Origin of the sequence: Celerinatantimonas sediminis (genome assembly GCF_046054195.1) — a bacterium.
GTDB lineage: Bacteria > Pseudomonadota > Gammaproteobacteria > Enterobacterales > Celerinatantimonadaceae > Celerinatantimonas.
In genome coordinates, this window is sequence record NZ_JBEQCS010000005.1 from 1 (window position 1) to 115,343 (window position 115,343).

The window sequence follows — 115,343 nt, forward strand, 5'->3', positions numbered from 1 at the left end:
AGTCGATGATTAAATCTTTTTGCAAATCATCTTCTGCGAGTGCCCACACAGATTGCTTGATTAATTGTTAAAGAACGGTTGCTTCTCAGCTCATTTGCCGTTGAAGCGGATGCGCATCTTACGCATCAGGGGAAAGCCTGTCAACGATTATTTTCGTTTTTTGCTTTCCGTTTCGAGCCAGCCAAACCGGCTTGAAACCTTGAACTGCAACCTCGTGTGAGGTGTGCCGCGTCAGTGGTGGTGCATTATAGGGATACGGCATTTTTACGCAAGTGCTTTTTGCAATTTTTCGCTATTTTCTAACTGTTTGTAGAGATTTCATCCAACAGTGTACACAAAGTGAGTTATTTGGTGACAAATCATGCAAATCTGGCACCTCTTATTCATTTATTGGGAGGTAAAAATCACAATTGCTCACGGATATGACATCAATCAAGAGATATTAGGATCGGCCAAGCGACAACTACCCATTATGGTAAAGTATAGCCACTCTCAGCAATGAATGAGGATAGTAATGGTTTTAAGGATATATAAAAATAAATCACCAACATTGGGAAAGCAGGTTTATGTTGACGATAGCGCGGTACTGATTGGCGACGTCCAGCTTGGAGATGACAGCAGTATTTGGCCTCAAGTGACCGCTCGAGGCGATGTAAATCACATTCAAATCGGCCAGCGTTCTAATATTCAAGATGGTAGCGTATTACACGTCGCCCGCCACAGTGATAAGAACCCTGCTGGATACCCGCTGTATATTGGCGATGATGTTACCGTTGGGCACAATGCCACGTTACATGGCTGCTGCATTGGCAATCGAGTGTTAGTCGGAATGAGCGCAGTTGTGCTTGATGGCGCTATCATTGAAGACAATGTCATGGTTGGAGCTGGCAGCCTTGTGCCTCCAGGCAAACGTCTACAATCAGGCTATTTATATTTAGGTAGCCCCGTGACTCGAGCGCGAGAACTCTCTGATAACGAAATGAAATTTTTAAAACAATCTGCTGAAAACTATCGAATTTTAAAAAACGAATATCTTGACGAAGAACAAGTCAGATAACCTATCGGCTATCTGACTTGGAAGTTAAAAATCTATAAATTATGTAACAGTGTTAGCAAACGTTGCCCTTCTTGTGACGTTTGCTCGTGTTCAGGCGCATTGAGTCTAGGTATCTCGGTTCTTGGCAAATCAGCTAACGCTTGCATCAATGCTGGCGTATTTTGTACTCGGGCTTGCTCTTTGGCATTCAAAAAGCTGACCGCCTGTTCAATACTGTGGGCATCTGCAATTTTAATCGCCGCCGTTGCATCAATCTCCTCAACATCTCCCGCGACTCTTGGCTCATAGCTATCCATCAATTGCATATGAATATTAAACCAGTCTTTATCACTGGCAATATCGGCCAGTGATGGCGTCTGAGCCAGTTGCTGCTCATAACGTTTCAGTGATTGTTCCATCTCTTGCCAGATAGAAGGTAACTGCGCTTCTTCAGGTATTTTTAAAATGCCCCAACGTTTGAGCACTCGACCTATCTTATTCGAGCCAGTCCAAGATGAGAGAGGGACAGCCAATACCATGCCGATAATTGCAGGCGATAACCAAGCCAGTACATCTAATGAAATCACATACGATGATACTGCCAGCACAATGCCACCAATCACGTGCCAACGATGGCGATACCAAAGAGCTTTCCAAGGGATACGACCATCATCTCGGCGCTGTGGATTCCAGCCACTATCTTGACCCAAAACGATTGAGGTCACAGCCCCTGAGTGAATCAACATCATAATCGGCGCGATAAGAGCCGAAACAATCATCTCAACAATAAAGCTAACAAAGATTTTAAAGAAACCACCGGCCTCACGACGGCATTTTTTATCCCAAAGAAATGAGATAAGACCAAGCACTTTCGGACCAAATAGAATTCCCATTGTCACAACAAACAACCGCAATGCTCGCTCCGGGTCCATCAACGGCCAAGTAGGAAACAATGAATACCCTTGCGGGAAATACTCGGGACGCACAAACTGATATTGCAGCGCTAACAAAAGGCCGGCAATAATGAGCATTAACCACAGCGGTGACGACAGATAAGACATGATGCCAGTCATAATGTGCATACGACTTACCCAATGGATGCGTTTGCCACCAATCACCCGCGTATGCTGCAAGTTGCCCTGACACCAACGCCTATCACGTACCGCTAAATCCACAATGGACGGCGGTGACTCTTCATAGGATTCATTGAGATCGTGCGCAATCTCAACGCTCCAACCACTACGACGCAGTAGCGCAGCCTCAACAAAATCATGGCTTAAGATATAGCCACCAAATGGTGGTTTACCCGGCAATTTAGGTAACCCAGCTGCCTGCATAAACGCTTTGGTGCGAATAATCGCGTTATGCCCCCAGAAGTTACCCTCTTTTTGGGTCCACCAAGACAAGCCTGAACCGACAATCGGTCCATACACGCGTCCGGCAAATTGCTGCAGACGAGCGACAATGGTTGTACCATTAATCAATCGTGGAATCGTTTGAAGTAATCCTAAATCAGGGTTCTTCTGCATGCGACGCGCCATTTCGACCATCACTCGGCCACTCATCAAGCTATCAGCGTCCAGCACTAAAAGATGATCATACAAGCTGCCCCAACGTACACAAAAGTCTTCTACATTACCTGATTTACGGGCGATATTTTTGCGGCGCCGACGATAATAAATTTTAACTTTATCGCCCATATTCTGACGCATCAAGGTTACAGCTTGCTCTTCTTTGCGCGCCATATTCGCATCAGTCGTATCACTGATAATGCACCAGTCGAAATGATTTTCGCCACCAGCTTCAACCACTTGCCGAGCCATCGCTTCAAGACCTGCGAATAGTCGCGCAGGGTCTTCATTATAGGTCGGCATTAAAACAGCGGTACGAGTCGTGAGTGGCTCGTCAGACCACTCAACCTCTTTATTGGAGCGGGCCAGAACTGAGAAAAACCCAGCAATAGAGCCTGTAAAAGCGACCGTGATCCAGCAGAAAGTCAGAGCGAATAATACGAGAACCACATATTCCAGTGGGGTTAAGCCACCAATTCCCAACACGGCTCGCATTTCATTAATAGCCAACGCAGAGATCACTAATGCGCCACCGAGCACTAAAATCCGTCGCCAAGGCGATGAACGAACCGCACTCGGGTTAATCGGCTGACGCACCTGATCTGCGCTAAAATGATGCAGATCCTGTGCTGGCATATCGGCTCGATGCTCGTTAGGCATTCCTGGCTCACATGAGTTAGGCGTTACTTGCATCATTACCTCGATTAATTGGCAGTCCAACGATCAAGCCAAGTTTCGGCTCTGCGATTATCAGAAAATGTCAGCTCAGCGCGCAGCTCAGAAGCCTGCGCATCATCAGCATCAAGGACAAATTGCACTCGATATCCAGGGTTATGCGGATTTTTCACAATCGTGACATTTGAAACTTTGCCAGCTGATGCCGACACATTAACCGTTGGCATCGTTGCATTGGCCACTGACTTACCATCAACAACAGAGTAATCAATCACAAAGACCCGTTTGGTTGCATCGGAACTTCCCGGAGCTTGACCACTATAGGTACCACTGACCACATATGTGGTCTGACTTGGTGGATGAGGCGACTGGCCCCAATGCAAGCGGTAAGAAAAGTCATATTCACCACCGGCTTTGAGTGGCTCTTGCGGCTGCCAATACGCCACAATGTTGTCGTGAATTTCGCTATCAGATGGGATCTCAATTAAAGTGACGCTCCCTTTGCCCCAGTTACCAATGGGTTCAACCCACAGGCTCGGACGATCTTGGAAGTTAGCCTGAAGATCTTGATAATCGGAAAATTTGCGATCGCGCTGCATCAACCCAAAGCCAATCGGCGCTTCATCAACAAAGCTGCTCATCTGCAATGTTTTTGGATTATTCAATGGCCGCCACAGACGCTCACCCTTGCCATTGACCATTAACAAACCATCAGAGTTATGAACTTCAGGGCGATAATCATCGATATTCTGGCGATCATTCGTTGAGAACATATACATGCTGTTCATCGGCGCTAAACCGACTTTGCTAATGTCTTTACGTGGGAAAAGCGATGCTTCAACATCAACCGCGGTGTCATCATTGGGTCGAATAGTGAAACGATAAGCCCCAGTGACACTTGGGCTGTCAAGCAAGGCATTCACAACAATGCTGTTGCTGCTCGAACTTGGTTTTTCAACCCAGAACGCGCGAAATACCGGGATCTCCTCGCCTTTTGGATCTGCTGTATCAATGGCTAAACCACGCGCTGAAGCGCCCCAATTTTCACCTTTGCCAATCGCTTTAAAATAGCTAGCGCCCTGAAACTGCATCACTTTATTATATGTTTCAGGCTGGTTAAGACGGTAATATAAACTGATGCCAGAAAAGCCAATATCCTGCTCTGGTAATGACAGCGCTTGGCCGGCGGTGTTGGTGAAATATTTAGGTGAAAATGCAATATGCTGCGATTTATCACCATCAACAGTTGCGATTTCAACAGGCATCTTAAAATAAGAGCCGCGCATCAGCAGTTGCATTTTAAATGGTAAATTATCTTTTCCCCAGATAGCCTGAGTGGGTTGGAAAAGAATATTTTGATAATCCGCCAATGACATATCGACGAGTTTTTGCGGCAGCGGTTCCTGCGGCGCTTGGTATGGCGATTTGGCCAGTTTTTTAGCCAGCTGCAAAACCTGATTGCGGTCATATGAACCGTTATTGGTATATTGAACATAAGGCTGTGGAGGTTGGTCGCCACTGGCCGTATCATCAGCATATGCATAACTGGCAGTCACTGAAACCAGTGAAAAGGCAACGGCAATTTGCTGCGTTTTCTGCCAAAAGTTACTCATCTGGTGATTCTGAGTTCTCTTCATGAAATCTACCTTTACTGGTACGTTATTTAGACTCAAATTAGGCAATCGTCTTATTATTTTGTCATTACCCTGTTATTTCAAAATATCTGTTGTGGTTATTTATTCACCGTGTTCTTTCCAAAATAGCCGTTAAAGCCGTTTTTTGGGAGTTTTTAGCTTTCAAATAGACAACAAGATACGAATATGGCGACTAATATAATTGAGCTTAGTTAAAAAAAACATCCATAAATATAGATATCGACTCACGCTTAGAGTAGTTATTAACCCATTTTATTGGCTTAAGTGCGCATATTTCGGCGTAATTCATTGATCACAGAGCGAACACCGGGTCGTAAACCTCGCCAAATAGCAAAGCTTTCCGCCGCCTGAGCCACTAACATTCCCACGCCATCAAGAACTTGACGAGCCCCAAGATTTTTAGCCCATTGATTAAAAGGCGTCAATCCGGGCATATACATCATGTCATAACAACAAATTTTGTGATGAATAAGATGCTCTGGCAAAGCTAATGCACTACCGCCCAAACTTGCCGAGGTGGCATTAATAATTAGATCGAATGGTTCATCAAGCGCTTCAATCAACGAAAAGCTCACGTTACCCAAACTGCTAAATTGTTCGCCAAGCGCTTTTGCTTTGGCAGGTGTGCGGTTACAAATCACAACTTTATTCGGATTGGCTTCAAGCAGCGGCCCTAACACACCACGCGATGCGCCACCGGCCCCAACCAACAAAATTTTCTGATTTTCAAGCGAACCAAACTCTAATTTTAAATCCGCTAACAAACCTGCCCCATCGGTATTATCCCCAAGAATAATGCCATCATCGGTCACTTTAAGGGTATTAACGGCCTGAGCAAGTTTCGCCCGTTCGGTCAGTTGCTGGGCATAATTGTAGGCTTCTTGCTTAAACGGCACGGTGACATTACAACCACGTAGTCCATTAGCAAATAAGACATTAACCCCTTCAACAAAACGGTCTTCAGGAAGCTCTAGCGCCTCATAAGTCATCTGCTGAAAAGTTTGACGAGCAAAGAGTGTGTGAATAAAAGGAGATTTGGAATGGCTAACCGGATGACCGATCACTGCATAACGATCCACAATACGCCTCGGGCAGAAAATAAGTAAATGATTATTCCACCTTAGCGACTTTTCGGGGTAATTTCGAGGATCAATTATAATACAGTGGCTGATGCCACTGTATTTATCATATTAATCTTCCAGAGCTATATCGTCATCATCATTGCTTACATCATCATCAGAGCCGGCAATTACTTTCGGCGATCCGACAAGTGCGTGAAAACGACGACGCCCGGTACGCTGTTTAAATTTAAGCCAAGCTTTTTCTTCGAGCGACTCTGGGTTTTGTTCACCACGGCAGACAGCGACAAAATGCTGCTCAACCACATCATTTGGCTGGCGAAGTTGTTCATCCAGCTCTTTAAATGCATGGCCAAAGCTTTCTAGCACTTGTGCTTCTTTGATAGTAAAAACTCCAGAGCGTGAGAACCCTCTTGGAAAATGCTTGTCGTCATAAAAACGACGATTCGTTGCAAAAGATCCACTCATAACTGGCTTCATCTCTTCTAAAACGATGCATTGCATCACGACCAACTTTCAAAGTGAGTAAATAATCTAAACTGAGCCAACATGCAAGAAAAAAATGATGAATTTTTTGTCTTAATCAAACGATGGTTATAATTCAGCTAACCAATTGCGAGATTTGAGATATTCGCCAAGCCGAGACTCGTCAGAGTCAGCCTGTGGCTGATAGCCATATTGCCAACGCACCAACGGCGGCATCGACATCAAAATAGACTCCGTTCGACCACCGCTTTGCAGGCCAAATAAAGTGCCGCGATCGTACACTAAATTAAATTCCACATAACGGCCCCGCCGATACAGTTGAAATGCTCTTTGTTGCTCGTCATAGGGGTGATTCATTCGTTTGTGAACGATGGGCAGATAGCCATCGAGAAATCCGTGCCCAACCGCTTTTAGATAGGCAAAACAACTTGCAAAATCAGGGCTATTCAGGTCATCAAAAAATAATCCACCGACACCTCGGGCCTCTTGACGATGCGGCAGATAAAAATATTGGTCGCACCATTTTTTATGCTCTTGATAGCGATTTTCACCAAATGGCGCACACAAGTCATGAGCCACCTGATGCCAATGGCGAACATCTTCATCAACGGGATAAAACGGCGTTAAATCAAACCCGCCACCAAACCACCAAATAGGTTCTTGGCCCGGTTTATCGGCCACAAAAAAACGCACATTAGCATGGCTGGTTGGCACAAACGGATTGCGCGGATGCGCAACCACTGAAACGCCCATGGCTTCAAATTGGCATCCGGTTAGCTCAGGACGATTGGCTGTCGCTGAAGGTGGCAGCGTATCACCTTGCACATGAGAGAGATTAACGCCCACTTGTTCAAACACGCAATTGTTTAAAACCCGGCTCTGTCCGCCGCCTTTTAAACCACGTTCACCAGGTTCTTTGCGCCAGCTATCGATGGTAAAGGCTTTATCATCAAATGCCGAAAATGCCGCGCAGATATCATCTTGAAGCGTGTTTAAATAAGCAAACACTTGCTCTGGATTCACCGTGGCCATTTAAAACCTCTTTTTATCCTTCGCGAAAAACTCGGCCACTACGGCCATCAATAATTTTACTCGGTTTTTGTCGGCCACTGGTCTGACCTTGCAAAATTGTTTCAAGCCGCTCGCCCAGTTGCGCCACAACGTCTTCATAGCAAAGCGCCGCTGGCTGACCCGATAAATTAGCACTGGTTGAAATAATGGGTTTACCCAGCGCCTGACAAAGCGCAATAACCTGAGGGTGATCCGTCACTCGCACCGCGACGGTATCAAATTGACCACTGACCCAATCGCTGGTTTTCTCAGAAGTTGGCAACACCCAAGTCACAGCTCCTGGCCAACTGGCAAAAATCTGTTGGCGGCGCTGCTCACTCAACGTGTGCAAATCAACGTAAGGCGAAAGCTGTTCAAAACTGCCAGCAATCAGGATTAAACCCTTTTCTTTGGCTCGCTGTTTAATTGCCAGTAACTGTTGAATTGCCTGAGGATTATCCGGATCGCAACCTAAACCAAAAACACCCTCCGTCGGATAGGCAATAACCTCTCCACGTTGCAGCGCGCTCACCGCCTGATCAAGATTACTCAACGTTATTCCTCCACTTTTTGATGATAATTCACAATTAACGCAGCCCATGAAGAGGCTCTTTAAGCGATAAAATCACAAATAATTAACATTTCTAACTGCCGCTACCATACGCGATTTCTCTTTGCCACGACAGTATTTACACGCATAGAACATGCGTCTTTTCACACCGCGGGTTATTTTGCACTCGATAGCAAATGTGAACAAGCCTGCATAGGTGGACATTTGTGTATATAATGCCAGTCGTTTCGATATAAGCAGCAACTCACAGGAGTCGGAAATGAAAGTCGGAATTATTATGGGCTCTAAGTCCGACTGGCCAACTATGTCGCATGCCGCCGCCATGTTGGACCAGTTTAATATTGAATATGAAACTAAAGTGGTCTCGGCTCATCGCACCCCCCAATTGTTAGCCGACTACGCCCAAAGCGCCAGTGAACGTGGTATTAAAGTAATTATTGCCGGAGCTGGCGGAGCTGCACATTTACCAGGCATGTGTGCAGCTTTTACCTCGTTACCTGTTTTAGGTGTTCCGGTAAAATCGCGAGCGCTGAAAGGGGTGGATTCGCTGTTGTCGATTGTCCAGATGCCCAAAGGCGTTGCCGTTGGTACATTGGCTATCGGTGAGTCAGGCGCTGCGAATGCTGGGCTTTTAGCCGCACAGATTTTAGCAACTAGCGATACGGAACTCACCAAAAAAATTGATGCGTTCCGTCAACAGCAGACTCAGCAAGTTTTATCTCATCCGGATCCAAGCGAGGAATAATCATGAAGATTTTAGTGTTAGGGGCAGGCCAGCTGGCGCGGATGATGGCGCTTGATGGATTACCACTTAACCTTGAGCTCAGAGCATTTGATGTGGGCCCTGGCAAAGTTGTTCACCCGCTTTCAGGCGATAGTTATGAGCAGTCTCTGGCACAGGCAATTGACTGGGCCGATGTAATCACGAGCGAGTTTGAACACATCCCTTACGATGTTCTTGATACCTGCGAGCAAAGCGGCAAAATGTACCCTGATGCCAAAGCGATTAAAGCAGGCGGGGACCGGCGCAAAGAAAAACAACTGCTCGAGCAAGCCAACGTTGCCAATGCACCGCATGTGATTATCACCGATAAAGCAAGTTTTGAAAAAGCGCTCAGTGAACTTGCTACACCCATGGTCTTAAAAAGCGCGCTGGCAGGCTATGACGGCAAAGGTCAATGGCGCTTAAAAGCCAACGACGATGCCAATGCGCTCTACAATGAGCTGGAAGCATTTTTAAATGCCAATCCCAGCCAAGCGATTGTTGGCGAAAAAATGATCCCCTTTGATCGCGAAGTATCACTAATTGGTGCTCGCGCTCACGATGGCTCAGTCAAAGTCTATCCGTTGGCTGTCAACCACCACTATCAGGGTGTTCTTAACTTATCGATTGTTGATGGCAAACAAAGCGATGCTCTGCAGCAACAAGCGCAGCAGATGTTTGAAGCGATTGCAAACACTCTCAATTATGTCGGTGTGCTCGCCATTGAGTTTTTTGTTGTCGGTGAAAAACTGTTGGTCAACGAAATTGCTCCGCGCGTGCATAATTCAGGGCACTGGAGTCAGCAAGGCGCATTTGTCAGCCAGTTTGATAACCATCTGCGGGCAGTTGCTAATTTGCCGCTTGGTGATACCGAGCTTAGAACGCCAACTGCCATGATCAACATCTTAGGTCAGGACGAGGTAGCTCCAGCTATCTACTCAGCGCCCGGCACTCGGGTTCATTGGTATGGCAAAGACAAACGTCCAGGTCGCAAAATGGGCCACATTAATGTCAGCGCCGACGATGCAACGCAGTTAATCGCCCGCATCAAGGATATCGCTAAACTGTTACCTTCGGATCAATTCCCGGGTTTACATGAATATCTAGAGAATCATTAAGAGCTCTTGCCGGAGTCATCTTCAGGCTCCGGCTGTATTTTCCCGCATTTTTTGCTGGCGCAATATAACCGCTCATGGCCACCTTTTGAGCGTTTGACCAAAAGCTCAAAACCACAGAACTGACACATTCCTACAACCGGCTGATAATTTACGGCAAACTTACACTTAGGATAGCAATTACACGCGTAAAACGTTTTGCCATAGCGCGATTGACGTCGGACGATTTTCCCCTCATGGCAGCTAGGACAAGGAATATCTTCTTCGGCCTGTTGCGCATTCAGCGGCTCGATATGGTTACATTCAGGAAAACCACTGCAACCGACAAATAAGCCATAACGGCCACTGCGCAGCACCAGTTCTCGACCACATTCAGGACACACTGTCCCTGGCAGCGGCTTTTCGATTTTCGCGCTGTCATCATGCAAAGGACGGGAATAGCTACATTCAGGATAACGGCTACAACCTATAAAGGAGCCGTTTTTACGATGGTGATACACAAGTGGCGCGCCACACTCTGGACAAGGGTCATCAGGCCCTTCCAGCGCATGTTTGTGCGCAGAAAACAATTTGGGGTCTATCTTAGCCATAAATCTCTTAACAAAAACCTGTCAATGATGATGGGTGAGGCCCATCATAACAGATTACTGTTAATGCAAGATGCCATCACCCACTTCGAAAAGAAGCTCTTCCATTTGCTGGTAAGCTGATTCACTTCCGGGAACATTAAACAGCACCATCAGAATGATCCACTTAAGATCTTCAAGTTCAATCTCAGGGCTATCCAGTTCCATAACACGGTCAATGACCATCTCACGAGTTTCGGCTGTCAACACTTTAATCTGTTCTAAGAACATTAAAAAGCCGCGACATTCCACATCTAACTTCGCCATTTCTGGGGCAGTAAAGATACGAATTGCGGGTGTTGCAGACGGATTCAGATAAGGATGGGTATCACTTTCCTGAAGTGCAGCAAGCTGCTCCAGCCAATCCAAGGCTTTATAGATCTCCTCTTTTCGAAAACCTGCACGAGTAAGCTCATCGGTAAGCTCATCATGATCCATTAACAATTCAACATCGCTATGGATGTATGTTTCGAAAAGATACATGAGGATATCAAACATCACGGGTTCCTCCTCAATCGGACATAACCGCCGGGTACAACGCCAATAAAACCAGACATTTCCAGTTCAATCAGTTTTCCGACGACTTGTTCTACGGGCAGTAAGCTGCGTTCGACAATTTCATCAATCGATGTCGTCTCATAACCTACGTTATCCAACAATCCACCCGTTGGCAATTGTTGTTGGCAACTATTATCTGATGGTAACGCCTTTTTGTCCAAAATATCTGGCGCAATCGGAATTACCTCTTCTAAAATATCGGCTGCTGACGTGATGAGTTTAGCCCCATGCTGAATTAATCGATGTGGCCCCTCGGTTAAAGGGTTGTCTATATTTCCGGGAATAGCAAATATTTCGCGATTTTGTTCAAGGGCATAATGAGCGGTGATGAGCGAGCCGCTTTTGAGCGCCGCTTCAGAGACCATAACCCCAATGCTTAACGCGCTAATCACGCGATTGCGACGCGGGAAGTGTTGTGCATTCGCCGCGGTTCCGGGGAAAAATTCACTCACCAACGCCCCTTGGCAGCTAATTTGCTGGGCGAGCTGGCGATGCCGAGCCGGATAAATGCGATCGCATCCCGTGCCCATCACCGCAATGGTTTGCCCTTTTTCAAGCGCGCCTTGATGAGCTGCGCCATCGATTCCCAAAGCCAAGCCGCTGGTAATCACAATGCCACATTCAGCAAGCTGAGCCGCAATATGGCTCACTTGCCGCTTGGCAACGATTCCCGCCTGACGGCTACCTACAATGGCTATTTGCCTCTTTGCTAGAGCGCTCACCGAGCCCACCACAAACAACACCGGTGGCGGCGCGACAATTTGCTTTAAGCGCTCAGGGTAAGCGGCATCAGCCAGTGTCACAATATGATGGTTAGTTGAAGCTTGTCGCCAGAGGCGTGCTTTATCAAGCTGCGCGCATCCAGATAAATACGCTTGAATTTGCGAAGAATTGAAACCATATTCACTAAGAGTTGTGCGATTAAGCTTGTCTAGTTCATCGCCGCTTAGATGCAAGAGTAGCTTTGCCAGCTTTTTCGGACCGATGCCAGGCACGGCATAAAGGCGCAAAATAACATCAGAAATATTTGAATCACTCATATTTATCTTTAATTGATTATTTTATCAATTATTGTACACAACCCTGCACCAATGGCGAAACATCGCTGTGACCAATGAGACAGATTGGCAAAAGCAATGCGCCAATCACTGGGTAAAGCTGTTTTTTACCGACAGATATGACTAAAATAGCCGGATATATAAGCACGTAACATGAACAAAGAAGAAGGTGACCTGTTCCAATGGCAGTTCTGAATGTATTACGATTTCCCGATGAGCGGCTACGCACCATTGCCAAGCCGGTCGCTGAGGTAACCCCAAAAATTCAACAAATCGTTGATGACATGTTTGACACGATGTATGCCGAAGACGGTGTAGGTCTGGCTGCAACTCAGGTTGATATTCATCAGCGAATTATTGTGATGGATTGTTCCGAAACTCGGGACGAGCGTATCGTTTTGATTAATCCAGAGATCATTGAGCGCTCAGCGAGTTGTGCTATGAACGAAGAAGGCTGCCTGAGTGTTCCTGAATATCGCGCTGAAGTTGAGCGCTCAACTGAAGTTACAGTCAAAGCACTCGATCGCGACGGCAATTCATTTCAGCTGGACGCCACCGGCCTGCTTGCTATCTGTATTCAGCATGAAATGGATCATCTCAAAGGGAAGCTGTTCATCGATTATCTTTCGCCGCTGAAACGTCAACGAGTGAAACAGAAAATGGAAAAACTAGCTAAACGCGAAGCTCGCACACGAGCTTAAATGATATTTGCAGGAGTTTAGTTTGAAGCCATTACGTATTGTTTTTGCCGGAACCCCAGATTTTGCGGCACGTCACCTTAGTGCTTTAATTGACAGCCCTTTTGAGGTTGTCGCTGTATATACCCAACCGGATCGCCCAGCTGGACGCGGAAAAAAATTAACCGCCAGCGCCGTTAAGCAACTCGCCCAAGAGCATCAATTAACGGTATATCAACCACAGTCACTGCGCAGCGAAGATGCCCAGCAGCAGCTTCGCGAGTTAAATGCAGACCTAATGGTTGTCGTTGCTTATGGCGTTATTCTGCCCAAAGCAGTTCTTGAGACGCCTAAATATGGCTGTATTAATGTGCATGGCTCACTTTTGCCGCGCTGGCGCGGAGCCGCCCCGATTCAACGCGCAATTTGGGCAGGAGATGCGAAAACGGGTGTCACCATCATGCAGATGGATGAAGGCCTTGATACTGGTGACATGCTCCACCAAGCCAGTTTAGAGATTGAACCTTCAGATACTAGCGCATCCCTTTATGAAAAATTAGCGCAAATCGGCCCACAAGCACTGTTAGAAGCCCTTGATAAATTGGCCGCGGGAAGTCTTATCGCAGAGCCTCAGGATGAAGCTCAAACCTGCTATGCCAAAAAGTTATCTAAAGCTGAAGCACAAATTAATTGGCAAGATAGTGCCGCTCATATTGAACGTTGCACCCGGGCATTTAACCCTTGGCCAATGAGCTATTTTCATCACCACGATGTCGATATCAAAGTGCACAAAGCAAGCGTCGTTGCATTAGACGAAGCTGCAGCACCTGGTACGATTGTCAGTGCCGATAAACATGGCATTGTCGTTGCCACCCAAGAGCAAGCGCTCAAATTAGAAGTCCTGCAACTGCCGGGGAAAAAAGCACTCGGCGTCGTTGATCTATTAAATGCTCGCAAAGACTGGTTTACAGTTGGTAGCCAGTTGGAATTATTATCATGAAGCCACTTTGTGCGCGTTCTTTAGCAGCCACGATTAGCTACCAAGTTATCGAAAAAAACCAATCGCTCAGCGCTCAGCTTGATCAACAATTGGAGCGCTGCGCCGCCAAAGACAGACCACTGGTTCAAGAACTTTGTTATGGCGTGATCCGCTTATTACCACGGTTAGATTTTTGGACTCGGCAGTTGATGGATAAGCCACTCAAAGGCAAATATCGCTGCGGACATTTTCTGATTTTGGTCGGTCTTTATCAGCTCTTTTACACGCGCATTCCACCTCATGCGGCGGTCAGCGAAACCGTTCAGGCCAGTCGCGAACTCAAACTGAACAGTTTTAGCAAAGTTATTAATGGCGTATTACGCTCAGCGCTGCGCAAACGAGATGAGCTAATGGATGCCATCATCAATCAGCCAAGCTTGCAGTTTTGCCATCCTAAATGGCTAAGCGAAGCCATTGAAAATGCCTACCCAGATAGCTGGCAAGCCGTTTTATCTGCAAACAACGAACGTGCGCCGATGTGGCTGCGAGTCAATCAGCGCCACCAGAATACGACCGATTATTTAGCTCGTCTGAACCAAGAGCAACTGAACGCTTATCCCAGTCCATTAAGCGTCGATGCGTTGCGCCTTGAACATCCTGTAAGCGTGCATAAACTCCCTGGCTTTGAGCAAGGGGATGTGTCCGTACAAGATGGCGCTGCGCAAATGGCGGCCCGTCTACTCGACCCACAACCGGGCGAAAAGATTTTAGATGCGTGTGCAGCCCCCGGCGGTAAAACCGGCCATCTGTTAGAGCTTGCAGACAATCTTGACGTATTGGCGATTGATGTTGATGAACTTAGATTAAGCCGTGTACAAGAAAATCTCACTCGGCTTAAATTAAAAGCCCGTCTGCAAGTGGCTGATGCATCTCAGCCACAGAGTTTCTCCGATGGCCCTTACGATCGCATTTTATTAGATGCCCCCTGCTCTGCAACGGGCGTAATTCGACGTCATCCAGATATCAAATGGCTGCGTCGTAAAGATGATATTGATGCTCTAGCCACATTACAGCGCTCGATTCTTGATGCGCTTTGGCAAGAGCTGAAACCGGGCGGGACACTGTTATACGCAACCTGTTCCATTTTACCGGATGAGAACCGAGCACAAATTGCGAACTTTTTAGCTCAGCAAGAAGATGCACAGCTTATCGCAATTAATGAGATGGACACTAAAGAGCAACCGGGCTGGCAAATCCTGCCAGGCGAGCAACACATGGATGGATTCTATTATGCGCGGTTGCATAAACGGTGCTGAGCTTGCCAATCAAGCAGCAGCAGTTCAAACTATGCCTAGTTACAGGCTAATCACCTTGTTAAATCTATGAAAATTATTATTCTTGGGGCTGGCCAAGTCGGCGGCACCTTAGCTGAAAATTTAGTGGGCGAGAAGTCTGATATTACCGTGGTCGATACGGATAATGAACGGCTACGGGATCTACAGGACAAATTTGATCTGCGAGTCGTACAAGGTTACGGCTCAGATCCAGATGTATTGCGCGAAGCCGGTGCCCATGATGCCGATATGCTGGTTGCTGTCACCAACAGTGATGAAACCAACATGATTGCGTGTCAGATTGCCTATACGCTCTTTAATACCCCCAACAAAGTGGCTCGAATTCGCTCCCAGGCCATTTTAGCGGAGCAGGAAAAACTGTTCCGCCCTGAAGCCATTCCATTGGATCACCTCATTGCTCCGGAACAATTAGTCACTGACTATATCAGTCGCCTTATTGATTATCCTGGTGCGTTGCAAGTGATGAACTTTGCCAACGGTCAGGTCGGGTTAGTTGCTGTAAAAGCCTATTATGGTGGGCCATTGGTAGGCAATGCCTTATCAGTTTTACGCGATCATATCCCTAATACCGAAACGCGAGTTGCAGCTATTTTTCGCCGGGATCACGCCATTCGTCCGCAAGGGACTACGGTTATCGAAGCTGATGATGAGGTCTTTTTCGTTGCGCCAAGTATGCACATTCGTTCTGTCATGAGTGAGCTGCAGCGCCTTGAAGAACCCTATCGGCGAATTATGATTGTCGGCGGTGGTAACATTGGTGCGGCTTTAGCACAACGGCTTGAAAATCAGTACAGCGTCAAGCTGATTGAACAGACGCTCGAGCGGGCCGAATACCTCTCTGAAATGTTAAACAACACCATTGTGTTTTGTGGTGATGCATCCGATCAAGAGCTGTTAAGCGAAGAGCATATTGAGCAGGTGGATGTCTTTATCGCCGTCACCAATGACGATGAAGCGAACATTATGTCAGCGATGCTGGCGAAAAAACTCGGCGCGAAAAAAGCGATGGTGCTGATTCAGCGCTCCGCCTATGTTGATTTGGTCCAAGGCGGCGTCATTGATGTGGCAATATCGCCACAACAAGCCACCTTATCGGCTCTGTTAACCCATGTGCGCAAAGGCGATATCGTCAACGTTTATTCCCTTCGTCGAGGCGCGGCAGAGGCGATTGAAGCCATTGCCCATGGTGACGAACACACCTCAAAAGTGGTGGGCCGAACCGTTGGAGAACTTAGTTTGCCAACAGGCACAACCATTGGGGCAGTTGTTCGCGGCGAAGAGGTGATCATCGCCCATGACGACACCCGGATTGAACAAAATGACCATGTGGTGATGTTCTTAGTCGATAAGAAATACATTCCGGACGTTGAAAAGCTCTTCCAACCGAGCCCGTTCTTCCTGTGATCCTCCCGGTTAAGCTACGCCCTATCATCTTCGTCAATGGATTAGTGCTGTCTAAACTGGCCCTGTTTATGTACATCCCGGCTGCTGTTGCCTTTTTCACCAACACGCCGGGCGTTGTGAACTTCATTCAGGCAATTGTGATTACTCATCTGTTTTCATTTTTACTATTGCGCTTAGGAAAGATGACGCAATCGAGAATGAAAGCACGCGAGATGTTCCTTCTGACCAGTTCGGTGTGGGTGATTTGCTGCGCTTTTGGCGCGCTACCCATCATGTTTTTGGGCCACACCAGTTACACCGATGCCTATTTTGAAACCATGTCAGGGCTGACGACAACCGGTTCAACTATTTTATCTGGCTTAGATAAGTTGCCTCCGGCACTGCTTTTGTGGCGCTCATTATTACAATGGCTAGGCGGCATTGGATTTATTGTATTAGCCGTGGCGATTCTGCCGTTTCTAAATGTCGGCGGGATGCGGCTGTTCCAAACCGAATCTTCTGATTGGTCGGAAAAAAGTGCCCCACGCACGAAATATGTCGCGGGTAATATTCTCGCGGTGTACAGCATTTTAAGTATTTTATGCGCCATCGGCTATCGCTTGTCTGGAATGAGCTGGTTTGATGCCATCAACCACTCCATGACCACGTTATCCACGGGGGGATATTCCACCTCCGATCAATCGATGGCGCACTTTAGTAAAATCGCTCACTGGAACGGTATTCTATTTATGTTCTTGGGCGGCTTACCGTTTTTACTTTTTGTCCAAGCACTTCGACAAAAACGGCTCAGTCAGTTAACTCATGACGCCCAAGTACGCGGTTTCTTGCTCATTATCGTCATCATCGGCGCTATTATGAGTCTTTGGCTGTGGCAGCATTCCGCTTTGCATTTTACCGATGCGCTGCGTATCAGCCTGTTTAATATCTTATCTATTATTACCACAACCGGTTACGGCCTGACGGACTTTAGCCAGTGGGGACATTTCACCACCACACTATTCATCTTTTTGATGTTAGTTGGAGCCTGCTCTGGCTCAACGGCTGGAGGGCTGAAAATCTTCCGTCTGCAGATAGCTGGAACGCTCTTTCACAAGCAAATTCGCCAACTATTGTATCCACGAGGAATTTTCCCACAACGTTATAATGACCGCCCAGTCTCGGATGAAATTATCCGCTCGATGGTGGCATTCACTGTCGCTTATATTTTAACAATCATTGTTCTATCCGCTGCATTAAGCTTTTTAGGCAGTGGCCCAATCACAGCCATCAGCGGCGCGATTACAGCCGTCGCCAACGTTGGACCAGGTATTGGCTCAGTGATTGGCCCAAGCAGCAACTTTGCTTCGTTATCAGATATGGCTAAGTGGTTACTAAGTTTAGGAATGTTGATGGGGCGGCTCGAAATTCTAACGGTTGCAGTTTTGTTCTTCCCCGCTTACTGGCGAGATATTTAATTTATACTCCTTAACTAAAACTATTAATGTGTGATTCTAGACTATGCAAACAACACAAAAGATAAATGTTCTAAATGTCAAACGAAACCTAGACAAAATGTACTCAGGGGCAACTCGAGTTGTTTTTGATATTCTGAATACTCTTGAAGGAGATAAATTTAATAATAATCTATTTTCTTTAAATATTGACAAAAAATATGCTAATAAAAATCACTTAAATTTCAAAATATGTCGAAAAAAATTATTTGGCAATAGTTTCAGCAAACGTGTTCACTTTGATAACAAGGCATCTGATTTTATAAACAAGGGCAATTTTGATTTAGTTATTGGGCATGGGGATAACCTTTATCAAGATATATTATACTTACACAATTGTGTACATCTAGCCCATGAGCTTATTCATAATGAACCTCTACCTGAAGATAATCAGTTAAATCTATTTCATACTAAGTTATTAAATAGCAGAAATTTTAAGCGGATTATCGCTAATTCAAATTTAATGAAATCTGATCTAATAGCTAGGTTTAACATATCTGAAGATATAATAGATGTGATATATCCATCATTTAACCCAAATACATTCTATGTTCAAAATGCAACATCCATTAAAAATAATAAAAATATTTTAGGCATCAAAGAAAATGAGATAGTTATTGGTTTTGTAACTTCAGGAGACTTCCAAAAACGAGGGTTAGACAACTTCATCAAGATAATAGAAGATCTACCTGATTCCATTATCAAAAATGTTAAAATTTTAATTGTGGGAAAAGGAGATTTACCTGAAATAAAAAAATAAAGAAGTCAATGAAAAATTAGTAAAGCTTCCAATTACAAATAAGATTGAAGATATCTATAATATTATTGATATATTTTTATATCCAGCTCGAATAGAAGAATTTGGATTAGTAGTCAGTGAAGCTATGGCTTGTGGATGCGCTATCATAACAACTGAACATGTAGGTGCAAACGAACTATTTACCGGATTATCTAAAGAGTGTATTTGTAATAGTAACCAAATGATGCGAGAAAAGATTGAACAGTTAGTTACAGATGCACCTTTAAGAAAAGAAATATCCATTACAAATGCTTTAGATGTTCAAAAAACCTCTTTAGAAAACTTCTCAAGTCTTTTTTTAAAGACATTATCTAAAATTGATATTGAGTAATTTCAATGTCGATTTATGAACAAACTAATAGACTAGGTTTGTCATTACAGTATTATTCGATAACAATGTGATTTAGATACTCATAAAAAATAACCCGATGTTCAAACATCGGGTTATTTAATAGCAAGCCAGTAAACCTCAATACTCGGCGGCTGATTAATGAGAGCTATAAGCGATGACGGCGATCGCCGCAAAAACAATAATCGCCAAAATACCGCAAAGCATGCGCTGCCGATTGTTTTTAGCTCGTTTAATCGCAACCGTTCCCAAACCGATATAAACAATCAATAAAACAAGTTTGGCGGTCAACCAAGCTTCTACAAATGGATATTCTTCAATCAGAACGCATAACCAAATGCCACTGACTAACAAAATCGTATCGATAATATGCGGTAAAATCTTCACTGCTTTGTTTTGCAGTACCGCAGAAGAGCGCAGCGCCAGCTGCCAGCGCCAAACGAAACCAACGATACTCACAATCGCGCTGGCAATATGAATGTTAACTAAACTATGAAAAGTACTCATCATCAATATTTAAGATCTCATAAACTTCTTCTGGTTCTTTGATGATATCGGCTAGGGTATAGCGGTCAAGTTCGTTGTAAAACAAATGTATGGCTTTACTTAGAATAGATTTCATTCGGCACTGGTGACTCAAACAGCAATGTGGTGCGCTGCAGTTCATCAGTGAGTGATGCGGTTCAACATCACGAATGAGTGTTCCGATATAAATGTCTGTTGCCGGGCGAGCCAACTTAACGCCGCCATTTTTCCCTCGCTGAGTGTGCAAATAACCCAGCTGTCCCAAACGATGTACAACTTTTACCACATGGTTACGAGACAATTCATATTTATCAGCAATTTCAGTGATCGTCGTCAGCTGATCAGGTGATCGCGTCGACACTAAAATTAGTGAGCGAATACAGTAATCAGTAAAAAGTGTAAGTTGCATCGAGGCTCCCCCAGTTCATTTGGCTATCCTAGGCGTGAACATTCACAACCTTGTGCCACACTTTCCAGTACTCAATGAAAATACCAGAACCAATTTGACGAAGTCTGAATCTGCATCAATTTTAAATCGCTATTTTCAAGACATCTTTAGCGAACCGTGATTTGAGCAGCAGTAAAAGTGATAGTTTTGTTAATTGATTGAAAATGCTTTGTATCGCTTTCGCAAGACGCAGTAAAAGCAAAGGAACTCTTATCATCTGAAATCATTTTAAAACATCCCTAGTATTGATTTATCAGATTAAGGACCCATTTAAACAGTATTGAGATAACAACGAGTCGTTTATTTGGCAGCCGCAGCAGAGCCAGATACAATGGCCCAACTTTAGAGCTGATTCACGAAAGAAGTAACGCAAAGATCTTAACTATGAAAGAACAACCTTTATACCGCATCCAGTTTATTAGTAACGGCAAACAGTACGAACTGTATGCTAAACAGGTCGGCCAGGGCAATCTGTTCGGATTTGTCGAAATTCGTGATTTTGTATTCAATACCAACTCAAGCGTGGTCGTCGACCCGAGCGAAGAAAAGCTCAAATCAGAATTCGCCGATGTCGAATGCTCGTTTATTCCGATGCATAACGTCTTACGCATCGATCAGGTGAATAAACCAGGAACGGTGAAATTAACCGATGCCAGCGATAAAGTCAGACCATTCCCAGGCCCAATTTATACGCGCAAACCAGAGTAGGCCTGATGATTGACTGGCAAAAGCTCATCCTACTATTTGGTCATCAACAAAAGCTTTGCTTCTGGCTCGATGAAATTATTCAACACAGTGATGAAGAGCTGGCGTTACTTGACAGAGCACGTAGCCAAAGCGAGCTCAAGACACAGGTTAGCGCCATTTTTAGCGGCATTGCCAGCTTGGTAAGCTTTAAGCCACTTGAAATAGCTTGCCAAAAATTGGCAAATGCCGAAGTTATGGACGCTGTCATCGTCGATGAAATTACCAATCAATATCAGCAACTACTTGCACTAATCAAGCAATATCAGCATGATAACCAATAATTGCAACAACATGCTCCAGCCCTTTTAAGCTATCATTCGCTAAGGATTTTTTGGCGAAGGGAATATTGCCAATGTCATTATTTAGCGCACTGAACGCTAGTTTACATATCATTGCGATTATTTTGTTATCCGGTTCTTTGTGCTCGGAAAATTTTCTATTTCGCAAAGGCATGACGTCTGCCGATGTGCGTAAATTACTCATTGCCGATTTAGTCCATGCCGGAGCACTTTTATTAATTCTAATTTCGGGTGTAATTTTCTTGCATAGTTTAGATAAAGACACCTGCCAAGCACTTGTCCATAACCGCTTTTTTATTGCTAAAATTACCTTATTTATTGTGATATTAATCAGCTCGTTTTATCCATCGCTAACGTTTCATCGCTGGCGGCGCGCCGCACGAGCCAAGCGCCCTTCGCTGATTAGTTATTCACAGCGGCGTTGGGTCAGTTATTGCATTCATTTTGAGTTAACAGCCCTGATTATTATTCCAATATTACTGGAGTTAGCAAAAGCGGAGATATCCTAATGAAAGCCATCGAGCTACCTGCTCCATTTGCGCATTATGACTGGCTTGATGGTGTAAATCAGCGCAAAGTCTTTTACTGTTACACCCCGTTAACCCATGCTCGCCACGTTCTGCTCATCTGCGTTGGCCGACGTGAAACCGGATTAAAATACGCCCAGCTGGCGCAACATTTTGTCAATAGTGGTTGGGCAGTGGTGGCAATTGACCATCGCGGACAAGGCTTTTCTGAACGCTTATGTGATGACCCAGAATTAGGCCACGTTGAAGATTTCTCATTTTATATCGACGATGTTAAACGCCTATTTGAGCAATTAAATCTTGACCAATTTTCACACCGCGCACTACTGGGGCACTCTCTTGGCGGGGCTATCGGAACACTTTATCTAAACCAATTTCCGCAAGATTTTCATCGAGCTCTGTTACTAAGTCCTATGTTTGGCATTATCACCGAGCCGGTACCACTGTGGCAGGCGAAGATATGGGTCATGCGGCTATGTCGCAAAGACAAGCGCCTTGGCATCCCCTCTTATGCGCCAGGCCAACGAGGCTACGAAGCAACGCCTTTTAGTGAAAACCTGCTGACCCAAGACCATAGTCATTACCAACAGCAACTTGAGCAATTTGAGTATTATCCAGCACTAAAACTGGGCGGGCCAAGTAACTGCTGGATAGCTGAATGCTTCAAAGCGATGAGAGCCATTGCTCACTTAAAGGCTCTGCCGATACCCGTTAAAATTATCGCCGCAGAACTTGATCACATCGTTGATAATCGCTCACAGCTGAAATTTATCAAGCGTCAGAAAAACCTCGGAGCAAAAATTAGTTATCACCTACAAACAGGTGCGTTTCATGAGCTGCTTCAAGAGCAAGAACCCATTTGCCAAGAGGTCATAGAACAAATCGAGCAGTTCTTCGGCCTTCTACAAATCGCTGGGTAAAAAACAGGTGATCACAGCTAATATAGCTTGATCATTTTTGACGTTTTATGATGATTATGTCTGAGTCGTTTGTGACCCTTTTCTACTTAGCTTTATTCTTCACAGTACTCTTTTGTATCAATATTTGACCAAATTATCCTAATGCTTAAACATGTGTTCAATTAAATATGGCGTGTCCACTTCCCCATTAAAAAGACAGTTCTAAAGTAGAGTTTTCCAGTTGTTTTCGGTGAGCCGCCGGTGGCAGATAACCAAGACTTTCATGCGTCTCGTTCTTCGTTGTAATCCTGTTGTCACACCCATGCCATTTCTCTTATTTGCCAAACGATTCAAATAAATAGGCATCTAGAAATCCTGAATGAAATGAGCTATTAAATCGTTCGATAAAACCGTTTTGTTGAGGTTCACTCAAACAACCCTCCGTTCTTTGAACGGTACCATATAGACAGGACACAAAACCAAGCGACTTTCCATACCTGTAGTTATCCATGATTTTCTAATTTGGAAAATCCGCTGGCTCATTTCTGTCCAAAACTGAGCTAGATATTGCTCAATGTTTGCTATCAATTCACCAAATCTGGTAGTCGTAAAGAATCTCAAAAATGATCAAACTTTATGGTCCGACGACACTTTAGTGGTTAGTTTTGCACTAATCTGAGAGGGATTTAGGTAAGGCGAACGTTATGCCCTGTTTGCTTAACTCAAAGCGACTCAAGTTGCACCGTGTCCAAAATATGTTTAATTTGAACAAAATTAAACCGCCAAAGCTTAACAGTCCCTGATACCATAATGAAAAATATAACGAAGGATAGTGACCGATGTACCGACTGATAGCCTCTGATTTGGATGGCACGTTATTAAACCGCAACCACCAAATCTCTACGCATACTGCTGATATTCTCACGCGCATTCAACAGCACCAAGTGCATATTCTTATCGCAACAGGCCGCCACTATCGCGATGTCCATCGAATCGCCAAAGATTTTCCGTTTCCCATGTATTTAATCACCTCTAACGGTGCGCGTGTGCACACCTCAGAAGGTGAAAAAATCATGCAGCGAGATGTACCGCCAACCGCGGTGGATGACATTTTACGTCTGACCGAGGGATGCACTTTTTATCGTAACCTCTACCACGATGACAACTGGTTTGTCGAAGCGGATAACGAGCGGGTATTAAGTTATACCAACGTTTCAGGCTTTAGCTATACCCGCACCGATTTTGCCAAAGTGACCCGCACAGGCATAAGTAAAATGCTCTTTATTGGCGACCCTGATGAGCTCAATGTGCTTGAGCGCGTTCTGGTCGAGCGTTACGGCACAAATTTAAATATCACTTTCTCACTGCCAACTTGTTTAGAAGTCATGGGCCAAGATGTTAACAAAGGCACCGCTTTGCAAAATGTCTTAGAGCGGCTCAGTTTGACCTCGGATGATGTCATCGCCTTTGGCGATGGTTTAAATGACAAAGAGATGTTAGAGATGGCCAAAACGGGTGTCATCATGGCCAATGCTGACCGCCGTCTTAAATCGCAACTGCCGGATAATCCGCAAACAATTGATAACGACCACGATGGCGTCGCTGATTATCTCAGCCAAGCATTTGCCGAGCAGTTAGCTCAATAACAAGGTTTCAATACGCTCAATGATTGATGAAATTGCCGAGAATATTCGCCAGGTTCGCCAGCGCTCGCCGCTGGTTGTGAATCTCACCAATGATGTGGTCATGAACATTAGTGCCAATATGCTACTGGCTTGCGGGGCTTCACCAATCATGGCTCACAGCCGTCACGAGCTTGTCGAGCTTATCCAAGTTGCGCAGGCTGTTGTAATTAACATCGGCACACTGGATGAGCTACGCGTCAAGCGCATGCTCGTTGCAATTGAAGCGGCGAACCGATTTGACAAGCTCATTGTGCTCGATCCGGTAGGATGTGGCGCCAGTCGTTATCGCACCCAAACCGCACAGCAATTTGCTCAATTAGCGAAGCACTTGGTCATTCGTGCCAATGCTTCAGAAATCTTAGCGCTAGCTGGCTTACCTCGTCATGGACAAGGGGTCGATAGCCATGATGACAGCCGCGAAGCTCTCAAAGCCTGTGCAACATTGCGCCAGCAGTTGACCGACAAAGCGCTGCTGGAGATATCCATCTCAGGTGCGGATGACTGGATAGACTGTGGTTTTAATCGCTATAAGCTGAGCAATGGCGTGCCGTTGATGACGCAAATCACTGGCACCGGCTGTAGTTTGAGTGCACTTACTGGCGCCTTTCGCGCCGTTCATCCCGCCGGTTGTATTAGCGCTGCGGCAGTGATGAGTATCGCCGGAGAACTCGCGGCTAAATACTCCAAAGGGCCTGCGTCACTGCAGCAACACTTAATCGATGAGCTTTATCAGATGGATGAAGAAACGCTCAAAGCCAACCTAAATATTCAGCACTTTAAAGCTCCGGCATTATAGAAAACTTGCAGCACTAAATGCGCTGATTTTCTTTATTAAAGAGATGCCGCAGTGATTGAGCAAAATCGACGAACAGCGATTGCTCGGGCTGATACTGCTGATGTCCATTTAAACGCAGCACCACTTCATGATCGCTATTGGCAAGCGTTGTATAAACCAGCGTATCAGCGCCCAATGGCTCAATTAATTTGACCACCAGCTCAAGACCTGAATAGGGTTTTGCCAATTCAATATCTTCTGGGCGAATGCCTAATTGCAACATGCCAAACTGATTCCAATAGCGCTCAGCCAAAGCTAATTGCTGACCGCCGGGCAGTGTCATAATCCCTTTTTCAACTTTCCCAGGAATAATATTCATCGCAGGAGAGCCAATAAATGTCGCGACAAACACACTTTTCGGATTCTGATAGACTTCAATCGGCGTGCCGACCTGCTCAACATGGCCGGCATCGAGCACCACCAGCCGGTCGGCTAGCGTCATCGCTTCAACTTGGTCATGAGTGACATAAACCGAGGTGGTATTAAAGCGTCGTTGCAATCGCCGAATTTCCAAACGCATGTGCACACGCAGCTTCGCATCTAAGTTCGACAACGGCTCATCAAAGAGGAACACTTTAGGCTGGCGGACAATCGCTCGGCCCATTGCAACGCGCTGCCGCTGGCCGCCCGAGAGCTCACGCGGAGTGCGCTCCAAAAGTGGTTCAAGCTCCAATAATTGGGCTGCCTCAACAACTTTTTGCTTAATTTGAGCCTTCGGGACTTTTCGATTTTTCAGCCCATAAGCCATGTTATTAAACACGCTCATATGTGGGTAAAGCGCATAATTTTGAAACACCATGGCGATATCGCGCGCGCCAGGTTCAACCTCGTTAACCCGAGTCGCATCGATGCGCAAATCTCCGCTACTAATTGTTTCTAACCCGGCTAACATTCTTAGCAAGGTTGATTTTCCGCAGCCACTGGGGCCGACGAGCACCACCATCTCACCGTCAGCAATATCCAGATTAATCCCTTTAATAGCCTGATAACCGTTCGGATAGGTTTTGGTTAAATGATTTAAACTAACTGTTGCCATGAACTTATTTCTCCGACTCGACAAGGCCTTTCACAAAAAAGCGCTGCATTACAATAATGACAATCACTGGCGGCAGCATCGCCAAAACGGTCGTCGCCATCACCTGATTCCACATCACCTCGCCCTCTGGCACGGCAAGCAAATGCTTTATCGCAACCACAATCGTGGTGTATTGGGCATCGGTGGTGATCATTAATGGCCATAAATACTGATTCCAGCCATAGATAAAGGTGATAACAAACAGCGCGGCAATGTTGGTGCGCGAGAGCGGCAATAAAATATCCCAGAAGAATTTAAGCGGCCCCGCGCCATCGATTCGAGCCGCTTCAACCAGCTCATTCGGAATGGTTAAGAAAAACTGCCGAAATAAGAACGTTGCGGTCGCGCTGGCGATCATTGGGATAATCAGCCCTTGATAAGAGTTGAGCATATGAAGATCAGCAATCACCTGAAAGGTCGGCATAATGCGCACTTCAACAGGCAGCATCAATGTCATAAAGATGGCCCAAAAAGCGACCATTCGGCCAGGAAAACGAAAAAACACCACCGCATAAGCAGATAAAATCGAGATAGCGATTTTGCCAAAGGTAATTCCCAACGCCATGAGCGCTGAGTTATAGAGCATGTGAGCAACACTGACCCCGCCAGTAGCGGCGCTGCCATTAAACAGCATAGCAAAGACTTTAAGCCCCTCTTTACCAAACCACAGCGGAGTCACCCCAGACATAAACGTGTGGTTATCATGGGTTGCTATCACCAATGCTATCCAGACGGGAAATGCAACCACCACAACGCCAATAATTAGGCTCAAATGGCCGAAAAAGCTCGCTAGAGGTTTGCGCTCAACCATTAGTACGCCACCTTTTTCTCAACATATTTAAATTGCAAAACCGTTAAACCGGCGACCAACAGCATTAACACTACTGATTGTGCAGCTGATGAACCTAAATCAAGGCCCACATAACCATCAGAAAAAACTTTATAAACCAGCGTATTGGTAGCGCTACCCGGTCCACCTTGCGTCATCGCGTCAATCACACCAAACGTATCAAAGAAGGCATAAACCAGATTCATGACTAATAAAAAAAAGCTGGTTGGCGATAATAGTGGGAAGACAATATTCCAGAATCGGCGCACGGGACCTGCGCCATCAATTGCCGCAGCTTCAATCAACGAGCGCGGAATAGATTGCAAACCAGCTAAAAAGAATAAAAAGTTATAACTGACCTGTTTCCAGGTCGCGGCGATGACCACCATCCACATGGCATCGCTTTCATGTATATGAGGATTCCAGTCGATTCCAACTTCGTTGAGCAGATGACCAATAATGCCGACATGTGGTTTGAGCAAAAACAACCACATCACTCCAGCAACAACCGGGGCAATGGCATATGGCCAAATTAAAAGCGTTTGATACCAATACTTACCTTTCATGATTTTATCGGCCTGGCAGGCCAAATACAGCGCGATGGCAAGTGCTAACAAAGCCACTAAAAAGCTAAATTCAAGCGTGGTAAAAATCGACTGATAATAGTGCGTATCGTGAAATAAATTACTAAAATTTTTCCAGCCCACAAAGACAGTTGAGACGCCAAAAGCATCTTGCATCTGCGTTGATTGGTACATTGCCTGCACCGCCGGCCAGATAAAAAATATAGCGGTAACCAGCAACTGCGGAGTTAATAACAGCGCCGGTAAAAACCAACCTTTAAAATAAACTTTATTATTGACCATAATTAAACCGCAAAGCCCGCCATCACGACGGGCCTTCATTAATCACCTATCATTACCCATTCATCTGGTGAAATTGCGCCAGCAGTTTATTGCCACGTTTCACCGCGCTATCTAGCGCCTGTTTCGCGGTTTTCTTACCTGACCAGACATTTTCCAGCTCGCTGTTGATCACATCACGGATCTGCGGGAAATTACCCAAACGCAAGCCTTTGGAGTTCACAGTTGGCTTAACAGAGCTCATCTGTCGCACCGCAACATCCGTCCCCGGATGACTCTGATAAAAACCCTGTTCTTTGGTTAATTGATAAGCCGCTTTGGTAATGGGCAGATAACCGGTGAACTGATGCCAGTCAGCCTGAACTTTGGCACTTGATAGATAATGGAAGAATTCAGCGACCCCTTTATAAGTTGCGTCTGATTTACCACGCAAGACCCATAAAGAAGCACCACCGATGATGGTGTTTTGTGGCCGTTGAATCAGTGATTTGTTGTAAGGCAGTGGCGATACGCCAAATTTCCCGCCTTTAATGTTATCTTTTACGCCCGCATAGCTTGCGGATGAACCGGTATACATCGCACACTGGCCACTATAAAACAGCTGGGCTGAGTCGGACTGGCGACCACCGTAGGTAAAGGTGCCGTTTTTAGTCCATTTTGCCAGAGTCGATATATGTTGAATAAAAGGCTTGGTGTTAAACAGAAGTTTGACATTAGTTCCCGCAAAGCCGTCTTCTTCGCTGGCAAATGGTAAGTTATGCCGAGCCGCAAAGTTTTCTAGCTGAACCCAAGATTGCCACCCCGTAGTAAAGCCGCATTTAACACCTGCTTCACGTAATTTTTCAGCAACGGCAGGCATCTGTTCCCAGGTTTTTGGTGGATTTTTAATCCCAGCTTTGTCAAACAATGTTTTGTTGTAATAAAGCACTGGCGTTGAGCTATTAAATGGCAGTGACAGCATATGGTTATCGCTGTCGGTATAATAACCGGTGATCGCAGCCAAATAGGCATCTGGGTTAAATGGCTCTTGGGTGTCATGCATCAGTTGATAAACGGGATAAATCGCTTTTTTTGCCGCCATCATGGTCGCGGTACCCACCTCGTAGACCTGAACAATGGCAGGTTGCTTGTGCGCCCGAAACGCCGCGATAGCAGAGGTCATCGTATCCGAGTAGCTGCCTTTATAAACGGGTTTAATCACATATTCATTCTGACTTTTATTAAAATCAGCAGCGATTTCATCGACTTTTTTACCTAAACTGCCCCCCATAGCATGCCACCACTGGATCTCAGTTGCGGCTTGCGCCTGCATTGCCAGCAAGGAGCAAGCGACGCATAGTCCCCATTTAGCCAATTTCATAACCCATTCACTCCAATCCAATAATTGTTTGTCAAACAAAAACAAAATGTGCCAATTATGTTTAAACTAAAGGACTGAAGTGACAGTTATATGACGTTAACATTGCGCAAATATGTCATTGAACACAATCGGGCAAATTGTCACTGAATTGACATACTCATCACCTAAATGAAGAGCACCAAAGGGCGAAGATTGAATGACAGCAAAATCATTGATATGCCCTCTTTTCCAAATAAATAACAGGATTTGGTTAAATTTAAGATAAATAGCCGCTAAACCAGCTCAACACAGCCAGTAAATAGTTAGAAAACTCCCCGCACAAATCAAAGATATTTAATAAATACAAAATATTACAAATTAATAAGTCAGATAATAATAAAAAACAGAGCAAATATTTAATTTACCCCTCATTATCGTTAGAATTATCAACTTGCATTTAAATTGGATTTCCCTGCCAAACTCAAGGATCTTTTATGAAACAGCAAGTGGTTCTATCACTGCTTACCACTGCAGTACTGTTGCCTCTTAGCATGCTCTCGGCAAGCGCCGCACAGCTTATTCACGGCCCCCTATCATTACCTGACGATCACCAGGGGCAATTAGCTTTTTATCAAACCGAGCAAGGAATTGAAGCCCACATCAATGGACTCAAGGGCCGCAAAATCGCAACATACGGTAATAAGAGCAAAGTTGTAGCGGTGTTTTATCAAGATCTCGATGGCGACGAGCGCGACGAAGTCCTCGTGATGCTCAACACGCCAAAAGGCAAAGCACTTTATAGCTACGGCTGGCGCACGGGTTACTGGCAGGCCATTACCAATATTCAGCCACAATTGAATCAATTAGTGGCTCAAGCTAAATCATTCACCGTTGCGACGCTTCGCCAACAACTAACGCATCTTCCGCTTGCCCAATACCTCATCGATTATGACAGCCGTACGATTAAAGATGAGATGATAAAAAAATTGGTCGAAAACAAACTATCTAAAACGCCGGTTTTTAGCGGCTATCTGAATAAAAACGGCAAAAAGACTCGCTCCAGCGAACAAGCAGAAAGTTATACGCTCAGCTATCCAGTTTGGCTCACGAAAGCCAAAAAGTATCAGCTAACCGCCCACTTTGATCGCAGCGATTATGCAACTGCAAACAACGAGCAGCCGAGCTTTATGATAGACAGGGTCGGCTATCAAGACAAAGATGGCAACCGCAGTGGCTCCCAATATGATTATGCACTGGGTTCACCATCTTTTGCCGCCATTGTGCAAGTAGCCCATTATAAAAATAATCAGCTCGATGGTAACTATCAGACATTTTCACCGCGCCAAGGCATCTTGCTTGATAGCGGTCAATATGTGAACGGCCAACAGCAGGGCCAATGGCAAGAAGCTAATGGCCAAGATGGTTATTGGAAAGGGCAATATCAGCATGGTAAGCGCCAAGGTAAATGGCAGTTATTTGCAGCCGATGATTCAGTTCAGCTCTTAGGTTTTGCCAACTACAAAGATGGCATACTAGATGGTGACTACGAACGGCGCAGAATCGATTATCAAGCCGAGCATTCAAATAGTGATACCAAACCGACCATCATGCTAAGCAAAGGACGTTATCAACAAGGTAAAAAGATAGGCGATTGGCTCGAGCAAGAAAATGCAAACCAACTTAAAAGCCACTATTTAAATGGGCTAAAAGATGGTCTGCAACAGACTTTTTCCCAAGATGGCACACTCATTCGCAAAGCGCTTTATAAAGATGGCTACCAGCAAGGAGCAAGCCGTTATTACTACCCAAATGGCAACCTCAAAGCAGTTCAAACCTATCAGCATGGCAAGCTTAATGGCGCCGCTTATCGCTATTACAATACCGACGAGGAACATCGCCAATTGCAGCAAATTACCCATTACAAAGCGCGCCAATCAGGCAATAAATGGGAAACGTTTAAAAATGGCATGCGTATTTCGTTTAATAAAGATGGCTCTTTGTACAAAGTCGAGCATTTTACTTATAACTACAAAACAGACAGACAAATTCTCTTTGATAGAGATGGCAATTTAAAACGCATTGAAAGTTTTCAAATTAACCGCTACCGCACCGACTCTGAAAATCAGGGAGAAACGCTTTGGTTTTCGGCAAAAACAGGCAAACTTACAGCCAAACGCAACTATGAAAAAGGTGCGCCTGTGGGTGATTCATTTGATTTCAACGAAGCTGGCGCAATTGAACAACACCGCCACTATTGCGATTTAAACACCGATGAAGGCTGCAAACCTGGGCATCTGTTTGGCGATAACCAAGAATTTTTCCCCAACGGGGTGAAAAAATGTCAGAAGCATTTTGATAACACAGCGTTAGTAAGTTATCTGTGTCAAAACCAGCTCGCTCAGAAAGTAAAATCTCGCGATGTGATGCTCGATGGCCGTCTGGCAGATCGAATCTATCAAAATGGCCAACTCTATCGCGAAACCTATCTCATCGCGATGCGCACTAAAAAGGTCGCGGGAAAAACAGTGCCCGATTACGCCCATGTTAAAAAAGATGGGGTCGAAACCGTTTATTATCAGGGCTCGACACAAAGCCACTATGAAATTTTGTACAAAAAAGGCAAACGTATCTGCTTTAAAGAATTTAATCGCGATGGTCAACAAAGTGAGAAAACCAAAGCATGTCAGTTTTAGGTAAATGAATTTTAAGCTAGATAAGTGCAGGCGTATCATGTTCATGCAAACTCAGTCGTGTCACTGAATTGACATATTTCTCGCCTAATCTTGAGCGGCTTAGTGACAATATTACCGCGATTGGAGGTCTTAAATGCGATTAGCAGGACACCGGGGACTGGCATCACTTGCCCCGGAAAATACACTCTCTGGCGCTCGTCTGGCAGCGTTAAACCACATTGGCTGGGTTGAATTTGACGTTCAACTCAGCGCAGATCATGTGCCGGTCATCATTCATGATGAAACGGTAAAACGTTGCAGTAATGGCGCGCAGCAAGTGCGCCAATTAAGCTGGCAGCAGTTGCAAGAGCTGGATTTTGGCAGTTGGTTTGACGCTAAATTTAAAGATGAAAAAATCCCATCACTTACGCAGCTGCTCAGCGCCTGTCAAACATATAATTTAAGCCTGAATCTTGAGCTCAAACTCTACCCGCAAGATGATATTCAAACGCTCTGTGAGATTGTTGCAAAAACCATCGTATTCCAGCACTTTGCGCCAGATCGACTCATTTTTTCAAGCTTTGAGCATGAAGCTCTAGTGCACTTAAAACGCCTTTTACCAAATATTCGCCGAGGCCATCTCTGGGATGATATTCCAGCCAATTGGGCTCAGCAGTTATCTCAAATCGATGCTTTTAGCGTCCACTGCAATTATAAAAAATTAGACAAAGCCACCGCTCAGGCAATTAAACAAGCCGGATATGAGCTATACACCTATACGCCTAACGACCCTAGACAAGTGGATGAGCAGTGGGATTGGGGTGTTGATATGGTCATTAGCGACAAAGCTCAGCTTTACGCTAATACAACTAAACGTTAGCGACGCACTTTAAACGCTAACAGCTGGGTGATTTCGGAATCATTAAAATTGTTATCTGAAATCACCACCAGCGACTGCGAGCCATCTTTAAGCGTCGGGCCAAAACTGATGCCCTCAATATTATCAAGTCGCACTGGCAATGAGTTAAGGTCTAATAACAACTTTTTGTGCACCGCTTTATCATCTTTTGACAGTGCAGCTTTGTTCTCATCAACCGTTGGCGCATGAGTTAAATCAACCTGATAAATACGAATGTAATCATGATAAACACCCTTATCATTTTCAATCCCAGAGCGCTCTAGCACCAGCAGGTGATGGTTATCAATGGCGAGTATTTCTGAAACACCATTATCAGCATTTTTCCCTTTGCCAGGTGCTGCAGGCCACGGGTCCACTCGATAAATAGAGCTTTTTTCCAGCTTATTGTCATGATTGTATTCAAAGAGCCGAATGCGGGCACCATGGTGGGTATTAGGAAGAGGGTCATCTTGCAAAAGCGGCGCCTCGACCGAGATAAAATAGTGCTGACCATCTGGGGTGAAGCTGCTGCCTTCAAGGGCTAAATTATCGCGAAAACCACGATTTTTTTGCAGCTTAATAACATTGGCAATCGCGATATCTGCAACATAATCGCCATTGAGCTTCGCTTGGCGAATAAACGGGTTTAACCCGATTTTGCGATCGCCTTCGCTGGTGTAACGAATCGCCTTTTTATCGGGCGTTAATCGAATGGATTCTAAATCGGGCACCGCGCCTTTGCCCTTTAACATAAACGTCGCCACATTCGGATAGAGCGAACCATCCATTTGTTTCAAGTTAATTTGCTGCGTAATGTGCATCTCGCCGACCTTATTATCGGTCACACTCATCGATGCCCAATAGGCTCGCGCCGGGCCTTTCACCGCTCTATCATCGCTAACCATTAACCAGCGATGATGCTGATTGTCATAGTCGATTCCAGATAAGCCTCCAACTGGCACATGATCAAACTCGGTGGAATTAGCTAAGATGCTCTGGCCGATATAAACGAGCTGTTTAATGGGATAACTATCAGACGCGGCAGATGCTGCCATCGCTATATGACTTGCTGTGAGCAAACAACCAGAAAACAACGCCGCCAGCACTCTTTTTTGCATAACCACCTCTAGAGTATCCATCTGCAGGTAAGTTAATTCCTGCAGATGGCAACTTAATGACATAAAAGATAATATTTAACACGCATTAAGTTGTGATGCAGCAAAAAGCTCAGACAAGATTCACTTAAAGATCGCTAGGACCAACTTCTATTACCAACTTACCGAAATTACGTCCCTGTAGCAGCGCTTTGAGCATATTCGGTGCATTTTCAAAACCTTCAACTCGCTGTTCTTTATAATGGATTTGCCCTTGCGCTAACCACTTGTTCATCTGCTCGCGAAACTCACCAAAATGCTCGCCATAATCGTTAAAGATAATAAATCCCTGCATTCTGGCGCGTTTTTTCAAAAGCGTTCCCGCCAATAATGGCAAACGATCCGGTCCATCGGGCAGTTCAGTTGCGTTATATTGCGATACCAAACCACACACAGGAATTCGTGCCGAGGTATTTAATAGCGGCAACACCGCATCAAAAACCTTCCCACCGACATTCTCAAAATAGATATCAATGCCATCCGGACACGCCTTGGCCAGTTGCTCGGCAAAATCATCCTGATGGTGATCAAGACAAACATCAAAGCCCAAATTCTCTGTCACATGGGCGCATTTTTCCTGGCCACCAGCAACACCAACGACACGGCAACCTTTTAACTTACCAATCTGTCCCACGGTGCCACCGACAGGACCACTGGCAGCGGCCACTACGAGCGTTTCACCAGCTTTGGGTTGACCGATATCCGTAAGCCCCATGTAGGCTGTAAAGCCAGGCATTCCCGCCACTCCAAGGGCATAAGAGAGCTGTTTAGGTTCGCGCCCAAGAGCAACAATTCCTGTGCCATCACTGATGCTGTAGTCTTGCCAACCGTTATAACTCAATACCCAATCACCAATTGCAAAATCAGGATGCAGAGATTGCACCACACGGCTGACCGTGCCACCGACCATAACCTGGCCTAGTTCAACAGGTTCAGCATAAGATTCGGCATCACTCATCCGGCCACGCATATATGGGTCTAAAGACAAATACACAGTGCGTAACAACACCTGCCCTTGGGCAATCGAGGGGATGGGCTGTTCCACCCATTTGAAATTATCTTGGCTTGGTTCACCATGTGGCCTTGAGGCAAGTAACCACTGACGATTTATATCACTACGTTGGCTCATTAGAGACTCCCGCTGAATCGATAAGATTTTAGACCAATCGTCTAGACTTTTAACATTGTAGCTAGCTTGAGCGGTTATCTTCAACGACCATTTCGTAAATCTAAAGCATCCATTGGTTATGGTTGAAAAACGCCAATCTGTTTTTTAAATACTCAGCACCATCTTTAAAAGGGTTGTGCAATTACTAATTGATTGGTTTGTATTGAGATTATTTACAGTCTCTATTGCGCTACATCATATTATTATCGAGCGCAGGCACTACTTATGCTTACCCATCACCTGCTAAATGCAATAAGAGCAAAGTAGGTTCTAATGGTAAAATCATGGATAATAGAGCCTTGTCGCTGATGTTTTATCATTCGTCTTTTCAGCGCCACAAAGACACTCAAGGTGAGCTATGAATAAGTTAGTTGAACGCTTTTTAAGTTATGTTGCCATCGAGACTCAATCTGACAACGAATCCTCACAATGTCCCAGCACCGCAGGACAATTAGTTTTAGGCCAGCAATTAAAAGATGAGCTTGTTGCCATGGGGCTCGCTGATGTTTCACTGGATGAAAATGGCTATCTGATGGCGCGCCTGCCTGGCAATACCAATGGGGTCCCAACCATCGGTTTTATCTCTCATATGGATACCGCACTTGATGAAACAGCCCACAATGTCAAAGCACAAATCGTTGAAAACTATCCTGGCGGCGACATTACTCTGGGGCAAAGTGGTGAGAAGTTAAGCCCAACCCAATATCCATTTTTAAATGGCTTAATCGGCCACGACCTTATTACCACAGATGGCACAACCCTATTAGGTGCCGATGACAAAGCCGGCATTGCCGAAATTTTTACCGCGCTGGCTTATTTAATTGAACACCCAGAAATTCCACATGGTGATATCTGTGTTGGTATCACCCCAGATGAAGAGATTGGTCGGGGCGCCGATAAATTTGATGTGAAAAAATTTGGTGCCCAGTGGGCTTACACCATCGATGGTGGCAAAGTCGGTGAGCTGGAGTATGAAAACTTTAACGCCTCCAGCGCCACAGTCATTTGCCATGGTGTCAGCGTTCATCCGGGAACGGCCAAAGACACGCTGGTCAACGCAATGAACATTGCCGCTCAATTCCAACTGATGATGCCACAAGATGAAACGCCAGAAGCCACCGAAGGCCGTGAAGGATTTTATCATCTCACCACCATCAAACCTGGGATTGCTCGTACGCAGCTGCACTATATTTTGCGTGACTTTGAAAAAGACGGCATGGCTCGGCGCAAAGCGTTTATAAAAAGCCAAGTTGAGGCATTAAATGCACGCTTAAGCAAAGGACATGTGGAAGTTGAAATAACCGATAGCTACGCCAATATGGCTGAGCAAATAGCCCCGCACCCGCATATCATCGAGATAGCCAAACAAGCGATGCACGAAGCAGGCGTTGAGCCAATCATCACCCCGATTCGTGGTGGCACAGATGGCGCGCGCTTATCCTATATGGGACTGCCGTGCCCGAACATATTCACTGGGGGCTATAATTTCCACGGCATCCATGAATGTATCAGTATTAACTCGATGCAAAAAGCTGTTGATGTGATAGTAAAAATTGTGCAATTGACGGCCCAATCAGCCAAATAGCGAAATTAAATCGGGCTATTTTTTACCCGCTTTACTGGGCAACACGGCGCAATCGGCATATTCTAACAAGAGGTCACTCTAGTTGGTTTAAGGAGAAAAGATGGCTGTTTTCTTGTTAGCATTTGCGCTGTTTTTAATTATCTCTTTGCTGCTATCGCTTGGTGTGCTCGCCCACCGCAAGCCCATCCAAGGCAGCTGCGGGGGATTATCCAGCATTGGGATTGATAGAGTTTGCGATTGCGAAACACCCTGTGAAGAACATGCAAAACTTTATCAAATTGAAGAGCCAGAACAGGCAAAAGAGATTCAATCGAACCAATAATCAAACGATTGGCGGCATGTTAGCTAGCCAATCTATTCTTGCTTGCTCGCAGCCTGACAATAATTAATACAGCGGTTCATCCATTTAATAATCCCTTCTTCGCGGATGATAGCGCTTTCAAGCAAAATAAAATCACCAAAGCGGTCACTTTGATAATCAGGTACGTCTTGGCCTTCATACTGTTTAAAGGTAGTCTTTAGCGTGGTAAGGCGTTTTACATGCTGGGCTTTTTGGTGTTCCAGCAGATGAATGCGCTCAGATAGCGGCAAGTTGTTACAAAAATACATTCGGACTCGAAACACATCTTTTGCCGTTCGAGCAATCGGCTCTTCAGTATCCAGCCAGTTTAAAAATTCCTCTTTTCCTTTTTCAGTCAGCTGATACTGTTTTTTCTCCAAGACATCACCACTGATTTCAATATCAAAAGTAACATCACCTTCGTCATGAAGCTTTTTCAGTTCGGTGTAGATCTGACTATGTTTAGCGTGCCAGAATTCGGCTAATTCATAGTCAAATTCCTTCCACAAATCATAGCCCGTCATCGGACGTCGGCTTAATAACCCCAAAATTGCATATTTAAGAACACGTGTAGCCATATCGATTCTGTCACAAATTTTTATTGAGAATATCACGCCTAAAAAGATACCAACAGTGAACATGATTTGAGACAAAGAATATGACAACTAAAACATGTCAACATTTACATATATTTGAAAAGCATAATTTCAATGAACAGTTTTATATTTAATTAAATTTTTGGGAGCAATATGGACTATTCAAAAAAACGCTGGCTGGTCTTACTCGCCTGCTGCTTTATCAATTTATGCATCGGCTCAATGTATGCCTGGAGCGTGTTTGCCGCGCCAATGGCGCATTACTTACAGCAGCTTAATGGCACTGCCATTAGCGCATCTGACTTAGCGATTGTATTTATTGTTTGTAACTCAGTTGGCCCAATTACGATGATCACCGGCGGCAAAATTAATGATGCCTTTGGCCCGAAAGTCGTAATTTTTGTTGGCGGACTGATGTTCGGTGGCGGCATGATTTTGTGCGGTTTTGCCACATCTGTATCGCAACTGGTCTGGGCATACGGACTGCTCACAGGCTTAGGTTTGGGAATGGTTTATGGCTCAACTATCAGCACCTCCATTAAATTCTTTCCCGATAAACGAGGCCTGGTTGGTGGATTAACAACCGCACTCTTTGGCATTAGTTCGGTGATTATTCCGCCGATTGCTTCAGCCATTACGGAAAACCTAGGCGTCATCGCTTCATTTAAAATTATTGGTCTGGCATTTTTACTGATTGTCTGTATTTGTGCACTGTTCATTACCAAATGCCCAGCTGATTTCAAACCCGCTGGCTGGCAGCCCCATAACATTCAATCAGCTCATCGTGGCGCAGATAAAAACTGGTTAGAGATGCTCAAATCCCCAGTATTTTATCTATTGATGATCCTCTTAACTTGCGGCGCGGTTGCTGGATTAATGTGTATCGCAATGGCGGCTCCTCTGGCCCAAAAACTGATTGGCATGAGCACGCTTGAAGCCACTGCAGCCGTTTCAACACTGGCGCTATTTAATGTGCTGGGCCGTGTGGTTGCAGGATTTTTATCTGACAAATTTGGCCGCGTGAATACTCTGGCAATGGCCTGCGTATTATCCATCATCGGTTTGTACCTTCTTTATGGAGCCGGCGTTGGTGATACCAAAGTCTTCTATATCAGCATCGCGATTATCGGCATCTGTTTTGGTGCATTCATGGGCGTCTTCCCAGGGCTGACCGCCGATCAATTTGGCGCAAAAAATAACAGCGTGAACTTCGGCATTATGTTCTGCGGCTTTGCTATCGCAGGCTATGTCGGACCAACCATCATGGGCCATGTTTATCACGCCACAGCAAGCTACAAAGGTGCTTTCTTAATTGGTATCGGCTTTTGCATCGTCGGCTTGCTCTCAACATTTGCTTATCGCGTTACCAACCGTAACGCGGTGACTCAATAGTTTTTTGTTAAAAATTTGGAAGTAGATTATGAACAGGAAATATCCTCACCTCACCCGCCCAATACGAATTGGTAACGTTTATTTTCGTAACCGTATGTTTGGTGCCCCCATGGGAGGAACCGACATCACTGCTGACTGCAATATTGGTCCAGCGTCCACAGCTTTTTACGAGTATCGGGCCAAAGGTGGCGTTGCAAATGTGACGGTCAGTGAGTTGGTGGTTCATCCTAAAACCGAAGGCTCACATATGTACCACCTGGACTTACAAACTCCAGGGTCGCTGGCAAGTTTCACTTACACCGCCGATGCGATTCGTCGCCATGGTGCAATTGCCAGCGTCGAGCTTTCACACTCAGGACAATACGCCGGAACTTATCTCACCGACAAAGATAAAAAAGATGGCCTATACCAGTGGGGACCTAGCGAAACGGTGCGCGCTGATGGCCGAGCAGTTCACCAACTAACCGAAGAGCTGATTTCTGAAATCGTAGCGGCTTATGGTGAAAAAGCAGCACTTGCGAAAAAAGCGGGATTTGAGATGGTCATGGTCCACGGTGGCCATGGCTGGCTCGTCAACCAGTTCTTATCCCCTTACTTTAATAAACGAACTGACCGTTATGGCGGCAGCTTAGAAAACCGTGTTCGTTTTGCCCAAGAAGTTCTCGACAGTGTGCGCAAAGCCGTTGGCCCTGGTTTCCCAATTGAATTTCGCTTAAGTGGTTCGGAGCTTTTTGATGGCGGATACGATTTAAACGAAGGGGTAGAAATTGCCAAACTGCTTGAAAGTCGCATCGACCTTTTGCATGTATCCGCGGGGACCTATCAACGCGGTTTTGGGGTCACTCACCCATCCATGTTCTTACCACACGGCAGCAACGTCTATCTAGCCGCTGAGATTAAAAAACATGTCAGTGTGCCAGTTGCGACCATTGGCGGATTAAACGATCCCGCGCAGATGGAAGAGATTATCGCATCAGGCAAAGCGGACATTGTTGAAATGGCTCGGGCACTTTTAGCCGACCCTGAACTGCCGAAAAAAGTGATGCTCAATCAGGACGATCACATCGTTCGCTGTTTACGTTGCTACACCTGTATGGCTGAGCGTGCCACAACTTCAACTCGCCGCTGCACTGTTAACCCGATCATTGGCCGAGAATTAGATGGCATGGAAATTTTGCCAGCAGCCCAGAGTAAAAAAGTACTGGTTGTCGGTGCAGGCCCGGGTGGACTTCGCGCAGCTCTGACCGCAGCCAAACGAGGCCATCAAGTAATTCTGTGCGAACAACACAATGAAGTGGGTGGCATTTTAGTTGGTGAACAAGCGATTTCATTTAAACAAGAGATGTATCAGCTGGGTATTACGCTTGGCAAATTATGCCAAGAAGCAGGCGTTGAAATCCGCCTCAATACTCGTGTTGATAAAGCATACGCCGATGCCGTTGGTGCCGATGTAATTATCATCGCTGTTGGCTCTGCGCCATTTGTGCCACCGATTAAAGGCATTGATGGTGACAACGTGATTCAAATCACCGACCTTCATCATCACAATCAAGATGAATTAGGCAATGACATCATCGTACTCGGTGGTGGCCTCGCTGGCTGTGAAGCGGCTATTCATCTGGCAAGAAAACATAAACATGTGAAACTTGTAGAGATGAATGATGAGCTCTCTCCTGATGCGAATATTCGTCATCGGCCGCTGCTTTTAGCTGAAATTGAGCGCCAGAAAATCGAAGTGCTTAAAGATCACAAAGCAGTTGAGATCTCAGCACACGGTATTCGTTGTGAAGATGAGCAAGGAAATGTAGTCGATTTAACTGGTGAGCAGATTATCTGCGCACTGGGCCAGCGCTCACGGCGTAGCGCAGTCGATGAGTTATGGGACAGCGCACCGCTCGTGTCCCAAATTGGTGATTGTGTGAAAGTCTCAACCATTACCACCGCTGTTTACCAAGGTCACCACGCTGCGATGGATATCTAACGCTTTTTAAACTTAATATGTTAAATCCGATATCAGCTTATGATGTCGGATTTTTTTATGTCTAAAACACAATACGGTTAGATGACTAAAACTGTCGCTGCATCAGTCACTTCAATTTATGTGTAAACCGAACATTCTGAGGGTGTTTATCCAAACTGATAATCCATGTATGATACCGCGCATTCAACAATGATGGACCGATAGATATTCACTCAATCTGGTGCTTTATTGTATAGATGAATATCAATCCGCACCGAACACGCACTTCTCAGTTCAAAATTTCACAACTTAATGAATTTAAAGATAGAGACACAATCTAGAATGAATCATTTAGCGAAACAGCTTTACCGCATGACCTGGCCGATGATCTTCGGCGTACTCGCACTGATGAGCTTCCAGCTGATAGACAGTGCTTTTATTGGTCAGCTTGGCGTTGTTCCGCTAGCGGTTCAAGGTTTTACCATGCCTGTGCAAATGGTGATGATTGGCTTACAAGTAGGGCTTGGGATTGCTACAACGGCTGTCATTGCCAAAGCATTAGGCGCCCATCAACAGCGTTATGCCAAGCAACTCGGAGCATTGATTGTCACCATGGGCGGCGCGGGAATGGCGCTGATTTGTGTGGTGATTTACTTTCTTCGAGGTGTGATTTTACCGCTCCTTGGAGCAGACCATTCGGTCGAAAGTATCGTCGATAGCTACTGGCTTTGGTGGCTTGGCAGTGTCTGGCTTAGCGCCTTTATCTATTTTCTCTACAGCGTGAGCCGAGCCAATGGGAACACGAAGTTACCCGGTCTGGTGATGGTATTAACCAGCTTATTAAATCTGGCATTAGATCCGCTGTTTATCTTCGTATTTCATCTGGGCATTAACGGCGCAGCCATCGCTACCATCATCGCTTTTGCGATTGGAATTGCCATTGTTGCTCCCAAAATATTGGCTCAACATTGGGTATTGTTTGATTGGCACGATCTAAATATCAAACGCAGTTTACTCGATATTTTACATATCATGGGCCCGGCTATGCTAAGCCAATTGATGCCATCAATATCGTCAATGCTGGCGACTAAATTGCTGGCCTCTTATGGCACTGCAGCGGTTGCCGCATGGGCACTAGGTGCTCGCTATGAGCTATTTTCTATTGTAGCAATTTTGGCGCTCACCATGTCGCTGCCACCATTTGTCTCGCGTTTGCTCGGACAACGTAAAATAGCAGATATCCGCGCTTTGGTTCATTGTGCCGTCATTTTCGTACTGGGATTTCAACTGCTGATAGCGCTGATCACTTTTGCCATCGCGCCGCTCTTAACTCAGGTGATGACAAGCGCTGAAACTGTCGCGCAGATTTTGCATAACTATCTGTTAATCGTGCCGTTTAGCTTTGGTTTGCTCGGCACCTGTATGATCATGGTGTCAGTTGCCAATGCTCTGGGTAAATCATATGTGGCGCTGATCATTTCGATACTGCGGTTGTTTGTCTTCTATCTGCCGTGTCTGTGGGTGGGCGCGTATCTGGGTGAGTTGTATGGAGCCTTTTTTGGCGCGCTGGTCGGTAATTTACTCGCAGGAATTGCAGCTTACGCTATCTACGTAAAAACGCTTAACAAGCTAACGCATTCCATCCCAGCGAATGCGGCGACCCAATAACGAAAAGGGCCGAATAAATCGGCCCTAACCACTATTTTTTCAATTTAAACTGCGCAATCAAAACGCTTAACTGTTCAGATGCTTCTGACAGACGATTTGACGATTCAGCACAGCGCTCTGAGTTATTGCTATTTTGCTGAGTGACCTCATCAATCTGATGGATCCCTTCGCTGACTTGATCAGAGCCTTGCGCCTGCTCATTGGCAGCAATGGCAATTTCATTGACCAAAGTGGCCGATTCACTGGCTTTGTCCACAATTGAATGCAACGACTGCGCCGTTTGCTGTGAAAGCTCAATCCCGCGCTGAGTGCGCAGCGCTGAGGCATCAATCAGTGAGGATGTCTGCTGCACTGCTTCGGCACTTCTTGCCGCGAGCTGGCGAACTTCATCCGCGACCACCGCAAAACCCCGGCCCTGCTCACCGGCACGAGCCGCTTCAATCGCAGCATTCAGGGCAAGCAAGTTGGTCTGTTCGGCTATCGATTCAATGGTGCGAATAATATCGTTGATATCTTTGCCTGAGCTTTCTATCTCTTGCATCGCTTGTTGCAGCTCATTCATCAACTCATTGCCCTGCGTGGCCGAGTCCATCGATTGTTGAGAGAGCTGGCTTGCTTTATCGGCATTGACCGAGCTTTGCCGCACTTGCTGGGCTATCTGGCTAATAGTTGCACTTATCTGCGTAACGGCAGCAGCCGATTCAGTCGCACCGCTGGCAAGGTCATGGCTAAGGTCAGCTACTTCCATAGCATTAGAGCCGATAAATTCAGAGCGCTGTTTAATTTCACCCACCAAACGGTTCAAATCACTCACCATCTGCGAAAGTGCTTTGCCGAGTTGATCGTGTTCAGATGCAAGCTCGACCGTCTGCGTTAGATCGCCCTGCGAGATTTTCTCAGCCACTATCACATGTTGCTGCAAGCTATCCGCCATATTATCTAAAGCTTCAGCAAGCTGGCCAATTTCATCATGGCTGTGGTAGTTAAGCCGCTGAGAAAAATCACCTTTGGAAATCGTTTTTGCCATCCTGACCGCACGCAAAATTGGCTGTGACAGACTCCGAGCCATCCAAATTAAAGCGCCCAAAGCCAAGATAGAAACAACCAAGCCAATAATAATCTGCCAGATCATATCGCTATCTGCAGCTTTGGCCATTTGCCCGCTTAGCTCAGTGACATTGGCTAAAACCACACTTCGATCCACACGAATAATAATCGCCCACAGGCTATCCGATGTTCCAAGAGTAATAGGAGAGAAAACTTCTATTTTCTTTTTATCGCTCTGGCTAAAAATGGCAACTTTGCCCGCTTTGACCGTGTCGAAAAAGCGCTGATATTGAGCTCCAAACAGCGCCTGCATTGACCCACCAATGGTCTCGGGTTTTTCACTATCGGCTATCACCAGCCCTTGACTGGTCACAATACTGACCTCGGCCTGGCCATTATAGAGTTTGGCAGCGACCTGTTTACTCAGTGACTGAATAAATTGCAGATTATAATCGGTACCGATGACCCCTAAGAATTTACCGTTAACCAAAACGGGTGCCGATAAAGTTGCCAGCCAAACATCTTTGCCTTGTACCACATAAGGAAGCGGCGCTGTCACAGCTGGTTTATGGGTAAGTTTGGGCTGAATATACCAACCCCCTTTGGCCACGCCATTTGGGTGTTTGGCATCGGAGTCATATTCAACCAAAGCCTGCACATTAATATTGCCTTGGCCATCACGCGTCCAATATGGCGTAAAACGACCCGTTTGCAGATTATTTCCCATCGAGTCATTGCGATTGTCACTATCTTTACCGTCAAAAGCATCTGGCTCCCAGGCACTATAAACGCCGTTGAGATCCGGATGCGCTTCTAGCAAATTGCGCAGTACATAGTTAAATTCTGCTCGTGAGAACTCTTGAGGCCCGGATTGCTCAAAGCTTTTGTCAGCCGACATCTCTTTGGCCATTGTTTGAGCAGTTAAAAGCCCTGGTTCTAAGCGCCGACTAATTGCATGTCCATAAGCAGTGGCTGTACTTTTAAGCTCATCTAGCGTACTTTTTTCAACCAACGTGCTCACCCGACTTGAAACCAGCTCTTGGGTTTTCACCGCTGAAAAAACACTGTAGCCAACGAGCAAACCTGCGGTTACTAACAGACACAATCCTGCGACAACCGCTATCTTTCCTTGAATAGATTTTAACTTCATCAATTGTTTCCTTACCCAACTAATCAATACGTCGATGTATCAATGACGAGCCTTAAAAAAAATATAGAACAAAGCTCAGATAACGCGCTGTCGAAACGCTTATTTTTGCTATTTTAGTGGTCAGAGGTGAAATTAAAGGATAAGTTTTTGATAACCGTAATAAATATATGATGAATATCACTTAATTATTTTTTAGTTAGCAAAGATAGCTGCCATTTATCAACAAAAATGAATGATTTCATAGATAATTTATAGGATAAGGTGATTTTATAGATAAGAAGTGTAATTAATTATATTTGATAATTTCACCCCTATTTTATAGGGATAATATAAAGCTAAGCGAGATTAAATTCATCAGTGGCGATGACTCATATTAAAAATTTAAATAAGGCTGCAATATAGCAGCCTAATGAGTTAAGCAAGCAGGGTGCAACAAAGTTCAGGATGCGTTTAAATGAACCCGAAGGGCAGCATCTGAGGCTGATTTATTCAGCGTTAAATGTTCTTTGTACAGAATCCAGCAAAACGTTTGTCTTGCCTATATCCGCCTCAGATGGCTGCAAAAATAATCACAAAAGGTCAACAGCCCTTAACCATTAAACAATTTTAGGTTGTCCATCAGATGCCGTTGCACCACCATCTACTGGCAGATTAACGCCGTTGATAAACGAAGCGTCATCACTGGCCAGAAAAGCCATTACCGCTGCAACTTCAGAAGGTTCTGCGGCACGCCCAAGAGCAATTCGTTCATTAAATTTGGCACGAACATCATCAGGCCAGCCATTGGTCATTTTAGTTTTAACCAAACTTGGACAAACAGCATTAATGCGAACGCCATCCAAGCCATGATCTAACGCCATTGCCCGAGTTAAGTTGACAACAGCACCTTTAGCGGCGCAATAAAATGCTGCTCCCCAGTCGCCACCTAGCCCAGAAACAGACGCAGTATTGACGATACAACCTTTGGTTTTAATTAGTTCAGGCAGCGCAAATTTAGCGCAATAAACAACGCCATCAATATCGACTGCTCGGATTTTCTGCCAATCCTCAACACTGCAATCAACAACGCTACCAGGGACATGAACACCGGCATTATTAATCAGTACATCTAACTTACCAAATTCGCTGACTGCTTTTTTGACCAAATCCTGAACCTGTTTAGGATCAGAAATATCAACAAGTTGGACACAAATTCGTGATGGTTCGAATTGTTTTGCAGTATTTAGCAGACGTTTTTCATCCAGATCAGCTAATACCAGATTCGCACCTTCATCATAAAAACGTTTCGCTGCCGCAGCACCAATACCATCCGCAGAACCGGTAATTAAAACAACTTTATCTTTAATTCCTTTCATCATATATCCTTTATTTGCTCAAAATGAATTAAATATAAAACCTATTATTTAGGCTAGATTTGAAATTTTATTATTGTATAAATGCTACGCCCCGAAGTCATGATGAGATTGATTTATATCAATTTTTTCATGCAGTTATAAAACAAATAAAGTATTTATTATATAAACTACTTTTAATGCGATTAATGAAGGTATAAGGTTATAAACTAATAGAATGCGGCTTTTAATATAAACAACCCTGCCGTTTTAAATAATGATTTTAATTTCAAAAAAATGAAATAGAGTTAACATTATTTATATAGACAAAAGGATATTTTGCACTAAATCAAATCATGTTATTTCTAAAAGCTATTTAATTATTAGATGTAACGTCGTAAAAATTAATCCTGAATCTGTTGGATCCACTCATCTAGGCAAGGGAGTTTTAGTCCTGAAAAAATCAACTGAATGGTTGAATATTCTTCGGCACTTATGAGCTCGTCATCACACTCACTTTCTATCACGAACTGCAGTTGCTCTTTCATCAATTGTTGATAGTTATAACGCTTCTCGACAGCACCGTTCTCTAAGTAAAACAAGATGAAATCGTCATGTTCAATATCATAGGCGTAATTAATATCGCCATCATGTGATGCCCATAGCGGGATAACATTGCCCAATTTATAAGCGGACTGCTCATTGGCTGACATGTAATAAAGCGGTGAACAAGCAAAATAGAGATCGACCGGGTCGACAACCTTCTCATGAATGACCTCAATGAAAAACTGTGCTAAACCGTGCTCAATAATCAGCTTAGATGCCTGATCTCGTGTTAAAGGATTCATAATCACCTATTACTCGCGTTAAATAGATAGGTAACTATAACTATATTATGCAGCTTATCAATTCATTATAAAGAAATCATTGACTCTGTCTGATTTGCTGACAGTTCCATAATACGGGTAGCTTGTGCCAATGAGAGACAAAAAAAGCTAATGAAAACTCATTAGCTTTATCTTGTTGTTTCACGCATCTATCTAATCGAGCAACTAAATACTTTTAATGGAACCACCATCGACTCGCACTTTAGAGCCCGTGATATAGGCCGCCTGTTGACTACAGAGAAACGTGACCACATCTGCAAATTCCGAAGGTTTGCCATAACGCCCAGCTGGAATCGTCGCTTTAGATGCACTGCTGATTTGCTCAACAGTTTTGCCCTGACGCTCAGCTGCTGCGGCATCAAGCTGGTCTACCCTTTGGGTATGAATGCGCCCCGGCAGAACACAATTGACGCAAATGCCATCTTTTGCAACTTCCAGTGATAAAGATTTGGCCCAGCCCACCACAGCAGAGCGAATACCGTTAGACAACGCTAAATGAGCAATAGGCTGCTCCACTCCTGAGGACGTAATGTATACCACTCGGCCCCACTGATTGCGCTGCATATGAGGCAAACAGCGTTGAGTAATCAAAAACAGGTTCGCCGCCATCATTTCAAAATGAGAGAGCCAATCGGAATGTTTACTCTGTGATGCTGTTGCCGGAGGTGGTCCACCACAGTTGCCAATTAAAACATCAACGCCGCCTGATTTTTCAATTTCAGCCAGAGCCGATTCAATTGAATCAAGACTCGCTAAATCCAGTTGCAGAGGAATTAATTGGCCTCGATGAGATTCAGGCAACTCGTTAATAGTTGAGAGCAACGCATCAACGTTTCTAACGCCTGCATACACAGTGACACCTTCAGCTAATAAAGAACGGGCAATTGCATTGCCAAGTCCTCGACTGGCACCAATCACAAGCGCTCGTTTATGACTAAGAGCTAAATCCATAGTTAATTCATTTCCTCTAATTTTTTAGTTTGCCGTTGCATCAAATAGTCAATTTCAGCCTTAGCTTGTGCTGTTAATTCAGAGAATGGATGACGCATGGTTGGTGTTGCTATCACGCCGCGCTGAAATAAGATCCACTTGCGAATAGCCAAACCCAGCCCAGGCTGTTGCTCATAGCGCACCAGTGGCAAATAGGCATCAAATAGATCTTGCGCTCGGTAGCGTTGACCATCGATACAAGCTTGATAAACATCGACCATCATTTCGGGAAAACCAAACCCAGTCATTGCGCCATTGGCACCACGGCCCATCTCTTCAGGAAGGAACAATCCGCCATTGCCACACAAAATTGAGATAGGACGACATTGCTCACGGATATAACTAATTTTTTCAAGACCAGGCCAGTCCTCATGTTTAAGCATGACGCAGGTTGGGATCTGATTAATGATCTCAGCGAGTACCTGCTGGCTAATCTGAACGTTGGTTGATAGCGGGAAATCTTGCAACACAAAGGGGATATCACCGAGCTCATCAGCAACATTTTGATAGTATCGTAAGATCTGCTCGTTGGTTCTTAATGTCGATGGTGGCGCAACCATCACCGCACTTGCACCAAGAGCCATCACATTGCGAGCCAACTCGCCCATCGGCGCAAGCCCAGGGGATGAAACCCCAACAACAATTGGAATGCGCCCAGCGACTTGCCGGCTTACCAGTGCGACAACATGCGCTGCTTCATCGGCTGTTAATTTGGGCGCCTCTCCCATCATTCCCAACAGCGTGATGCCTGTAACACCGACTTTGAGATAGAAATCGACAAGCTGCGCTAGGCTTTGCTCATCAATTTTGCCTTGGGTTGTAAACGGAGTTACAGCGATGACAAAGACGCCTTGGCTTTGTTCATCGACCTTTAATTTATTTGGTATCATGATGCATACAGCTCCATCACATTTTGTTTCTCAAATCCGAACCGGATTGACTCACCAGGTTTAACAGATACGGCGTTATTGGCACAAAATGCGGACACTTCCGTACCATCCACATCCATCAGCAAACGGTAATTACTGCCGGTAAAAATAAGGCTCTTAACCGTTGCATCAAATTTGTAACCAGCCGCATCATCGAGCATCGGCTCCAGTACGATGTTTTCTGGTCGCACAGCTAAGGTTTCCTCGCCATGGGGGATAAAATTGCACTCCCCTAAAAAATCGGCGACAAAGCTATTGGACGGACTCAGATATAACTCTTCGGGAGTTCCGAACTGCTCAATTTTGCCGCGATGCATCAGGGCAATTTTATCGGAGAGAAACAGCGCTTCTTCTTGGTCATGCGTTACATAGATAACCGTAATACCGGTTTTTTGATGTAACTCCTTAAGCTGAAACTGAATCGATTTGCGCAGGTTCTTATCCAATGCGCCCAATGGTTCATCCATCAGCAAAATGTCAGGCTCAATCACCAAGGCTCTGGCCAAAGCGACGCGTTGCTGCTGTCCTCCAGACAATGCCGAAGGTAAGCGCGACTGGTAATCGCTCAGCTCAACTAAAGCCAATGCAGATTGCACTTTTCGAGCAATTTCCACTTTGCTGAACTTGCGCATTTCTAAACCAAAGGCCACATTTTCAAGCACCGTCATATGTGGAAACAGCGCATAGTTTTGAAAAACCATGCCGATATTACGTTTGGCAATCGAAACTGGTTCAATATCTTTGCCATCGACCAAGATGGTGCCACTGTCGCTCTGCTCAAAACCGGCCAAGCATTTGAGCAAAGTACTTTTACCAGAGCCCGAGGCGCCAAGTAGGGTGCAAAACTCCCCCGGATTAATATTCAAATTAATCGAAGCCAGTGCTTCCACCGCATCATATTTTTTCTTGAGATGACGAATCACCACAGGTTTTCCAATCATTTCACCCATGTCTATTCCTCCCTGAAATCAGCATATTTACGACAAGTACAACGATGGTCACGAGAATAATCACTCCTGATGCAGCGATGATGGTTGGATCAATTTCATGGGCGACCCCTTCATACATCAGCTTTGGCAAAGTTCTGGAGCGAACATTTGTCATAAACAAAGCAACAACGAGATCATCAAATGAGGTGATAAAGGCAAATACCGCGCCGCCAATAATTCCTGGCACAATCGAAGGCAACAGCACTCGGCGAGAAAAGGTCCACCACGATGCACCTAGCCCACGCGCTGCGTACTCCAAATTGCGGTCAAAGCTGACCAACGATGCTCTCACCGTGATAAACACATAAGGTGAGGCCAAAATGGTGTGGCCAATAACCAATCCCCAGATCGTGCTGACTAATCCATAAGGAACCAGAAAGTAGTACAGTCCAATAGAGAGAATGATAATCGGCACGACCATCGGCAGAATAAACAGCGTTTCTAGGAACTTACGAGCGCCACGTTGCACGCGGAAAATCCCCACCGCCGCCAAGGTGCCAATCAGTGTGGCAAACACAACCGTTACCAAAGCAACTTTGATGGACTCAAAGAGAGCTTTCATCCACTTGGAGGCTTCAAAAAAGTTCTGATACCAGTGAAAGCCCAAATGGGTGGGAGGGAAAGTCAAAAACGGAGACGATCCCATACTCATTGGAAAAACAATCACCACCGGAGCAATTAGAAATATGCCAATCGGAATGGTACTCCAGAGCGCTAATTTACCGCCAAACGAGCGTTTGTCCCCGATATGAAAGCTTTCTTGTGATTTGCTACCACTGCCAGTCATCAATCTCTCGAGGCCGAAACAGCGCTGAAATAGGACAAACAAACTGATGACAATCGCCAGCAGCATGACAGACAACGCTGCGGCAAAGCCCCAGTTCAACTCTTGCGTGATATTGTCCACAATTAGCTGCGCAATCATGGTCTGCTTCACGCCGCCCATCAGCGCTGGCGTAATGTAATAGCCCACTGAATTCATAAACACAATTAAGCCACCAGCAAGTACCCCTGAAGAGGTGAGCGGTAGAATAATTTTGCGAAAGATAGTCAGTGGCGATGCGCCCAAACCTTGCGCGGCTCGAATCACCGAAGTATCTAGTGAGCGAAACGACGCATACAACGGCAGCACAACAAATGGCATCAGCACATGAGTCATGCCAATCAGCACCCCAGAGAGATTGTAAACAAAGTCGATGGGATGGCTGATAAAGCCCGTCTCAGTGAGCAACGTATTAAGCACACCATTTCGCTGCAGCAAAATGATCCAAGCCGTGGTGCGAACCAGCGAACTGGTCCAGAACGGCAAGAGGATCACAATAAACAGCAGTTTGCGAGTTCGCCCAGAAACCGTCGCCATCGTATAGGCGATTGGATAACTAAGAACGACACACAAAACCGTCACCATCAGTGAAATACTCAACGTATTGAGCATCACATCCCGATAGACTGAAACGCGAAAGATGCGAGCAAAATGACTCAAGGTGAAATGCCCATCACCAAACGCATTCATCAACAATCCGCAAACGGGATAGAGGAAAAAGACAACCAAAAATAGCAGTAGCGGTAAGATTAACAGCCACCCATTGCGGTTTTTCCCCATCGATAACGGCCAAAATCGGACTAATTTAAGTTCGCGACTGGAGGCCATCATAAGCTGCTCACAAACAGTTGCCGCGAGAAATTCGTCAGGCGTTCATAACCCTGTTCAGTGATAACAATGCTCTCTGACATCCCAAACCCTTTGGCCAAAATATAGGTGTGGAAGGTCATGCCCACTTCAAAACACCAGTCAGAACACGGTTCAGCCTGCAACGATTCGCCGCCATTAGGTTGCAGCAATAACCCAATGGAATAAAAGGTTTTATTGGAATAGTGATCCCTTAGACCTTGACTTAATGCACCATCACGATAGATGGCATCCGGAATCGTTGCCTTTACACCGGGGCGAACTTCGGCCAAAGCTTGGTTTTGAATCTCGATCAATTGCTCTACAGTGCGCAAATCTTCATCACTAGCGTGCTGCACTTTAATCGGCCGCATAAACCGCGCGTGATAATGTTTAACATTCGGAGTGACCTCGAGCTGGACGATATCCCCAGCTTGCAATACGCGATCTGAGTAACCTCCGTGCAAATGAAAAGCTCGCTCGCCAGAAGAAAGCACGCCAGGGCCTGGCAAATCACTACCGGCTTTGATCATTGCCGAACAGATCTCAGCGGCTAATTCGCGTTCGGTGACGCCAACACCGGTATTTTTAATGCCCGCATACATCCCTGCTTCGGCAGTTTTGGCCGCAGCGCGCATCAGGTCGATTTCAGCGGCTGATTTAATAAATCGCTGGCGCTCTAAAATACCACTGAAGTCACACCAGTTAAGAGCGGGTAACTGCTGTTCAATCGCGTGGAAACGACCATAACTTAGTGACCACGCCAACATATCGATACCAATATTGCCTTTATCCCCGACCACTTCTTTGATAGCCGCAATCGCAACCGATACTGGATTATCAGAATCGCTCCATAGCGCCCGGCGTTTATATATCGAGGTGGCATCAACATAAAAAGATTCCACATCACGGCATACCAGCATCGGCTCGCCTTCAAGTGGAATAATCACACACTGAAACGAGCTATATCCGCGAGTGAAGAAGCCTGTCAGGTAGGTTACCGTTTCTGGCAAAAATGCGATTAATGCCTGGCAGTTATGTTCAGCTAATTGGGAACGCACATGGGCTACTCGCGCTTCATATTCGTTGACGCTAAACCAAGGTTCGTAGATCATCATAATTATCCCCTTATCCTTGAATCAGCTTCAGATAGCGTTCAGTCACAGATTTACTGTGTTCACTCCACCATTTAGTGTCGATAAACACAGCATTCTTCATATGTTTTGGCGCTGATGGCAGGCGAGATGCACGTTTCTCATCGATATAATCCCATGCGCCATTGGTCACTGGACCATAAGAAACATATTCACTTAAACGAGCATTATTTTTTGCTTTAGCGACATAATTGAAAAATTTCAGAGCTTCGGCTTTATCCGGTGCACCTTTAGGGATCATCATATAACCGACCTGAGGGACTTGATTGGCCCACGACATTTTAATCGGCAACCCGTTATCGATACCGTTTTGAAAACGACCATTGGAACCAAAGGCCATCACCACTTCACCAGAACCAAGCATCTGTACCGGTTGGGCACTGCTAGACCAAAAAACAGAGACATAAGGCAACAGCTCTTTCACCTTGTTAAAGGCGCGATCGAGCCCTTTTTTAGTCGATAAAACATCGTAAACTTTATTCACAGGTACGCCGTCAGCCATTAGCGCCGCTTCGAGTACAGTTTCAGGTTTATTCGGTAAAGTACGTTTGCCTGGGAATTTTTTCACATTCCAAAAATCAGCAAAGGTGACAGGGTGTGGTTTACCTTTAGGAAATGCTTTTGTTGAGTAGGCAACAAGGTTGCTGTAAATCTCTGAGGGAATACCATAATCAGAACGGGCTGGTTTCATGATGTCGGATTCATCCACCATGTCCGGAGTGATTTTTTCAAACAGCCCCATTTTTTCACCGCGGATCATACCGACACCGCCGCCACTGACCACATCCCAAACCATCGAGTTGGTATCTTCCATCGCTTTGATTTTGGCAATTTGCGGATCAGTATCTTCGGTGATCTCAATACCAGTTTCTTTGGAAAAAGGGGTTAACCAGGCATGGCGAATCGCATCCTGATATGCGCCGCCCCAGCTAGAAAAAACCAATTCACCAGCAAATGCAGATGAACTCATGGCCATTGTTAACAGTAACAGGCTCCATTTCTTCATTAGGTGATTCCTTATATTTATTTAAAATATCAATTGCGATGTCACAAAAGCTTTAAAGCCACAATGCGACACAAACAGTTAAGCCAGACAAACGTCGGCGAAATTCTTAAGTAGCGTTTTTGCTTCGGGCGCATCATGAGCATCACGTTTAAGCGCCTCGATATCTGCACCATCAGTGGTGAGTCGTTCACGGTTGATTTCAAACCATTGCAATGCCTGTTCTCGGCTAATTTCAGGGTGTCCTTGGATGCCCCAAATTTTTTGGTCGCGAAAACGCCATATGTGATTGGCGCAGACATCGCTGTCAGCGAGTATGACCATATCCGGATGTCCCGCTTTCACTTCATCGTTATGCCAAACGAACATGGACACGCTGCTTGTGAGATCCTTGGCGATGAGATCCTGTTTGCAGGCCGCCGTAGTTGGCAGCGCCTTATAAGCCACCTCACAAGGAGTGCGAATAAAGACCTGATCACGACCACACAGTGCAGATGCTAAAATCTGGCTGCCGAAACAGACGCCGAGCATAGGAATATCTTGGCTCGCCGCATCAGCTAAAAACGTATGCAGATGATTGATAAACGGAATATCTTCGTATGCCCCATGCGGGCTACCGGAGATAAAAATGCCGCTATATTGACTGAGTGATTCGGGGAACTGATTTTGGTAGGCCCAATAATGATCCACCGCCAATCCATAGCTCTCAAATCGCTGTTCTAGATGAGAGACACCGTGCTCTTGTGTTCCACACTGCAAAAACAGCAGGGATTTCTTTTCCATAGATTCCTCTTTCATGATGATGACCGCAGAGCTTAAAAAGCTCGCCATTTATAAATTAATTCAGTTAGTTACAACCTTTGCAAAAGGCTTCTAACCTTTCGCATCCCTTCTCAAGCGAAGCTAAACTGGTGGCATAAGAAATACGCATGTAAGGGCTCATTTGATAAGCGCTGCCTGCAACTGAGGTGACGTGTTGCTCTTGCATCAGCGCCATCACAAAAGCGCTATCGCTATCGAGCAGTCGGCCTCCGGCACTGGTTCGCCCGATGTACGCGCCAATATGAATAAAAAGATAAAAAGCGCCCTTTGGCGTAATGCAGTGCACCCCTTCAATTTGCTGCAATCGGCTCAATACGTAATCGCGTCGCTGTTGATACGTTGCGATACACTTTTCGACCCAATCCATCGGTCCATTAAGAGCTGCAACAGCAGCAGCTTGCGAGAGAGTTGCGACGCCACTGCCGTTTTGGGAGTTGATCACATTGATAGCGCTAATCAACGCTTTAGGACCGGCGCAATAACCTAAACGCCACCCGGTCATGGCATAAGCTTTGGAGACACCATTAACAATCAACGTGCGAGATTTAAGAGCCGGCGCAACTTGCGCCAAGGTAAGAAATTTTTCATCGTCGTAAACGAGATATTCATAGATGTCATCTGAAAGCACCCAGACGTTGGGAAAATCAGCTAACACCTGGGCAATAGCACTAAGCTCTTGCGCATTGGCTAATGCACCCGTTGGATTATTCGGAAAATTAAGAAATAACCATTTGGTCTTTTCGCTTATCGACGCACGAATATCAGCGGGCTGCACAATAAATCCGGCTTCTTCAAAGCAAGGCAGTGGCACAGGCGTGCCCCCCGCTGAGCGCACAATGTCGGCATAACTAATCCACGATGGCGTTGGAATTAAGACCTCATCCCCAACATTTAGCGTTGCCATCATGGTGTTAAAAATCACCTGTTTGGCCCCACCTGCGGTGGTAATTTCATCTAGCTCATAATCAAGGTGGTTATCGCGTAACAGCTTGGCTTGAATCGCCTTTTTTAATTCTGGTTTGCCATCGGTCGGGGGATAGTGAGTATCGCCGGCAAGCGCTGCGATATGAGCCGCTTCAATCGCGTGCGCAGGTGTTGCAAAATCTGGCTCACCAGTAGACAACGCCACCATATCAATTCCCTCAGCACGCATCAGTCGTGCTTTCTCGGTCATGGCCACCGATGCTGAAACAGGGACATTCGCAATTCGATCCGCAATAAAACCCATAAAAATCCTGTAAAAATAAGCCGGTGATAACCGTGCCTATCTTCCATACTAGTATTATTCAACTCGCACAATCGCTCCTTCTCAGCGAACAAATAACGACTTCATCGACTGAGTCATCGCTGGATACGATCTGCGACCCGAATTCATGTTAGGCATGCCAAGATGGATTGATCCAATAGGGAATAATTCTGTAGGTATAAGAAAAACTGATGGGAAGAAATATTAAAAAATGGAACACCAAAAGGGGCTTCATAAAAGGCGGTAATTATTCACGCGGTTAGTAAATAACACTCATCACACAAGTTCTAAATAAAGATAAAACACATCATTAGATGTACACCATGTTTATCAAATTAAGCACAACTGCCGACATTTATTGCCATAATTTAGCTCACTAAAACCGCTTTTTTAACCTCGCTCTTCTGGCGGTCATGAGCGATTAACGACAACAGGATTGATTTCACCACCTCAGCAGGCTGAGATAACGGTAAATGTTCACAAGTGCAAAAAGACAACGAGTTCTGAGCAACTGGGCTCTTGATTTTAGCTATCCACACAGCTGTCTGTTGACTAAGAGCTTTGGCAGCTGACGCAGGAAGAATCGAACAACCTAAGCCTGCGCTAAGCACAGAGTTCAAAGTCACATGCGATTCAATTTCGCCTTTAACTTTATAGCGAATATTTTCGCTCGCAAAAGCCTTGTCGACCGTCTTACGAACCGTGCTATATGCTCTGGGCAAAAACAGCTCATAACGAGCCATTTCTCTTAAAGAAATAGACTTTTGCGCTCGCCCTAGCGAAATTGGGCAGAGAAAATAAAGCTGTTCTCTCATCAGAGAAATGAAACGCAAACCACTAATATCTTGATCATCATACAATACCGCCATATCCATCTGACCGGTGAGTAGCAAGTCTGTCAATATCGTGCCATAGCTCTCGTTGAGATTAAGAATGATCCCCGGATATTGTTTATAAACTTCTTCAACCAGAGGAACGGCCAACGACTGAGCAGCAGTTCCCGGCGCAAGCCCCACACAAACCTGGCCCGTCAGCTGTTCGCTCACATTTTGCAGTGCATCATAGGCCATTGAACATTGGCGCAAAATTGACCGAGCATGCTGATAGAGGATCTTACCGGCTTGAGTTGGAACCACACCTGAGGAGGTACGAATGACTAGCTTTTGATTGACTTCATTTTCTAACAGCATCAACTGCTGACTCAGACCAGGCTGTGCAACGTGTAAAATCTCAGCAGCCTGACTCAGACTTCCCACATCCACTATCCGAGTAAAATACCTGAGACGACGAAAATTCATTACAACGTATCCATACTGAACAATAGTTCTATTAAGCATTTTACATACCAATAATAACTATATGATTTTAAAGGAATTTAAAAATAAAATTAGAACTAATGACTTAATATTTGACCGCTTTTACAGCAACTGCACCAAAAATATACAGATACACAAAACAACTCTTGAATAGCCTTAAGAAAATGTTTCTGCCCTTTATCATCGCCAAAATATGCTACTGATAGAAATAAAAGATAGATACACAAGGCCCACATCTATGGCGCTATTTTCTACACTTAGCTAATGAGAATCGACAACAAGGCGAGGAGCTCTATATGAGTTTTTTTAGTGAATAGCTAGAGCCCTAATGCCGCTCATCTTAAGTGACCGGCATTACCCATATGACCCGGCCTATTTACCAATAGGCCACCTAGAAGATAGCACTTTATGGAATTAGTAATCGAATAAGCACGATTAATAAGAACCCTGACTTGATTAAGCCAAGGTTCTTATCTATTTATTTATGATTTACTAGCCTCTTGTAAAGAGGCTTGCTGAGCCCCAAAAGCGAGCCATCCCTGACGAAGCAAACAGCAAACCGCTACCCAAATCGGCAAATAAGTTGCCAAATCAATGGCAGTAAAATGACCGCCCGGCAAAATTAGCGCAACCACGAACAATAAAAGTGGCTCGACATAACCAAGCATGCCAAACAATGAGAGCGGCAACCGCTGGCTTCCAGCCAGAAAACACAATAGAGCACTGCCGCCAAGCAATCCTAAGCCAATAAGAATGCCCCAACTGGCAACCCCGTGCTGCACAAAAAACTCTGGATTACCACCTTGAGCGACCACCAACGCTATCGCCAGCGGTAACATGCACAAGTGTTCGACTAACATACTGTGCAAGGCATTAAGCCCGAGATGACGCTTGATAATAAAATAAGGCGGATAACCGAGCATCACTAACGCAGAAACCCAAGACAACCCGCCATGCAAGATGATTTGGGCTCCCACTCCGATAGCGGCAAGGATGACGGCTGTGCGCTGCCAACGAGTCAAAGTTTCACCAAACAGCAACCGCCCACAGATCACCATCATTAGCGGCATTAAAAAATAGCCAAGAGCCAGCGCCTGACTTTCACCATTTAAAGGTGCCCAGCCAAATAATCCAACCTGCACCGACATCAATCCGACACAAACCAACAGGACCAGAAATTGCGCTGGACGCTTAACAAATACAACTAAACTCTGCCCCAACTTACGCCATTGACGTAACACAGTCATAAGAGCTGCGATTAAAATGACCGTGCCAAAAACTCGCCAGCCAAATACCGCAAAGCCATCGAGCGGTTCAAGAAAAACCGTGTAATAGCACAACAGAGCAAACAAACACGAAGCCAACAGGCAAAATAGAATTCCGGAAAAAATCAAACCAAGCTCCCTGAATCAGACATTTGCGTGTTCGATACGCTCAATAATGTCTGCTGTAGTGGTCACCTCACCAAATTCATAGGCAATTGCACTGAGCGCAATACGCTGCACTTGCTCGGCACTGATTTCACCATAGCCCATATCCGGATATGGCATTGCCGCATTGGCATCACTGAGTGCAATCATTTTGTATTCACGATGAACACCATCACGAATCGTAGTTTCGCAACAGACATTCGTAACCGTGCCACAGACAATGACCGTATCAATATCTTTCATTCGCAAAATCACGTCTAAATCCGTGTTGTGAAAGCCACTATAAAATAGCTTATCCACCACAATGTCACCCTTTTGGGGATACAGTGAGTCTATGACATCAATCGCTGGATGATCTTGAGCAAACTGGCTATCAGCATCAGGATAAAGATCGCGAAAACGTCCAGTATCACTGCCATCGCCTCGCACCACATGGCGCAAGTAGACAACTGGCATGTGATGAGATCGAGCAGTTTGAGTTAAGCGTTGAATCGGCTCGATAATATCAACTGTTGAAGGCACATAGAGGGGCTCTTCTGGATTGCAGAAAATGCCCTGCATATCAACCACGACAACCGCCGTACGTTTTGGATTAATCGGCCAGGTGACTTTTTTCAACATTAGATTAGACCTCTTGCTCAGGTTGCAAAGCAGCGTCTGCTTCAGGTTTACGAATAATAAAGTTAACCAGTGTGTTCAGCACGATTAGAAGAATCACACCAATCATCATTGGCTGGGCCAAAATATCTTTTAACGAGGGCGGTAAAAGTGCAGTAACCGAAGCAGGCAGATACATACTCCCTAATGAAATAATAAATGCCGGAGCTGCGACTGCGATATTTCGCTCATCCCAATTCACTTTCGCGAGCATCTGGATACCACTGATAGCGATAATACCAAATAGAATGCTCGAAGCCGCCGACAAGACCGGAGTTGGAATCGATGCCACTAACAATCCCACTTTCGGGATCAATCCTAAGATCAGCGCAAAGATCCCCGCTGTCATTGTGACAAAACGGCTAGCAATACCAGAAACTCGAATAATCCCGACATTTTCTGGGTATGAGGTCGTACCTAAACCGCCCGCTACAGAACCAATGGCGCAGCCAATAAACTCCGTAAACAGACCACGATTGACTCGCTCTGGCGTCAACTTTTGTTTGCCCCACCGAGTTAACAGTGAATACATCCCCATTGCCTCAGCACTAGCTTGCAAAAATGCCATCATCATCAGCAACACAATCGGCCAAGAGACACCAAAGCCAAATGGATAGATATCAGGAAGGGCAAGCATTGACGTATGGCTAAAGTTTGGCAAATGCCAACCCGCCAGAAGGCTAAAAGCGATGGTTCCAACGATGATTCCCCAAAGCAATGCACCGCGTTTAATCAGATCACGACGCGCAAAAATAAGGCATCCCATCACCGTAAGCATCGTGATTGCGGCAACGAGAGCACTAATGCCAACTGAGCCTGAAGCGCTCGCATCAAACCAGCTTCCTGGACCAATCGCAGCCAGCTGGGCTCCGATAATCACCAACAAAGAGCCAAACACAATCGGTGGTGAAATATAGCGAATCAATAACCCCATTAACCCAAACTTTTTCACCGGCAACGCTAAGAGCGCAAAAATGAGCGCAGCGACAGTCATTGAGCCAAAGGTAGTCGCAAGCCCCACACTATTTGCCGAGCCCATCACCGCAACCATAAACGCCGCGGTCGGCCCTTGAACAACGGGCAAGCGCAACAAACGCCCAGATTGTAGAATAGTCACAAGGCCTGTTGTAAAAAAGCAAGCCTGCACCATCAAAGCCGTTTGCTCTGATTTAAGATGCAATACATGGCCAATAATGACCGGAAAGGCCCAAATGCCAGTTAAAGCAAATAGATGCTGCAAGGCGTATATGATAGTCTGGCCCAGCGGCATCTTATCATTGATACCAACGGCCAGTTGAGTGGACTCATCGTGCATAACGGTACGTCTCTTTAGTCAGGTCTGATTACAATAAAGTGATTGATTGGTTGAGCATCGTAATATTTAAGATGCCCTCACTCGTTTACTAAACCGTGTAGCAAAAAATACGCCGTATACTGCATAATTTTTATTAACTTTTTGAATTAAAATAAATTATTATATATTTAATAATTTCATCATAACGAATCACTATAAAAATTCGCACAGATATTGTGCATGAAAAATTAAATATTGCACCACAGGAGAACTTGGCGTGTCTGAACTGACAGAGATTAATACCGACAATATCTGGGAACGGCCTGGTTTTCTGATTCGTCGTCTCAATCAGATCCACCATGCATTATTTTATGAGGCATTTGCCAGTGAAGTCACTCCGCTGCAATATGGTATTTTGACTGCATTGCGAGATGAAAATGGCCAGGATCAAACCTCGCTGTGCGAAGCACTCGGTTCAGATCGAACCACCCTATCGGGGAGCATTGAACAGTTGAGTAAAAAAGGTTGGCTTAAATATGAACCTTCCCGCCAAGATCGCCGGCGCAAAATCGTGGTAATTACGTTAAAGGGCAAACGCTTCTTGCAAGCCAGCCAGCAAAAAATGCACGAGGCTCAACTAAAAATCCTTGCCCCACTGCCACCAGAGCAACAAGTCATATTTATCTCGATGATGAAAACCTTAATCGAAGGGAATGATCATCATGTTAGCGTTCCACTCAAATACTTGAAAAGTTAAAAGATATTTAGTCGCAGATAAATCGCTGCGTTATATCTATATCATTTGATGAATTTGTTTGCGCACTAATTTCGCATATAGCTTGATCATTTTTTGGGTGTTCGAATATTTACCTGATTTTTGCCCCATTATGAGCTGGCAGTGTTCTATATGGTGAAGTATAGTTGCATCAAGACGACCGAATTTTAGTAATCTATAGCAGAGTCTACCATATTGGTGGCAATTCGGTTGCCAATGCTGCAGCTTCTTGCTTTTACTCTGCTGTAAAAATTCAGTTTGTTCATTTTGTCATTTAACACCTTAATAATTGGCTTATATCCATTATTAATGTATCCAGTTCAATTAGAACAGACTACTTAAATTTAATATGTCATAGTACTAAAATACTACATTTTAGTACTGGTTTTATAATTAATTAAGGGAACACGCTAGTTAATAAATAATTCGAATCAATAGGACGAGAAATAATATCAGAAAAATTAGTATAAGTTTGACAGTTGATAACTCTGCTAGACATTTCAATAAATCAATCATAAGTCACCTCTTTTATATTTATGAGGTGATTTTTGAATATTTTTTCATTTTTTTAAGGGGTACAAAAAAGAACATTAGCAACGAAGTTTGATGAATGGGTGACTTGCCAATTCTAAGTGTATGATTTCTTTTGGATCGAATTTTAATTTTAAAGGCTTATGGAGATCTTTTTTATAATAGTCGTATCCAACTAACTCAGCAGCAAGCATGCGTCGTGAGGTTACAATTGCTCTTTCTAGCCAACTACTATCCACTAGGGCTTGTGTCGGATGCCGTTCATATATTGCATAATGTACCAAGTGCTCAACGTAGTAGCCTCTTATAAGGTGATAAACAGGCCTACTTGAACGATGAATTGTGCGTTTTAAATTTTCTAAACGAGATTTTTCATCTTGCAGCTTTGAACGTCTACTTTCGTATGCCTGTGAACACCACGAAAGAATTTCTTCGAAGCTTTTACCAGCGCTGTCTAATACAGACTGATTATATGCTGTGTATGCATGATACGCTTGAAGTCTTTTCTGTAACCTTTTTGTACCTTTACTAAGGGTTTGTTCAATTAATTTCCAAGGTTTCTTTATTAACCAAGCATTTTGGATTTCTTTTGGTTGAGAATAAAGTTGTGAAAGTAATTCTTCATCAAAAGCGCGACAATATGCGCTCACCATTGATGAGAAAAATTTAATTCGTTCCGAGTCTTCTTTTGATAAGGGGTAAGCTAGCAATGCCAAGTACTGTGCAGCACCTATAGCCCCATCACATATTAGATAAGTTTTTGAAAATAAAGGCTGATAGTAAAGGAATAGTCTGTCTGTTTCTTTATCTATTTCTTCTTTATTATTCAAGTAATATTCGTAAGCTTTATCCATTTTTAAAATCGACTCTTGCTTGGAATTTTTATTACTTCCAGAAATATATTTCAACACTATGCTTCAGCCCGTTCTGGGAAAAAAGCATAGTAGGTAAAGTTAAATTATATTTGGTTTATCAGAAATAAAAAGCCAATGAAGATAATAATTGGCTTTGAAATATTGTTATGCCGTTAATTGGACTATTTGCTAAATTGTACCGTTGGTAGAACTACTCGAGGGAGTCTCATTCGCTCACACTGCGAGCTTAAATATTCTCTCCAATAAGGCCAAACATGGTAGCTAGCATTTCTTAATGCAAATTCGTCAATACAATCCTGATCAAGAGATTCTTTAATTTGATATTCTGCAATAAATTCACTTTCTATTGCAGCCTTAACATCTGGTTTTTCCTCTTGGGGTAGCACCCAACGAGTTCCTAATCTAACAAATACCCTTAGTAACCTCCCTTCGCCTTCAACGTCTACAGTTTCACTTTTGTGGATTACATGCATTTTTTGAACCTGTAGTGTATCCGCTAAATCAAAGAACTTTGGATCAAAATCATCAGCACAAAAAGACCTTGATTCCTTTTGATAAACATCGTTAATAGCCAAACTTTCAATAGCTTTTTGTAATTTCTTACTAATTTTAACCATAAAGAACCTCAGCTTTAAAACTTTGTTTTCTAATAACCTGAGTTTTTCTAGTTGCTACTTTTTTATGGAAGTTGACTACGTCTACAGTTGTCCAGCCAAGACTAACTTTATGCTCTATCCCTGCATTTAGCATGAGTCGGTCTAGGGCTGATGGTACGTCTTTAGCTAATCGCAAAAGTCTATCCATGGCTTCTGATTGCATGACATCATCAGATTCATATTTTGAAAAAGCAACAGGCCCGCCACCAAAAACTTTTGCTGCATCCTCTTGGCTTAACCCCCAAATTTTACGCATTTCTCGCACTTCAGATCCTGTTAGTAGACCTTGGGCCTGTTTCTTAAAAGCAATCATTGCTCGCTTATTAAAACGGGCATCAACAGCTCCGGCTTGCTCACTACCACAAGAATCACATACTGAATATTGGTTTGAAATGAAGCCTGTATGTCCCATATGTTCAACTTCGATTTCTTCATGTTGAGCGTGTAAGTGGCCTGAACCACAAATAGGGCATAATTTACTTGCCATAATTCAATCCTCACTGCGACATATGACAGGATACTAATAGTAGTATTGTTCCTGTTTTGCCTATTGCATACTTTATATAATATTCAAAGCGCATGTTTTTGAATGCATGCTCCATCCATTCATATCGAAATAATCTATAGCTGTCACATGCGGCCCAAGGGCCAGTGGGTTTTTGAACGCACCATTCTGAGTTCACATATTGACCTTGTGTGATAGCTTCCTTTATTAGGTCTCGAATATCTTCGATATCTAGTACTAGCTTAGAAACATCGTTTACACATTTTCTAGTCCATAGATGTGTTTGATTATCTCCAGAATTGAGAATATTTAAAACTTCTTCAATTTTGTACAATGGTCCATCAATATGGATACGTTCTTCACCCACGTCATTAGGTGGTTGACCATCGTATGCGCTTACGTTGATTATATTATTTACCATAATGGTAAGTATTTCCAGTGATTTTTGTGTTAATGAGCTCCGGATATGAGATTACTTCAATAATTTATCTAAGGTATAATACCGTATTTTGCGTCAAAATTCTTGTTAAGAATTAGTTATACCTTTAACTTTCAAGTAAGTAGCGATACTGAATCGCATCCTTGTTTCCATTATAAAAAACTAAACAAAGAGTTAATCATGGAAGGTCTGGAGAAAATCGGTGCTATACCATACGTATAACAAAACGTTCTAATTGACCTCCTACTATCACGAATTTTGGGTCCCAATATTTATCGCCAAGTGTCAGCAATTAAACTTCACGTTAGCCGTAGAAATTTTTATGCGAAATACACCTGATACAACTGCCAACCTAAAACGTTTATGTCCAAAAAACAGCTAAACAACCTGCCCTGCGGCCCAGCCGCTGCTCCATGCCCATTGGAAGTTATAGCCACCGAGCCAACCGGTGACATCGACCACTTCGCCGATAAAGTATAATCCAGAGACTTTCTGGCTTTGCATCGTTTTTGAAGAGATCTCATTGGTGTCAACGCCGCCCAAAGTCACCTCCGCCGTACGATAGCCTTCGGTACCATTAGGTTTTACCTGCCAGTGATTTAACAGATTAGCCAGCTCATCACGCTGGGCGCTAGGCAGCTGCCCGATAGCTGTGGATGCGGCTGGATGCTCAGCCACTAACAAGTCAACAAATCGTTTCGGCAGTTTTTCATACAATAGAGTTTTACATGCAACTTTAGCGCGCTCGCGGGCCATCGCTTTGAGCCATTGGTTGCAATCTAAATTGCTCAGCAAATCCACTTCGATAATTTCACCAGGTTGCCAATAGTTCGATGCCTGTAAAATCACCGGACCAGACAAGCCGCGATGGGTAAATAAAAGGCTTTCATCAAACGCAGGACCATGAAGGCTTCGCACCTGAACGGGAACACTCACCCCAGCTAAAGCATCAAAGCGTTGTTTATCATGGTCATGCAAAGTCAGTGGCACTAAGCCTGCGCGAGTGGGATAAACGTGATGGCCAAACTGCTCAGCCAGCTGATATCCCAATGGTGTTGCTCCAAGTTTTGGCATCGATAATCCGCCGGTTGCAACCACCAACGAATCACACTCAAGAGCACCTTGATTGGTCGTCAACACAAAACCGGGGGAAGTCGCACTCACATTGAGAATTTCGCAGCGCATCTGCAATTGTGCGCCGGAGTATTGCAGTTCGCTCAGTAGAATATTAAGCAGGTCTTTTGCACTGTCCTGACAAAATAACTGGCCTAGGGTTTTCTCATAAAAATCCAGTCCATGACGCTCAACTAGTTCAACAAAGTCATGAGCACTAAATCGTTTAAGCGCCGATTTTACAAAATGAGGGTTGTGGCAAAGATAGGCAGAAGGTTCGGCATGCAAATTGGTAAAATTACAACGCCCGCCACCTGAGATAAGGATTTTGCGGCCTGGTTTTTTCCCATGATCAACAACTAATACGCTGCGGCCCCGATAAGCAGCTTGAGCGGCGCACATCAGTCCTGCGGCACCTGCGCCAATCACGATGACATCCCAATGTTGCATGGCCAATCTCACTTTACAAAAGTGCGCAATCTATATGATTTTTGCCCAAAAGCCAAAGAAAAACGGGAGAAGCTTTCACTTCTCCCGCTTTCGGTCGGTCAACAAAGGTCAGATGTTATCTCTTTCCATTATCACGCTATCCTTGCGCGATGAGATAAATCTAGCTCTGGCTAGGGATAAGTGCAATCATCTCAACGAGTTTTGTCTTAGAAGTTAGAGCTAAGTCACTCAATTACTCAATACACTCTCAAATTAGCACAAATAAATATCAAATCGATGGTTTTTCGTTTTTAGCTCAGCTTGTGGCTTTTCCTGATTCAGCGGCGGCGCATAATCCGGGCGCTTCACCACAATTCGTTTAGCCCCCGTTGAGCGCGCGGCATCAAGCAGGCCATCCGCATCATGATCATCACCAACTAAGAGCTGGAACAGTCGCATCTCTTTTTTAACTTGGGCTGATTTCTTTTTATGGGGATACATGGGGTCAAGGTAAACCGCATCGATGTCATCCGCAAACTGAGCCAGCGCCTCTAAACTGCTGGCATAAGTTAACTGAAGCCGTTCATCCACCCAGTTCAAATCTGCATTTAAACGCGCTCGCTCAAGCCCATCACTTAATAACGCAGCAACTGGTGCGCATCGCTCAACCATCGTGACGGAGCAGCCCAAGGAGGCAATCACAAACGAATCGCGACCTAACCCAGCGGTTGCATCAAGAACCCGCGGACGAAACCCTTTTTTAATGCCGAGCGCTTTGGTCACCGCTTCAGCGCCACCATGTTTGCGCCGATAACCGCTGCGACCATGGACAAAATCAACCTGAACACCCTTGAGTTTGGGCTCATCGGCGAATAAAAGCGTTAACCCTTCGCTGTTATATTCCAAATACAGACCACTTTGCGGACGAGAGCGAACCACATCCAGCGAAAACAGCCCTGCCAAGGCATCGACCTGAGCTTTAAAAAAAGGATCTTGATAAAACAGTGGGGTCACTCATCACTCCGATTCACAACTATTGTCGGCAGTGTATACATTACGTAGGCATTGAACAATACGCCGCCACAAAGAGCGAGCGAAGAAAACTCTCGCGATGCATAAAATGATTCAGCAATTTGAACTTGCTTGGTTTTATCAGACATAGAAATTGCTATTGGCGTTGAGGCACTTTAAAATTTGCCAGAGACTCTTAAGAACAGGATATCCAGATGATTATTGTCACCGGCGGCGCCGGATTTATCGGCTCAAATATAGTTAAAACCCTCAACGATCAAGGTTACACCGACATCATTGTGGTAGACGATCTTAAAGACGGTACTAAGTTTGTGAATTTGGTGGACTTAAAAATCGCCGATTATCTGGATAAGGATGATTTCATCGCGCGCATCGTTTCCGGTGAGGACTTTGGTCCAATCGAAGCGATTTTCCATGAAGGTGCTTGTTCAGCCACAACAGAGTGGGATGGCAAGTTCATAATGGAGAACAACTACGAGTACTCCAAAGAGCTACTGCATTACTGTTTGGAACGCGAAATTCCATTTTTGTATGCATCATCTGCGGCCACTTACGGCAAAACTGAAACCTTTATCGAAGATCCTGCCTACGAAGGCCCGCTGAATGTTTACGGCTATTCGAAACTGCAGTTCGATAACTATGTTCGTCGCCTGTTTCCAAGTATTGAGTCACAAGTTGTTGGCTTTCGTTACTTTAACGTCTATGGCCCGCGTGAACAGCACAAAGGTTCGATGGCCAGCGTTGCATTTCATCTAAACACTCAGATCAATAAAGGCGAAAATCCGAAATTGTTCGAAGGGGTTGATGGCTATCCAAACGGCGGTCAAAAACGTGATTTTGTCTATGTAAGTGACGTCTGTGACGTTAATCTTTGGTTCTGGCAACATCCCGATAAATCTGGCATTTTCAACCTTGGTACAGGCCGCGCTGAACCATTCCAAGCCGTTGGGGAAGCGGTTTTGGCACACCACCAGAAAGGTCGCATTGAATATATTGCATTCCCTGATCATCTGCGTGGTCGCTATCAGAGCTTTACCCAAGCCAATATCGAAAAACTTCGCCAAGCGGGTTATGACAAAGAGTTTAAAACCGTCGCGCAGGGCGTTGGTGAATATATGGCGTGGCTAAACCACGAATAGTCGATTAAGCCAGGCCAAACGCCTGGCTTCTAGCCACCGTTAGTTCTCTGCACAGGATACCTGTTAATGAATATTCTCGTTATTGGCCCATCATGGGTCGGTGACATGGTGATGTCGCACAGCCTTTATCAAGCCTTGAAACAACACTATCCCGATGCAAATATCGATGTTATGGCACCCGATTGGTGCCGCCCGCTATTGCAAAGAATGCCGGAAGTTCGCCAAGCGATTCGCATGCCGTTAGGGCACGGCGAGTTTAAGCTAGCGACTCGCTGGCGATTAGGTCGTGCGCTCAAAGGCCAATATGATTGGGCAATTGTTCTGCCTAACTCGTTAAAATCGGCGTTTATTCCTTGGTTTGCCGGGATTAAAAAACGCACGGGTTGGAAAGGCGAAAGCCGCTATGTGCTGCTCAATGATTTACGAGCCAATAAACGCGACTTTAGCCGAATGGTTGACCGCTATGTGGCATTGGCCTATCCCAAAGCGCAAATGCAAAGTGAGCGCGACCTAGAGGCCATCTCGTCACCTTATCTTAAAGTCAATGCCGATGATCAAAACGCAGCGCTTGAGGCGTTAAACTTAAATACCGAGCGTCCCGTCTTAGCGCTTTGTCCTGGCGCGGAGTTTGGCCCTGCCAAACGTTGGCCAGACAATCATTATGCCAGTGTAGCCGCCCACTGGATCCGTCAGCGCCAAGGTCAGGTTTGGATCTTCGGCTCGAAAAAAGATCAAAGTGTCGCGCAGCAAATTCACTCACAACTTGATGCTGACCAACAGCCGCATTGTCACCTGCTCACCGGTGAAACATCGCTAGGACAAGCCATTGACTTAATGGGGCTAAGCTGTGCCATCGTCAGTAACGATTCAGGGCTGATGCACATAGGCGCTGCGCTGCAACGTCCGATTGTGGCGGTTTATGGCTCAACCTCGCCACAATATACGCCGCCACTGAGTGAAAAAGTCGCGATTTTGCACACTGAAATCGAATGTCGCCCGTGTTTTCAGCGAACTTGCCCATTAGGGCACATGCGCTGCTTGAGCGAGCTTTCAGCGAGCCGTGCGATTCAGGCACTGGATCAACTCCAACCAACTGAGGCCGTCTGTGATTAAACGGCTGCTCATTGGTGTACTTTATAATCTATTGCTCATTCCGGGTTTAGTATTTGCCTGTTATAAGCTCTACTGGCCACGCGAAGGCAAAACGCCTTTTGGCAAACGCGCTCTTGAGCATTTTGGTTTGGGCAAAAGAGTCTCCCGGCCAGATGTTTGGTTACACGCGGTTTCGGTGGGTGAAGTCATCGCCTGCGTGCCACTGGTTAATAAGCTGCTTGAGGAACACCCCAACTGGCAGGTCTTAGTCACAACGACAACCGCCACCGGGGCTCAAGAAGTGACTCGTCGCCTTGGCGATAAAGTCATGCATCGCTACAGCCCGTTTGATCTATTGCCCTGCATCGGCTTGTTTTTACTAAAAAATAAACCGAAACAGTTGTGGATCATGGAAACCGAGCTGTGGCTAAACTGGCTATTATTATGTCGCGCTCTGGGCATTCCGGTGAAATTAATCAATGCGCGATTATCCGCTCGCAGCGCAAACCGTTATCAACGCTTTGCCAGTTTTGCCCAGATGTTACTGAGCCGCTTAAGCTGGATTGGCGCGCAATATGAGCATGACCGTGACAATTTTATCCGCTGTGGTGCCGCCCCTGATAGAGTTCAGGCCACAGGCTCGATTAAATACGACCTGGATTTAGACCCGCAGCGAATAGAAAAAGCCCGCCAAGAGCGCCGCGCGCAATGGCATGAGCGCAAGACTCTGATCGCTATCAGCACGCACCGCGGTGAAGATCAAATCATGCTCGATATCGCGGCCAAACTGCGTGCAACATTAAGTGATTTGTTGCTCATTATTGTCCCGCGCCATCCAGAGCGTTTTGATGAGGTTGCCGATTTAATCGCTCCTCAAGCAAGTTTTGCCCGGCGCAGCCAAAACCAACCCGTAGAGGCAAATACACAGGTTTATCTTGCCGATACCATGGGCGAGTTACTTGATCTGTTAGCAATGAGCGATATTGCGATCATGGGAGGGACATTTAGTCAGATTGGCGGTCATAATTATCTGGAACCGGCAGCGCTTGGTCTGCCTTGTGTTAGTGGCCCATTTGATTTTAATTTCCAAGAGATTAGTTCCCAGCTCAAACAAGCCAAGGCACTGGTTTTAAGTGAAAATATCGATGAGTTAATCGCTCAGTTAACACTGTGGTTTAACGATAGCCAATGCTATCATGCGGCAAGCCAAGCAGCGCTTCACACGGTCCAAGCCAATCAGGGCGCAACCGCCCGGACGCTACATGCACTAGTCTTTGATATGGAGTCATAATGACGAGCTCTTCACAGGGAAATACCTCCCGAGCGACACTGGGTGTTGCCATCATCACCAAAAATGCTGCCGCCGATCTCGATACCTGTTTGAGTCGTTTAGATAAAATCTATGATCAGTTGGTCATTGTCGATTCTGGCAGCAGCGATGAAACACAGGCCATTGCCCGTCGTTATACTGATGAATTTTATACCCATGACGACTGGCCAGGATTTGGCAAACAACGCCAAAGAGCACAGCAATACCTCACTACCGACTGGGTTTTATTCATTGATGCCGATGAATTTGTCACCGATGAGCTCAAACAGAGCATCATCCAGGTGCTAACCACAAACCCAACCGATAGCTGTTACAAAATCAATCGCCTTTCGATTGCCTTTGGTAAAGCCATTCACCATTGTGGATGGAATCCCGATTGGGTCACCCGTCTGTATCGACGTGAGCAAACCCATTACAACGATGCCCTAGTCCATGAGCATCTGGTTATTCCTGAGAATGTTAAGGTCAAACCGCTCGATGGTCGCATGGAACATTTAACCTGCCGGAATATCACGCAGTACGTGCAAAAAACTCAAGGCTATATGAAGGCGTGGGCCGACCAGCGCGAAGGCAAGAAAAAATCATCATTAGGTTCTGCTCTTAGCCACAGTTTATTTCGCTTTATCCGCATGTATATTCTTAAACTTGGCTTTTTAGATGGACGCCACGGATTGTTATTATCGATCTTAAGCGCCTACACTGTCTTTGTTCGTTATTCAGATCTCTGGCTGCGCCAGAGCGTTAACCGCAAAGAGGATAACGATTTATGAGAGTGTTACATGTCAACTTAGCCTCTGGGTTTAGCGGTGGGGAAAGTCAAACTCTGCAGTTGATTAAAGAGCAGCAGCGCCTGGGTTATCAATTAGCCGTTGTAGCCAACCCTAAAAGCCCGTTTGCTGAACATATCCGCCAGCTTGATATTCCAGTGCATGACTGTCGCCATTTTCTGCTCTCGCATCAAAGCGCTATCACCAATGGCGCGCAGCTTATTCATGTCCATGAAGGTAAAGCGCTTTACTGGGCGATGCTGCAAAGTTGGGCTTATAAAGTGCCCTATATTATTACTCGGCGAATTGACAACCCAATTAAAAACAAAAAGTTGCTGCGCTTAGGTTATCGCCAAGCCAGTGCGGTAGTTGGGCTAAGCCAGGTCATTGCCGATCGCATCAAAGATGCAACTGATCACCCCAATATTCATATTATCCCCAGCTCGCCAGTCAGTTATCCGGTGAATAGTAAAGAAGTTGAAGCGATTAAAGAGCGCTTTGCTAATCGGTTTATTGTGATTCAGGCAGGAAATTTGCTCAAACACAAAGGCTTTGATGTCACCATTAAAGCCGCGCAGCAGCTGGCCCAAGAAGCCCCGAATGTTCAGTTAGTGCTGTTAGGTGATGGCCCAGAGATGGGTGCGTTAAAAGCGCAGGCCCAAAACTTGTCCAACGTCACCTTTGCTGGCAAACAACCCCGGGAAATGATGGGCAACTGGTTTAATGCCGCTGATTTGCAAATTCATCCATCGTATAGCGAAGGACTGGGCTCAGTCATTTTAGAAGGGATGCAAAGCGGGCTGACAGTTATCGGCACTCGCGCGGGCGGCATTGTCGATATTATTAAAGATAGCGACAACGGCTTTTTAATCGAACCGGGAGATGCTGACGCCTTGGCGGCCAAAATCAGCCTATTAGCTCACGATGATGAGTTAAAAACCAAGATGCAAACACAGGCTCGCCAGTCGATGAAAAACTTTTCTATCGAACATACCGCCCAGATTTATGGCGATTTATACCGCCATATTGCGCTACTTTAAAGTTAAGTGTACTGCCAATCATCTAAGAAGATGTTGGATTCACCAAAGCAACTGCTCAGGTTCAAATAACGGCTAACCACCGTAATCGCAATGGTATTTTCCAGCGCTTCATTTTGGAACTGAGCAACGTAGTGCTTAGCATTGGCCACAATCTCGGCGGCTTCTTTTGGATGAGACAGGTAATAATCCATCTGCTTCTCTAAATCCGAATAATCGTCTTTAATTTCAACATAGTGCTCGCCGCCTTGTAGACGCCCTTCCATAAACCAAGTTTCAAACTTAGGTTTGGGCATCACTGCCAGCGAATTTGACGACATGATCCATTTAAGATTTGAAGCGACATCATTGCCTTCCAGCGACAAGATAAACTTATATTGCAACTGCTCGGCAATGGTCATGCGCTCTTTCATCCAAGCGCGATTATCGCAATGATTCGTCTGGCCAATATTACAACGTGGGTGGTCAATATAACTTTGCATAAATTGTTTACGATGCTCCTGATAAGCAGCACCGCGCCACACCAATAAATCTTTTTTATGGGCTGTTGGGGTTACATCATCCACATGTATAAAATGTCTGATTTTATTAAGATTTAGTAAAATTGATGGGTGATTAGTTTCGACAATCGGGCGGCTTTTAACAAATGTTGGGCATTCAGGAATATCTCGCACATCGCCAAACTTATAACAAAAGCGAGCCTTGGGAAATAGCCGAATATAACGATATAAATCGAAAAAATAGGTCTTTTTGGCATGTTGACGAAACTGCGACAAACTCACCGCATTTTCGCCCAATGAAAACGGCCGGGACCAGCGATGATAGTAATTAACGCGGTCAGTAATTGCCATCTGATTTGCCGCGTTCACTGGGGCGCAATCGAGCATCTGTTTGTGCAACCAATCTGGCGCACCTAGGCTTAGGTAACTATTCAAATAATAACGAAATTTACTATTTTTTGAGCGATCCACTCGCGATAAAAAATCCAACATATTCCTTTACCTACTGCATTCACACACATACTTCTGTGCAATAAATATACACAATACGTGCCAAAAGAGATAAAAGGATGACAAAAAAATGTGACAGTTTTAAGGGTTATGCATATCGAACGCTTAAATTTCAATCAGATTAATGATTGCGATAGAGACTCAACCTGAATCTTGCCTAATTCACGTCTAAATTGATGTAAAAACATCCAAGTAAAAGCATGAATCCTAGGAAATAGAGCTCCCTTTATCCCTGGTAGCCTTGTTTGAGTAATGCCCAATCCGATTTGAGCCAATACCAATGCGGCAATTGTTGCCGCTCTTTTTCTAAAGAACGATACAACCGCTCTAAATTAGCGCGCTGCCATGAAGCAGCTGGTTTACGAATGCGACTTTTATCCAGATCGATGATCCAAATTTTCTCTTCTTCATCGAGCATAATATTGTGAATATTCAAATCACTATGATCAACACCGGCATCATGAAACTGGCGGATCACGCGCCCAACTTGCTGCCAAATTTCACTGGAAAGACGCTGCCTGACCAACAGTCTTGAGAGATCGTTGGAATTAGGAATGAGCTGTGTAATCAAATCAGCCCGGTACAACAAACCTTCTTTAATCAAGCGAATCGCCACAGGCTTTGGTGCGGGTAATCCTAGTTCATTAATCTGGCCCAAGAGCGAAAATTCACGCCATGGACGAGTGCGTTTCTTGCCCGTGAATAAATAACAGTCTTCACTAATAATCCGCCCCACTAAGCCACCTCGGCGATAATGGCGCAGCACAAATGATTGATCTTGATGTGAAAAAAATACCACCTGGCCGCGGCCCTTGGCCTGACCAATGATGGCATGCTGATTTTGCCAGTAGCGGGGCTCAAAAAATTCCTCAGGACATTGTTCCCAAATATCGCCATCAAACCAAATACGGCAATTTTTTTCAGCTTGTTTAATGATATTCATTCGATTCTTGATTAATTCCAGTCGCAAGGATTTTACATTGCCCAGCAGGATTTGCATAATGCAATGCATTGCAGATTTTCGACAACCAATATGCATCCTAATTCGCAAACAGCTCCTAATATATGCATCATTCGCCTCTCAGCAATTGGGGACGTGTGCAACGCTGCCACCATCATCAATCGCATTCGTATGCAATGGTATGATGCGACCATTACTTGGATCTGCGGCGCACCAGAAAAAGCGCTGCTTGAAATGATCCCGAACCTAAACCTTATCGTCTATGACAAAAAGGCCGGTTTCAAAGGTAACCTCAAAGTCTGGAAACAGCTCAAGGACCAGCACTTTGATCTATTGCTGCATCTACAAGCTTCTTTGCGCGCCAGCATTTTAACCCTTGGCATCAAGGCGAAACGGCGCATCGGCTACCATCGCAGCCGCGCTTATGAAATGCAATGGCTGTTTACCAAAGAACGCACCGAAGCCCCCAAAGGATGGCATGTTGTCGATAACTATCAAGCATTCGCCGACTACCTGGGCTGCCCAGCGTCACCAATAAGCTGGCCATTTGAGCTGCCCGAGGTGGCCAAAGCCAATGCTAACGAACACTTAAAAAATGTGCCAAGACCATTTATTGCCATCTGCCCAGGCGCCAGTAAAGCTTATAAAAACTGGCATAGCGAGGGCTACGTAACGCTTATCAATGCGCTGGCAAAGCAAAACTGGCCCATTGTACTTGTGGGCGGACCTGCCGAAATAGAACGAAAACTTGCCAAAAGCATTGAAGATGGTCTGGATTTTCGCATTACGAATCTCGTGGGTCGAACCAGCATTGCCGAATTAGTTGCAGTGCTCAAGCAAGCGCAATTACTCATCACCCCTGATACTGGGCCGGCACATTTGGCAGCATCACAACACACTCCGGTTATCGGCTTGTATGCACACCACAATCCAGAGCGGGTTGGCCCTTATGGTTATATCGATTTAGCCGTCAGCCACTGGCAGCAATTGATTGAACAGCAAACGGGTAAGAGTGCATCCCAACTGCCTTGGCGAAGCCGTGTAAAAGATGCCAAAGCGATGGACTCCATCAGCGCCGATGAAATTCTAGCTAAGATACCACAAGCGCTTGAAGCTGCGAGAACCACTGACGGATCCGAACCGCCGAATCAGTCATATTAATCAGTGAGATATCTTCTTGCGTTAAACGGCCCGCCGGTGGTGAAAACATCAAACACCGCTGCGGGTTAGCCAATGGATGGCGCAATACATCGACACCTAAAGGTAACGCGCCAAAACCAACACAAGGCACATCAAGGGCACCGGCAAAATATAAAAGTAGCCCTTTTTCACCGATCACCAAATCACATTGCGCAACCATTTTTGCTAGCTGGTAATTGTCATTATCAAGCTCACATAAGCGCGCTTTAATATTGCGTTTGGCTAATCGCTCACACAAATAGCGGCAGTATGAGAGCGATTCCGTTGCACCACACAGAATAAATTCACAGCGCTTACCTATCAGGTCTAAACTGCACAATAACTGCTCGTACTGTTCAGCTAAAAGATGGTTATGCTTTTGCGGTACCTGCGGATGCACCACAATTTGCGTTGGCGTATCGCGATGCTCACTTAAATCGCTAAAAGCCAGATAAGGAGGATGAACAGTGGCGCAAGATAACTGTTGATCGCTTAAAAAGCGCTGCACCAAGTTATCGTAACCTTGACGCAAGATATTTGGCTGAGCAACACGCCCGATTGCTTCACCATCCCATAAAAGACGCTGTCCAAAGCCCGTAGAATAGCGCTGAGCGATTCCGAGCCGCCAACCTAACCATCGGTGCCGTCTTTTGGGTGAAAGGCAAATATAGCCCGCATAGCCATTTTCTTTGAGCTTTTGATACAACGCCCTTGATGAGATGTACTCACTTTCATCAATCACAGGCAATGCGTCTGAAAAAATCTGTGCGATTAACCGCCCCTGCGCGCCCGTTAACAGCTCAATCTGATAGGACGATTGGTTCACAGAACGGATCAAACAACTTAGAGCAGGTAATGCTAATAAGCCATCATTGGCATCGTCGCTAATAGCAACTAAAATCCGTTCTGTTGACGTCACGTTAGTAACTCCTTAATGATACGCCTAAATTTTGACGAATTAATCTTATCAACTCAAGTCATTCCACCACTTTATGCAAGCCGTTATAATGCGCTTTTGATCAGAGGCAAAGAATAAACAGGAAATAGCTATGACAAATCGCGTAATTTACCCAGGAACATTCGATCCCATCACCTATGGTCACAGCGATTTGATTGCTCGCGCGGCCCGCCTTTTTGATGAAGTGATCGTCGCCATTGCTTCTAATCCCACCAAAAAGCCGCTGTTTACTCTTGAAGAGCGTGTCGCTCAGACTCAATCGGTGATTGCTGCCTATACAAACGTTAAAGTGCTCGGCTTTAGCGGACTATTAGCTGATTTTGCCCGAACCCATCACGCCAATATTCTGCTGCGAGGGTTACGGGCTGTATCTGACTTTGAATATGAATTTCAGCTAGCCAACTTAAATCGGCGCTTGAACAGTGAGCTTGAAAGCGTCTTTTTAACACCTGCAGAACAATACTCTTTTCTCTCTTCAACGATTGTTAAAGAGGTCGCGCTGCACCACGGCGATGTAAGTCAGTTTGTCGCACCAGAAGTTGAAGCTGCGCTAAAAGAGAAATTCAAAAACTAACGCCGTTTCTGGCAGTTTGGGCAATAAAACGTATTGCGCTGACCGATGCGCATACTTTGAATTTGAGTGCCACAAACCGGACAAGCGAGTCCATCACGGCCATAAACGGCAAGCTCCTGTTTAAAATAACCAGGCTTGCCATCTGCTTTAGAAAAATCGCGCAGGGTTGTGCCGCCCTGCTTAATCGCCTCGGTTAATACCGCTTTAATTTCTAAAGCGAGTTTTTCATATCGCTTCATGCCGATTTGACCGGCACTGAGTTTAGGATGAATTCCCGCATGAAACAGCGCTTCGTTGGCGTAAATATTTCCCACGCCAACTACCACCGCGTTATCCATAATAAATTGTTTCACCGCCAGCGTACGGCCTCTTGAGCATTGATAAAGCCGTTTCGCGTTAAACTCATCCGTCAGTGGTTCTGGGCCTAATTTACTCAGCAATGGATGCGCATCCAGTGGTAATTCCCACCACAAAACAGCACCAAAGCGACGCGGGTCACACAATCGCAACACCTCACCATTAGCAAGGCACCAGTCAACATGATCGTGTTTACCCACCGGAGTGCTTGAATCGACGATTCGCAAACTGCCAGACATTCCTAAATGGATAATGCACACGCCAGCTTTGGTTTTTAACAACAGATATTTAGCTCGGCGTTCAACGGCATCGATCACTTGATTGTTTAAATGGCTAATCGTCTCGGGGATCGGCCAGCGCAACTTTCGCTGGCGCACAATGACTTCACTCACGCGCTGATGTAACAGATGCGGGGCAATGCCTCGACGGGATGTTTCAACTTCAGGTAATTCAGGCATGTTAGAGTAACGGCGATTTAACAACAGGCTGTATGATAGCAGATTGTTTATAATCTGCACGCAGCAATCGGCTCTTATGGCGAGCCACTAAACAATGCCTGATAAGTCTCTTTATCAAGCTTTAATAACTTACCCTGCCAGTTGGTCAAAAAGTATTGTTGGCCTTTTTGAAATAAAGTGAGCTGAATCGGCTCAGAACTATTGGCAACAAAAACCTGAATCGATTTACCAGCCACGCCTGCGCCAATCGGCTTTTTCCACTCTTGCAGACGCACATGCAGCCATGCATCAACCGTAACTACCGGGCGAGCGCCTGCAGGCGTACTTTGCCAACCAGTTCCTAGGCGCTGAATCACCCTATCTGGCAAGTCAATCTCCAGCACTGTTGCCCCCGGTGGTAATAGTGACAACCCGGCAGCACTGCTTTGGCTTTGCTCTGTATTCTGCGCTTTTTTATCGCTATTGTGCTCGAGTTTTTCCCCGGTCAGACGAAAAATTAAGATCATCGCCAACACGACGAAAATTAAGACATTATTCCAACCTCGTCGGCCTAAGCGCATAGCAAACCCTTTTCCATGTCATTCTGTTTAAAAATCAAATTCATTGCTGATCTAGAGAGTATAACGAGGGTTTGCGCGAAATACCTAACCAAGTCGCGTATTTACAATTTTTAACTTAGCTAACAAGCTGTTGGATACAAATTTCAGGCATAAAAAACCCGAGAACAAAGCTCGGGTTTTTCAAAGTGCGAAATCAATTACTTGATTTTGCCTTCTTTGTAAACAACATGTTTGCGAACAACGGGATCGTATTTTTTGATCTCCATTTTTTCAGGCATGTTACGTTTGTTTTTATCAGTAGTATAGAAATGACCTGTACCAGCTGAAGAATTCAAACGAATTTTTTCACGTGCACCTTTCTTAGCCATGATTTAAGCTCCTTAAACGTTTTCGCCACGACCACGGATGTCTGCTAATACAGCGTCAATCCCTTTTTTGTCGATGATCCGCATTCCTTTAGTAGAAACGCGCAGTTTAACAAAACGTTTCTCGCTTTCGACCCAGAAACGGTGTGATTGCAAATTAGGCAAAAAACGGCGACGAGTGCGGTTTTTTGCGTGTGATACGTTGTTACCAACGGCTGGTTTTTTACCAGTAACTTGGCATACTTTAGACATGTCAGTCTCTCCAAAAATTACTTCTGCTCGAGCATCTGTTTGCCCCGTGAGGCCGTCGCCCGGGACGACAGAAAGGCCGCATTTTATACAGCAAAACGCACGCAATATCAACTAAAATATCACATTATGCTGGATTTTTAAGCTAAATCCATCCTCGCTGCGCAAACGAGACGATTTGCCCACATCCAACAACGATATGGTCCAAAACTCGGACATCGATTAAATGTAGCGCTTGAATCAGCTTATCGGTAATAGCCCGATCCGCATGACTCGGCTCTGCGACACCCGACGGATGATTATGCGCCAATATCACGGCTGCGGCATTGTGCTCCAATACCTGTTGAACCACAACCCGCGGATAAACACTCGCCGCATCGATGGTTCCAAAGAAAATCGGCGCGAATTGTAACACTCGATGCTGATTATCCAAAAGCAATAATGCAAATACCTCGCGGTTAAATCCACAAAGTTCACTCTGAAGGTACTCAAACACCTGTTCCGGGCTGGTCATTGAGTCTTTTGTTTTTAACTCAGAGCGTAAAAATCTTCGGCTCATTTCAAGTGCAGCCTGCAACTGGCTATATTTAGCACTGCCAACACCATGATGGGCACAAAAAACCGACTCACTGGCCCCTAATAGCGCTTGCAGTGAGCCAAAATCACATAACAGTTCACGAGCTAAGCCAACGGCATCGGTGCCTTGATAGCCCGTACGTAAAAAAATCGCCAGTAATTCCGCATCCGATAACGCTTTAGCACCTTTATCGAGTAATTTTTCCCGCGGTCGCTCATCAACAGGCCACTGCGAAATAGCCATGAAGGTTCCTTGATAGATTTATTTTGATAAATATATCAATAAATAGAATATTTCTATTTGTCAATACGATGGCTCAATAACTCACCATTTTTAACCATCTGATAAGCCATTTTATGGCACTGATAACACGCTACGTTTTTTCAAATTTATGGTACAGTAAAACCAGTTTTTAACTATGGCTGAGCTCTTGTTGTGTTAGAAGGAAAACAGATACTCATTGCAGGCAGTGGCGGTATTGCTGCGTATAAACTTCCCGAGTTGGTTCGCGCATTTGTCAAACAAGGTGCAAGTGTTCGTGTGGTTTTAACCGAACATGCCAGCCACTTTGTCTCGCCGATGGCTCTACAAGCTGTGAGTGGACATCCGGTTGCACAAGCATTGATGGACCCACACGCAGAGTTGTCGATGAGCCACATCGAACTAGCCAAATGGGCAGATGTTGTACTGCTCGCGCCAGCAACCGCCAATTGCATCGCAAAACTTGCCCATGGCATTGCAGACGATCTAGTCAGTACTTTATTGCTCGCGACCCCCGCACCGATTGCTATCGCTCCAGCGATGAATCAACAGATGTATCGCGCGAGCGCCACAACCGAGAATTTAGCAATCTTAAAAAGACGTGGGGTTTGGCAACTGGGGCCTGCAGCAGGAGAGCAAGCCTGTGGTGATATAGGCCCTGGCCGCATGCTACAACCCGATGAGCTAGTCTTTGGCATAATCGAGCATTTAAAACCGCAATCTAAGCCGCTGGCTAACAAACACGTAACGATTACCGCAGGCCCAACGCAAGAAGCAATCGACCCGGTGCGTTATATTAGCAATTACAGCTCTGGGAAAATGGGTTATGCGCTGGCTCGAGCAGCATATGCAGCAGGCGCAGACGTTACGATTATCAGCGGACCGGTAAATTTAGCCACACCGACTGGATGCAAGCGCATTGATGTTAAAAGTGCCCGCCAGATGCATCAGGCCGCGCTGGATGCGGCAGCTCACAGCGATATCTTTATCGGCTGCGCAGCTGTTGCTGACTATCGAGTCAGTGAGATTGCTGAGCAAAAGATTAAAAAAAGCAATGAACAAATGCAGCTGACGTTAGTTCGTAACCCTGATATAGTCGCCGCTGTTGCCAATTTAACGCAGCGACCTTTTGTGGTTGGCTTTGCCGCTGAAACCCAAGACGTTGCTCGTTATGCAAAAGATAAAATGCAACGTAAACATTTAGATATGATTGCCGCTAACAATGTATCGTCGCCCGATAGTGGCTTTAATGTCGATGAAAATGCCCTTCAGGTGTTCTGGGCCGATGGTGAAAAAACGCTCCCTCGCGCCAGTAAACAGCAATTGGCAGACCAATTAATTGAACTGATAACGACTCAATACCAGCATGAAACAAATTGAACTGAAAATCCTCGACCCACGGGTCGGCCAAGAATTTCCTCTTCCTTCATACGCAACGACAGGCTCTGCCGGAATGGATCTGCGTGTTTGCTTGGATGAGCCGCTTACCTTAAACCCAGGCCAGTGCGAACTGTTGCCAACTGGTTTAGCGATTCATATCAAAGACCTAAATTTAGCAGCAACTATTTTGCCGCGCTCAGGCCTTGGCCATAAACACGGCTTAGTGCTGGGCAATCTGGTCGGCTTAATCGACTCTGATTATCAAGGCGAGCTAAAAATCTCATTGTGGAATCGCTCTAACACTCCTTACACCATCGAACCAGGTGAACGAGTTGCTCAGCTCGTCATTATGCCCGTTGTTCAAGCGCAATTTTCCGTTGTTAACGATTTTGACGAAACGGAACGGGGAACAGGCGGCTTCGGTCACTCTGGAGTCAAATAATTTCTTAACGTGTCGCGCTAATCAGATAATTAGGAAGTCAGAATGGCGGGTAAAACCAAAACCAATCGTCGAGAACAGATCCTTCAAGCACTTGCTGTCATGCTGGAAACCAGCCCCGGAAAACGGATCACAACCGCCCGGCTGGCCAGTGAAGTTGGGGTATCAGAAGCCGCTCTTTATCGCCATTTTCCAAGTAAAGCGCGCATGTTTGAAGGGCTTATCGAGTTCATTGAAGATTCACTGCTCTCGCGTATTAACATGATCCAGAGCGAAGAGAAAGATACGCTGACCCGCTGTCAGCATGTCTTACAGCTGCTGCTGGGATTTGCTGAACGAAATCCAGGGATCACCCGTTTACTTAACGGCGATGCACTGCAGGGTGAACACGAACGGCTGCGCACCCGTGTAGATAATCTCTATTCAAAGATTGAATCGCAACTTAAGCAGATCCTTCGAGAAAAACGGATCCGCGAAGGACATGGATTTAACCTTGATGAAGGCCAGTTAGCGAACTTTTTGCTCGCTTATGCCGAAGGTCGCATTGCTCAGTTTGTACGCAGCAACTTTGCCTTAAAACCGACCGAGTATTTTGAACTGCAATGGCAGTTTATCCGCCAACAGCTTCTACAAAGTTAAGCAGAACCCGGATGCATAGCAACTCGCATCCGGTTCCCGCTTAACCAACGCAATATCCAACCCCGCCATCCGCTTCGCTCCTAGCGGGCTACCAACATTCCCAAAAGCCATCGTAGCCCGGATGTAATGCAATGGAATCCGGGGAAATTTGTGCGCAAATCCGCCAAACCGACGCAATATCCAACCCCGCCATCCGCTTCGCTCCTAGCGGGCTACAAATGTTTCCAAAAGCCATCGTAGCCCGGATGTAATGCAATGGAATCCGGGGAAATTTATACGCTAATCCGCCAAACCGACGCAATATCCAACCCCGCCATCCGCTTCGCTTCTAGCGGGCTACAAGCGATTCCAAAAACAACCGTGCCCCGGGTGTAATGAAATAAAATTTAGCCGCCACCAAACGCGTTCAAAAACAACCATAGCCCGGATGCAATGCAATGGGATCCGGGAATTTATACACAAATCCGCTAAACTAACGTAATATTCAACCCCGCCATCCGCTTCGCTCCTAACGGGCTACATACGTTTCCATAAACCATCGTTCCCCAGATGTAATGAAATAAAATTTAGCCACCAAACATTTTCAAAAACAACCGTAGCCCGGATGCAATGAAATGGAATCCGGGAATTTATGCACAAAATCAGCCTAATATCAGAGCTGTAATTTGCAGTGATTATTGGCTTTTCATATCGTCAATCACCTACAAATTAAATCCATGTAGATATCGCGCATGAAGCTGATTCTTATGCTAAATTCAAACTCTAGCAATTCTTCTTAAGCAAGGAACGTTATGGACATCATCAACCATGCCTCGGGCTGGTTCTCAAATAACGAAGATCTGGTGTTGCAGTATTTTGTCAATGCGGCATCGGCTCTGGTTATCATCGTTGTAGGCTTTATCGTGGCTGGCATTATTGCCTCCAGCATCGAACGAGTCATGAACAAACGAAAAGTCGATAAGACCATCAGCTCATTCACCGGCTCAATGGTGAAATACTCACTCATTGCCTTTGTTATTATCGCCGCATTATCTCGTCTGGGAGTCCAGACAGCATCCTTTGTTGCTGTATTAGGTGCTGCGGGTTTAGCCATTGGTTTAGCGCTACAAGGCAGTTTATCTAATTTTGCTGCTGGGGTTTTAATTGTTGGTTTTCGCCCTTTTCGCGCCGGTGATTATGTAGAAATGGCCAGCACCGCCGGAACAGTAAAATCGGTACAGATTTTAACAACAACCCTAACCACACCGGATAATAAAGAAGTGATTGTGCCAAACTCCAGTGTGTTTGGTGGCTCTATTACCAACTATTCGCGTCACGATAAACGCCGTTTAGACCTTGTGATTGGGGTGAGTTACAAAGCAGACTTAGCGCAGACTAAAGCAGTGCTCAAGGCTGTTTTAGATAATGAACCACGCATTTTAAAAGATGAAGCAATCACTCTGGGAGTGCTTGAACTTGCCAATAGTTCAGTGAATTTTGCGGTTCGCCCGTGGGTTAAAACGAGCGACTTCTGGCCAGTGCGTTATGACTTGCTTGAAGCGATTAAAAACGCGCTTGATGAAGCCGGCATCGAAATTCCATTTCCACAAATGGATGTTCATATCGACCGCAATAGCTAACTTTTACTTTAACCAGAGCAGTTTTAAGCTGCTCTGGCTGAGCTCTCTTCTTTTTTAATATTGATAATTTCAATAATTAAATTATCAACTTTCACTACACCTCTCAAACCGCTTCTTTAAATTCAGCTAAGTTGACAGATTAGTTGCAGTTTATGTTTTAACTCTGATTTATAAGGAAATGGACAATGAAAGGCGCTTTTTTAAGTATTATTGCAACTTTTTATCTGTCATTGAGCTGTCAAGGGATAGCCAAACAGGTTGAAGTTCATGACCCAGCCATGGCCAAAGATGGCAACACTTATTATGTCTTTAGTACCGGCCCGGGCATTACCTTTTATTCGTCAACAGATCTTAAACATTACCAGCTCGCAGGCCGCGTTTTTAAAAACCAACCAAGTTGGGCATTGCGAGTAGCACCAAGGTTTGATGGCCACCTTTGGGCCCCAGATATCCTGCATTATCAGCATAAATTTTATCTTTATTATTCGGTGTCTGCCTTTGGCAAAAACACCTCAGCCATTGGTGTTGCCACAAACTCAACACTTGACCCAAAAGCCAAAAATTATCAATGGGTTGACCAAGGAATAGTGGTGCAATCGATCCCCTATCGCGATAACTGGAACGCAATAGATCCAGCAGTATCATTTGATGAGCACGGTACACCTTGGCTTGCTTTTGGCTCATTCTGGAGTGGTATCAAACTTACTCAGTTAGCCCCAAATCTAACCCGTTTAGCCTCGCCTCAGCGTTGGATTAATTTGGCTAGACGCCACAATTCAAAAGCTAACAATGAAGCTTTAGCTGGTGATGGTGCGATCGAAGCACCCTTTATTTTTCATCACCAAGGCTATTATTATCTGTTTGTCTCCTTTGATTATTGCTGTCGAAAAATGAACAGCACCTACAATATTCGTGTCGGGCGCAGTCATCACATTCAAGGCCCTTACATTGATAAAGCAGGAGTGGCAATGCTCAATGGAGGCGGAAGCTTAGTGCTTCAAGGCAACAAAGACTGGGTAGCCTTAGGGCACAATGGTGTTTACCACTTTAATAGTAAGGATTACATGGTCTTTCATGCCTATGAGAGTGCAGATCATGCGATACAAAAATTACGAATATTACAAGTTCATTGGAAAGATGGTTGGCCGAGAGTAAACAGTGCCGATTTAAATCGAAATACGACTATTTTAGAGCCTTGAGTGTATAAGATGGCTTAAGATGTCAAAAATTATTACAAAATTTTTCCTAACTACAGATTTTTTCACTAGGAACAAAACGTCCCTGTTCAGCTCAAAAATTTTGCAATGAGTCGATATTAAATATTATTAACATGCTTTTTCTTAAAATAAAATGCTATTATTTTCAAATTGTTATTTTATAGTTTCATCGTCAATCGAGCTAACCTCTATTTGAATCTCCCCTTTATTTAAGGCTTTTAAATTTTTATTTTGTTAACCATCATTTAACATATTTACAATAATTTACACGTATCATACATCTATTTTCGTGACATACATCACTTTTTCTGCTTAAATATATATCAAATGTTATTTGTTTGTTAAACAGCTGTTTTGATGTTTAATATTTTGTAAGGTTTTTTACAAAGAAAGAGCCGCATCCCACCTCACTGACAACATGACTCTTTGCCAGTATCTGAGACGTCGACCCGCTAACACAGCAACGACAAACACTACTACTTGATACGAAAGGAGAGAATATGGGACTCATTTTTGAATTTTTTGAGGCAGTGATCATTGCAACAGTTGGTATTTTTAGCTTAGAGGCCATTAGCCTTGAACACCACCAACGTAAACTCAACGAACGCAAACAAACTGCTGAGATAGAATAAGCTAAGTCAGAATCTCATGAAAACTATACCCTAAAAAGACTCCGAGCTAACGGAGTCTTTTTATATTTGAGTGTCTGCCTCTTAAGATAGCTCGCATCGCTACGATATTTCCTGTTCACTCAACTTCCATCATTCCCCGTCATCATGACAAAGAAACGCAAACTCTTTACCTGACCAGCAGAGTGCTGCAATGCCCCACTCATAGGTTTACTCACCAAACATAACGAGTTTGGCTTGTTCTCAAACGAAGTTGGCTGATTGGATAAAGTATTTGCCTCAACTTTATCTAAAATTCAATCTTGTGTTCAGTTATCAAACAAATTAAAAAGCATCCGATTAAGAAATCGACAACATTTACATAAGCATGAGTATTAGTAAATCTGAACTAGCTAAAATATAAACAAGTGCAAATCAGAATAGTGCAAAATATACAGTTAAGAGGAAGGTTTAGAACGATATGACTGATGGATGGCCGATAGAGCAAATATCAACAGGATTGCTCTTATCAAAAACAGAACAGAGGCTTCATGATAAGCAAAAGCGTCCATCATCCATGGTGTAACTAAGCACAGTACATCACCATGATTCAGTGTAACAAAATTTCGAATATCGAAACCTCCACACTCTAAAAAACAATGCTCAAAAGCAAAACATAGCTGCACCATTATGGTTTGAATCGAAAAAACATAGAAATAAATGATCAACAATTTGCTTTATAATACATGTATATAGCTAAAATAGCGTCATCGAGTAATGTTAATTATTTGTTATTACTAAACTGATTGTTAAATTTTATTTGCGTGACAGAATCGCTTAAATGTACTGAAATATATAGCGTTGATGAGGAAGAAGAAGGCAAAATCTTATAAATATTTTTGCAAATAAAGCTTGAAAAGTGTTAACAAGATCTCCATAATAGTTGGCAGATACAAATAAACAGAGTCACAAAGCAATTGCACTGTTATGAAGCAACACAAGATGGCAGAAAGTAAAAAATCTGAAAGTTGAGTTGAAAACAGTGTGACATTTTGATGAAGCAATCATTAGAGTGAACGCAGATGGTGGCTTGGATGTATTAACAAATATGTCCAGTAAGCAGTAAATCTGAATCTGACATTTTTCGTCAGTAACACTACTTAATCTTCTTCATTGCACGGTAATAAAATTTACTGTGTAGAGTTTTTTTGGTTTCGAAACCAAAAACATTCCTCCATAAAGGAATGTTTTAAACGACAAATTAGAGTTAAGTAATTATGCGTAGGTCCAAACGCATTGAGGAGAAAATTATGAAAAGCAACAAAATCTTAGCCGCTGTAATGGCAACCATGATCGGTCTGTTTAGTGCTGGCGCAATGGCAGCTCAATTTCACCCACAGCAACATCAAGTGCCTGTGAGCCAAGCTGACCAGTACAGCATTCAAAACACTGCCGGTGGCCGTTAATCTCGACTGAAAATTAAAACAATAAATTTTATGCCAATTCAATCAATACGATAGATACAAAGGAGAGAGTTATGAAAAACAACAAAATCTTAGCCGCTGTGATGGCAACCATGATCGGTCTGTTTAGTGCTGGCGCAATGGCAGCTCAGTTCCACCCACAGCAACACCAGGTGCCTGTGAGCCAAGCTGACCAGTACAGCATCCAGAACACTGCCGGTGGCCGTTAATCTCGACTAAAAATTAAAATAATAAATTTTATGCCAATTCAATCAATACGATAGATACAAAGGAGAGAGTTATGAAAAGCAACAAAATCTTAGCCGCCGTGATGGCAACCATGATCGGTCTGTTTAGCGCTGGCGCAATGGCAGCTCAGTTCCACCCACAGCAACACCAGGTGCCTGTGAGCCAAGCTGACCAGTACAGCATTCAAAACACTGCCGGTGGCCGTTAATCTGCCGACTCAAAATTAAAACAATAAATTTTACGCCAAATCAAATACGTAGAAACCAAAGGAGAGAGTTATGAAAAGCAATAAAATCCTCGCTGCCGTAATGGCAACCATGATCGGTCTGTTTAGCGCTGGCGCAATGGCAGCTCAGTTCCACCCACAGCAACACCAGGTGCCTGTGAGCCAAGCTGACCAATACAGCATTCAGAACACTGCCGGTGGCCGTTAATCTGCCGACTCAAAATTAAAACAATAAATTTTACGCCAAATCAAATACGTAGAAACCAAAGGAGAAAGTTATGAAAAGCAATAAAATCCTAGCCGCTGTGATGGCAACCATGATCGGTCTGTTTAGCGCTGGCGCAATGGCAGCTCAATTTCACCCACAGCAACACCAGGTGCCTGTGAGCCAAGCTGATCAGTACAGCATTCAGAACACTGCCGGTGGCCGTTAATCTGCAGACTAAAAATTAAAACAATAAATTTTACGCCAAATCAAATACGTAGAAACCAAAGGAGAGAGTTATGAAAAGCAATAAAATCCTCGCTGCCGTAATGGCAACCATGATCGGTCTGTTTAGTGCAGGTGCAATGGCTGCGCAGTTTCGCCCACAGCAACACCAGGTGCCAGTTAGCCAAGCCGACCAGTACAGCATCCAGAATACAGCGGGTGGACGGTAATATTTATTACTTCATCTATTCAAGACGGTTAAGGATGACCTTTTTGAATCCCCATTGTTAAAAGCCGGCCACATTACCCATGTGTCCGGCTTTAATTTTGCCTAGCAGCAACAATCTTTTAGCTTAAAGGCTCAAAGATTAGGATGCTATCCCATATTGGGCTTGATAAGCCTGAATGGCTACTAGCGCCTGTTCGTTGTCACCGTGCTCTTTGAGGTATTCAATCAAATCAGCAAGCGTAATAATGGCAGTCACTTTTGCGCCACTATCACGTTCAACTTCTTGGATTGCAGAAAGCTCACCCTGGCCACGTTCTTGACGATCGAGCGCAATCAACACCCCAGCCAACTGACAAGGGTGATGGGTAAACAGCTCTAAGGATTCGCGAATGGCGGTTCCAGCCGTAATCACATCATCAACAAGCATAACGCGCCCTTGCAAAGGCGAACCGACCAAATTGCCACCTTCGCCATGATCTTTGGCTTCTTTGCGGTTAAAGCAATAAGGTTTGTCGATGTCATATGCTTCATCTAATGCAATCACCGTTGCACTAGCCAGCGGGATCCCTTTATAGGCTGGGCCAAAGACCATATCGTAATCCATTTCAGATTCGACTAGCGCAGCAGCATAAAAGCGGCCTAAACGAGCTAAATCAGCCCCACGGTTGAACAAGCCCGCATTAAAAAAATAAGGACTAACCCGACCAGACTTGAGAGTAAACTGACCAAATTTTAACACCCCACGATTCAGGGCAAATTCAATAAACTCTTTTTGATACGCCTTCATTCTACTTCCTTACTTCTTAGCCTTCGTTGAGTACCTGACGCTGCAGATTGAAAATTTCATCAATCCCGCCTTTTGCCAATTCTAACAGTTCTAAGAGTTCTTCGTGACTAAAAGGTTCACCCTCAGCTGTACCTTGAATTTCGATCATGCGGCCATCTTCACTCATAACCACATTCATATCGGTTTGCGCGTTTGAGTCTTCCACATATTCCAGATCGCAGCGTGGCTCGCCTTCAACAATCCCAACAGAGATCGCCGCAATCAAATGCTTCATTGGGTTCACTTTCAATTTACCCTGTGATTGCAGCCACCAAATCGCATCCATTAATGCCACACAAGCGCCACTAATAGAAGCGGTACGTGTACCACCATCGGCCTGAAGCACATCACAATCAACCGTAATAGTCACCTCACCCAGCGCTTTTAAATCAACTGCCGCGCGTAAAGAGCGGCCAATCAGGCGCTGAATTTCCATTGTCCGACCGCCCTGCTTGCCACGAGCAGCTTCGCGAGCCATGCGAGAACCAGTAGAGCGCGGCAACATACCATACTCAGCAGTAATCCACCCCTGACCTTTTCCTTTTAAAAACCGCGGAACCCCGTCTTCAACAGTGGCTGTACATAAAACTTGGGTATCACCAAAAGTCACCAGGACTGACCCTTCTGCATGACGAGTGTAGTGTCGAGTGAATGTAACCGGACGAATGTCGGTCACGGCTCTGCCGTTTGGACGCATCTTGTATACCTTATAACCATGAGAGATAGTTTAAATTATACGGATTTTGCAGCGCTTCGGCCACGAATGACACTGACGAGTGTTCACAATATCGGTATAATCAAATAAATTTTCCTCGTGGACTCAATAGAATGATTCATAGTATGACTGGCTACGCACGCCGTGAAGTTACCGGTGACTGGGGAAGTGCAACCTGGGAAATCCGCAGTGTCAATCAGCGCTACCTCGAAACTTATTGGCGAATGCCTGAAAACTTTCGTGGTTTAGAACCACAACTGCGCGACAAAATTCGCAAGCAATTGCAGCGCGGTAAAGTTGAAAACAATCTGCGTTTTGAACCAGGCCAGTCACAAAATGATGAACTGACTCTGAATCAGGATCTTGCTAAAAAAATTATCCAAAATGCCGAATGGGTCCAACAGCAAGCTGGTGGGCAGATTAATCCGCTAGATATTCTGCGCTGGCCAGGTGTGATGGAAACACCCGAACAAGATGTGGATGCCATTAGCCAAGAACTACTCAACCTTTGGCAAGCGACTCTGACTGACTTTATTGCAAGCCGCGCCAGTGAAGGTGAAAAAATTCAAGCGATGATTGAAGCGCGCCTAGATGCCATCACTGAACAAGCAACCTTTGTCCGCTCTCGCCTGCCACAAATCATTGAATGGCAACGTGACAAACTAAGGACTCGGTTAACCGAAGTGGCCGAAGAATTAGATGAAAATCGCCTTGAGCAAGAAATTGTACTGCTTGCCCAAAAACTCGATGTTGCCGAAGAGTTGGACCGCCTAGACGCCCACGTGACAGAGACTCACAACATTCTCAAAAAAGGCGGCACCTGTGGCCGACGCTTAGATTTTATGATGCAAGAGTTTAACCGCGAAGCCAACACTCTTGCCTCAAAATCAATCGATGCCGACATCACCAAAGCCGCAGTTGAGTTAAAAGTACTGATTGAGCAGATGCGCGAACAGATCCAGAATATTGAATAAACCGATTCAAATCATTCAGTGGATACCCACTATCCACTGAATCCATTTCTCTTAATAATCCTCACACAAAATGTTCTTCTGACCAGATCACGCAGTTTTTGCCTCGAGCTTTGGCAACGTATAGGGCTTTATCTGCTTTGGAAAATAACGCAGAGCTGGAGCTGGTGTCGTTGGGGATGCAGGTGGAACCGCCAGCGCTAATGGTTACATCGGTGTTTTCGCTCACGCGCTCAACCGACTGTTCAATCAACTGGCGAGCCTTAACCTGTGTATACGTTGGCATTAGAGCGACAAATTCTTCGCCGCCAAAGCGAGAGATCAACAGCGGTTTTTCTTCAAACTGACAGGCTAAAATTGCCGACACTTGGCGCAGCAGATGGTCGCCAGCGTCATGGCCGAAGTCATCGTTGTAATGCTTAAAATTATCGATATCAAAAATCGCCAGCGAAACGGGCTGTTTGCGCTGAATGGCACTGATCCACTGCTGAGTCAGGATCTTTTTATAATAACGCCGATTTGCCAGAGAAGTCAGGCTGTCACAGTTTGCCAGATGCTCTAACATGTTGCGCTGGCGAACCAGTTGCAGGTGCGTGTGCACGCGCGCTTTAACAATGCCAGGATGAAACGGCTTAAAAATATAGTCCGCAGCGCCTAATAAAAGCCCTTTTTCTTCGTAATGCTCATCGCTTAAACCAGTAATAAAAATCACGGGAATGGCAGCCGTCTGTGGCGATTGATGCAGCTCAGAAAGCGTTTCAAACCCATCCATTTCCGGCATTTTAATATCAAGAATAATTAAATCAGGGCTCAGTTCGCGAGCTTTGCGAATCGCCTGTTTGCCACTTTTTGCCAATATAATATTGGCTTCATCACGCAATAAATTGCTCAGTACCTTTAAATTAATCACCTCATCATCAACGATTAACACCTGTTGAATTGGAGGTGACAACAAGTCTGTTGCCATAACGGGTTAACTCCGTGTAACGCTTTAGCGAGATCCATTTTTGTATATTTATTCATTAATTATGAATAAATATAATTTGCTACTCACACACGATACCATAATCTGGTTATGTTATTTGATGAAATCATAAATAAAATGTTACTAATCGAGGGCGCTCAGCCACTGCGTCGCTAACTTCGCAGCATCCTCTAGTTCAACATCCGCGACCGACGCCTGAATTTGCTTGAGTCGGTTAACATCGTCGTCTCGAGTGACAAACGAAGCTATTTTTTTAAGTGTCTTCTCAAAGGCAAAATCAGTTGCTCGAAGCTGACCGACAAGCTGCACCAGATGCTGTTTAAAACCGCTGATACTATCAATAGCTGCTTCATTTAAGTGGTGCTCAAATAATGGGTCTAACTTCACTAATAGCTGATCTAACTTCTCAAAGAGTGATAAATCTTGGTTTTGCCCCTCATCGTCTTTGGCTAATTTATTCTCCAAAGCGATGCACTGACTAACCAGCTCATAAGCACCAATATAGGCGGCATTCGATTTAAGTGCATGAATAACATCGCGCAGTTCTTGGGTCGTAACAGTTTGTAGTTCCTCAATAAAACGGCGCTGACGATATTGACTGTAGAAGGTCTCTAACAGCGAAAAATACAGATCATGACGGCCACCAATGCGATTAACCGCATCTTGCACTTTCAGCTCTTTGATTTGCCCAAGCGCCTCACTTAGCTGATTATGCGATGGCACCATGCTCTCTTTAACTTTTCGTGTTTTGAAGTGACTTAAATCTTTGTCACTGGCCAAATATTTCAGCAAAACCGAGAATAACTCAGCAGAGTTAATCGGTTTGCCCACATGGGCATCCATCCCGCTATTGAGGCATTCACTAATCGCACTATCACTGACATGAGCGGTCATGGCTACAATCGGTTTTTCAAAATGCAGCTCTTGTCGCAATTTCTTGGTTGCTGTCAGTCCATCCATATATGGCATCTGGATATCCATCAACACGATATCGACATCATTTTTTGCTAAAAATTCAATTGCTTCTTCACCATGGTTAGCAATGTCGATATGAATATGGGTATCTTCTAAATAACCGAGCGCGACCTGTTGGTTAATCGGGTTATCTTCCACCAGCAGTAGGCGATAATCACTTAAGTCTTGATGCTCGCTGTTACTTTCAATTTTTTTGGCAATGCGAATATGCCGAGAAAGCAGCGCTTCAACCGCATCAAATAGTGATGATGGAGAAACCGGTTTCTCCAAAAATGAGCTAATCAGGCCATTGTGCAGATATTGCTGTAACTTTTGCCGCTCATACGCGGAGATCATCAAAATCGGCGGGGTCTGATCCTGAAAACGCGAGCGAATTTGCTGTGAAGTTTCAATGCCATCCATGCGCGGCATCTTCCAGTCGAGCAAAATCACATCAAATGTTTGATTCATGGCAAATGCTTGGGTGACCGATTCAATCGCTTCATAACCATCGGTTGCAACTTCAACCTGATATCCCAGCTCGCCCAACATGGTTTTGAGAACCTGTCGAGAAATCGGCAAGTCATCCACCACCAGCACTCGATATCCTTCGCCTGAGCCATAACGCTCCAGTTCACTCTCTTGATGAACGCGCTCTAAAGGCAGTGAAACATGAAAACAGCTGCCCTCGCCGGGGGTACTTTCACAGCTAATTTCACCGCCCATTAACTGAGCATATTTGCGGCTAATCACTAACCCTAAACCACTGCCACCGTAGCGACGAGTTATGCTGTCATCAGCTTGCGCAAATGAATGAAATAGGCGCTGCTGTTGCTCCTCGCTAATTCCAATACCAGTATCTTGCACATCAATCCCGAGCAGAACTTTGTCGCGGCTGCCAGTATGCTTAGCACTGATATTGACACTGACGTATCCGGAATCGGTAAACTTCACCGCATTACTAACCAGATTGATAAGAATTTGCTTAATGCGCACCGGATCTCCGATGAGCTTCTGAGGAACCGCTGAGTCCAGCGATAGGACGATTTCTAAACCTTTTTCATCGGCCGTTAAGCTATTGACGTTCATCGCCTGCTGAATGGTTGGCTCAAGTTCAAATTCAATATTTTCAATGCTGACGCTATCGGCTTCGAGCTTAGAAAAATCTAAAATATCATTCACTTGGCGCAGCAGCACTTCACCTGAGTCGAGAATTTTAGAAACATAATCGCGCTGCGTATCATCTAAAGTGGTTTTATTTAACAGATTACAAAGCCCAAGCACCGCATTGATTGGGGTGCGAATTTCGTGGCTCATGCGCGCCACAAATGAAGACTTTGCTTCAAGGGCGACCTCAAGCTCTTTGGCGGTTTGTTCCAGCTCAAAGGTTCTCTCACGAACTTTGTCGTCGAGATTTTTATTGATATTTTCTAACGCCTGAGAATATTCCTGCAGCTTTTCATTGGCTTCTAAAGCCATCTGCTCTATCGCTTTACGATCAGAGATATCGCGGCTGACCCCACAGACAAATATTGGATTATCATCGGCATCATAGATGGGCACTAACAATGTGTTGGCAAAAACTGCGTTTTCATCGCCACTGGTTGCATATTGTTCAAAAGAAACAGGTTTATGCGCTCTAATGGCTTTGTTATATGTTTCATAGAGCCCTTCAACAATCTCATCGCCCCACATTTCTCGAATATTGTAGTGATCGACGGGTTGCTCTGGGTCGAGCCCCATGACTTTGCGCGAAGCAGGATTATTGTCATAAAGGCTAAACTCGCCATTAGGCTCGACAGCCATCACAAACATAAAATCGGCAGAATGCTGCCAAAGACTGGCGAAACACTCTTGCATCACTCGCTGATGCTGCTCATCGCGTTGACTAAACAACTCCATTATTTTCTCCATGGGATACCAATGGGTATCCGTAGATATCCATACGACTTAACACTGCTAATTACTAAGGGTATTCGCTATTAGCTCACATTGATTCGCTGGCGCTGTCAACAAAAAGTCGCCATTGTCTGGATTTTTTAAAATATCTATCAGGTATAATTACAACTTACTAAAATATATAACTTAAACTGATACAAAGAGTGATTTTCACCCTTTAAAAAATAGATAACTCAATAACAATAGAGACGACAGAGAAAAAACAGGACGGCTATCAACCATCCTGGACAATGAACCTAAAAATCATGCTAGCGAACAAAATTGTAGGCAGTCGCACTTGCTTGCAGATACTCATCTCCCGGGGCCGTCCCGTACGCCTGCCAACATGTCAATATTAACTGGTTAAGGGAAATATCTAAATAACCACTAAACGATAAAATTTGCGTATCAGAGCAAACGTTAAAGGTGACACTCTGACGCCAAGGCGTTTCACCTGACAACGGCGTTTGCGTATCGGTGAATCCTTGAACCGCAAGGTCGGATTTATTGGCAAAAACGACTTTACCTTGAACCAATCCGTAGTCACTGACCACTTCCAACTCTAACGCGCAATCCCCACTAGGCAATAACCAGTAGCCGTTTAACAGGTTATCGACTTTGTCCCCCGCACACGCCCAACTTTGATCAAAGGCGTTAGCATCGCTTAAACGATCAAAACTAAGTTTATCAACGTAGTCGCCTTTGCTCGTGTCGCCAAAGGCGGTGGTCCCCACTAATGAGTTAATCACCGATAAATTACCACTTGTGGTTAACTGCCCGCAGTAAGTCGATACCCAGTGCCAAGTATTGTTATAAGTAGGTGCAGTTTTAGTATCATCAAGCGCGCGCCAACTAATCCCTAAAACCAAACCGATTCCGCTACCAGAGGCGTTGGTCTGACACTGGCCTAAAACTGGATAAGTTCCGCTGGCACCAGTAGTTGATGCATATTTGCCGATTAAATTGCCATTCTCACTCACGCTCAAATCGAGCGTTGAACCATAACTATTTTGCCAGTGACCACTAAGTGGCACAGCAATGGATAAATTTCCCATCAGTGACTCCTTCACATTAAAAGATTGGGGCAGGTTTAGCTTTCTCTTGTGTAATAATTTTTACGCCGTTTGGTTTGTTAAATAACCACATGCCAGCAGGGAAAATGCGGTTATTGTTCTTTTTATCGACTTTATATTCATAAACGCAATAGAGATGGTCCATCAACACCGAACCGACCAACGTAATGCCATTAAGGCCAGCCATTGGCTGGAACTGAGCGAAGGTTTCACCGAGTAGCGCACCAGCTTCAATTTCGACGTTATACAAACTGCTGGGAATCGTTAGAGATTGATTATTACCGCTTGAATCACTGTCTAACTCAATTTTTAAATCGCCATTGGTTAACGATGCCTGACAATAGGCTCGCAGCATAATATCGGGGTCACCTTTAAACAGTGAGGAACCAGAATCAAGGCAAAATGAGAGCGGTTGGTTAGCATCCGCTTTAACGATTTGTTTATCGCCAATCGACAAGCTCTGCATCGGCGTTGTCCAGATATAATAAAGCGACTTAAGTTTTTCCCCAGGGACCTGCTTCCAGCGTAAATGCAGGTATTCTAGACTGTCTTTATAGCTCTCATCTAAACGACCAAAACTGACCTCGCCCCGTTTGGTTATGGGATCCGTTTGAAAACTGACGTATAACGAGTCATCTTCAATGATGTGATTATCAAGTAAAGATTCAACGAAATGAAACGGGGACGTTTCTGTCGTTACATCCGTGCGATGCACCCCACGGTAGGCTTGTAGCTTATTGGTATCGCCAGTTACCGGTTGATAGCTGTAACTGGGGATCCCTATTCCACCATCCCAATCCAGCTCGGCAAATTGGCTCCCGCTGTATTTCTCAGAAAAATACATCTCGTTGGTAAATTCATCCATGCCATCGGCGACATCAAGGGTAATTGCCTCTTGCCCAGGACAAACTTGCATACTGCCCCAAGGGCCAAAATCAACCGTTTTTAAACCTGATTTAGATGCCTTAAAGGTACTTGAAGCGTTAGTGTCAAAACATAAACCGCCATAGTGCTGACGATTAAACACTGAACTTAGCGAAGAGCTAATCCAGTTAAAGTTACTGCCGCTATCCATTGCCAGTTTGAGTTGCTGAGCGGGTGTGCCAATACCAATTTGCGTATACCACGGTGAAGCACCGTTATATTGATAGGGACCACGATACAAGGGTAATGTCAGTCCCTTGGTGATCCCCTCATCTTTATTGTTCATGTTGCAATATCCTTATTAAAATGTGCTGAACATAAATTGTTCGCGATATTATTCGCACAACATATCAGGTAAATGCAACTAATTGATGACAATAGACTATTTTATATTTATGCCGTCCATTTAAAGATGACCGTTATTTTTCCTGCTCGAGCATTTTTAACAAATTCAACACCAGTGCTGAGCGCTCGTGACGGCGATAAACAAATGTAATAGTTGAGCGCAACAGAGGGCGCACAGGCACAAAACAAACGCCAGGCAGCTGAATAAATTTCATAGAGAAAGGGATAAGAGAGACGCCGAACCCAGCTGCGACCATATTGACGATGGATGAAACCTGCGGTGATTCCATCTTGATAGTCGGCATAAAGCCCGCTTGCTGAGCGCTGTGAATAATATAGTCGTACAAAAGAACACCGATGGCGCGAGGGAACATAATAAAGGGCTCATTGGCAAGCATGGCGATATCAACCACGGGTTCATGGCTGAGCCGATGCATCGTTGGCACCACTAGCACTAGATCTTCGCTAACCAGGCTCAGACGCTGCAAATCACCACAATCAAGAGGTTCGCGAACAAAGGCACAATCAAGGCGGGAATCTTGCACTTTCTCGACCAGCTGCATGCTGTCATTTTCATGGGAACTTAAGTGTACATCAGGATAAGCGGCTCGAAATGCGCGAATCGCTCGCGGCACTTTGGGATGAAAGGCAATGGAACCGGCAAATCCAATCGACAGATGGCCACTGACACCGCGCGCTAAGCTTTGCATCTCACTCATCGCCTGTTCGCTATCTTTTAAAATCTGCAACGCGCGCACCTTAAACAGCTCGCCGGCCGCGGTCAATCTAACGCCTCGGGGCGCGCGAATAAACAAAGCGGTACCAATTTCTCGCTCAAGGCTCTGGATCTGGCGACTTAACGGTGGCTGTGCCATTCCCAGTTGCTCCGCCGCCCGCGTAAAGTGGGCACATTCGGCGACGGCCAAAAAATATCGCAATTGACGAAGTTCCATACATATCACCTCAACATAGCAGTCGTTAAAGTATACCTTTTAGGTATTAAAGATCGCTATATCTGTCATTGGCTGTATCGTTAAATCATTTAAAATATTGTTAATAAATCGTTGCAATAGCATTTAACTTTCTAACACTTACCAAAACGGGCCAAGAACGTACATGAACGTGAACTTTTTTGTAACCTGTTTGTGTGACACCATTAATGCTGATGTTGCCAAACAATCCGTGCTCTTACTCGAAAAGCTCGGCTGCCGTATTCATTTTCCATCGGATCAAAGCTGCTGCGGCATGCCATCTATCAATAGCGGCTACATCAAAGACAGTTTGCCTGCGATGAAATCAATGATCCGCGCCTTTGAAGGCAATAATGACCCAATCATTGTTCCCGCAGGTTCCTGCGGCGCCATGCTAAAAAACTATCCTGAGTATTTAATCGATGAACCAAGCTGGCATGAGCGAGCGCTCAATGTTGCACGCCGAGTGCAAGAGATGACAAGCTTTATTGTCGACACCTTAGGTGTCGTGGATGTAGGAGCCAAACTCAGTGGCCGCGCGGTATATCACCCATCTTGCAGTTTGCTGCGCAAAATGAATGTGATTCATCAGCCGATTCAACTGCTCGAACATGTCCAAGGCTTAACATTGCAACCCATTGAAAATCAGCAGACCTGCTGCGGTTTTGGCGGTACTTTTTCGGTCAAAATGCCAGAGATCTCAGCGGCGATGGTGAGCGAAAAAGTTCAACATATTGAAGCCGTTCAGCCCGATTATTTAATCGGTGCCGATATCAGTTGCCTGATGAATATCGGCGGCCGCTTACATCGGCAGGGTAATCCAATGAAAGTCATGCATATTGCTCAAGTTCTCATGAGCCATTAAGGAGTCGATTATGTCGATGAAAACTAGTCAGGAGAATTTCCAGACTCGCCTTGAGCACAACATGAACGACACATTCATGCGTAAAGCGGTTGCCAATGCGCAAACCCGCATGTTTACCGGCCGAGCAAAAGCCGCCCAAGCACTTGGCCATTGGGAGCAATGGCGAGAGATGGGCGCGACAATTCGCGACCATGTGCTAGAAAATCTCGATTATTACCTTGAACAGCTCAGCGATAACGTCGAAAAAAATGGCGGCCATGTCTTTTTCGCCAAAGATGCAGCCCAAGCTCAGCAATATATTAGCGAAGTCATTGATGCCAAAAAGGCCCGCAAAATCGTCAAGTCTAAATCGATGGTCAGCGAAGAGATTAGCCTCAACCAGATACTTGAAGAGAAAGGGTGTGAAGTATTAGAAACTGACCTAGGTGAATATATTCTGCAGCTGGCTGAAGATGCCCCCTCGCATATTGTGGTTCCAGCGCTGCATAAAAACCGTCAGCAAATTCAGCAACTGCTGCACCATAAACTTGGCTACACAGGCTCAGACACCCCCGAAGAGATGACGCGGTTTGTCCGGGAAACACTGCGCAACCATTTTCTTGAAGCCGATGTCGGTATTACTGGATGTAACTTTGCCGTAGCCCAATCGGGAACCGTGGCGTTAGTCACCAACGAAGGCAATGCCCGCTTTGCCACCACTTTGCCCAAAACCCATATTGCCGTCATGGGCATGGAGCGCGTGGTGCCAACCTTTAAAGAGCTCGATATTGTGCTGAGCCTATTGTGTCGCAGCGCCGTGGGCCAGCCGTTAACTAGTTACATTACCGCACTCACTGGTCCTCGCGAAAACGACCAGAGTGATGGCCCCGAAGATTTTCATCTAGTGATCATTGATAACGGTCGATCATCAATTTTAGGCTCAGAATTTCGTCCGATATTACGCTGCATTCGCTGCGCTGCTTGTATCAATACTTGCCCTGCGTATCGGCACATCGGTGGACACAGTTATGGCTCTATCTACCCCGGCCCCATAGGTGCAGTTCTATCACCGCTACTTGGCGGTTACGAAGACTATCAAGAGCTTCCCTACGCGTGCAGTTTATGTAAAGGCTGTAATGAGGTCTGCCCGGTCAAAATTCCATTGGCGGAGCTCTTGCTTAAACATCGCCAGAAAGTGACCGAACACAAACTCACCACGTTAGGCGAGCGATTGAGCGTCGGATTTTTTAACTACGTCAATGCTCGGCCTAAGTTGTGGGATAAATCGGTCAAAGGCGGCGCTCGAATTGTCACCAAAGTGATTCACGATGGCAAAAGTAAAGTGAATGTTGGAGCCGTGAAATACTGGAGCAAATCTCGAGATCTACCACAGCCCGAAGGGCAATCATTTCGCAGCTGGTTTAAAGAACATCAGCGTAACCAAAAATAGTCGAGGAAATTATGGCCATCTATCAGCGCGAATCATTTTTAGCCGAACTATCATCGCAATTAGGCCGAGCAAAACCATCCCATGTTACGCCGCCGACATTGCCCTTTGATGTGCACCATCAAGTGCTTAAAGATGCAAGTGGCGATGAACTCAAAGAGCAACTGAAAGCTTATTCACAAAGCGCTTTAGGTGCCCGCTTTGAGCTGGCAACTCAGGCCAATTTAAGCCAGATACTGGCGCATGTGTGTGCCGATTATGTCGGGCCAACCCATCAAGAAATCGTCTTAACGGCTGACCCGCGCCTCATCTCACTTGTTGACATCAGCGACTTTGAAAAGACCAATCTTGGCTGGTATCAATTTGATGAAAACGCCAGTGAAAATGAGAATCTGCGCCATGTGCAAGCGGCTAAAGTTGGCGTGGTTTACTGTGAGCAGGCACTGGCCGAATCCGGTACGATGGTGTTGTATTCATCACCTAAACAAAGCCGAATGCTCAGTTTGCTGCCAGAAGTCACCGTCTTTGTGGTGGCCAAAAGCAGTTTAGTCGCGCGCATTACCCAAGCGATGGAGCCATTAGCGCAGCGCGCCGCGCAAGGGGAGCGAGTTGCATCATGCGTCAACTTAATTTCAGGCCCCAGCTCAACTGCCGATATTGAACTGACTAAAGTCGTCGGCGTGCACGGCCCGGTAGAAGCCTGTTACATCGTCATCGATGATGCCTAAGCAAAGATGGAGCATCACGCTCCATCTTTATTTTTTATCTCAAAAGATTAAGTGCTTAGCTGAATATCTTCAATCAGGCGAAGATCGTTATACATCGAGGCTTTTTGTTCGTGGTGATTGAGTGTGAGCTGTTTTTGCACCGCACTTGGCAACGCCTGATACTCAGCAATAATCTGATAGAGCCAAATCTCTTTATCCCATGAGAGCTCGTTTTCACTTAAATATTCAAGCGCGCTCAATGAGCGTTTGGCATCAATCACGGCCAGATAAAAGTTTTCCACATCCAATTTTAACTGCTGTTGGCGCAGTGCCACCGCATCATCGACGGCATTACTGTGATAAGTCGCAGCTTTCGGCTGCTCTGGCAATAAAGCAGTGCTAGGCCTTGGAATATCGCGCACTACTTGCGAGAGCGTATCGCGATCTTGGCTGCGATCAATGGCGATCCCAGCTGATGGGATAATAGCGGCAGAGCGGTTAAAAATACTCGGAACTTTCGAGCGATTTGGGTAATCACTGGGCCGATAATTGGGGTGTTCGCGCAAAAAGGCAACTGTATTGGCAATTAACAACGAGCGAGCCTGCTGGTGGCGGAATTTTGCCAGCAGTTCAACCAACCGTTTTTGTACTTCTAACAAACTGGAGTGATGTTCACTTAACTGAACCTGAAGCTGACTCACCAATAATTTGCGAAGCCCATTACTGCCTTCACACAGCGTGATAAGCTGTTCAAAATCAATCAACTCCAGCCCATCTAACAAACGGCGCAATTGGCTTTGGGCACGCTGATTCTCGCGAATTTTATCGTCCAAACTTGCCACGAAACCAAAGTCACTATTGAGCCGATGCCAAAGGCTATCAATCGCCTCTTCAAACTGCCCACTTAAGTCGAACACGTTTTCACTCAGTCGCTGCAATTGCAGTTCACTATTGGTGTAATCGCCCTTAGCTTGAGCATCTTGATAGGCGCGCACTCGCACCCGGATCTGTTCGAGTTTTTCGGCCACATCGGCATTGATCTGACGGCGATTTTCATCAGCCACCATACTGGCAATTAACTCGCTTACCAATGGCCTTAACGTCAGCGGCTGATCATCTCCCGGACGCCACAAAATCCGCGCCGCCAACAGTTTTTTTAACGCCGCTTCACTAACCGATGCCTCATCAACAAAGCCATTGAGATAAGCCTGCATCAATAATTTATGATGCTTGCCTAACAAAGCCAACCGTTGGGCACCAATCTGCAACAAGTTAGAAGCGCTGGCTAACTCACGCTTGGCCATTAAATAAGCTCCTCTTGAGTGGGCGCATCATCAATCGGCAGATGTTCTTCATGGCGAATAAAATCAATCACTTCAATTAGATAATCAATCTTGCCGGTGACAATATAGTAGTGGCGTTCACTATGCGGCTGGAGCAGATAACCATGTTCTTTTAAGCGGCGAAAAATCAATTTAACCTGATTATCCAAAGCATCACTATGACTATTAAAAAAGCGATCGAGCGCGAGCGTTTGTAGTCGCTGGCGCAAACTTTGGTTATCTTCACAGCGCAACACAAACTCTTGCAATTTAAGAGTATCGCCAGCGGTGAGCGCGCGATCTTGGCCCATAGCTTCTTGCACTAATTGCATCCACTCTAAAAGAGGCAGCAATGACTGAATAGTTTCACTAAACTGCTTCGCTAGTTGCTCGCGCGCAGTTGGGGTTAAATTGACATATCCAAGGTAAAACACCCCGCCGCTGTCACTTTTAACCAAACGCCGATTGAGTGGGCGCAGATAGTGATCAAAATCCTGAGCGGTTTGTTCATCATTTAAATGAGCAAATGCCACTTCATCACTCACCTGGCAGATAAATTCGCCAGCTAACAGACGCTCTAATAAAGGACCATGTTCAATCATAATTGCGTCTCCGTTGCTTGCGCCAGCCGCTCGGCCAGTGAACTTAATTTGGGCTGAATTCGTTTAAGCTGACGTTTATGCGGATTCTCATCGCTGGGTGAAAGCAGGTAACGATGTTTAAATAGCATCAACACATCTGATTCTGGGTTAGGAAACGCCCCGACAATGACAATCTGATTTTCGCTGCAGGCGTTAAATAGTTTTTCCACGTTGTGATAGGCCAAGGTCCCAATCTCATCGATAGGCCAATGGATGATCACATTCGCATCAGCGCGCATCAGCCGGGTAAACGCTAGCAGATATTTACACAAAATCAGATACGCCATACCGTGGCTGGAAGACTCTAATAACTGGCGGTCATTTTTAATCACCAGCTCAGAGCCACCTTCGCTTAAATGCAGCTCCAAACGCAGCAACGATTCCATCTGATATTGTTCATTGGCGCGCAGCAACTCAACCACATCAGCTAACGCATTCAAGTATGCTTCTGATGGCAGTGCATGGGCTGAATTACTCCAATCATCATAGGCTTTGGCAAACGCTTTAAGTGGCTGCCAAAATCCCAATTCATCAATCGTTGAGATAATTTTAACCTGTGATTTTTCAATCCCTTCAAGGGTTAAATCATCGGCTACCGCTTCACTTAAACGCTGGCTCTGACGGGCGATACGCTGATTGATATCACGAAAAACGATAAAGAATTTTTTCAGATCACCACCGATGTTCTCGCCCATCTCCAGCAACTGCTGACGTTGGTCACGCAAAATATGCAGCAAATTACCCAAAATTTTTAGCTGCTTACCAAGGGCGCTTTGATCATCTAACTGGCGTTTTTCGTATTCTAGACGGTCTAAAAATTCAACGCCCGCATCTTGAGAAAGGCTGGTTTCAAACTGCTCAAGTTGGCTTTTCAGCTGGGTTTTCACACTGCTTGTTATAGCCAGTGCCTCTTTAGCGCGCTCTAAGCGCTCACTAAGATCGCCAGAGCCAGGCTCATTTGCACCGTCGCTCAAATCTAGCTCGCGCAGCTGGGCTAACAGCGGGCTAATCATTTCCAGCGATTGCGCAGCGCTTTGCAATTGCCGCTGACAGTTCTCTTTTTGCTCATCAAGCGCGTGGCGTTTGGCATTAAAGCTGGTTTTAAGTTCAGCTAACTTGGCCGTTAAATCACGCTGGAGCTGTTTTAATTGCGTCTCTTTTTCTAAAAGCTGTGGCCGCAATTGCTTCCAATCGAGCTTGATAAATTGCTGATAACGGCCAAGCTCATCTTGGCGTTCTAGTGTCTGTTGAATCTGTTCGCGCAGCTGAGCTTGACGCTGTTTTGATTGGGCTATGCGGCTTGGATCAACGCCCATATCGGAGAGCTCTTCATTAAAGGCTTGCTCTAACTCTTTAATTTGAGATTTATTCGAAGCTGTTTTCTCTTCAAGCTGGCTGTCGAGTGTCGCAATCTGTTCATCAAAACTCAGTAATTCATTTTGCCAATCGAGCTGCAACTCTAGTTTTTGCGCTTGAAAGTCATCGTTCATCGCCTCAATTTGCGCTGCATGCTCGCCGTTTAACTGCTCCAGTTGGGTTTGCTGCTCGTTTAACTGCGCGCTCAGTTTCGCTTTGCGTGTTTGATTAAGCTCTTGCTGCTCAATTGTTAAACGGTCACGGCTGTCACGAGCATAATCAATATCCTGTTCAGCCTGAGTCAGCTGCCACTGCGCCTGTTCCACCTGCTCACGGAGCAATTCGCTCTGCTCATGAGCCTCTTTGAGCGCTTTTTCTGCTTGCAGTTTGTTTTGCTGCATCTTTTCCAGCTCGGCACGCGCCGTTGTTTGCTGCTCACTCAGATGAGAATCCTGCTGGGCATGCACTGGCAAGTCAATTTCATGGAGCGCCACAGTTAAACCAAACAGGCTTTGCGTTTCTTGTGTTAAATCGGGTTGTAAGTCATGACGCTCTAAAAGTTCAGGGGCTATTACTTTGCCGATATTTTGCTGCCAGTTTGGGTAATTCTGATGCAAGTAATGGCGCAATGTGCCACTTTCAGGCGCCAGCTGGCTCTGAATATTTGCTAGATTTTGTTCGCTTTGATGCACCAGAGTACGGCAATGAGCCAGCTCACTGTCAGCTTGGACGCGATTTTGCCGAGCTTGTTGCCACTGGGTTTGGAGCGCTTGATGCGTCAGCGAAGCACTTTGATAATCTTGCAATGCTCGCTCTAAACGCCGCTCACATAAATTCATGGCGTCTTGTTCTTGGGCGTTTAACAGCGAGTGGTTTTGTTGATGGCTCAACACCGCCAGTTGGCTTTTTAAGGTGCTCGTTTGCTCGTTAAATTGACGTTGTAGTTGCTCAACCTTGCTGGTGAATGCACTTTGCATTTTTGCTTGTTGCTCAAGCTGACTTTCGCGAAGCGCATCTTTTTGCTGCTGCAGTTGTTTGCTTTTAGTACGGTTTTGCTCGCTTAGTCGCTGTAGCGATGCAGCTAGTTTCGATTTTTGTTGTTCAAGCTTATGTTCAAGATCGCTATGCTGCTCAACCATCAAGGCATGCTGCTCGACAAGCTCTTGCAAGCTTTCCCGCCAGAGCGGCAAATTATCGATATCGCGCGCCAGTTTATCCATATCTTGGCTGGCGAACTCATCAAAACGATTTTGTAAATCATCAAGGCGCAGCTGGGTTTCACTTAAGTCAGATTCGGCTTTACTTAAGCTAGCATTATGTTGCTGCTGCTCATTGGCATAATTTTCACGCAGGGTTTTAAGCTGCCCTTGCACAGCATTGAACTGCTCTTGAGTATCAGCGCGCAGCTGTTTTTGCAGCTCATAATCGACTTCAAGTTGCGGCTGCAATACGGCCAGCTGAGCTAGCGTGCCATCTAATTGCGTGGCCAAAGTGCTCAGTTTGGCAAAATCATCTTCAAGTTTTTCCAATCGCATTGACTGGCGCATCTGCGCAATCCACTCACGCGCTTTGGTATTTTTAACTTTGGTGGTCGGCAGCGTCACACCATCTTCTTCAAAAATCGCCGCCAACATCGATTTGAGGGTATCCATTTTGCCCTCTTTGGCATGCACGGCACTGACCAGTTTTTCAATATGGCGCAGTTTGTGGTTATGGCTAACCAACGCAAAGCTAGCTGCTAAACGGCGTAATTTTACGTTATCAGCACTATTTGAGCGCAGCGCACTGACATCGTTTTGAATAATGCTGCGATATTCACTGGTGGCACTAATTTTGGCTGATACCTGAATATCAGGGTGCGCGCGCATTGCGCTAGCCCACTGTGTATAGCTAAGAGCACTGACCCCATTTTGACTTCGAGTCAGATATAACTCACTTTGATAAGCACCGCTAACAAAGCGATACTCCACCCCACCTTCGCTCTTACGAGTTAACACCGCCTGACAAAGCTGTGCGTTATCACGCTGATACTCGTAAATGATGTAGCTGTTGGCAAAGGGAAGGTAAAACTCATCGAATTTTTTGCGCGTTTTCGGAACCACACGGTTAGGTTGTTCGCCATAAAAAACCGGAATGAGTCGTTGCAAAGTCGTCTTACCAGAGGCATTCGTTCCACAAAAATTGGTATGTGCATCCACATCAATTTCAACCACACCATCAAGGTGAGTATGCAACAATATTATGCGCCGTAACTGAGCCATGAAACCTCTAGAAATAGGAAGATGTGCGCCGGATAACGGCGCAAACATCACTTGCTTAATAATGGCCCCTATTATTCATGGATCGCAATAAAACGCCAGTTCATTGAGAAAATTGTCACGATTAGCGAACGTTTTTAACCCAAAATAAGACGCTAATGACAGAGCATTTTTTCACACTCAAAAAAGCTCAATAGTGCTTCTTTTACTTGTGAGCTAGCGTACTTTCCCTCAAGATCTAAGAAATGACCAGCATTTCGAATGCTGATAAATTGGCAGTCATTTAGGTAATCGGCCATTTGGCGAATGTCCTCGGTCGTGGTGTATTCGTCGCGATTACCGTTGATAAATAAAATCGGAATATCAATTTTTTCAAATAATGAGACGTAATCCTGATGATTGAGCTTCATTAACTGCTCAATATGAAAAATTACTTGCGAATAGGTCTGATCATTGAGCTGGCATAAATGGCGATAGTTTACCCGCTTAATGGCCCGCGGAAGATATTTGCCAATCTCTTGGTTTAAAAGCTCTGATGAGTCTTTAAACTGCTTGTTTTGCATCAAGACTTTCGCTTTAACGACATAGTTAAACATCGGCCCATTTAAGCAGGTCGAAAAAGCCGAGATCACCGCCTTTTTAATTGATTTAGGGCGCGTTGCTAACGTCATCAATGAGGCAAGCCCTCCCCATGAAACCGACAACAGATTGTCGGGCTGATAATGTTCAATCAGCTCCTGCAAAATTTTCACTTCATCTTGTTTGGTTACTAAACGCAGACCTGGATTATGTTCTGCAGAGCGACCAATAAACGGCAAGTCGAAAAGGATCATATTCATTTTGTGCTCTAAATGACGCACCGTGGCAGCAAATGACGCGGTTGTAGACATGGCGCCATTGACCATAATCACGCTTTCGCTCGCCTCTGGATAAAGATAGCGTTGCACATAGATTTTTCCTTTAGAGCTTTGAAATACTTCAGTCTGATTAGCCATAATTCCGCTTCCTTACGCTAATGATAAAAAGAATTAATACGGCGATACCTGAGAGGCATACATAAACGACAGAAGTTGAGCAGGTGCGCTCAGAAGAGAGACTCTATCGTTTAGCCGATAGAGACATTTATATCATTCATAAATAATAGATCAATCAATAGTTATTGATCTATTTATTAAAATAACATCATGTTTTATATGATTTATTTATAAATATGTATTTTAATTACTCTAAAACTATTAATTTTAGGAGTGGTTATTTGCAGGTAAATTATGACTAATTTATCTATGTTTTTAGCCAACAGCAAAGGCCTAACCCGCATCTAGTATGATTTCGAATTAGACTTTAATGACCAAATAGTCATTAATACTTATCACTATCAAATGCTAAAAGTTAAGAAAAAGGTTAAAGCCCAAAACGTCTATGGTAACGTTGAGGTTCAATCCAAAGCGCAGGAGATAACAATGACTTCGAAAGTAGCACTGATTACAGGCGCTTCCCGCGGTATCGGTAAAGCGATTGCTACTCGTTTGGCAAATGATGGCTTTGCGGTGGTGGTTAATTATGCCAATCGCGCCGATGCAGCAATGCAGGTGGTTGAACAGATTACCGCCAAGGGACAAACAGCCATTGCGCTACAAGCGGATATCGGCGAGCCTGAAAGTGTCCAAAAGCTCTATCAACAGACCATCGCCCAATTAGGCCGAGTCGATGTTGTGGTTAATAATGCTGGAATAATGCCGATGGGAACAATTAGCGCCGAGCATCTTGAGGATTTTCAAAAAACCATCGCAACTAATTTGCAAGGAACCTATCTGATGATGGCCTATGCCTGTGAATATCTGCGTGAAGGCGGCCGATTTATCGCGTTATCATCAAGCGTAATTGCTAAAAAATTCCCAGGATATGGACCTTATATAGCGTCGAAAGCTGGCGTTGAAGGGCTTGTTGGCGTATTTGCCAATGAGATGCGCGGCCGCAATATTTGTGTGAATGCTGTCGCACCGGGCCCGGTTGCCACTGAGCTATTTTTGACGGGCAAATCAGATGAGCAAATCGAGCAACTTTCTAAAATTCCGCCGCTGGAACGCCTCGGTCAACCCGAAGATATCTCATCGGTCGTCTCATTCTTATCCGGTGACGATGGCCAATGGGTCAATGGCCAAGTGCTGCGAGCCAATGGTGGATTTGCTTAAGTCACTGTTTTATTTAAGCGAAAGCTTATCATCGTCCACCTAATATGCCACGTAATAAGCGCATTTTAAAAGCGGCCAAATGGGCATTCTTAGATAAAGAAAAAGCCAGTCACTTAACTGGCTTTAATCATCGCGCTCTTTGAATTTTTTAAAACTAGCTGGCGTTTCGTCCAAGCTTGTCGAGCTTATCAAACTGCTCATCACTAAGTGAGACATCAACCGCTGCGACATTCTGCTCAAGATGCGCCACTTTAGATGTTCCCGGAATAGGTAACATCACTGGCGAGCGTTTTAATAGCCAAGCGAGTGCAACTTGGCTTGGGCTAACATTCTGCTCTTTGGCAATATCGGTTAATACGGAGCCCGTTGCAGCCAGAGCACCTTTATCAAGCGGCGCCCATGGAATAAAACCAATGCCCTGTTGCTGACAGTAATCAAGCACAGCCTCGTGTTTGCGATCAACAAAGTTATACCGGTTTTGCACGGTCGCTACTGGGAAATATTTCTGCGCCAACTGAATATCTTCAACGCCCACTTCACTTAAACCCGCGTAGCGAATCAACCCCTCGTCTAACATCGATTTAATGGCATCGAACTGCTCATCTTTATTTACTTTGGGATCAATGCGATGTAACTGCCAGAGATCCAGCTGTTCAACCGCTAAGTTGCGAAGACTTTTGTGCACTTGTTGCAACAAATATTCAGGACGACCCAGCGGGATCCATTGATTTGGCCCGGTTCGAGCCTGGCCACCTTTGGTCGCAATCACTAATCCAGAATAGGGGTGAAGCGCTTTATGAATAAGCCATTCAGAAACATCCGGGCCGTAGGAATCAGCAGTATCAATAAAATTAACATTCAGATTTGGAACACGTGCTAAAGTGCGCAGAGCTTCATCGGGGTCCGCAGGCTCACCCCAAACTCCGTCACCGGTTACACGCATTGCGCCAAAACCAAGGCGATTAATTGAAAGCTCACCGCCGAGTTTAAACGTACCTGATAAACTTGCATCTGGTTGTGCCATAAACCCTCCGTTTGGTATCGATTAAACCTTTGGGAAAAAGCGATTGCAAAGGCTAATCGATGAGCTATAAGAAATTCTCTGTATGATAAAAGAACTCCTTATAACCTGCCGCTTAACGCATTTAAAAACAAGGGGGATATTGTAAATTTTTATCAACGCCCATGACTTAAGCGGATTGTTGCAGCGGCATGGCGATTTCACGGCAGCGCTCTTTGAGGCATTTTTTTAGCGCCAGAGTTGAGCGCGATTGCGGCATATCAGCGCGGCTTAAAAACATCACTTCAAATGGCAACGAATCAGCAATCGGCACAACCTGTAATTTGTGTTCGTAACAACGCGCTGTGAACAAATCGACCACACCAACGCCACCGCCAGCGAGCACCATATCAGCAATCACCGAATAAGTTTTAATTTGCATGGCTCCGGCACTGGAGAGTTTTTGATTTTTCAACGCTCGGTGCAACACTTTGCCCAAAGGGTCATTACTTTGCATCATAATCAGCCCCTGGCGATACAACCAAGCTAGCGAAACAATCTGCGGCGCTTTCATCGATGGCGGCAACACGGCGACCATATTTGACTGAAACAGTGGCTCAGCCAATAAATTAGCTGGCACATGCTGACCAAAGGCAAGCACAAAATCGACTTCGCTTTCTAAAACCAAATGACAGAGCGTGGCAAAATGTTCGGTCATCAGCTCAATCTGTAACCCAGAATGTTGGCGATTAAAGTTAACGATTGTCGGGGCAACGACCATCTGACCAAACGCATGAGCTGCACCAACATGGATCGTATTTGCACCATTATCGCTCATTCTGCGAGTGAGTTCACTGATGTCGCGAAGCTTGTGATAGACCTCTTCGACATGCGGTAATAATTGCCTGCCAGCCAAGGTAACATGCATTCCCTGAGGAGATCGGTCAAAGAGGCGAAAGCCCAATTGTTGCTCGGTATGACTGAGAATTCGGCTCACGTTAGGCTGCGAAACGTTCAACAATCTGGCGGCTCCGCTAATTGAACCAGCTTGATAAATTGCCTGAAAAACCTCTATCTGTCGTAACCGCATCGCCCCTCCCAACATCCAATTTTTATTCAGAGACCTAAAAATGCTGCAAGGATTAAGCCTTGAGCTGCACTTAGCGACAATCTTTTGTAATAACAGAGACTAATTATTAACCAACTTGCTGTAGCGAAATATTAATCTGTTCTACCAACCATTGATGGAATATTTCACTTTTTCCAGAAAATGGCTGCTCACTCAATAGATAATAAGCGCTACCATCTTTAACAAAGCCGTAAGGCGCGCTTAATTGACGATTAGCCAGCTCATCTTGGACCATCAAAAATGAGGCAATGGCGACCCCAAGCCCTGCCACTGCTGCCTGAATAGACAGATAAAAATGCTCATAGGATTTGTGCTCAAAGCTCAAATGCCGCCCAGTTAGCTGTTGCCAATCTGACCAGGCATGCTCACGCGTTGCAGCATCGAGCAAGATGGTACTAGGTGCACCAAATGCCTGCTGGGGGCGAATCACTGGGCCAATGTATTCATCACAAAGTTTGTGCTGATAAACACTCGAAGACCAGTGAAAATCGTTGCGCCGCAGCGCCAGCGAAGCCCCACTTTGACGCCAGTCAATCGGCCCTCCGGAGGCGATAAGTTGCACGTTAATTTGTGGATGCTTTTCTTTAAAATCCGCCAGTCGCGGGATCAACCATTTCATTGCAATCGTTGGCTCACATGAGACAACCAGCGACTCGCTCTGATGCGCACCGGTTAGACGTTCTAACTGTTTTTCGAGCTGGAAGAAAACACTGTCGCAGGTTTTAGCCAGTTGCAAGCCTTCATGCGTTAAAAAAACAGCCCGGTTACGCCGCTCAAATAGCGCAATCCCTAGCTGGCGTTCAAGTAACGCTATCTGGCGACTGACCGCGCCATGGGTAACATGCAACGACTCGCCGGCTTTAACAAAGCTGCCAGTTTTGGCGGCAATCGCAAAGTAGTGCAGCGCTTTGAGTGATGGTAGAGGCATAAAATAAGTTACAAATACTCACAGATATAAGTGACCATAAATCGCTTTTATCTATTTAGCAACTCACTAATATAGCTCTCGTAGTGACCTAAGCTGAAAACACTAGCAACATCTGATTAGGTTAAATAAATAAACAGATACGAACGAAAGGAATAATCGATGAACGAAATGCTGGCCGTGATGACCATTACCATTGTGGCGGTAATCAGCCCCGGCCCCGACTTTGCCATGATCACTCGCGCAAGCTATGTCAACGGGCGTAAAACGGGGTTATTGGCAGCGTTGGGCATTGCCTGCGGAGTGCAGTTTCATGTCTTTTATACTTTGTTTGGCGTGGCGCTTATCATGGCACACTCACCGCTGATGATGAGCATCATGAAATATGTGGGAGCTGCGTATCTGATTTATCTTGGCATCAGTGCGCTTTGCCAAAAACAAGAATCATCCCAACAAACCGCTAATACTGACAAAGTTCGAAACTTTGCTGCGTTTAAAATGGGCCTATTCACCAATGCGCTCAACCCCAAAACCATGCTATTTGTAATTGCCACATTTAGCCAAGTGATGACCCAGCACAGCTCAATTAGTCGCGGCCTAAGTTACGGCTTATTTATGTCATTTGCCCATTGGATGTGGTTTTCGCTGGTCGCGGTATTTTTTACCTCAAAGAAGATCCGCTCGCAAATTTTAAGCCACCAACTTATCGCAGATCGAATTGTCGGCGTGGTGTTAATGAGTTTAGGAATGCTGCTGGCGGTGAGCCATATGAGCACCACCGCAGCTTAACTGAAAGCTTATTCGCCCCAAGTGGCTTTAAGAACACGCAACCAGTTTTTATGGGCAATTTTATTGAGCAGTTCGGCATCATAACCGCGTTTTTCCAATGCGGTGAAGATCTTCGGTAAGCCAGTCACATCACCAAATTGAGCAGGCGTGCGACAGCCATCAAAGTCAGAGCCAAAGCCAACGCAATCTTCACCGACGTGTTCCAGCAGATACTCAATATGACGAACCTGTTGCTCCTCACCATCTTCTGGGTTGGCCTGGCCATTTTCAGCTAAAAACTTAGCCGCGAAGTTCACGCCAACAAAACCATGGCTGTCGCGAATGGCGTGCAACTGAGCATCAGTTAAATTGCGCGACTGCGCGCACAATGCGTGAGCATTGCTATGGCTTGCCACCAGCGGTGCACCACCAAGTTCAGCAGTTTGCCAAAAGCCGCGCTCATCCATATGCGACACATCCACTACGATCCCTTTGCGATGGCAAGATTTAATCAGCTCAAGACCTGTCTTATTAAAGCCAAACCCGGTATCTGGTGATGATGGAAAGCGAAATTTCACACCATCGCCAAAGCAAGTTGGGCGGCTCCAAACTGGACCCAAACTGCGCAGCCCTGCCGCATGCAAGATGTCCAAAAGATACAAAGACTGATCGATAGCCTCTGCGCCTTCCATGTGAATCACGACTGCGACCTGACAGCTAGCCATCGCCTGCTGAATATCAACAACTGAGCGACACACTTTCAGCTGCTGAGGACAACTTTCTTCAATACGCAGCAGCATCGATAGCGCATCAAAAATATAGGATTGGGATTCACATAATGTTGGAATTTCAAACTGAGATAATACCGGGTTATCCTGCCAAGGCGCCGCTGTTTTGCGCTCACCATCAAGAGATGCTGAAGGGATCCACAGTGCAAACAATCCACCCATAAAACCACCAAGCTGCATGCGAGGCCAATCAAGATGGCCATCATCGGTGCCATTTAAAAAGGCCTGAGCAGGATCGCTGCGATAGTTTTCCCATAAGCGGTGCAACAGGTCGTTGTGACCATCAAAAACGCGATAACGTGGTGGATGAGTCATAGTTCACTCTCCCGATAAATACCAACACGAGGCTCATCGCCGACATAACCAAAGCCCCGATACATTCCTTCGCTGTTAAAAATAAGTGCAATATTGCCTTTTGCATCAACGCCAATCATGCCGCCACTGCCTGCAATTTTTGGCAATTTTTCCATGACCACTTTATTCATGGCATCATTGAGCGAGGCACCGGTATATGCCATTAATGCCGAGACATCATACGCGGCAACAGCTTTCATAAAGGCCTCGCCAGTGCCGGTTGAAGAGATAGCGACGGTCGCGTTATTGGCGTAGCAACCCGCGCCGATAATCGGGGAGTCTCCCACGCGGCCAACCATTTTATTGGTCATTCCACCCGTTGAGGTGGCGGCAGCTAGATTGCCATTGGCATCGATTGCAACCGCGCCAACGGTGCCATATTTTTTATCTGGATCGAGCGGATCGCCTGGCTTTTCAGCACTGAGTGCCTGTCCATCATGATCAAGCATCACCTGGGCACTTTGCGACACCCGTTTTAACTGCGCTAAACGCGTTGCGGTTGAGAAAAAGTCCGGTTCAACCATCTCCATATGTTGCGCTTTGGCAAAGGCTTCAGCACCTTTTCCAGTAAACAGCACATGTTCACTGTTTTCTAACACTTTACGAGCCGCCAAAATTGGATTGCGAATATGATTTACCGCACACACAGCGCCACTGTTAAGGGTTGCGCCATCCATAATACAAGCGTCCAACTCATGGGTTTGCTCATGGGTGAACACCGCACCGTGGCCGGCATTAAATAGCGGATTTTCTTCCAACTGACGAACCGCTTCGCTAACTGCATCCAGTGCGCTACCACCATTGGCTAATACGGCTTGTCCTGCGCTCACAATGGCTTTGAGCGATTGGCGATAATTATTTTCTAACTCTTTATCCATAGCAGAGCGAGTTAAAGCGCCCGCGCCACCATGAATGACAATAACTGGTTTAATCATAACCACTGCTTCATTACCCCTGAGTGCTGGCCAAATATGAAAAGGCGCTTAATAAACTGATAATCTCGCGCATCGTCGAACCGGTGTAGGTTACGGTACGTGCATCTAACTGCTCAACATTGGGGATTAGTGAAAAGATATCGGCCAGCACTGGTTTTGCGGCCGTTAGCTCCAACTTATAAGGCGCATAAATACGGGTCGTTGGCATACTGGAGGCTTGTTGCACAGCAAGTTCAGCCTGCTGGCGAATCAGCTTTTGCGCAGCTTTAGGGCTTAGCGATTCAGCCGCCGTGGTTGAAATCACCCGTTTGACACAAGCGTATTTGGCACTTGGATAATATTGCTCGACCCATTTGCCAAACAAATTATCACCGCTGACAAGCCATAATGGCGTTTGATATTCACAAGCTGCAGCGGCATAAATATCCACTTCAGCCATCGCTTGAGAGTTAATGCGAACGTTAAAGAAAGAGCGGCCATTAATGGTATGCGCCAAAATGCCTTTTTGCCCGACACCGCTGTGGTAACCAATA

At 45.2% G+C, this 115,343-nt stretch carries 113 protein-coding genes and 1 pseudogene (1 of these 114 running past the window's edge); 49 read left to right on the forward strand and 65 right to left on the reverse strand.

The features are described from left to right. Positions 1–514: 514 nt before the first annotated feature. On the forward strand, positions 515–1,057 hold the full coding sequence (locus ABTQ23_RS07405; RefSeq protein ID WP_408615048.1) for a gamma carbonic anhydrase family protein: 543 nt from the start codon (positions 515–517) through the stop codon (positions 1,055–1,057). A 32-nt stretch (positions 1,058–1,089) separates the two neighbouring features. On the opposite strand, the gene mdoH is transcribed toward ABTQ23_RS07405, so the two are convergent. The 6 genes from mdoH to tsaC form a co-directional block, all read right to left on the reverse strand. Beyond that, the gene (mdoH, locus tag ABTQ23_RS07410) at positions 1,090–3,303 is read right to left on the reverse strand and encodes a glucans biosynthesis glucosyltransferase MdoH (protein WP_408615049.1); all 2,214 of its coding nucleotides are present in this window, start codon (positions 3,301–3,303) and stop codon (positions 1,090–1,092) included. An 8-nt stretch (positions 3,304–3,311) separates the two neighbouring features. Further along, complete coding sequence (locus tag ABTQ23_RS07415; RefSeq protein ID WP_408615050.1) at positions 3,312–4,919, reverse strand: OpgD/OpgG family glucan biosynthesis protein; 1,608 nt, start codon at positions 4,917–4,919, stop codon at positions 3,312–3,314. A 278-nt stretch (positions 4,920–5,197) separates the two neighbouring features. Then, positions 5,198–6,016 (reverse strand): shikimate dehydrogenase, encoded by an 819-nt coding sequence (gene aroE / locus ABTQ23_RS07420; protein WP_408615051.1) that lies wholly within the window; start codon positions 6,014–6,016, stop codon positions 5,198–5,200. 111 nt (positions 6,017–6,127) lie between these two features. After that, entirely contained in the window at positions 6,128–6,484 is a 357-nt protein-coding gene (locus ABTQ23_RS07425) for a MaoP family protein (RefSeq protein WP_408615052.1), read from the reverse strand. 126 nt (positions 6,485–6,610) lie between these two features. Continuing rightward, positions 6,611–7,534, reverse strand: coding sequence for an oxygen-dependent coproporphyrinogen oxidase (hemF, locus tag ABTQ23_RS07430; protein ID WP_408615053.1), 924 nt, complete (start codon positions 7,532–7,534; stop codon positions 6,611–6,613). 13 nt (positions 7,535–7,547) lie between these two features. Then, complete coding sequence (gene tsaC / locus ABTQ23_RS07435; RefSeq protein WP_408615054.1) at positions 7,548–8,105, reverse strand: L-threonylcarbamoyladenylate synthase type 1 TsaC; 558 nt, start codon at positions 8,103–8,105, stop codon at positions 7,548–7,550. Positions 8,106–8,382: 277 nt separating this feature from the next. Between tsaC and purE the strand changes: the two genes are divergently transcribed. Both purE and ABTQ23_RS07445 read left to right on the forward strand, forming a co-directional pair. After that, positions 8,383–8,868, forward strand: coding sequence for a 5-(carboxyamino)imidazole ribonucleotide mutase (purE, locus tag ABTQ23_RS07440; RefSeq protein WP_408615055.1), 486 nt, complete (start codon positions 8,383–8,385; stop codon positions 8,866–8,868). A 2-nt stretch (positions 8,869–8,870) separates the two neighbouring features. Beyond that, complete coding sequence (locus ABTQ23_RS07445) at positions 8,871–10,004, forward strand: 5-(carboxyamino)imidazole ribonucleotide synthase (RefSeq protein WP_408615056.1); 1,134 nt, start codon at positions 8,871–8,873, stop codon at positions 10,002–10,004. On the opposite strand, the gene ABTQ23_RS07450 is transcribed toward ABTQ23_RS07445, so the two are convergent. The 3 genes from ABTQ23_RS07450 to dprA are packed head-to-tail and all read right to left on the reverse strand — an operon-like array spanning position 10,001 to position 12,225. After that, the gene (locus ABTQ23_RS07450; protein WP_408615057.1) at positions 10,001–10,591 is read right to left on the reverse strand and encodes a DNA topoisomerase family protein; all 591 of its coding nucleotides are present in this window, start codon (positions 10,589–10,591) and stop codon (positions 10,001–10,003) included. The two genes, ABTQ23_RS07445 and ABTQ23_RS07450, sit on opposite strands and share 4 nt — an antisense overlap. A 60-nt stretch (positions 10,592–10,651) precedes the next feature. Further along, positions 10,652–11,125 (reverse strand): DUF494 family protein, encoded by a 474-nt coding sequence (locus tag ABTQ23_RS07455; RefSeq protein ID WP_408615058.1) that lies wholly within the window; start codon positions 11,123–11,125, stop codon positions 10,652–10,654. Continuing rightward, positions 11,125–12,225, reverse strand: a complete 1,101-nt coding sequence (gene dprA / locus ABTQ23_RS07460; protein ID WP_408615059.1) for a DNA-processing protein DprA — start codon at positions 12,223–12,225, stop codon at positions 11,125–11,127. The genes ABTQ23_RS07455 and dprA overlap by 1 nt, the downstream gene beginning before the upstream one ends. Positions 12,226–12,425: 200 nt before the next feature. On the opposite strand from dprA, the gene def reads away from it, so the two are divergent. From def to ABTQ23_RS07495, 7 genes are all read left to right on the forward strand, one after another. Further along, positions 12,426–12,944 carry a peptide deformylase gene (gene def, locus ABTQ23_RS07465; RefSeq protein ID WP_408615060.1) on the forward strand — a complete coding sequence of 173 codons (519 nt, stop codon included), beginning with the start codon at positions 12,426–12,428 and terminating at the stop codon, positions 12,942–12,944. Between the two features lie 22 nt (positions 12,945–12,966). Further along, the gene (fmt, locus tag ABTQ23_RS07470) at positions 12,967–13,920 is read left to right on the forward strand and encodes a methionyl-tRNA formyltransferase (RefSeq protein ID WP_408615061.1); all 954 of its coding nucleotides are present in this window, start codon (positions 12,967–12,969) and stop codon (positions 13,918–13,920) included. Next, the gene (rsmB, locus tag ABTQ23_RS07475; protein ID WP_408615062.1) at positions 13,917–15,215 is read left to right on the forward strand and encodes a 16S rRNA (cytosine(967)-C(5))-methyltransferase RsmB; all 1,299 of its coding nucleotides are present in this window, start codon (positions 13,917–13,919) and stop codon (positions 15,213–15,215) included. Before fmt ends, rsmB begins: the two co-directional genes overlap by 4 nt. 66 nt (positions 15,216–15,281) lie before the next feature. After that, positions 15,282–16,658 carry a Trk system potassium transporter TrkA gene (gene trkA, locus ABTQ23_RS07480; RefSeq protein WP_408615063.1) on the forward strand — a complete coding sequence of 459 codons (1,377 nt, stop codon included), beginning with the start codon at positions 15,282–15,284 and terminating at the stop codon, positions 16,656–16,658. Beyond that, positions 16,658–18,112: a TrkH family potassium uptake protein gene (locus ABTQ23_RS07485; protein ID WP_408615267.1), complete on the forward strand. Its 1,455-nt coding sequence runs from the start codon at positions 16,658–16,660 to the stop codon at positions 18,110–18,112. Before trkA ends, ABTQ23_RS07485 begins: the two co-directional genes overlap by 1 nt. Before the next feature lie 43 nt (positions 18,113–18,155). Then, positions 18,156–18,908, forward strand: a complete 753-nt coding sequence (locus ABTQ23_RS07490; RefSeq protein ID WP_408615064.1) for a glycosyltransferase — start codon at positions 18,156–18,158, stop codon at positions 18,906–18,908. A gap of 43 nt (positions 18,909–18,951) precedes the next feature. Beyond that, positions 18,952–19,278, forward strand: a complete 327-nt coding sequence (locus ABTQ23_RS07495; protein WP_408615268.1) for a glycosyltransferase — start codon at positions 18,952–18,954, stop codon at positions 19,276–19,278. A gap of 156 nt (positions 19,279–19,434) precedes the next feature. Here the strand turns inward: ABTQ23_RS07495 and ABTQ23_RS07500 are convergent, their stop codons facing one another. Further along, a complete protein-coding gene (locus ABTQ23_RS07500) occupies positions 19,435–19,806 on the reverse strand; it encodes a SirB2 family protein (protein ID WP_408615065.1) in 372 nt (123 codons plus the stop codon). Then, entirely contained in the window at positions 19,787–20,230 is a 444-nt protein-coding gene (locus ABTQ23_RS07505; RefSeq protein WP_408615066.1) for an Rrf2 family transcriptional regulator, read from the reverse strand. The genes ABTQ23_RS07500 and ABTQ23_RS07505 overlap by 20 nt, the downstream gene beginning before the upstream one ends. 423 nt (positions 20,231–20,653) lie before the next feature. Here ABTQ23_RS07505 and ABTQ23_RS07510 point away from each other — a divergent pair, with 423 nt between their 5' ends. The 4 genes from ABTQ23_RS07510 to ABTQ23_RS07525 all read left to right on the forward strand — a co-directional run bounded on the left by ABTQ23_RS07510 (position 20,654) and on the right by ABTQ23_RS07525 (position 22,762). Then, on the forward strand, positions 20,654–20,977 hold the full coding sequence (locus tag ABTQ23_RS07510; protein WP_408615067.1) for a DUF1820 family protein: 324 nt from the start codon (positions 20,654–20,656) through the stop codon (positions 20,975–20,977). 5 nt (positions 20,978–20,982) lie between these two features. Then, the gene (locus ABTQ23_RS07515) at positions 20,983–21,297 is read left to right on the forward strand and encodes a hypothetical protein (RefSeq protein ID WP_408615068.1); all 315 of its coding nucleotides are present in this window, start codon (positions 20,983–20,985) and stop codon (positions 21,295–21,297) included. Positions 21,298–21,368: 71 nt separating this feature from the next. Continuing rightward, entirely contained in the window at positions 21,369–21,824 is a 456-nt protein-coding gene (locus ABTQ23_RS07520; protein ID WP_408615069.1) for a DUF2214 family protein, read from the forward strand. Then, entirely contained in the window at positions 21,824–22,762 is a 939-nt protein-coding gene (locus ABTQ23_RS07525; protein WP_408615071.1) for an alpha/beta fold hydrolase, read from the forward strand. Before ABTQ23_RS07520 ends, ABTQ23_RS07525 begins: the two co-directional genes overlap by 1 nt. A 187-nt stretch (positions 22,763–22,949) precedes the next feature. On the opposite strand, the pseudogene ABTQ23_RS07530 reads toward ABTQ23_RS07525, so the two are convergent. After that, positions 22,950–23,168, reverse strand: a pseudogene (locus ABTQ23_RS07530) (integrase core domain-containing protein); the annotation flags it as partial. 412 nt (positions 23,169–23,580) lie between these two features. Here ABTQ23_RS07530 and ABTQ23_RS07535 point away from each other — a divergent pair. Together ABTQ23_RS07535 and thiM are read left to right on the forward strand one after the other, a co-directional pair. Further along, positions 23,581–24,387: a Cof-type HAD-IIB family hydrolase gene (locus ABTQ23_RS07535; RefSeq protein ID WP_408615073.1), complete on the forward strand. Its 807-nt coding sequence runs from the start codon at positions 23,581–23,583 to the stop codon at positions 24,385–24,387. 19 nt (positions 24,388–24,406) lie between these two features. Further along, positions 24,407–25,222 (forward strand): hydroxyethylthiazole kinase, encoded by an 816-nt coding sequence (thiM, locus tag ABTQ23_RS07540; protein WP_408615075.1) that lies wholly within the window; start codon positions 24,407–24,409, stop codon positions 25,220–25,222. Between the two features lie 13 nt (positions 25,223–25,235). Here the strand turns inward: thiM and ugpC are convergent, their stop codons facing one another. From ugpC to ugpB, 4 genes are read right to left on the reverse strand one after another with little or no spacing between them, the layout of a single operon-like run. Next, entirely contained in the window at positions 25,236–26,297 is a 1,062-nt protein-coding gene (gene ugpC / locus ABTQ23_RS07545) for a sn-glycerol-3-phosphate ABC transporter ATP-binding protein UgpC (RefSeq protein ID WP_408615076.1), read from the reverse strand. 4 nt (positions 26,298–26,301) lie between these two features. Continuing rightward, on the reverse strand, positions 26,302–27,147 hold the full coding sequence (ugpE, locus tag ABTQ23_RS07550; protein ID WP_408615077.1) for a sn-glycerol-3-phosphate ABC transporter permease UgpE: 846 nt from the start codon (positions 27,145–27,147) through the stop codon (positions 26,302–26,304). Further along, positions 27,147–28,031 carry a sn-glycerol-3-phosphate ABC transporter permease UgpA gene (ugpA, locus tag ABTQ23_RS07555; RefSeq protein ID WP_408615269.1) on the reverse strand — a complete coding sequence of 295 codons (885 nt, stop codon included), beginning with the start codon at positions 28,029–28,031 and terminating at the stop codon, positions 27,147–27,149. Before ugpA ends, ugpE begins: the two co-directional genes overlap by 1 nt. A 52-nt stretch (positions 28,032–28,083) precedes the next feature. Next, positions 28,084–29,388, reverse strand: coding sequence for a sn-glycerol-3-phosphate ABC transporter substrate-binding protein UgpB (ugpB, locus tag ABTQ23_RS07560; protein WP_408615078.1), 1,305 nt, complete (start codon positions 29,386–29,388; stop codon positions 28,084–28,086). A gap of 473 nt (positions 29,389–29,861) precedes the next feature. Between ugpB and ABTQ23_RS07565 the strand changes: the two genes are divergently transcribed. Continuing rightward, positions 29,862–32,060, forward strand: a complete 2,199-nt coding sequence (locus tag ABTQ23_RS07565) for a hypothetical protein (protein ID WP_408615079.1) — start codon at positions 29,862–29,864, stop codon at positions 32,058–32,060. A 133-nt stretch (positions 32,061–32,193) separates the two neighbouring features. Continuing rightward, the gene (locus ABTQ23_RS07570; RefSeq protein ID WP_408615080.1) at positions 32,194–32,919 is read left to right on the forward strand and encodes a glycerophosphodiester phosphodiesterase family protein; all 726 of its coding nucleotides are present in this window, start codon (positions 32,194–32,196) and stop codon (positions 32,917–32,919) included. Here ABTQ23_RS07570 and ABTQ23_RS07575 read toward each other — a convergent pair. After that, positions 32,916–34,055 carry an esterase-like activity of phytase family protein gene (locus tag ABTQ23_RS07575; protein ID WP_408615081.1) on the reverse strand — a complete coding sequence of 380 codons (1,140 nt, stop codon included), beginning with the start codon at positions 34,053–34,055 and terminating at the stop codon, positions 32,916–32,918. The two genes, ABTQ23_RS07570 and ABTQ23_RS07575, sit on opposite strands and share 4 nt — an antisense overlap. A 124-nt stretch (positions 34,056–34,179) precedes the next feature. Further along, positions 34,180–35,220, reverse strand: a complete 1,041-nt coding sequence (gene curA / locus ABTQ23_RS07580; protein ID WP_408615082.1) for an NADPH-dependent curcumin/dihydrocurcumin reductase — start codon at positions 35,218–35,220, stop codon at positions 34,180–34,182. Positions 35,221–35,617: 397 nt separating this feature from the next. Here curA and pepT point away from each other — a divergent pair, with 397 nt between their 5' ends. Continuing rightward, entirely contained in the window at positions 35,618–36,844 is a 1,227-nt protein-coding gene (gene pepT / locus ABTQ23_RS07585) for a peptidase T (RefSeq protein ID WP_408615083.1), read from the forward strand. Positions 36,845–36,944: 100 nt separating this feature from the next. After that, entirely contained in the window at positions 36,945–37,166 is a 222-nt protein-coding gene (gene nqrM, locus ABTQ23_RS07590) for a (Na+)-NQR maturation NqrM (RefSeq protein WP_408615084.1), read from the forward strand. Positions 37,167–37,198: 32 nt separating this feature from the next. On the opposite strand, the gene ABTQ23_RS07595 is transcribed toward nqrM, so the two are convergent. Beyond that, a complete protein-coding gene (locus ABTQ23_RS07595; protein WP_408615085.1) occupies positions 37,199–37,762 on the reverse strand; it encodes a PadR family transcriptional regulator in 564 nt (187 codons plus the stop codon). Between the two features lie 171 nt (positions 37,763–37,933). On the opposite strand from ABTQ23_RS07595, the gene ABTQ23_RS07600 reads away from it, so the two are divergent. The 3 genes from ABTQ23_RS07600 to ABTQ23_RS07610 all read left to right on the forward strand — a co-directional run bounded on the left by ABTQ23_RS07600 (position 37,934) and on the right by ABTQ23_RS07610 (position 42,800). Beyond that, the gene (locus ABTQ23_RS07600) at positions 37,934–39,172 is read left to right on the forward strand and encodes an L-lactate MFS transporter (protein ID WP_408615086.1); all 1,239 of its coding nucleotides are present in this window, start codon (positions 37,934–37,936) and stop codon (positions 39,170–39,172) included. Between the two features lie 28 nt (positions 39,173–39,200). Next, positions 39,201–41,153, forward strand: a complete 1,953-nt coding sequence (locus ABTQ23_RS07605) for an oxidoreductase (RefSeq protein WP_408615087.1) — start codon at positions 39,201–39,203, stop codon at positions 41,151–41,153. A gap of 291 nt (positions 41,154–41,444) precedes the next feature. Next, positions 41,445–42,800: an MATE family efflux transporter gene (locus tag ABTQ23_RS07610; protein ID WP_408615088.1), complete on the forward strand. Its 1,356-nt coding sequence runs from the start codon at positions 41,445–41,447 to the stop codon at positions 42,798–42,800. A 31-nt stretch (positions 42,801–42,831) separates the two neighbouring features. On the opposite strand, the gene ABTQ23_RS07615 is transcribed toward ABTQ23_RS07610, so the two are convergent. The 15 genes from ABTQ23_RS07615 to ABTQ23_RS07685 all read right to left on the reverse strand — a co-directional run bounded on the left by ABTQ23_RS07615 (position 42,832) and on the right by ABTQ23_RS07685 (position 60,735). Then, positions 42,832–44,997 carry a methyl-accepting chemotaxis protein gene (locus tag ABTQ23_RS07615; protein WP_408615089.1) on the reverse strand — a complete coding sequence of 722 codons (2,166 nt, stop codon included), beginning with the start codon at positions 44,995–44,997 and terminating at the stop codon, positions 42,832–42,834. 596 nt (positions 44,998–45,593) lie between these two features. After that, complete coding sequence (gene budC, locus ABTQ23_RS07620; RefSeq protein ID WP_408615270.1) at positions 45,594–46,352, reverse strand: meso-2,3-butanediol dehydrogenase; 759 nt, start codon at positions 46,350–46,352, stop codon at positions 45,594–45,596. Between the two features lie 380 nt (positions 46,353–46,732). Then, a complete protein-coding gene (locus ABTQ23_RS07625; protein ID WP_408615090.1) occupies positions 46,733–47,176 on the reverse strand; it encodes a hypothetical protein in 444 nt (147 codons plus the stop codon). Between the two features lie 204 nt (positions 47,177–47,380). Next, the gene (locus tag ABTQ23_RS07630; RefSeq protein ID WP_408615091.1) at positions 47,381–48,166 is read right to left on the reverse strand and encodes an SDR family oxidoreductase; all 786 of its coding nucleotides are present in this window, start codon (positions 48,164–48,166) and stop codon (positions 47,381–47,383) included. A 2-nt stretch (positions 48,167–48,168) separates the two neighbouring features. Next, positions 48,169–49,095 carry a dihydrodipicolinate synthase family protein gene (locus ABTQ23_RS07635; protein WP_408615092.1) on the reverse strand — a complete coding sequence of 309 codons (927 nt, stop codon included), beginning with the start codon at positions 49,093–49,095 and terminating at the stop codon, positions 48,169–48,171. Further along, the gene (locus ABTQ23_RS07640) at positions 49,092–50,084 is read right to left on the reverse strand and encodes an ABC transporter ATP-binding protein (protein WP_408615093.1); all 993 of its coding nucleotides are present in this window, start codon (positions 50,082–50,084) and stop codon (positions 49,092–49,094) included. Before ABTQ23_RS07640 ends, ABTQ23_RS07635 begins: the two co-directional genes overlap by 4 nt. Beyond that, a complete protein-coding gene (locus ABTQ23_RS07645; RefSeq protein WP_408615095.1) occupies positions 50,077–51,777 on the reverse strand; it encodes an ABC transporter permease subunit in 1,701 nt (566 codons plus the stop codon). Before ABTQ23_RS07645 ends, ABTQ23_RS07640 begins: the two co-directional genes overlap by 8 nt. Continuing rightward, positions 51,774–52,910: a M24 family metallopeptidase gene (locus ABTQ23_RS07650; RefSeq protein ID WP_408615096.1), complete on the reverse strand. Its 1,137-nt coding sequence runs from the start codon at positions 52,908–52,910 to the stop codon at positions 51,774–51,776. Before ABTQ23_RS07650 ends, ABTQ23_RS07645 begins: the two co-directional genes overlap by 4 nt. A 10-nt stretch (positions 52,911–52,920) precedes the next feature. Continuing rightward, positions 52,921–53,952, reverse strand: a complete 1,032-nt coding sequence (locus ABTQ23_RS07655; RefSeq protein WP_408615097.1) for an ABC transporter substrate-binding protein — start codon at positions 53,950–53,952, stop codon at positions 52,921–52,923. Between the two features lie 78 nt (positions 53,953–54,030). Continuing rightward, the gene (locus ABTQ23_RS07660; RefSeq protein WP_408615098.1) at positions 54,031–54,732 is read right to left on the reverse strand and encodes a type 1 glutamine amidotransferase; all 702 of its coding nucleotides are present in this window, start codon (positions 54,730–54,732) and stop codon (positions 54,031–54,033) included. Positions 54,733–54,796: 64 nt separating this feature from the next. Beyond that, entirely contained in the window at positions 54,797–55,999 is a 1,203-nt protein-coding gene (locus ABTQ23_RS07665) for a pyridoxal phosphate-dependent aminotransferase (RefSeq protein WP_408615099.1), read from the reverse strand. Between the two features lie 386 nt (positions 56,000–56,385). After that, a complete protein-coding gene (nac, locus tag ABTQ23_RS07670; protein ID WP_408615100.1) occupies positions 56,386–57,315 on the reverse strand; it encodes a nitrogen assimilation transcriptional regulator NAC in 930 nt (309 codons plus the stop codon). Positions 57,316–57,815: 500 nt separating this feature from the next. Next, positions 57,816–58,727, reverse strand: coding sequence for an EamA family transporter RarD (rarD, locus tag ABTQ23_RS07675; protein ID WP_408615101.1), 912 nt, complete (start codon positions 58,725–58,727; stop codon positions 57,816–57,818). Between the two features lie 15 nt (positions 58,728–58,742). Next, entirely contained in the window at positions 58,743–59,384 is a 642-nt protein-coding gene (locus tag ABTQ23_RS07680; protein ID WP_408615102.1) for an isochorismatase family protein, read from the reverse strand. 4 nt (positions 59,385–59,388) lie between these two features. Continuing rightward, the gene (locus ABTQ23_RS07685; RefSeq protein WP_408615103.1) at positions 59,389–60,735 is read right to left on the reverse strand and encodes a uracil-xanthine permease family protein; all 1,347 of its coding nucleotides are present in this window, start codon (positions 60,733–60,735) and stop codon (positions 59,389–59,391) included. A 256-nt stretch (positions 60,736–60,991) separates the two neighbouring features. On the opposite strand from ABTQ23_RS07685, the gene ABTQ23_RS07690 reads away from it, so the two are divergent. Next, entirely contained in the window at positions 60,992–61,471 is a 480-nt protein-coding gene (locus tag ABTQ23_RS07690; protein WP_408615104.1) for a MarR family winged helix-turn-helix transcriptional regulator, read from the forward strand. A 608-nt stretch (positions 61,472–62,079) separates the two neighbouring features. Here the strand turns inward: ABTQ23_RS07690 and ABTQ23_RS07695 are convergent. The 6 genes from ABTQ23_RS07695 to ABTQ23_RS07720 all read right to left on the reverse strand — a co-directional run bounded on the left by ABTQ23_RS07695 (position 62,080) and on the right by ABTQ23_RS07720 (position 67,197). Further along, positions 62,080–62,931 (reverse strand): hypothetical protein, encoded by an 852-nt coding sequence (locus tag ABTQ23_RS07695; RefSeq protein WP_408615105.1) that lies wholly within the window; start codon positions 62,929–62,931, stop codon positions 62,080–62,082. 125 nt (positions 62,932–63,056) lie between these two features. Beyond that, positions 63,057–63,512 carry a preprotein translocase subunit SecB gene (locus ABTQ23_RS07700; RefSeq protein ID WP_408615106.1) on the reverse strand — a complete coding sequence of 152 codons (456 nt, stop codon included), beginning with the start codon at positions 63,510–63,512 and terminating at the stop codon, positions 63,057–63,059. Then, positions 63,505–64,038 (reverse strand): type II toxin-antitoxin system MqsA family antitoxin, encoded by a 534-nt coding sequence (locus ABTQ23_RS07705; protein WP_408615107.1) that lies wholly within the window; start codon positions 64,036–64,038, stop codon positions 63,505–63,507. Before ABTQ23_RS07705 ends, ABTQ23_RS07700 begins: the two co-directional genes overlap by 8 nt. Positions 64,039–64,873: 835 nt before the next feature. Next, entirely contained in the window at positions 64,874–66,058 is a 1,185-nt protein-coding gene (locus ABTQ23_RS07710) for a BaiN/RdsA family NAD(P)/FAD-dependent oxidoreductase (RefSeq protein ID WP_408615108.1), read from the reverse strand. A gap of 252 nt (positions 66,059–66,310) precedes the next feature. Then, positions 66,311–67,000, reverse strand: a complete 690-nt coding sequence (locus tag ABTQ23_RS07715; protein ID WP_408615271.1) for a class I SAM-dependent methyltransferase — start codon at positions 66,998–67,000, stop codon at positions 66,311–66,313. A 47-nt stretch (positions 67,001–67,047) separates the two neighbouring features. Then, a complete protein-coding gene (locus tag ABTQ23_RS07720) occupies positions 67,048–67,197 on the reverse strand; it encodes a hypothetical protein (protein ID WP_408615109.1) in 150 nt (49 codons plus the stop codon). Positions 67,198–67,263: 66 nt separating this feature from the next. On the opposite strand from ABTQ23_RS07720, the gene rfaD reads away from it, so the two are divergent. From rfaD to ABTQ23_RS07745, 5 genes are all read left to right on the forward strand, one after another. Further along, on the forward strand, positions 67,264–68,208 hold the full coding sequence (gene rfaD / locus ABTQ23_RS07725; protein WP_408615110.1) for an ADP-glyceromanno-heptose 6-epimerase: 945 nt from the start codon (positions 67,264–67,266) through the stop codon (positions 68,206–68,208). 66 nt (positions 68,209–68,274) lie between these two features. After that, on the forward strand, positions 68,275–69,321 hold the full coding sequence (gene waaF, locus ABTQ23_RS07730) for a lipopolysaccharide heptosyltransferase II (RefSeq protein WP_408615111.1): 1,047 nt from the start codon (positions 68,275–68,277) through the stop codon (positions 69,319–69,321). Then, a complete protein-coding gene (waaA, locus tag ABTQ23_RS07735) occupies positions 69,314–70,591 on the forward strand; it encodes a lipid IV(A) 3-deoxy-D-manno-octulosonic acid transferase (protein ID WP_408615112.1) in 1,278 nt (425 codons plus the stop codon). Before waaF ends, waaA begins: the two co-directional genes overlap by 8 nt. Beyond that, the gene (locus ABTQ23_RS07740; RefSeq protein WP_408615113.1) at positions 70,591–71,400 is read left to right on the forward strand and encodes a glycosyltransferase family 2 protein; all 810 of its coding nucleotides are present in this window, start codon (positions 70,591–70,593) and stop codon (positions 71,398–71,400) included. The genes waaA and ABTQ23_RS07740 overlap by 1 nt, the downstream gene beginning before the upstream one ends. After that, positions 71,397–72,437, forward strand: a complete 1,041-nt coding sequence (locus tag ABTQ23_RS07745; RefSeq protein WP_408615114.1) for a glycosyltransferase family 4 protein — start codon at positions 71,397–71,399, stop codon at positions 72,435–72,437. Before ABTQ23_RS07740 ends, ABTQ23_RS07745 begins: the two co-directional genes overlap by 4 nt. Positions 72,438–72,439: 2 nt before the next feature. Here ABTQ23_RS07745 and ABTQ23_RS07750 read toward each other — a convergent pair whose 3' ends face one another. Together ABTQ23_RS07750 and ABTQ23_RS07755 are read right to left on the reverse strand one after the other, a co-directional pair. Further along, positions 72,440–73,426, reverse strand: coding sequence for a glycosyl transferase family 90 (locus ABTQ23_RS07750; protein ID WP_408615115.1), 987 nt, complete (start codon positions 73,424–73,426; stop codon positions 72,440–72,442). A gap of 244 nt (positions 73,427–73,670) precedes the next feature. Next, entirely contained in the window at positions 73,671–74,387 is a 717-nt protein-coding gene (locus tag ABTQ23_RS07755) for a 3-deoxy-D-manno-octulosonic acid kinase (RefSeq protein WP_408615116.1), read from the reverse strand. Between the two features lie 63 nt (positions 74,388–74,450). Here ABTQ23_RS07755 and ABTQ23_RS07760 point away from each other — a divergent pair, with 63 nt between their 5' ends. After that, positions 74,451–75,566: a glycosyltransferase family 9 protein gene (locus ABTQ23_RS07760; RefSeq protein WP_408615117.1), complete on the forward strand. Its 1,116-nt coding sequence runs from the start codon at positions 74,451–74,453 to the stop codon at positions 75,564–75,566. Here the strand turns inward: ABTQ23_RS07760 and ABTQ23_RS07765 are convergent. After that, complete coding sequence (locus ABTQ23_RS07765; protein ID WP_408615118.1) at positions 75,496–76,503, reverse strand: glycosyltransferase family 9 protein; 1,008 nt, start codon at positions 76,501–76,503, stop codon at positions 75,496–75,498. The two genes, ABTQ23_RS07760 and ABTQ23_RS07765, sit on opposite strands and share 71 nt — an antisense overlap. Positions 76,504–76,633: 130 nt before the next feature. Between ABTQ23_RS07765 and coaD the strand changes: the two genes are divergently transcribed. Continuing rightward, positions 76,634–77,116, forward strand: a complete 483-nt coding sequence (coaD, locus tag ABTQ23_RS07770) for a pantetheine-phosphate adenylyltransferase (protein ID WP_408615119.1) — start codon at positions 76,634–76,636, stop codon at positions 77,114–77,116. On the opposite strand, the gene mutM is transcribed toward coaD, so the two are convergent. From mutM to radC, 5 genes are all read right to left on the reverse strand, one after another. After that, positions 77,113–77,931 (reverse strand): bifunctional DNA-formamidopyrimidine glycosylase/DNA-(apurinic or apyrimidinic site) lyase, encoded by an 819-nt coding sequence (mutM, locus tag ABTQ23_RS07775; protein ID WP_408615272.1) that lies wholly within the window; start codon positions 77,929–77,931, stop codon positions 77,113–77,115. The genes coaD and mutM overlap by 4 nt on opposite strands. Before the next feature lie 74 nt (positions 77,932–78,005). Continuing rightward, positions 78,006–78,491, reverse strand: coding sequence for a hypothetical protein (locus ABTQ23_RS07780; RefSeq protein WP_408615120.1), 486 nt, complete (start codon positions 78,489–78,491; stop codon positions 78,006–78,008). 197 nt (positions 78,492–78,688) lie between these two features. After that, positions 78,689–78,859, reverse strand: coding sequence for a 50S ribosomal protein L33 (gene rpmG, locus ABTQ23_RS07785; RefSeq protein ID WP_131914382.1), 171 nt, complete (start codon positions 78,857–78,859; stop codon positions 78,689–78,691). A 12-nt stretch (positions 78,860–78,871) separates the two neighbouring features. After that, positions 78,872–79,108: a 50S ribosomal protein L28 gene (rpmB, locus tag ABTQ23_RS07790; RefSeq protein ID WP_408615121.1), complete on the reverse strand. Its 237-nt coding sequence runs from the start codon at positions 79,106–79,108 to the stop codon at positions 78,872–78,874. 142 nt (positions 79,109–79,250) lie between these two features. After that, a complete protein-coding gene (gene radC, locus ABTQ23_RS07795; RefSeq protein ID WP_408615122.1) occupies positions 79,251–79,925 on the reverse strand; it encodes a RadC family protein in 675 nt (224 codons plus the stop codon). Between the two features lie 192 nt (positions 79,926–80,117). Between radC and coaBC the strand changes: the two genes are divergently transcribed. From coaBC to ABTQ23_RS07855, 12 genes are all read left to right on the forward strand, one after another. After that, positions 80,118–81,323, forward strand: coding sequence for a bifunctional phosphopantothenoylcysteine decarboxylase/phosphopantothenate--cysteine ligase CoaBC (coaBC, locus tag ABTQ23_RS07800; RefSeq protein WP_408615123.1), 1,206 nt, complete (start codon positions 80,118–80,120; stop codon positions 81,321–81,323). Continuing rightward, entirely contained in the window at positions 81,310–81,765 is a 456-nt protein-coding gene (gene dut, locus ABTQ23_RS07805; RefSeq protein ID WP_408615124.1) for a dUTP diphosphatase, read from the forward strand. Before coaBC ends, dut begins: the two co-directional genes overlap by 14 nt. Positions 81,766–81,807: 42 nt before the next feature. Next, positions 81,808–82,401 carry a nucleoid occlusion factor SlmA gene (gene slmA / locus ABTQ23_RS07810; RefSeq protein WP_408615125.1) on the forward strand — a complete coding sequence of 198 codons (594 nt, stop codon included), beginning with the start codon at positions 81,808–81,810 and terminating at the stop codon, positions 82,399–82,401. Positions 82,402–83,192: 791 nt separating this feature from the next. Further along, the gene (mscS, locus tag ABTQ23_RS07815; RefSeq protein ID WP_408615126.1) at positions 83,193–84,020 is read left to right on the forward strand and encodes a small-conductance mechanosensitive channel MscS; all 828 of its coding nucleotides are present in this window, start codon (positions 83,193–83,195) and stop codon (positions 84,018–84,020) included. A gap of 185 nt (positions 84,021–84,205) precedes the next feature. Then, positions 84,206–85,219 carry an arabinan endo-1,5-alpha-L-arabinosidase gene (locus ABTQ23_RS07820; protein WP_408615127.1) on the forward strand — a complete coding sequence of 338 codons (1,014 nt, stop codon included), beginning with the start codon at positions 84,206–84,208 and terminating at the stop codon, positions 85,217–85,219. Positions 85,220–85,737: 518 nt separating this feature from the next. Further along, positions 85,738–85,869, forward strand: a complete 132-nt coding sequence (locus ABTQ23_RS07825) for a hypothetical protein (RefSeq protein ID WP_408615128.1) — start codon at positions 85,738–85,740, stop codon at positions 85,867–85,869. Between the two features lie 1,286 nt (positions 85,870–87,155). Then, a complete protein-coding gene (locus ABTQ23_RS07830; RefSeq protein ID WP_408615129.1) occupies positions 87,156–87,311 on the forward strand; it encodes a hypothetical protein in 156 nt (51 codons plus the stop codon). A 71-nt stretch (positions 87,312–87,382) separates the two neighbouring features. After that, a complete protein-coding gene (locus ABTQ23_RS07835; RefSeq protein ID WP_408615130.1) occupies positions 87,383–87,538 on the forward strand; it encodes a hypothetical protein in 156 nt (51 codons plus the stop codon). Positions 87,539–87,609: 71 nt separating this feature from the next. Next, positions 87,610–87,765, forward strand: a complete 156-nt coding sequence (locus tag ABTQ23_RS07840; RefSeq protein WP_408615129.1) for a hypothetical protein — start codon at positions 87,610–87,612, stop codon at positions 87,763–87,765. A 70-nt stretch (positions 87,766–87,835) separates the two neighbouring features. Continuing rightward, on the forward strand, positions 87,836–87,991 hold the full coding sequence (locus ABTQ23_RS07845; protein ID WP_408615129.1) for a hypothetical protein: 156 nt from the start codon (positions 87,836–87,838) through the stop codon (positions 87,989–87,991). A gap of 70 nt (positions 87,992–88,061) precedes the next feature. Further along, positions 88,062–88,217 (forward strand): hypothetical protein, encoded by a 156-nt coding sequence (locus tag ABTQ23_RS07850; protein ID WP_408615129.1) that lies wholly within the window; start codon positions 88,062–88,064, stop codon positions 88,215–88,217. A gap of 70 nt (positions 88,218–88,287) precedes the next feature. Then, positions 88,288–88,443 carry a hypothetical protein gene (locus ABTQ23_RS07855; protein ID WP_408615131.1) on the forward strand — a complete coding sequence of 52 codons (156 nt, stop codon included), beginning with the start codon at positions 88,288–88,290 and terminating at the stop codon, positions 88,441–88,443. 138 nt (positions 88,444–88,581) lie between these two features. Here ABTQ23_RS07855 and pyrE read toward each other — a convergent pair whose 3' ends face one another. Both pyrE and rph read right to left on the reverse strand, forming a co-directional pair. Continuing rightward, the gene (gene pyrE / locus ABTQ23_RS07860; protein ID WP_408615132.1) at positions 88,582–89,229 is read right to left on the reverse strand and encodes an orotate phosphoribosyltransferase; all 648 of its coding nucleotides are present in this window, start codon (positions 89,227–89,229) and stop codon (positions 88,582–88,584) included. Positions 89,230–89,245: 16 nt separating this feature from the next. Next, on the reverse strand, positions 89,246–89,965 hold the full coding sequence (gene rph, locus ABTQ23_RS07865; RefSeq protein WP_408615133.1) for a ribonuclease PH: 720 nt from the start codon (positions 89,963–89,965) through the stop codon (positions 89,246–89,248). Positions 89,966–90,096: 131 nt separating this feature from the next. Between rph and ABTQ23_RS07870 the strand changes: the two genes are divergently transcribed. Then, positions 90,097–90,957, forward strand: a complete 861-nt coding sequence (locus ABTQ23_RS07870) for a YicC/YloC family endoribonuclease (RefSeq protein WP_408615134.1) — start codon at positions 90,097–90,099, stop codon at positions 90,955–90,957. A 61-nt stretch (positions 90,958–91,018) separates the two neighbouring features. On the opposite strand, the gene ABTQ23_RS07875 is transcribed toward ABTQ23_RS07870, so the two are convergent. From ABTQ23_RS07875 to ABTQ23_RS07895, 5 genes are all read right to left on the reverse strand, one after another. Next, positions 91,019–91,921 (reverse strand): diguanylate cyclase, encoded by a 903-nt coding sequence (locus tag ABTQ23_RS07875; RefSeq protein ID WP_408615135.1) that lies wholly within the window; start codon positions 91,919–91,921, stop codon positions 91,019–91,021. Positions 91,922–92,062: 141 nt separating this feature from the next. Further along, complete coding sequence (locus ABTQ23_RS07880) at positions 92,063–94,795, reverse strand: response regulator (protein WP_408615137.1); 2,733 nt, start codon at positions 94,793–94,795, stop codon at positions 92,063–92,065. Positions 94,796–95,100: 305 nt separating this feature from the next. After that, complete coding sequence (locus ABTQ23_RS07885; protein WP_408615138.1) at positions 95,101–95,886, reverse strand: avidin/streptavidin family protein; 786 nt, start codon at positions 95,884–95,886, stop codon at positions 95,101–95,103. A 16-nt stretch (positions 95,887–95,902) separates the two neighbouring features. After that, complete coding sequence (locus ABTQ23_RS07890) at positions 95,903–97,114, reverse strand: pepsin-like aspartic protease (RefSeq protein ID WP_408615139.1); 1,212 nt, start codon at positions 97,112–97,114, stop codon at positions 95,903–95,905. Positions 97,115–97,247: 133 nt separating this feature from the next. Beyond that, positions 97,248–98,126: a LysR family transcriptional regulator gene (locus ABTQ23_RS07895; RefSeq protein ID WP_408615140.1), complete on the reverse strand. Its 879-nt coding sequence runs from the start codon at positions 98,124–98,126 to the stop codon at positions 97,248–97,250. Between the two features lie 163 nt (positions 98,127–98,289). Between ABTQ23_RS07895 and ABTQ23_RS07900 the strand changes: the two genes are divergently transcribed. Genes ABTQ23_RS07900 through ABTQ23_RS07910 form a run of 3 tightly spaced genes read left to right on the forward strand, consistent with a single transcriptional unit; the run spans position 98,290 to position 101,163 of the window. Continuing rightward, positions 98,290–99,009 (forward strand): (Fe-S)-binding protein, encoded by a 720-nt coding sequence (locus ABTQ23_RS07900; RefSeq protein WP_408615141.1) that lies wholly within the window; start codon positions 98,290–98,292, stop codon positions 99,007–99,009. A 10-nt stretch (positions 99,010–99,019) separates the two neighbouring features. Next, positions 99,020–100,438, forward strand: a complete 1,419-nt coding sequence (locus ABTQ23_RS07905) for a LutB/LldF family L-lactate oxidation iron-sulfur protein (RefSeq protein ID WP_408615143.1) — start codon at positions 99,020–99,022, stop codon at positions 100,436–100,438. An 11-nt stretch (positions 100,439–100,449) separates the two neighbouring features. Beyond that, complete coding sequence (locus ABTQ23_RS07910) at positions 100,450–101,163, forward strand: LutC/YkgG family protein (protein ID WP_408615144.1); 714 nt, start codon at positions 100,450–100,452, stop codon at positions 101,161–101,163. Positions 101,164–101,210: 47 nt separating this feature from the next. Here ABTQ23_RS07910 and ABTQ23_RS07915 read toward each other — a convergent pair whose 3' ends face one another. The 4 genes from ABTQ23_RS07915 to ABTQ23_RS07930 form a co-directional block, all read right to left on the reverse strand. Further along, complete coding sequence (locus ABTQ23_RS07915; RefSeq protein WP_408615146.1) at positions 101,211–102,446, reverse strand: hypothetical protein; 1,236 nt, start codon at positions 102,444–102,446, stop codon at positions 101,211–101,213. Continuing rightward, complete coding sequence (locus ABTQ23_RS07920) at positions 102,446–103,066, reverse strand: condensin complex protein MksE (protein WP_408615148.1); 621 nt, start codon at positions 103,064–103,066, stop codon at positions 102,446–102,448. Before ABTQ23_RS07920 ends, ABTQ23_RS07915 begins: the two co-directional genes overlap by 1 nt. Next, positions 103,063–106,722, reverse strand: coding sequence for an ATP-binding protein (locus ABTQ23_RS07925; RefSeq protein ID WP_408615149.1), 3,660 nt, complete (start codon positions 106,720–106,722; stop codon positions 103,063–103,065). The genes ABTQ23_RS07920 and ABTQ23_RS07925 overlap by 4 nt, the downstream gene beginning before the upstream one ends. A 152-nt stretch (positions 106,723–106,874) precedes the next feature. Continuing rightward, entirely contained in the window at positions 106,875–107,714 is an 840-nt protein-coding gene (locus ABTQ23_RS07930) for an alpha/beta fold hydrolase (protein ID WP_408615150.1), read from the reverse strand. Positions 107,715–108,179: 465 nt separating this feature from the next. Here ABTQ23_RS07930 and ABTQ23_RS07935 point away from each other — a divergent pair, with 465 nt between their 5' ends. Continuing rightward, complete coding sequence (locus ABTQ23_RS07935; RefSeq protein ID WP_408615151.1) at positions 108,180–108,911, forward strand: SDR family oxidoreductase; 732 nt, start codon at positions 108,180–108,182, stop codon at positions 108,909–108,911. Between the two features lie 154 nt (positions 108,912–109,065). On the opposite strand, the gene ABTQ23_RS07940 is transcribed toward ABTQ23_RS07935, so the two are convergent. The 3 genes from ABTQ23_RS07940 to ABTQ23_RS07950 form a co-directional block, all read right to left on the reverse strand. Further along, positions 109,066–109,935 carry an aldo/keto reductase gene (locus ABTQ23_RS07940; RefSeq protein ID WP_408615152.1) on the reverse strand — a complete coding sequence of 290 codons (870 nt, stop codon included), beginning with the start codon at positions 109,933–109,935 and terminating at the stop codon, positions 109,066–109,068. A 166-nt stretch (positions 109,936–110,101) separates the two neighbouring features. Continuing rightward, positions 110,102–111,001 carry a LysR family transcriptional regulator gene (locus ABTQ23_RS07945; RefSeq protein WP_408615153.1) on the reverse strand — a complete coding sequence of 300 codons (900 nt, stop codon included), beginning with the start codon at positions 110,999–111,001 and terminating at the stop codon, positions 110,102–110,104. A 106-nt stretch (positions 111,002–111,107) separates the two neighbouring features. Continuing rightward, the gene (locus tag ABTQ23_RS07950; RefSeq protein WP_408615154.1) at positions 111,108–111,968 is read right to left on the reverse strand and encodes a LysR family transcriptional regulator; all 861 of its coding nucleotides are present in this window, start codon (positions 111,966–111,968) and stop codon (positions 111,108–111,110) included. A 159-nt stretch (positions 111,969–112,127) separates the two neighbouring features. Between ABTQ23_RS07950 and ABTQ23_RS07955 the strand changes: the two genes are divergently transcribed. Further along, the gene (locus tag ABTQ23_RS07955) at positions 112,128–112,754 is read left to right on the forward strand and encodes a LysE family translocator (protein WP_408615155.1); all 627 of its coding nucleotides are present in this window, start codon (positions 112,128–112,130) and stop codon (positions 112,752–112,754) included. An 8-nt stretch (positions 112,755–112,762) separates the two neighbouring features. On the opposite strand, the gene ABTQ23_RS07960 is transcribed toward ABTQ23_RS07955, so the two are convergent. The 3 genes in view from ABTQ23_RS07960 to ABTQ23_RS07970 are tightly spaced (at most 13 nt apart) and all read right to left on the reverse strand, a layout consistent with a single transcriptional unit that may run on beyond the window. After that, positions 112,763–113,836, reverse strand: a complete 1,074-nt coding sequence (locus tag ABTQ23_RS07960) for a dipeptidase (protein ID WP_408615156.1) — start codon at positions 113,834–113,836, stop codon at positions 112,763–112,765. Further along, positions 113,833–114,810 (reverse strand): isoaspartyl peptidase/L-asparaginase family protein, encoded by a 978-nt coding sequence (locus ABTQ23_RS07965; RefSeq protein ID WP_408615157.1) that lies wholly within the window; start codon positions 114,808–114,810, stop codon positions 113,833–113,835. The genes ABTQ23_RS07960 and ABTQ23_RS07965 overlap by 4 nt, the downstream gene beginning before the upstream one ends. A gap of 13 nt (positions 114,811–114,823) precedes the next feature. Continuing rightward, positions 114,824–115,343 carry the 3' portion of a M55 family metallopeptidase gene (locus ABTQ23_RS07970; RefSeq protein ID WP_408615158.1) on the reverse strand. 302 nt of this gene lie beyond the right edge of the window, so only the last 520 of its 822 coding nucleotides appear in the window; the start codon falls outside the window, past its right edge — the gene reads right to left on this strand; it ends in the stop codon at positions 114,824–114,826.

Coding starts and splice junctions, on each gene's coding strand:
- ABTQ23_RS07910 (WP_408615144.1), top strand. CDS start 100,450: ATGGCCATCTATCAGCGCGAATCATTTTTAGCCGAACTATCATCGCAA.
- mdoH (WP_408615049.1), bottom strand. CDS start 3,303: ATGATGCAAGTAACGCCTAACTCATGTGAGCCAGGAATGCCTAACGAG.
- ABTQ23_RS07760 (WP_408615117.1), top strand. CDS start 74,451: ATGCATTGCAGATTTTCGACAACCAATATGCATCCTAATTCGCAAACA.
- rph (WP_408615133.1), bottom strand. CDS start 89,965: ATGCGTCCAAACGGCAGAGCCGTGACCGACATTCGTCCGGTTACATTC.
- def (WP_408615060.1), top strand. CDS start 12,426: ATGGCAGTTCTGAATGTATTACGATTTCCCGATGAGCGGCTACGCACC.
- ABTQ23_RS07415 (WP_408615050.1), bottom strand. CDS start 4,919: ATGAAGAGAACTCAGAATCACCAGATGAGTAACTTTTGGCAGAAAACG.
- ABTQ23_RS07570 (WP_408615080.1), top strand. CDS start 32,194: ATGCGATTAGCAGGACACCGGGGACTGGCATCACTTGCCCCGGAAAAT.
- ABTQ23_RS07650 (WP_408615096.1), bottom strand. CDS start 52,910: ATGATGATCTACGAACCTTGGTTTAGCGTCAACGAATATGAAGCGCGA.
- ABTQ23_RS07510 (WP_408615067.1), top strand. CDS start 20,654: ATGAAAGAACAACCTTTATACCGCATCCAGTTTATTAGTAACGGCAAA.
- ABTQ23_RS07920 (WP_408615148.1), bottom strand. CDS start 103,066: ATGATTGAACATGGTCCTTTATTAGAGCGTCTGTTAGCTGGCGAATTT.
- ABTQ23_RS07505 (WP_408615066.1), bottom strand. CDS start 20,230: ATGCAACTTACACTTTTTACTGATTACTGTATTCGCTCACTAATTTTA.
- ABTQ23_RS07515 (WP_408615068.1), top strand. CDS start 20,983: ATGATTGACTGGCAAAAGCTCATCCTACTATTTGGTCATCAACAAAAG.
- ABTQ23_RS07525 (WP_408615071.1), top strand. CDS start 21,824: ATGAAAGCCATCGAGCTACCTGCTCCATTTGCGCATTATGACTGGCTT.
- ABTQ23_RS07720 (WP_408615109.1), bottom strand. CDS start 67,197: ATGTCTGATAAAACCAAGCAAGTTCAAATTGCTGAATCATTTTATGCA.
- ABTQ23_RS07520 (WP_408615069.1), top strand. CDS start 21,369: ATGTCATTATTTAGCGCACTGAACGCTAGTTTACATATCATTGCGATT.
- ugpA (WP_408615269.1), bottom strand. CDS start 28,031: ATGGTCAATAATAAAGTTTATTTTAAAGGTTGGTTTTTACCGGCGCTG.
- ABTQ23_RS07935 (WP_408615151.1), top strand. CDS start 108,180: ATGACTTCGAAAGTAGCACTGATTACAGGCGCTTCCCGCGGTATCGGT.
- ABTQ23_RS07960 (WP_408615156.1), bottom strand. CDS start 113,836: ATGACTCATCCACCACGTTATCGCGTTTTTGATGGTCACAACGACCTG.
- ABTQ23_RS07855 (WP_408615131.1), top strand. CDS start 88,288: ATGAAAAGCAATAAAATCCTCGCTGCCGTAATGGCAACCATGATCGGT.
- ABTQ23_RS07875 (WP_408615135.1), bottom strand. CDS start 91,921: ATGGCAACAGACTTGTTGTCACCTCCAATTCAACAGGTGTTAATCGTT.
- ABTQ23_RS07660 (WP_408615098.1), bottom strand. CDS start 54,732: ATGGAAAAGAAATCCCTGCTGTTTTTGCAGTGTGGAACACAAGAGCAC.
- ABTQ23_RS07825 (WP_408615128.1), top strand. CDS start 85,738: ATGGGACTCATTTTTGAATTTTTTGAGGCAGTGATCATTGCAACAGTT.
- ABTQ23_RS07850 (WP_408615129.1), top strand. CDS start 88,062: ATGAAAAGCAATAAAATCCTAGCCGCTGTGATGGCAACCATGATCGGT.
- slmA (WP_408615125.1), top strand. CDS start 81,808: ATGGCGGGTAAAACCAAAACCAATCGTCGAGAACAGATCCTTCAAGCA.
- ABTQ23_RS07915 (WP_408615146.1), bottom strand. CDS start 102,446: ATGGCCAAGCGTGAGTTAGCCAGCGCTTCTAACTTGTTGCAGATTGGT.
- ABTQ23_RS07840 (WP_408615129.1), top strand. CDS start 87,610: ATGAAAAGCAACAAAATCTTAGCCGCCGTGATGGCAACCATGATCGGT.
- ABTQ23_RS07880 (WP_408615137.1), bottom strand. CDS start 94,795: ATGGAGTTGTTTAGTCAACGCGATGAGCAGCATCAGCGAGTGATGCAA.
- ABTQ23_RS07680 (WP_408615102.1), bottom strand. CDS start 59,384: ATGTTGAAAAAAGTCACCTGGCCGATTAATCCAAAACGTACGGCGGTT.
- pyrE (WP_408615132.1), bottom strand. CDS start 89,229: ATGAAGGCGTATCAAAAAGAGTTTATTGAATTTGCCCTGAATCGTGGG.
- ABTQ23_RS07655 (WP_408615097.1), bottom strand. CDS start 53,952: ATGAAGAAATGGAGCCTGTTACTGTTAACAATGGCCATGAGTTCATCT.
- purE (WP_408615055.1), top strand. CDS start 8,383: ATGAAAGTCGGAATTATTATGGGCTCTAAGTCCGACTGGCCAACTATG.
- rpmG (WP_131914382.1), bottom strand. CDS start 78,859: ATGGCTAAGAAAGGTGCACGTGAAAAAATTCGTTTGAATTCTTCAGCT.
- trkA (WP_408615063.1), top strand. CDS start 15,282: ATGAAAATTATTATTCTTGGGGCTGGCCAAGTCGGCGGCACCTTAGCT.
- waaF (WP_408615111.1), top strand. CDS start 68,275: ATGAATATTCTCGTTATTGGCCCATCATGGGTCGGTGACATGGTGATG.
- rpmB (WP_408615121.1), bottom strand. CDS start 79,108: ATGTCTAAAGTATGCCAAGTTACTGGTAAAAAACCAGCCGTTGGTAAC.
- rsmB (WP_408615062.1), top strand. CDS start 13,917: ATGAAGCCACTTTGTGCGCGTTCTTTAGCAGCCACGATTAGCTACCAA.
- nac (WP_408615100.1), bottom strand. CDS start 57,315: ATGAATTTTCGTCGTCTCAGGTATTTTACTCGGATAGTGGATGTGGGA.
- ABTQ23_RS07565 (WP_408615079.1), top strand. CDS start 29,862: ATGAAACAGCAAGTGGTTCTATCACTGCTTACCACTGCAGTACTGTTG.
- ugpE (WP_408615077.1), bottom strand. CDS start 27,147: ATGGTTGAGCGCAAACCTCTAGCGAGCTTTTTCGGCCATTTGAGCCTA.
- curA (WP_408615082.1), bottom strand. CDS start 35,220: ATGAGCCAACGTAGTGATATAAATCGTCAGTGGTTACTTGCCTCAAGG.
- ABTQ23_RS07700 (WP_408615106.1), bottom strand. CDS start 63,512: ATGGTTAAAATTAGTAAGAAATTACAAAAAGCTATTGAAAGTTTGGCT.
- ABTQ23_RS07745 (WP_408615114.1), top strand. CDS start 71,397: ATGAGAGTGTTACATGTCAACTTAGCCTCTGGGTTTAGCGGTGGGGAA.
- ABTQ23_RS07665 (WP_408615099.1), bottom strand. CDS start 55,999: ATGGGTTTTATTGCGGATCGAATTGCGAATGTCCCTGTTTCAGCATCG.
- hemF (WP_408615053.1), bottom strand. CDS start 7,534: ATGGCCACGGTGAATCCAGAGCAAGTGTTTGCTTATTTAAACACGCTT.
- ABTQ23_RS07955 (WP_408615155.1), top strand. CDS start 112,128: ATGAACGAAATGCTGGCCGTGATGACCATTACCATTGTGGCGGTAATC.
- ABTQ23_RS07600 (WP_408615086.1), top strand. CDS start 37,934: ATGGACTATTCAAAAAAACGCTGGCTGGTCTTACTCGCCTGCTGCTTT.
- ABTQ23_RS07535 (WP_408615073.1), top strand. CDS start 23,581: ATGTACCGACTGATAGCCTCTGATTTGGATGGCACGTTATTAAACCGC.
- ABTQ23_RS07830 (WP_408615129.1), top strand. CDS start 87,156: ATGAAAAGCAACAAAATCTTAGCCGCTGTAATGGCAACCATGATCGGT.
- ABTQ23_RS07845 (WP_408615129.1), top strand. CDS start 87,836: ATGAAAAGCAATAAAATCCTCGCTGCCGTAATGGCAACCATGATCGGT.
- ABTQ23_RS07705 (WP_408615107.1), bottom strand. CDS start 64,038: ATGGCAAGTAAATTATGCCCTATTTGTGGTTCAGGCCACTTACACGCT.
- ABTQ23_RS07455 (WP_408615058.1), bottom strand. CDS start 11,125: ATGTTTGATATCCTCATGTATCTTTTCGAAACATACATCCATAGCGAT.
- ABTQ23_RS07780 (WP_408615120.1), bottom strand. CDS start 78,491: ATGCGCTTAGGCCGACGAGGTTGGAATAATGTCTTAATTTTCGTCGTG.
- ABTQ23_RS07945 (WP_408615153.1), bottom strand. CDS start 111,001: ATGCGGTTACGACAGATAGAGGTTTTTCAGGCAATTTATCAAGCTGGT.
- ABTQ23_RS07895 (WP_408615140.1), bottom strand. CDS start 98,126: ATGGAACTTCGTCAATTGCGATATTTTTTGGCCGTCGCCGAATGTGCC.
- ABTQ23_RS07625 (WP_408615090.1), bottom strand. CDS start 47,176: ATGAATCCTTTAACACGAGATCAGGCATCTAAGCTGATTATTGAGCAC.
- ABTQ23_RS07425 (WP_408615052.1), bottom strand. CDS start 6,484: ATGAGTGGATCTTTTGCAACGAATCGTCGTTTTTATGACGACAAGCAT.
- ABTQ23_RS07630 (WP_408615091.1), bottom strand. CDS start 48,166: ATGGATTTAGCTCTTAGTCATAAACGAGCGCTTGTGATTGGTGCCAGT.
- ABTQ23_RS07710 (WP_408615108.1), bottom strand. CDS start 66,058: ATGCAACATTGGGATGTCATCGTGATTGGCGCAGGTGCCGCAGGACTG.
- ABTQ23_RS07405 (WP_408615048.1), top strand. CDS start 515: ATGGTTTTAAGGATATATAAAAATAAATCACCAACATTGGGAAAGCAG.
- ABTQ23_RS07950 (WP_408615154.1), bottom strand. CDS start 111,968: ATGCCTCTACCATCACTCAAAGCGCTGCACTACTTTGCGATTGCCGCC.
- dprA (WP_408615059.1), bottom strand. CDS start 12,225: ATGAGTGATTCAAATATTTCTGATGTTATTTTGCGCCTTTATGCCGTG.
- ABTQ23_RS07890 (WP_408615139.1), bottom strand. CDS start 97,114: ATGAACAATAAAGATGAGGGGATCACCAAGGGACTGACATTACCCTTG.
- nqrM (WP_408615084.1), top strand. CDS start 36,945: ATGGCTGTTTTCTTGTTAGCATTTGCGCTGTTTTTAATTATCTCTTTG.
- radC (WP_408615122.1), bottom strand. CDS start 79,925: ATGGCTATTTCGCAGTGGCCTGTTGATGAGCGACCGCGGGAAAAATTA.
- ABTQ23_RS07685 (WP_408615103.1), bottom strand. CDS start 60,735: ATGCACGATGAGTCCACTCAACTGGCCGTTGGTATCAATGATAAGATG.
- ABTQ23_RS07885 (WP_408615138.1), bottom strand. CDS start 95,886: ATGGGAAATTTATCCATTGCTGTGCCACTTAGTGGTCACTGGCAAAAT.
- ABTQ23_RS07500 (WP_408615065.1), bottom strand. CDS start 19,806: ATGATGAGTACTTTTCATAGTTTAGTTAACATTCATATTGCCAGCGCG.
- mutM (WP_408615272.1), bottom strand. CDS start 77,931: ATGCCTGAATTACCTGAAGTTGAAACATCCCGTCGAGGCATTGCCCCG.
- ugpB (WP_408615078.1), bottom strand. CDS start 29,388: ATGAAATTGGCTAAATGGGGACTATGCGTCGCTTGCTCCTTGCTGGCA.
- ABTQ23_RS07750 (WP_408615115.1), bottom strand. CDS start 73,426: ATGTTGGATTTTTTATCGCGAGTGGATCGCTCAAAAAATAGTAAATTT.
- pepT (WP_408615083.1), top strand. CDS start 35,618: ATGAATAAGTTAGTTGAACGCTTTTTAAGTTATGTTGCCATCGAGACT.
- rfaD (WP_408615110.1), top strand. CDS start 67,264: ATGATTATTGTCACCGGCGGCGCCGGATTTATCGGCTCAAATATAGTT.
- ABTQ23_RS07930 (WP_408615150.1), bottom strand. CDS start 107,714: ATGGCTAATCAGACTGAAGTATTTCAAAGCTCTAAAGGAAAAATCTAT.
- dut (WP_408615124.1), top strand. CDS start 81,310: ATGAAACAAATTGAACTGAAAATCCTCGACCCACGGGTCGGCCAAGAA.
- ABTQ23_RS07640 (WP_408615093.1), bottom strand. CDS start 50,084: ATGGGTGAAATGATTGGAAAACCTGTGGTGATTCGTCATCTCAAGAAA.
- ABTQ23_RS07575 (WP_408615081.1), bottom strand. CDS start 34,055: ATGCAAAAAAGAGTGCTGGCGGCGTTGTTTTCTGGTTGTTTGCTCACA.
- ABTQ23_RS07645 (WP_408615095.1), bottom strand. CDS start 51,777: ATGATGGCCTCCAGTCGCGAACTTAAATTAGTCCGATTTTGGCCGTTA.
- ABTQ23_RS07610 (WP_408615088.1), top strand. CDS start 41,445: ATGAATTTAAAGATAGAGACACAATCTAGAATGAATCATTTAGCGAAA.
- ABTQ23_RS07605 (WP_408615087.1), top strand. CDS start 39,201: ATGAACAGGAAATATCCTCACCTCACCCGCCCAATACGAATTGGTAAC.
- ABTQ23_RS07490 (WP_408615064.1), top strand. CDS start 18,156: ATGCAAACAACACAAAAGATAAATGTTCTAAATGTCAAACGAAACCTA.
- ABTQ23_RS07595 (WP_408615085.1), bottom strand. CDS start 37,762: ATGGCTACACGTGTTCTTAAATATGCAATTTTGGGGTTATTAAGCCGA.
- ABTQ23_RS07755 (WP_408615116.1), bottom strand. CDS start 74,387: ATGAATATCATTAAACAAGCTGAAAAAAATTGCCGTATTTGGTTTGAT.
- ABTQ23_RS07820 (WP_408615127.1), top strand. CDS start 84,206: ATGAAAGGCGCTTTTTTAAGTATTATTGCAACTTTTTATCTGTCATTG.
- coaD (WP_408615119.1), top strand. CDS start 76,634: ATGACAAATCGCGTAATTTACCCAGGAACATTCGATCCCATCACCTAT.
- ABTQ23_RS07925 (WP_408615149.1), bottom strand. CDS start 106,722: ATGGCTCAGTTACGGCGCATAATATTGTTGCATACTCACCTTGATGGT.
- ABTQ23_RS07900 (WP_408615141.1), top strand. CDS start 98,290: ATGAACGTGAACTTTTTTGTAACCTGTTTGTGTGACACCATTAATGCT.
- ABTQ23_RS07635 (WP_408615092.1), bottom strand. CDS start 49,095: ATGATACCAAATAAATTAAAGGTCGATGAACAAAGCCAAGGCGTCTTT.
- ABTQ23_RS07835 (WP_408615130.1), top strand. CDS start 87,383: ATGAAAAACAACAAAATCTTAGCCGCTGTGATGGCAACCATGATCGGT.
- ABTQ23_RS07940 (WP_408615152.1), bottom strand. CDS start 109,935: ATGGCACAACCAGATGCAAGTTTATCAGGTACGTTTAAACTCGGCGGT.
- ABTQ23_RS07615 (WP_408615089.1), bottom strand. CDS start 44,997: ATGAAGTTAAAATCTATTCAAGGAAAGATAGCGGTTGTCGCAGGATTG.
- ABTQ23_RS07450 (WP_408615057.1), bottom strand. CDS start 10,591: ATGGCTAAGATAGACCCCAAATTGTTTTCTGCGCACAAACATGCGCTG.
- ugpC (WP_408615076.1), bottom strand. CDS start 26,297: ATGGCAACAGTTAGTTTAAATCATTTAACCAAAACCTATCCGAACGGT.
- mscS (WP_408615126.1), top strand. CDS start 83,193: ATGGACATCATCAACCATGCCTCGGGCTGGTTCTCAAATAACGAAGAT.
- ABTQ23_RS07905 (WP_408615143.1), top strand. CDS start 99,020: ATGTCGATGAAAACTAGTCAGGAGAATTTCCAGACTCGCCTTGAGCAC.
- ABTQ23_RS07965 (WP_408615157.1), bottom strand. CDS start 114,810: ATGATTAAACCAGTTATTGTCATTCATGGTGGCGCGGGCGCTTTAACT.
- budC (WP_408615270.1), bottom strand. CDS start 46,352: ATGAAAGGAATTAAAGATAAAGTTGTTTTAATTACCGGTTCTGCGGAT.
- ABTQ23_RS07740 (WP_408615113.1), top strand. CDS start 70,591: ATGACGAGCTCTTCACAGGGAAATACCTCCCGAGCGACACTGGGTGTT.
- ABTQ23_RS07870 (WP_408615134.1), top strand. CDS start 90,097: ATGATTCATAGTATGACTGGCTACGCACGCCGTGAAGTTACCGGTGAC.
- thiM (WP_408615075.1), top strand. CDS start 24,407: ATGATTGATGAAATTGCCGAGAATATTCGCCAGGTTCGCCAGCGCTCG.
- ABTQ23_RS07445 (WP_408615056.1), top strand. CDS start 8,871: ATGAAGATTTTAGTGTTAGGGGCAGGCCAGCTGGCGCGGATGATGGCG.